The organism is Maribellus luteus, assembly GCF_003576475.1.
GTDB classification, from domain to species: Bacteria; Bacteroidota; Bacteroidia; order Bacteroidales; family Prolixibacteraceae; genus Draconibacterium; species Draconibacterium luteum.
The window spans coordinates 57672-144867 of record NZ_QWGR01000014.1 but is presented as its reverse complement, the minus strand read 5'-3'; the positions used below and the strand labels follow the sequence as shown (position 1 = coordinate 144867).

The following is an 87196-nucleotide window of genomic DNA, read 5'->3' as shown; positions in this document are numbered from 1 at the left end:
ATCACTGATGCCCGGGAGAAAACTGAGAGGTGAAGTCTAAACATGGGGTCTGAAAAGATCTTCCCCGGACACCAGTGATTTAGAACAATTGCCGATTAAAACTTTTTCATTGCCCTCTCGATTTGAGCGATGGCTTCTTTATGCCTGTCGAGACAAGGTGACATCGTAGGCCGCCAGGCAGCTGTCATAAAACCATACAACCTGGAAGGATCTATCACCTTTCTACAATAATCCACAGTTGCTTCCATGTTTTCATCATTGTAATGATTACTGCCTGTCGGTACCTGATCATAACCATGCGCTTCCAAATCATTGTATAGCTTCACATAACTTTTCGTTTTTTCCTCTTCCAAGCTTGCCCCGTAATACCAGTTACTCTGAAGTACGGATTTTGGCATTTTCTTAAAAAAGCGTTCAGGATGATGCCAGGCATAATCCGACCATATCCACGAACGCACCCCCTTCTTCTCGACTTCTCCTATATAGAAATAGAGATCTCCCCACCAAAGATCATTCTGACGTACAGTAACATGATCGAACCGTCCCTGGTAATCAGGCGTCTCCTCATCCATTCCCAAGTGAAAGAAACGAGGATAATCAAATAACTCTATTACCTCGCCGATAAGATTGCGGCATACCTCATAATATTTACTCGTTGAGACCATTCGAGAATATTCCCCCATCCACACATCGTGAGTAGTTGCAAAATTAAGCTTCGGGATAGGCTCCAGACCCAACTTTCTTATTTTAACCAGTTCTGATCTTAGCTTTTCCGTTGTCCAGGCATTTTTTACAGCAATTTCAGGATGGCTTTCATATTTAACTGCATCTCCAAGATCTATGATAACCATATTCATTCCAACAGCCGCCATCTCGGTTAACAATGCGTCCCATACGGCATCATCAAAAGTAAGGGACGACCTGTAAGGATGTGCCCACTCCCGAGCTTCCTGACAGGTAGTGCACTTATAATTTTCATCCTTGTATTTCAACGAAACATTGTCTTCCCACATGTTATAACTCAGATGTAACAGGTTCGCCCATATTTTGTCCTGGGGCGAGTTTTGCTGCGCTAAAAGAAAAGATGGTAAGCTGCTAGCAACACCTGCAGCAGCCATTTGCTTGATAAAATTTCTGCGATTTGACATTTGATTTAGTTTTTATTTGTGATTAATCAGTTTTTATGGTATTTATTTATGTAGGCAGGTGAATTTAAAAGTTTTTATGCCGGCGCCCCCAAAAATCCGTCGTTCCAAAAAACAGGTTTGTAGCCGTGCTCTGTAGCCCATCCAATAGCCCTGTCGAGCCTGTCGAAATGATCAGGAATATAATTAGCATAAAAAGGCCAGAAATATTGTTCATGGGTCATCAAATCCAAAACTTCAGCACTATGTGGCTGTTCAAGCAAGGGTTCAAGCGAAGGGACAATTTCTTCGATTGGAGTGATATTACCCACTAAATGAATTTTAGAGAACACAATGCCACTATCAAAATCTTTCAGTTGATGATTGCGGGAGAGATATTCCGATCGTACTGCATCCAATTCGTGATTGACATCCCATTCCCCATTCTCTCTTTGAAAGAAATAACCGCGTAGTACTTTCACGTTTCTTTCAGCCATCGCCCCATAGGCCTGAGGCGGCATCATACCCCAATGAACAATAGTGGGAGGAGTATAGGTTTCTTCGCCGGCAAAGCGGATAATCTGTTCTCTCACCTCATCCAAATCACCGATTAATTTCTGCACCGGAGCATCCCTGTACGGATAATCAGGAAGATTGGCCCTGGCATGAAAAGTAAGCTTGAGCCAATCGGCATTGTCTCTCCATTCACCTTTGTAGCGATCGGAAAACTGCGACAGGGTAAACTCGGATGATTTTGTATATTCCAAACCATCAGAATAAAAGATATTCAACAGAACTTTTGTTCCATATTTCTGATGAAGTTTCCGCAATCCTTCCAGGTAAAAATTATCGAACAGTGAACGATATCTTTTTTGAGCGATATCACGAAAAAAGAATATGTTATCATCTATTTCAAACCCATACCGGGGGAATGAATTTTTATCCCATACCACTTTTACTGTATGTTTGTTATTCCCATACAATCCATCAGAAGTAGCCGTAATCTCAGATTCAGTGTTGCGCAGAATCACATCGGCCATAAATTTATTTTTCTCGCGCCGTGCCTCAACTCCATTTACCGTAACCTTACTATCCAAAGGAGCCTCTCCCTGCACACTCACCTTCAACCCTCCCTCAACTTGCTCACCATGCCGAACGTTTAAAACAGCACCATGGAACGGTTTTTCAATTTTTATCACTCCCGGCAAAGTTGCCGAAGCACCATGACTGCCGTGAACTCCACATAAAACAATTCCACCTGTTACAGCTGTAGCATTCTGAAAAAACCTACGACGACTTAGTTTCATATTACTTAATTATAAAGGTTTATTATAAAGATCTTTCTTACGAACTACTGCATGCAACCATTCATCCCTATTTCACCTGCAAACTGTTTTTGCCAACATCGTCTGCTCTGTTCATCCTTTTTATAACTCCACTTTGGGTAGCGCCTGTACCAATTAACTCATCTCCGAAAAAATGCGCGTAATTGCAGCATTTTAACCAACAACCAGTTTATATTTTTCATATTCATCACCGGATTGCAAAAGCAACCATAACCCCAGCCGCAGATAGCGATCATGACTCTCAAATCACAAATCCTTCATCGGGAATTCTATTTTTCCTTCCCTTTTTCATCTACACACCAACCCTACAGTCTTGTCCACATTGTATAATATCATTTTTACCTGACCCCAGATTATTGCAACACAAAAGACACATTAGCTACTATTTGAAATCTTGTATCTTAAATGGGCGATATACTCGGTGCAAACAAACCATAGAAATATGTGCACAAAAACACGCACGTAGCCTCCTCTGTCTTTCTTCAAGACATTAGTTATACAACCTTAACATATTATATTAAATCACTTTACGTTTGAACAAATCTTGTCCACCAAGTCCATGACCTCACTCTCTTCAAAACACACTCCACTCAAAGACACAACAGTACACATACCTCACAATAAGCTCCAAATCACCCCGAAAATACAACAAACACTCAATATTTCAAACAAACGTTTGCGTAATATTTTGTATACTCCTACAAATTCAACAAACAATAACCAACTTCTCTTAAAAGACAAATACACAGCATTTGCTTTTCCTCTAATCACCTCACCATTTTTATTTAAACTGCTACTACCAATCTTCACAACTAACACCACTTTGTTTTCAATTTTCACTACAGCAAACAACCACACTAAAAACTCAAACACTTTCGATCATTATCAAACAAAAAATCCAAACCAGTCGCAAACTAAATCCACACACCTCTTCCTACAACACAACCAACCAAAGCAACCCCACAAAAAAAGACTATCCACTCAACTCAAGACCAAATCACAACACTGTCAAGTCAAGTAGAAACCCGAAGTCAACAAAAAAATTCTACCCGTCATACCAACACAATAAAACATCAATATCAAATACACAAAAACCAACACACATCCAATAAACTTTGCCAAAAAAACACAACACCAACCAACGCCTAAGAAAAGAGATCTTGTAAATTCTGTCCTATTTTTTCATAAACTACCGACACTCCACCCTCCAAAGACCACAAAATTAGATCGCAATAGCAAACAGAATTCACCTACACACCAAAAGGCAGTCGCAAGAATCGACAACAAACGCGACAACACAAAAAGATGCATTAAAACAATCCTAAACCACGATAAAGACTAAACAAGAATGATTATATTTGATTAATTTTGAATAAATAACACAAATAGCTATATGACAAATACTTAAACACAAATAAAACACAAATACACCCAAAAAAACAAATTTTCTATCACAAAAAAAGTAAAAATTGCTTGCTAAAAATTATATTAATGACTAGTTTTGAACGATTCAATCATAAAACCGATATAAATTCACTCCAAGGAAGAAAAAAAATAACTAACTAATAAAAATTATATTTCAATACACAACAAAGTAAAAACACATAACAATCAACCAGGAAGCCCCCAGCACACAAACAATCAAGAGAGAACCAATGCTAAATCAATAATATATGAAAAGAAACATCAGGATTCCAATTTTCAAGTTGCTGCATATAAAATGCTGCACAATGTTTATTGTCGCGATTCTTTTGGTCGGACAAAAGAATGCATTCTCGACCCCCTTCGATTTCTGGACAAATTCGAATGTAAGTCAACAAAATGAAAAAGAAGTAATGGGGGTTGTATCCGACGAAAAGGGGATTCCCATTCCCGGAGTTACCGTAACCGTAGCCGGAGTTACCCGGGGGGTTATTACTGACCTGGACGGAAAGTACTCGATAAAAGTTGCTTCTGTCGACAAGCTATTATTTTCATTCGTGGGACTAGAATCTCAGACGATCGATGTTGGAGAGCAAACAGTGATCAATGTGACCATGAAAGAAAAAGTTGATGAATTATCAGAGGTTACGATCGTAGCCTTTGGAAAACAAAGAAAGGAAAGTGTTATTTCCTCTATTTCTACCATCAAAACCGAAGAACTAAAAGTACCTAGCAGCAACCTAACCACTGCTCTGGCAGGGAGAATGGCTGGTTTAATTTCTTACCAGCGTAGTGGAGAACCCGGAGACGACACTGCCGATTTCTTTATTCGTGGTGTTACCAGTTTTGGTTATACTGCCAGCCCTCTTATCTTGCTAGACGGCATAGAAGTTACCTCTAGTGACTTATCCCGGGTTCAACCAGACGATATTGAGAGTTTCTCTATTATGAAAGATGCCACTGCAACATCGCTTTATGGAGCACGCGGAGCCAATGGAGTCATTTTAGTCACAACTAAACAAGGAAAAGAAGGAAAAGCCAGGGTAACAATACGTTATGAAGAATCGATATCGGCTCCTACCAAGGAAATTAAACTCGCCGACCCGATAACTTACATGAAGCTACATAATGAAGCGGTGATTACACGCGACCCACTTGGGCTTTTGCCTTATTCGCAAGAAAAAATCGAAAATACCGAAAAGGGCGTTCATCCTTTACTCTACCCTGCGACTGATTGGTACAACATGTTGTTTAAAAACTTTACAACCAACCGACGCCTTAATTTTAATATTAGCGGAGGGGGAAAAGTTGCTCGTTACTATTTAGCCGGAACTTTTAACCGGGATAATGGTATTCTGGAAGTTGATAAAAAGAATAACTTCAATAACAATATCAAGCTCAATAGAACTTTGTTGCGCTCGAACGTCAATATCAATGTAACAAACACGACAGAGGTTGTTGTACGTTTGTACGGTACATTTGATGATTATTCGGGACCTCTGGATAGTGGTACCGATTTATACAACAAGGTAATGCGAACAAATCCTGTTTTGTTTCCTGCATATTATGAGCCGGATGAAATGAATAAAACAACTGATCATATTCTTTTCGGGAACACAGTTGACGGAAACTACCTGAACCCTTATGCTGACATGGTAAAAGGATACAAGGAGTACACAAACTCAACCATGATCGCACAATTTGAAGCTCATCAAGATCTCAACTTTATTGCAGATGGACTAAAAGCCAGAGGCCTGATGAGTACAACGCGTTATTCTCATTTTGACGTGAGCCGCTATTATAAGCCATTCTATTATACGGTTGGCAGCTATGATAAGAGTACCGGGGAATATATACTGGGGGCTGTAAATCCTGAATCAGGACAAGAGCACCTCGATTACTACGAAGGAGCCAAGGTTATTACCTCGAACACATACATGGAAGGTGCCATCAATTACGAACATGAGTCTTCAAGTGATCATTCGGTTAGTGGGATGCTTGTAGCTTATCTGCGGAACCGTCTGGAAGGGAATGCCGGTTCGTTGCAGCAGTCGCTGGCTTTCCGCAATATGGGTATTTCAGGGCGTGGAACATATGCTTACAAACAGCGGTATTTTTTAGAGGCCAACTTTGGATACAATGGCTCTGAAAGGTTCTCAAAAGAACACCGGTTTGGGTTCTTCCCTTCCGTTGGTCTGGGATGGGTTGTATCGAAAGAAAACTTTTGGGCAGGAAATCTGAAAGAGATAATCCCAATGTTCAAATTGAAATTTACCGAAGGGTTAGTAGGGAATGATGCTATTGGTTCTCCATCTGACAGGTTTTTCTACCTTTCAGAAGTAAATATGAACACGAGTTCGAACAGATATATCTTCGGCTCAGAATTTAATTACTACAAAAATGGGATTAGTATTTCCAGGTACGAGAATCCGGACATTACATGGGAAACAGCCAGAAAAACCAATCTTGGTTTTGAAATGAATCTCTTGGAAATGATTGATGTTGTCTTTGATGTGTATCAGGAACATCGTACAAACATCCTGATGAACAGAAGTCACATCCCCTCAACCCTGGGTTTGCAGGCAGCTTCTAAAGCAAATACAGGAGAAGCAAAAGGACGAGGAATTGATTTCTCAATGGACTTAAACAAACATTTTTCAAATGACTTTTGGCTGTCCGGACGTTTTAACTTTACATATGCAACCAGCGAATTTCTTGTTTACGACGAACCAATTTACGAAGACACTCCGTGGAAATCGAAGATAGGATATTCATTGGGACAGCAATGGGGCTATGTGGCAGAAAGACTATTTGTTGATGAATACGAAATAAAGAACTCACCTACTCAATTTAGTGATGCAATGGCTGGAGACATCAAATACAAAGACATTGATGGCAATGGCTCAATCAATGAATTAGACATGGTACCGATTGGCTATCCTACAACTCCTGAAGTTGTTTATGGCTTCGGACTATCTACTGGATACAAAAATATTGATTTCTCATTTTTCTTCCAGGGATTAGCTCGTGAGTCGTTCTGGATTGATACAAAAAAAACTGCACCTTTTGTTAACGAGCAACAGCTTCTAAAAGTTTATGCCGATGATTACTGGTCAGAAAGCAATCGAAATCTCTATGCTTTGTGGCCTCGTTTGTCGCCGGTAATCAACTCAAACAACAGTGTACTAAGCACATGGTTTATGCAAGATGGCGGCTTCTTGCGATTGAAGAATGTAGAACTTGGTTTTACTTTGCCAAACACCTTAACAAAAAAAGCAGGAATCGAAAAACTTCGATTGTACTCAAGTGGGACCAACCTCCTTACGTTTAGTAAATTCAAGTTATGGGATCCTGAAATGGCAGGAAATGGATTAGGATATCCTATTCAGAGAGTAGTCAATTTTGGCGTCCAAGTCTCATTCTAAACAACTCAAAACATTACCTTTATGAAAAGAAGTATTTTTATAATTATAATTTCTTCAATAATGATTGCGACCTCGTGTGGCGATTATTTGGATATTGTCCCCGACAACGTGGCAACATTGGATTATGCCTTTAAAGACCGAGTAAGAGCGGAACAATATCTCGCTACTTGTTACTCGTATATGCCCAGACATGGCTTGTGCGAATCTCCCGGACGTTTTGATGATTTTGCAACAACCTACGGTAATCAAAACTGGGCCGGTTTTCAATTAGGTTGGACCGTCTTGAAAGAGGGTAATAATGTCAACTCCCCAATTATCAACTACTGGGATGGATTGCGTCTATGGGGCGGCAAAAGCCTCTGGAAGGGCATCCGTGATTGCAATATATTTATCGAACGACTTGACGAAGTCCGGGATCTGGAATCGTACGAAAAACCAGTATGGATTGCTGAAGTTAAATGCTTAAAAGCATATTACCATTACTTCCTGATGCAGATGTATGGCCCCATCCCAATTGTTAAAGAAAACCTACCTATTTCCGCATCCAAAGAAGAAATAATGGTTTACAGAGAGCCCGTTGATGATGTTGTTGAATACATTGTTCAATTACTGGATGAAGCAACGCCCGATTTGCCGTTAAAAATCGACAACCCAATTGCAGAACAAGGCCGCTTTACTCAGGCAATAGCACTTGCCCTGAAAGCAAAAGTTTTGGTTACTGCTGCCAGTCCGCTGTTTAACGGAAACAAGGATTACACATCGTTTAAAGATCATCTGGGAAGAAACTTTATCAATCCCGTTGAAGACCCGGCAAAATGGCAAAGAGCAATGGTCGCTTGTAAAAATGCCATTGATACATGCCATGCTGCCGGTCATGCATTATTTGAATTCAGAGATGTATCATTGAACTTGTCGGAACAAACCAGGCTTATTGCACAGGTGGGGCAAATTGTTACCGACAAATGGAACAGCGAACATATTTGGGGTTATTCAGGACAGGGAACAGACTCATATGGCCGAAATGTTGGTTCGTATAACATTGGTTGGTACAATGATGTGTATTCGATGCCAGCACTTGACGCTTTGCATATTCCGGTAAGAGTAGGTGTTTATGTTCCGACCATGAAGGCTGTTGAATGTTTTTATTCAAAAAATGGTGTCCCGATAGAGGAAGATGTCACTTACGATTATGCCAATCGTTATGATTTAACAGTAACCACCGAAGAAGACAAATTATTGGTTCAGCCCAATGTATTAACGGCCCAACTTCATTTAAACAGAGAGCCTCGTTTTTACGGCAGCATCGGCTTTGATAAAGGTTGGTGGTATGGCGTGGGACGTTACGACGAAAATCAGCAGTGGCCAATCAATGCCAAAGCCGGAGAAATTTCAGGACCGATAGGTATTGAGCGTTATTCCCTCACCTCTTTCTACATCAAAAAGCTATCTAACTTTTACGGGGTTTATAATCAAACAGTCTATGTAAACAAAGCATGGGAGTGGCCAATTATTCGTTTGGCTGATTTATATCTTCTGTATGCAGAAGCTCTCAACGAAACCTTGGCCAGTCCGAATCAGGAAGTATATCAATATATCGACATTATTCGGGAAAGAGCAGGCTTGAAAGGAGTGGTAGAATCGTGGAGTAATTATTCCAGGTTTTCTCAGAAATATACAACCCAGGAGGGTATGAGAGAAATTATTCAACGCGAAAGAAGTATTGAGCTGGCCTTTGAAGAACAGCGATATTGGGATCTTCGGCGCTGGGGACGAGCTCCTCAGGAATTGAATACAACAATACAGGGTTGGTATTACTTAGGAGAGAATAACAGCGATTTTTATCATGTTACTTCGTACATGGATATGAATTATACCCGCAAAGATATCTTTTGGCCGATCAGACAATATAACCTGTCAGTGAATACAAACCTTGTACAAAATCCCGGTTGGTAATTTGTCAAAAACTTAAAAATAAGAATGATGAAAAGTAAAATATTCATATTACTATTTGCGATTTGCTTTATCTGGTCTTGCGAAGAAGAGGAAAGAGGGCAATACCCATTGGATAGCATTCCTCCCAAGCAAATTGCAAATCCTCAAGTGGAGAATATTGCCGGAGGCGCAATCATTTCCTACGCGATTCCCGACGACGATGACCTCCTATATATAAAAGTAACCTATCAGCTCGATAATGGTACCATAATGGAACAAAAAGCTTCGGCCTATACAAACAGAATAAGGATTGAAGGACTAGGGCAGTCAAAATCACAAACAGTTTCTCTTGTGTGCGGCGACCGAAGCAAAAATGAATCACAACCGGTTGAGGTGGAAATTCATCCAAAAGAAGCTCCTATTTTTGGAATATTGGAATCGGTAAATATTGCCAATGATTTTGGAGGAGTTTTTATCACATGGGACAATCCAACGAATGCTGATGTTGTATTATCCATTGCAAGCTGGAATACGACAGAGGCCAAATACGAAGAGATCGAGAACTTTTACACCAATGCAGGAACGGGCAAAGGCAATATCAGAGGACTGAATGCTGAGGAGATTATTCTTGCAGTATACTTGCGCGACAAATGGGGAAACCATACAGATACGATCAGTGGAACCTATTTACCACTCTTTGAAGAAGAGCTGGATAAAGCCAGATTTGCAAGATGGAATCCACCAGGCATAGCATATGCAAACTACGGTTATTGGGAGATTGAAAACATGTGGGACGGACAAGGTGCTTTAATCAGTCCCGGATTTATGGGCTCTACATCGGTCACACTTCCTACTAGTTTTACTTTTGACATGGGCCAGTTGGCCAAACTAAGCCGCCTCAAATTATACCAACGCTGTAATGCAAGTCAAACCTATACTGCCGGAAATTTAAGGCATTTCAAAGTATATGGCTCTGACCACCCGGGAGTAAGCGACGATCTTTCCACATGGGTATTATTAGGAGAGTTCGACTCCTACAAACCTTCTGGCTTACCCCTTGGACAGATTACAGACGAAGATCAGGCTTTTGCCGTTGCAGGAGAAGATTTCAACATGCCAATCGGTACTCCAGCTGTAAGATACCTCCGTTTTGATGTGCTCAAAACATGGGGAGGAGCCAATAACTTTGTCATTATGGAGATAGATGCATTTGGCAATATAATGAACTAATTCTTTTACAAGAAAAATTTTAAAAAATGAAATCAAAATATTTAATTGAATCCATTTTATTAGTAATCGTAGGATTGTTCTTTAGTTACTGCTCAAAGATGAACGATCTTCATGACCAGTATCTTGAAGAAGGAGAGAAGATTTATGTTGGGCAACCCGATTCTGCAAAAGTACTGCCCGGTGTTGGTCGTGCCATGATCCACTATTGGATTTCTGATCCCAAAGCAACAAAATTAATGGTATACTGGAATTCAGGAGAAGATTCAGTCCTTGTTGACATTCCAGGCTCACCGGGGACTAGTGCTAAGCAACTATTGATTTCCGATTTAGAAGAACGAATGTATTATTTCCAACTGGTAACCATGAATAGTGAACTAAAGAATCGATCAATTCCGATGGAAACTTCAGGTCATGTTTATGGTCCCAAGTTCCAGAAAACGCTTATTGAGAGGAATCTGAAATATGCTACGTTTCTGACACAAGACACGGTTTTCACCCAATGGGGCAGTATCCCGGAATACTACATGAAATCTGAAATTAAATACAAGAACAAGGCTGGAAATTATGTAACAAAATTCATCACGAGTGGAGAGTCTTCTCTTCTACTGGAAGGCTTTAGTGGAGAATTCGAATTCAGGACCTTGTATTTGCCCGAAGAAGAAGCTTACGATACCTTGTACTCCAATTTTATTTCCGTCAATCGTATTGATTCAAAAATGGATAATTCACTGATCACAAGATGGAACCCACCTGGAATCCCATATTTCGAACATAGTTCTTCTTATGGAATAGAAAAAATGTGGGATGACAATGTAGGAACATGGTATATTCAATCTGGGATTACATTGCCACATAGTTTCACGTTCGATCTGGGAGAAGAAGTTAAGCTTTCCCGAATAAAACAATGGCAACGCTTAACTGCCGGAGTCGTATACAGAAGTCAGGGAGTAAAGAAATTTGAAGTATGGGGAAGTACAACGCCTGATGTTAGTGACGATTTTTCGGAATGGACGGTATTAGGAGTTTACGAGTCGATTAAACCTTCTCGGCAGGATCTAGGCAAGGAAAGTCCAGAGGATCTTGAATATGCAGCAGCAGGAGAGGATTTTATGATTCTGAACAATACTACACCCGTACGTTATATCCGATATGTAGTAAAAGATACGTGGAATGGAGCTGTGCCTGTAACAATAGGCGAGCTGTCTTTCTTCAGCATTAACGATTAAGTCTATATCATTGTATATTGCAATGAAACTTTCGTTTTTGTATTGTTAAGTTTGATTTCGTGGTTTTCTTTTTGCGTGCAAAAGGAAAACCACTTTCAACTCTGAAAATCTTTTGCAAGCGCCGACTTGCTAATCAATAATAAATAAAGAACCTGTATGGAGACCAGAGTCCTCATTTTTTGTATCGAATTAAATACAAAAAGAAAAACGGTCTTTGTTGAATAAGAGCATTGTCTTCTTGCCCGTTCCTTGTAATTAGAAGTAGAGGAAAACCTGTTGTAAAATTGGATGTCAGGTTGGAAAGATACTTTAAATAGCTTGTAACCTTTAAAAAAAATTCACTAGAGAACAATCTGGAAACTTCGAGAAATAAAGACAGCTACAATCGCGCTAACCTTTTTGATCGAATCTATCAGGTGCCAAACAGACACCCAGATTAGCAGCAAAAAAAGGGCAAATTAGAATCAACTTTAAGATCGAAAATAAATAATGTGCGTTTAAAGTATTATAAGCGAATGTAAAAATTCGCATATTTTCTGGTAAAATAGCATGTTATGATAAATTTATATAAATTTACGCAAACGTTTGTTTGAATGTAGAGATCACAAGAAAAATGAAATATAGAATTCAAAAAACAATTAAGCTGAAATATGCATTAATGATCATTGCCGCATCACTTGTAGGCATCATATTTCTGGCATGTAAAGGCACTGAAGAGATCAGTGAGTCAGATGTGTTAGTAAGCATTCCCAAAGTGATTGATAAACAAATCTGGTTTATCAATGATCAATACAATGATGAATATCGCGCTATTCCTTCTGACCCCGGTTTTATCTATTGTCCAAATGTGCCGACCGTACCAAGCGTTCAACCTGTTCCATTCCCATGGGAAAAAGAAAATTTTTACAGTGGAAGCGGCAATTATATTACAGGTAATATTTTTGTTGAACCAGGAAAACCATGGGTTTTACAACTCGTTATTTCCACCCCGGGAAAGGGAGATACCTCAACAGGATCGCCCCAATATAAAACGTGGTATCGTGTCTCTAAAGATGGTGGAAAAACTTTCTCGGAGTTGAAGCTTGTGGTTGTCAAAGGACACGACACGATGAATCCAATAAAAGGAGTGAAAATTGGCAGAAATGGATTTAATATCGACTTTACAAGACCTATCGTCAAAGCGTCAAACGGAGAAATAATGGTACCTCTCAGTTTACATCCCTGGGACGAAGAGAATCAAAAAATTTATCTCCCTGTGGAAAATGCCTATCTGTTTGGAGATGCAGGCGTACTCGTTGGGAAATGGCTGCCCGATGGAAGCGATGTAACATGGGATTTCGGAGAATGGTTGCGTATCGACTACAACGTTTCAACCAGAGGCGTGTGTGAGGCAACCATTATAGAAACCAAAAAACCAGGAAAATTTGCAATGGTAGCCAGATGTTCAAATCTTGCCCGTCCCGAATTACCTGGATATGCCAGAGTTTCATTTTCTAACGATTACTGCAGGACATGGTCAGAACCAAAACCTCTTACTTATACCAACGGAGAAAATTTTTTCGTGCCAACGGCACACTCAACGCTTTTCAGATCCAGAAAGAGTGGCCGGGTATACTGGGTTGGAAACATAACCGAAACAAACCCTCAGGCAAGTCATCCCCGTTATCCATTGGTTATTGCAGAAGTAAATACAGAAAATTTTGGATTGATAAAAGAAAGTGTGGTAATGATTGATACCAGGCATGAACACGAAGACACAAAATTGCAGCTCTCTAACTTTAACATCATGGAAAATGTGGAAAAGGAAGAGATTATTATTGTTTGCAAACGGTACGGTGGAGGAAAGTATGCCAGCCATCCTTCTTGGTACAGGATTAAACTGTAGAAAAGAAAATCAATGAATACCTTGAAAAACAAGTGGATAAAATCGCTCTTTTTCAGGTATAAGTATGATAATAATAATCTGGACATTAAAGATTATAAACCTATTTTAATATGAAAAAGAACAATACACACACTCGGCGCGATTTTATTCTTCAGAACAGTTTGTTGGGAGCAGGAACTCTTCTTTTTCCTGGAGGAATAAGCAGTATTTGGGCTGGCAGTATTTCCAGTTCCCCTTCCCCAGCCCTTCTTGGAGGGCAGCCGGCATTGTCTTCTCCGTCTTGGCCTGCCTGGCCAATCTGGAAGCCGGAAACCGACGAGAAGCATTTGCTGGAAGTTATGCGCAGTGGTGTATGGTCACGAAACAAAGTAGTTGACCTGTTCGAGCAACGCTGGGCCGAAATTTGCGGAGCCAAACGCTGTCTGGCCGTTGTTAACGGCACCAATGCGCTGAATGCTTCGCTGGCCCAGCTCGAGATAGGTTGGGGAGACGAAGTGCTGGTTACTCCCTATACTTTTATTGCCTCAGTATCCAGTATCATGTTTAACGGGGCCATTCCCGTTTTTGTAGACGTAGACCCGGAAACTTTCCTGATGGATCCCGACAAAATTGAAGCACGAATAACCCCGCGTACCCGAGCCATCATGCCGGTGCACATCCTTGGGTTGCCCTGCGATATGGAACGAATCATGGCCATCGCAAAAAAACACAACCTGCTGGTAGTGGAAGATGCCTGTCAGGCATGGCTGGCCGAGATCAACCACCAGAAAGTGGGAACCTTCGGCAATGCCGGTTGTTTCAGTTTCCAGAATTCAAAAAACATGGCCATCGGTGAAGGTGGGGCCATCATCAGTAACGATGACCAGTTCATGGATCGCTGCTACTCGTTCCACAACTATGGCAACCCTTACGGCTCAGCGGCCGGAGAGGTTGGAGCCGGGACCGTAATGGTAGGTACCAAGTTGCGCATTACCGAGTACCAGGCAGCCATTGGCCTGGCCCAGCTCGCACGGCTGGAAGAACAGACCCAAACCCGCGGCGTTAACGCGGCTTATCTCGCCGATCAAATCAAGGACATACCGGGTATAAGCCCTTACCGTCTGCACAAGAATGCAACCCGGGCTGCCTTCCACCTGTTTCCTTTCCGTTACCAGCAGGAAGCATTTAAGGGACTCTCCCGCGAAGCGTTTATCAAGGCATTGCAGGCCGAAGGAGTACCCTGCTTGTCAGGATATTCGGAGCTGAACAAGATGCCTTTTCTGAAAAATGCATTCAAAAGCCGCCTTTTCCGGAAATTCTACTCCAGTGAACAGCTTGACTACGAGCGCTATGCTCACGAAAACCAATGCCCAATGAACGAGCAGCTTTGCAACCGGGAAGCGGTGTGGATCTCGCAAAATGTTTTGCTGGGCTCGAAAAACGACATGGACAACATTGCACTTGCCATCAGAAAAATATATGATAACGCTGACCAGATAAAAAAGGTAAACGAGTAATCATGAAGATCAATATTTTTTTCACGCTTACCGCTCTTCTGCTGCTCACCTTTTTGTATCCGGTAGCTGGACAACAAGCAGGTTCAGATTGGAAAGCCGGCGTTGCCAAGGTAAAAATTACCCCGCACCAGGATATGTGGATGGCCGGTTATGCATCCAGAACCTCTCCCTCGGAAGGGACTTTGCACGAGCTGTGGGCAAAAGCCTTGTTTCTGGAAGATGCAGCAGGCCAGCAGGTATTGTTGGTCACCGCTGATTTGTTGGGATTTCCCAAGACCCTATCCGACCAGATCAGGGATCGGTTGGAAGAGCAATGGGGGCTGTCCCGTTCGCAGATCATTTTGAACAGCTCGCACACTCATTCAGGCCCTGTGCTGGCCAACTCTTTGAGTGGGATTTATCCGCTGAATCAGGTTCAGCAGGAAAAGATTGATCAATATACTCATTGGCTGGAACAACAAATTTACAGCCTGTGCGAAAAAGCAGCCCGCTCGGTAAAGCCTGCACGGGTCTATGCCAGCAACGGTGTTGTGCGTTTCCAGGTGAACCGGAGGAACAACGATGAATCGCAGATTGCCCAATTGAGCGATCTGCAGGGCCCCAACGATTATACCGTACCGGTACTTAAAGTTGAAAATATGAAAGGACGGATTCAGGCTGTTGCTTTTGGCTATGCCTGTCATCCCACCGTTTTGAATGGGCAACAGTGGTCAGGCGATTATCCTGGCTTTGCCCAGATTGAGATTGAAAACAAGTACAAAGGAGCCACTGCCCTGTTTTTCCAGGGAGCCGGCGCCGACCATAATCCGATGCCCCGCCGCACGGTTCCCTTAGCCAAACAGTATGGACAGGAACTTGCTGCTGCAGTAGAGCGCGTGCTGCATGAAGACATGTATCTACTCAGGCCCGGCATTCAAACTGCTTACAGCGAGATAGAATTGGAATTCGACACTCCTCCAACCAAGGAATACCTGCTTGCTTTCAGAGATAAAAATGAGGGATTCATGAAAGCATGGGCCGAAGATATGCTAGGGTTGATAAACTCAGGAACTCCCTTTCCTACATCATACCCCTACCCTGTTCAGGTTTGGAAGCTGGGCGAGCAAACCATCGTTGCACTTGGAGGTGAGTTGCTAATCAACTACTCGGTTGGGCTAAAAAAAGCACTGGGCAATGAGCTGTTTGTGATGGGGTACTCCAACGATGTAATGGCCTATATCCCGGATGAGAAGGTTTTAAAAGAAGGACGCTATGAAGGCGAAGTATCGCAAATGGTTTACGGTCTACCTGCCCGGTGGAAAACCGGCATTGAGCAACAGATCACTGATGAAGTGATCAGGCTGGCAAAACAGTTAAAATGATCAAATAAAATAATTTATTAATAACCTAAGATTTATTTATGAGACCTACATTTATGATGGCTCTGCTGCTGGTTCTTCTCGCAGCAGGATGCACGGAAACAGGAAAAAGAGAGAACGAAAAAGCGACAGTGGGAGAAAAGAAACCCCTGGTAGCCAAACACTATTACTCGGGATTCCCGCTGGCCCACGACACATATAACACCATTACCGCAGCCAGTGACGGACGTATTTACTATTGCCTTTCTTCCCAATCAATCGATACCGGCGGACAGTATTACGTTTACGATCCAACTACTGATAAAATCGACCACCTGGGGGATATCACCGAACTTTGTGGTGAAGCCGGTTTGAAAACCATCTCGCAGGGAAAATCACATTGCAACTTCTACGAAAGCAAGGGAAAATTGTACATATCCACCCATGCCGGTTACTACCAAATGATCGATGGTATGGAGATGATGGTACAGGATCCGCCAGAAGGTTACAAACTCTACCCGGGAGGACACATACTTTCGTACGACCTGGCATCGGGCAAATGGGAAGACCTGGCCACAGCCCCCGATGGCGAAGCCTTCGTGACCATGACCATGGACACTGAGCGTGGACATATTTACGGTATTTCTTGGCCCTTCGGGTACTTCCTGCATTACGATGTGGCCAAGGACCAACTTAAAAACCTGGGAAAATTTTCGGCTAACGGAGAAGCAGGCAAACCAGGAGAAGACTACCGTGTATTGTGCCGTTCTATGGTAGTTGATCCGCGCGATGGAACCGTTTATTTTTCCACCTCGGAAGGAGACATCCTCTACTACAACCCCGGGGGTGAGCAGCAAATCAAGAAACTGGAAGGCATCGACCTGAAGCTGGACTATTTTGGTAAGTACGACCCCACTCGTCCGGGCAGCATGCAATACAACTGGAGACGTATCGTGTGGTACCCGCAGGAAAATGTAGCCTACGGGGTACATGGCAACTCGGGTTACCTGTTCCGATTCGATCCTAAGGTGCCCAAAATAGAGATCGTCGACCGCATCACTTCTGAACCATCCCGCAAAAGCGGTATGTTCGACCAGTTCAGCTATGGTTACCTGGGCTTCGACCTGGGACCCGACGGGCAAACCATCTACTACCTGACCGGCGGACCAATCTACATCGACGGCAAACGTGTAAAAGGAGTCGACGAGATTGCCATGGGTGCAGCCAAGGGATTGGAAAACCTCCACCTTATTACCTATCATATCCCAACAAGCACTTATACCGACCACGGCCCCATCTTTTATGAAGACGGAAACCGCCCAACCTACGTAAATTCCATCACCGTGGGACAGGATGGCAAAGTGTATACACTGGCCCGTTTCATGCACGAGGGAAAAGAAATCGAAGACTTGGTGATTATTCCCAATCCTTTTGAATAACAACATAAAATGACCAACAGAAGAAATTTTATCATCAATAGCGCTATTGCCGGAGCGGGAGTGGCCTTTGCCCCGGCAGCCCTGGCAAAGCCTTATTTCGCCGGAGAACTTTCCGGAAAAAAAGTTGGTATTATCGGACTTGATACATCTCACAGCATTGCCTTTACAAAAGCAATGAATACCGCTGAAAACTCTAATGATTTTTTGGGATATAAAGTTGTTGCAGCCTATCCGCAAGGTAGCCTTGATATAAAATCGAGTGTTGATACTATCGAAGGGTACACAAAGCAAATGAGAGAAATGGGGATTACCATAACCCGTTCGATCGATGAATTGCTGGACTTGGTTGACGTGGTCCTTCTTGAAACCAATGATGGTCGTCGACACTTGGAACAAGCAATTCCTGTTTTAAAATCGGGCAAACGTATGTTTATCGACAAACCCATGACTGCTTCTCTTGCTGATGCCATAACAATTTTTGATGCTGCCAACCATTACGGCGTTCCGGTATTCTCATCTTCTTCTCTCCGTTACATCCAAGGAATGGATGAAGTGCTAAACGGGGCAGTGGGGAAAGTGCTTGGTGCTGAAACATACAGTCCGGCACCGATGGAAAAAACACATCCCGATTTGTTTTGGTACGGAATTCATGGGGTTGAGCCTCTATTCACAGCCATGGGGACAGGCTGCAAAACAGTTACACGGGCCTATACTCCCGGTGCGGATGTGGTAACAGGAATCTGGCAAGACGGACGAATTGGGACATTCAGAGGAATCAGGAAAGGAGAGTCAGGGTATGGAGGTCGCATCTTCGGAGAAAAAGCGATTAAAACACTTGGGTCGTATAACGGCTACAATCCGCTGTTAAAAGAGATTGTAAAATATTTCGATACAGGGAAAGTACCGGTTCAACCTGTGGAGACTTTAGAGATTCTGGCTTTCATGGAGGCCGCAGACGTGAGTGTTAAAAACGGAGGAAAACCGGTGTCTGTTGACCTGATAATGGAGAAAGCAAGAAAGCAAAACAAAAAATATAAGTATCAGACATAACTCTTTTCTTTCATAAAAAAGTCACGCTTGTCTTTACTAATAAAAACAATAAACTTATCAAAATTAATCAAAAATGAAACCTAAAAACGTTACGAGAAGGAGCTTTGTTGGAACAGTTTCCGCCGGAGCAGTGGGAACTATAACCCTGGGAGGAATGCAGGCTTTTGGAGCTTCCGGTACCAGCAATAAATTAGCTATTCTGGGAGGAGAAGCTGTACGCGCGAATAAACCCTGGCCTGGTTGGCCATACGTAGACAAAAAAGTATTGGAGGAAATTGAAAAAACAACCCAAAGTGGTATCTGGTGTCGCATCCAATCCGCAACTGGAACAGTTGCTACCTTCGAAAAGGAGTATGCAAAGATGATGGGAGTTCCCCGCTGTATTGCAGTAGGCTCAGGCACACAAGCCCTTCATACGTCGGTAGAAGCTTTGGGCTTAGGCCCTGGCGACGAGGTAATCACCTCCCCTTATACCGATCCCGGAACCATCTCGGCCATCCTTTCCGCCAGAGCACTTCCTGTGCTGGGTGACATCGACCGTTATTCATTCCAGCTGGACCCTGATGATGTAGAACGACGTATTACCAAAAATACCAAGGCTATTATACCGGTACATATGATGGGACAACCCGCCGACCTGGATCGCTTTCTTCAGATAGCCAAGAAACACAATCTCTTTTTGATTGAAGATGCCTGTCAGGCTCATTTCGCAAAATTCCGCGGCAAGATGCTTGGATCGATAGGTGATGTAGGCTGCTTTAGCCATCAAACCTCGAAAGTAGTATCCTGTGGAGAGGGAGGTAGTATTATTAGCAACAATGAAGAACTGCTGGAACAATGTTACACGGTTCAAAACCACGGAACCTCGAAACAAGGCCGTACGGAAACCATCGGTCCCAAATACCGGATGAATGAGTTTGAAGGTGCCATCCTGTTAGGCCAGCTGCCAACAGCACTTGAAAGACATGTTCTTCGTAACAAAAATGCGAATTACCTGTCTTCCAAAATCAAGGATATTCCCGGGGTTACCCCTCAGAAATTGTACGATGGAACCGAAGAAGGATCGTTCTACCTGTACACGATGAATTATAACAAGGAAGTATACAATGGAATTCCGCGTGAGAAATACCTCAAGGCTCTTTCTGCGGAAGGAATTAATGTCAGCCCTTATATTACAAACGGTCTGCACAAGGAACCCTGGGTTGAGAATATTATGAACAGGAAAGAGTACAAGTACATGTACGGAGAAGATAGGCTGAAGCAATACAAAGAAGAAATGGCTTGCCCTGTTTGCGACTTAATTTGCGACGAAGAAATGCTAATGTTGTGGGCTTCGGGTCCGCTGTTGGGTACTCAGCAAGACATGGATGACATCATCAATGCAATGACAAAATTATATGAAAACCGGGATCAGCTTAAATCTGTTTAGCATCATTCGGAAGAAAGCAATCATTTGCAAACTTTTTATCTTCCTGTTCCTATTGGGGGGACATCTTGTATGTTTCCCGGGAACAGGAAGCCTGGCAGCTCAGGAAGGAGCGTCATCTGTATATGTATCTGCTTTCGATGTGGATGCAACTCCTCCTGTTGGCAGTCTGCTGACTTACGGTCCCATGATTAATTCGTGGGATCTAAGTCTCCGGGCACGGGGCGTGGTAATCCGGGGAAGTGATGATCCGATCGTTTTATGTGTTGTCGACTGGATCGGGATTGCCAACGGTGGTCAGGATGCTTTCAAACAAGCACTTGCCCATGCTGCAGGCACCACCCCTGAGAGAGTGGCAGTGCATACTCTGCACCAACACGACGCCCCGATTTGCGACTTCAGCGCCGAGCAGATCCTCCGCGATGCAAATATAGATCCCGGGTGTTTCGAAGGGAGTTTCGCCCGAGGGCTGATCCACAAGCTGGCACAATCAGTAAAGGAATCAATGCTGCATGCCAGAGCCGTTTCTCATATCAGTTTTGGAGAAGCCCCCGTTTACAAAGTGGCTTCCAACCGACGGATGCTTACCCCAGAAGGTAAAGTTTTCGCCATGCGGGGTTCATCCTGCAAAGATTCCCTGATGAGAGCCCAACCCGAAGGACTGATTGATCCCATGGTTTCGGTCATTGGTTTCTGGGACGGAGAAACTCCGGTAGCCGTTTTAAGCTTTTACGCCACGCATCCACAAAGTTATTACCTCACACAGGTACCTAATCCCGACTTTCCCGGCACGGCTCGTTTTTTGCGCCAGTTGGAAGTTCCGGATGCCATGCATGTGCATTTCAACGGGGCTGGAGGAAACATTGCAGCCGGAAAATACAACGACGGATCAAAAGAGAATCGTGGCATTCTGGCCCAAAGATTGGCTGACGGCATGAAGCGAGCCTGGGAAAACAGCGAACGGGTGGAAATATCGCCCAATCAGCTGAACTGGGAAGCCTACCCGGTTACTCTTCCTCCTGCCAGTACTCTGGACGAAATTGAAACCAAAATGCATGAGAAAGATCTACCGTTTAACTACCTGCCCAATTACATGGGCAAACTGGCCTGGTACAAACGAACACAGGCTGGGCATAAAATCGATCTGGGCTGTTTAAGCTTGGGGAAAGGACGCATCCTGTTTATGCCCGGCGAACTGTTTATTGAATACCAGCTCGCTGCCAAAAAGATGAAACCCGACTTGTTTGTTGCAATGGCAGCCTACGGCGATTACGGCCCCCTCTATATTGGTACCAAGGAAGCTTACCAACAGGAAGGTTACGAGATCCAAACAAGCTCGGTGACTCCCGAAGTTGAAGATGTTCTCTTAAACGGAATAAGAAAACTACTTAAAGTTTCGGAGTAAGTAAGAAGTGCAAATATTCGTTGGATTCTTCCTGATACATTTTTAAAACTACAAAACATGAAAAATATCAACAGAAGAAAATTTGTAAAGGTCTCTGCGTTGGCCGGGGCCGGTTTTTCAATCGTTCCAGGCAGCGTTCTGGGTAAACAATTTGGGCATGTGGCTCCCAGCGACAAGTTAAATATTGCCGGAATTGGAGTTGGAGGTATGGGACGCAACAATCTGCGCAACATGAGCGGTGAAAATATTGTTGCTCTTTGCGATGTCGACTGGGATTATGCAGCCAAAACATTCAGCGATTATCCCAAAGCTCAGCAATTCAAAGACTGGAGAGAAATGCTCGACAAAATGGGGAATTCCATCGATGCGGTAATGGTAGCTACCCCTGACCATACTCATGCCGGTGTAACAGCTCATGCCATTACTTTGGGTAAACATGTTTATACACAGAAACCATTGACTCACTCGGTTTATGAATCACGCTTACTTACCAGATTGGCTGAAAAATATGGCGTTGCGACCCAAATGGGAAACCAGGGAAATTCGGGCAACGATATTCGTCGCGTGTGTGAATGGATCTGGTCGGGAGCCATTGGCGAAGTGACTGAAGTACATGCCTGGACCGACCGCCCTGTATGGCCACAGGGATTACAACGACCAACTGAAAAGATGAAAGTTCCCAAAACGCTGGACTGGGATCTCTTCCTGGGGCCGGCAGCACACCGCCCCTATCATTCAGCCTATACTCCATGGAACTGGCGCGGCTGGTGGGATTTTGGTACCGGCGCATTAGGTGACATGGCTTGCCATGTTCTTGATCCGGTGTTCTGGGCACTCAAGTTGAAATACCCAAGTAAAGTAGAAGCTTCGTCTACGCTCATTAACACAGAAAGTGCTCCACATGCCGAGATTGTTGAATACACATTCCCGGCACGCACAAATTTACCCTATGTAGGTATGCCCGAAGTAAAAGTAACCTGGTACGATGGTGGCTTGCTACCCCGCCGCCCACTGGAATTGCTCGATGGTGAAATATTGGGAAAAGACATTGGTGGAGGACTCCTTTTTGTGGGAACCAAAGGAAAAATAATGACCAGTTATTACGGAATGAAACCCACCTTACTTCCCTATTCCAAAATGGATGATTTCAAAGAACCCGATCCTGTTATTCCTCGTATTCCAGGGGCTGATGAAGGTCCATGGAGCGGTGCCCACGAGCGCGACTGGATTCGAGCCTGTAAAGAACCTGCTGGTAGTAGAAAAGAAGCGAGTGCTAATTTCGCTTATGCCGGACCGTTCAATGAAATGGTAGTAATGGGTGTGCTGGCTGTTAGGTTACAAGATTTGAAACGAACTCTTAATTGGGATGGTGAAAACATGCGTTTTACCAATATCTCCGATTCTGACAAAATAAAAATCGTTTCTGTCGATAAATTTGAAGTTATCGATGGAGATCCACGCTTTAATCGACAGTTTGCAGAGTTTAATGCAAAAGACTTAGCAACTGAATGGGTAAAACATACCTACCGCAACGGATGGTCCTTACCCGAAATGCCACGAAGTTAGCCTTCTCTTTAATAATGTAGTTTAAAAAAGGAACTCCCGGATTCTCTTGTCCGGGGCCTTTTTAAAAACATTTTCTCCATTGAATTATGAGGATGCAGAAAAGCACAATAAAAACATAGTTCTTCTCGCCAAGAGTTATGATTATAAACCTTTACCTATATTTTATGAAAAATTTATTTACAATACTGATTTTAATAACAACGTTATTACCGGCATGCCGGATTTCAGAGAAAAAACCAGTATCTGTTCCGGCTCCAAAGAACACTGCTCTTTCACAGGAAATCTTTGACCCGCTGGAAGAAGGGTACAAACTATTCTGGCAAGATAATTTTTCCGGAAATGAACTTGACACAACCAAATGGAAAACCAGAGGTAACGGGCCTCGCCGGATTGGGTACAATGATCCTTCGATGGTAAAAGTTGAAGACGGAAACCTGTACCTGATGTACGACATAAAAAAAGACAGCATCATGGGCTGTGCAGTGGGAACTCAAGCTACATTTAATACCACTTACGGGTATTTTGAATGCCGTGCCCGCCTACAAAGAGGAGATGGCCCGTGGGCTGCTTTCTGGATGCAGTCACCGCAGATCTCACAGGGAGAGGATCCTGCTGTTTATGGTGCGGAGATTGATATTTTTGAATACTTCCGCGGTTTGGGAGAAGATCACATGACTCATTGTATTCACTGGGCCTACGGTCCTAATCAGCAATCAGTAGGAGCCCTGAACAGCGAACTGGAAGGGCTTTCCAAAGGTTTTCATACTTTTGCGTTGGAATGGACGCCCGAAAAATATGCTTTTTTTATCGACGGGCTTAAATATCACGAATTAAGCAAGGGACTGTCTCACATCGATCAATACATGATCCTCAGCATGGAAATACCTTCTTATCTTCAGGGAATTAAAAATGCATGTGCTCCCGATACATTTATTGTTGATTATGTTAAAGTCTACAAAAAATGACACAACAATCCTAAGAACAAAGTAGTCTGTTAGTAATCACATGTTTTATTGTCTATTCCATATTACAGGTCTTTTCTGTTTTGATTGTCAAGTAATCTTGTAAGTTGAAAATTATGAAAAAGCAAATTAATCTCGTTTTTCTATTTTGTATGTTAATTGCAATGATCTCTTGTAAACAGGAGGTTCAAAAAGCAAAGGAAGTAATAATTCCCAAAGCGGTGTTGATGGACAAAATTAAAGGAGGATGGGCAGGACAAGTTATAGGCTGCACATATGGTGGTCCAACCGAATTTCAATGGAACGGCACCATGATTGGTGATGAGGTACCCATTGTTTGGGACAGTACACGTATGGCCTGGTATTATGAAAATACACCCGGATTATACGACGATATATACATGGATTTGACATTTGTAAAAGTTTTTGAGGAACACGGTCTTGATGCTACGGCTACAGAGCATGCATTGGCATTTGCCAACGCGGGATATGCCCTTTGGCATGCTAACCAGGCAGCCCGCGCCAATATACTAGCCGGGATCATGCCTCCTGCTTCCGGGTATTGGAAAAATAATCCTCATGCTGATGATATCGATTTTCAGATTGAAGCTGATTTCGCAGGATTAATGGCTCCCGGAATGGTGAATTCTGCAGCTAAGATAGGAAATAGCATTGGCCACATCATGAATTATGGCGATGGTGTTTACGGAGGAATTTATGTGGCCGCAATGTATTCTCTGGCTTTTATTCACAACGATATCGAGTTTATTGTGGAAGAAGCCTTGAAGTTAATCCCGGCAGAAAGTGAATTTTATCAGTGCATTGCCGATGTGATTAAATGGCACAAACAACACCCAGAAGACTGGAAAGAGACATGGTTTGAAACGCAAAAAAAGTGGACTTTTGATAAAGGATGTCCGAATGGCGTTTTTCGTCCGTTTAATATCGATGCAAAAATCAATGCTGCTTACATTGTAATCGGGTTATTGTATGGACAAGGCGATTTTGGAGCAACAGTCGACATCAGCACACGATGCGGATACGATTCGGACTGTAATCCGGCCAATGCTGCAGGAATCCTGGGAACCATGCTGGGGTATAGTCAAATTCCGGATTTTTGGAAACAGGGAATTGACAAAGTTGAGGATTTGAATTTCATACATACCGACATGTCTCTTAATACGGTATATGAAATCGGCTTTCGTCATGCATCGGAAATGATAAAAAAGAATGGAGGACACGAAGAAGGCGACAATCTGGTTGTTAAATACCAAACACCTGAAACAGTTCCTCTGGAAATAAGTTTTGAAGGAATTTATCCCAAAGAAAGGCAAACGGTAGAAAAACAAATTTCAACGCAAAATCCGGAAGTCTCATTGAAAATGGAAGGATGTGCTTTTGTAATCAGGGGAAGAGCCTATAAAAAAGAGGACTTACCCGCTGCAACTATCGATGTGCAACTTTTTATTGACGATAAATTAGTGGAGGAAATAAAACTGTCTACCCAACTGCTTGTGAGTCGTCACGATGTAGCCTGGAATTATGAAATGAAGGAAGGCACACACACAATTACCTTAAAGGCTTTGAATATCGAAGAAGGCTATTGGATTGATATGACTGATATGCTTATCTATTCCACAAACGACCCCGAAAAACAAATCTTTTATTGATGGGCGTAATTTAAAGAAGAGTATTTTCATCCGGGAGAAATGGGCATCTTAAAATTTAATGGTTGACGAGTCGTAAATAAGCTTTGCAGATTATTGAACTAATTTAATCGTAAGTCATAAGGAAGAACTGAAATTTGGTGATATACTTTTAAAATAACCAAAATGCCCCGATGGGATGTTTTGTGCGAATGACAATACTGCAATCAGCGCTATTCAAACAGCAAAAAGACTAAAAATAAATGTACCCAATGATATCGCGGTTGTTGGATTTAGCAACACACCGGCCTCTACAATTATTAGTCCATCGCTAACAACCATCGACGACCACGCATTTGAAATGGGACAAGCTGCTGCCCGTTTATTAATCCGACAGATTGAAAACAACGACCAAAATGTAGTTGCTGAAACAATTGTCATAAAAAATGACCTTATTGTCAGAGAGTCTACAGCCCGAAAGCAAAACGAAAAGGCGATTTAATAATCTTGTTTTTCAAACCTATTTATTACAAGTATTATAAAATCACCAGCCTCATTTGCCAGGGATCAACTTCCGGGATAATAAATTTCTGATAAAGCCCATTCTCTCCCGATGACTGGATGATAGTTTCCTTACAATTCATATCATATACTTTTATTTTTGTATTTTCTGTTTGTAACATAAGGGTTACATCTTTGGCTGGATCGAAAGAGGAGTTGGTAAATGCCAGTGCAATTTTTCCATCCTGTGGTTCGCGAACCCAAAGATTCATTTTATGGAAAGAAGCTATATATGCAGGCAAACTATCTTTAGAAAGCCACCTGAAAACGGATTTCATCTGTGAACTTTTTGAAAGGTTTTCCATAAACGACCATGGATAATAACCTGCAACACAAATACGCCCACCAAGTTTATTTTCGAATACCCCCATTGTGCAATCTGAAACTTTGGTTCCTGTATAGTCAATTAAACCAGAAAGTACTTGTGTATTTTCATTGGTTTTTCTGAGTGTATAAGCTGAAGATTTCCAGAAAGATTGCCTGTTATCACGTTCCCTGCCTGCAAAATTACCATTCAGGGGGTGAGTGGAAAATTTTTCGATTCTGTCCACGTTTTCCGACTTTACTACTTCAAATCCTGTAAACTCCCCAAAACCCATTTTGTTTAAATATTGCAAGGTTTCTGCATCCATATACACACCTCTTGAAAGAATTTCTTTGATTTCCTCTTTCGAAAATGCATAAATATTGTCCTTTCCTAATATAGTAACTTCTGCATGTTGGTTCGAATAACAAGCAGGCAGCCCAATATTGTATATATCATGCCCAATTACAGGATTACCTGCACTTACCCAATTGCCATTATTCAAATTACCGGTAATATAACTATCCTTATTCCAAAGGGTATTAACCCCTGTTAGTGCAGAACGGCCCAATGACTTAACCATCAGATCAAAGAATTGACGCGATTCATGCAACCGGGCAATAAGTGGCTCATATTCATCCAATGGCTCATCATACATAGAAAGTACATTGAATGCTGCTCCTGTGCAACCTGCAGCAATGTGCGAACTTGCTTCAAGAACAACAATATTGGCTGCTTTTTTTAATCGCTGATAAGGGAAACATTCAATCTCTGACTGGACAGAAACAATAGCTTTGGGCAATACCGAAACCTGCCTGCCAATATCGTGTGACTTACCTGCCAGTCCACTGGTATTTACATCGTTATAAAAACCTCCTCCTGGGCGCCACATCACAGGTGCGTTATTTGGTCCTGCCAGTATTTTTGCCCAATTCCCAAAATCATAACCTTCAAAAAATCGGTCACCTGTCATAAACCCCAGAGGCATATCAGGATTAATTTTATGTACTGTTTCTTCAATCAATACAAATAGCCGGGCAATGGTGTTTCTGTTATGTTGCAACCACTCTTTTCTAAGTTTCAATTTTTCGTCAACTGTCCCTTCATTCATCGCCTTATTTAAACCTTCACGGCTGTACCTGGCACCTGTTTCCTTTTCAAAAATCTTCAGGCAATTATCACAAAAACAGCCATAACCAATAGGCATGTGCCCCAAACGCACATCATCGTCAATCCAGATATAATCAGGGTTTGCCTCGGTTGTCATCTGATAAAGCTGCCTGATATATTCCTGCAGGTTTTTGTTATTTGGACAGTAAGAGCCATGGCTAACATCTCCCTCTATACCGGTCATATTAGTATAATCGCCTTTTAACGAATTATCCAGATTTTCATTATGATGACCAATCGTCGTTAGGATATTTATCCCTGTCCTGTATCCCCGGTTACGAACCTCTTCCATTCGAAGCTTTAAAACGTCTACCCGCTGCCTGAAATCATCAAGTGTTAGCGGGGCATGGGTAGTATGTGTAAAAAAAGTAATTTCATCAGTTACTCCTTTATACTTGTCGAATAAATCAAGTAGCTCTGTAAAACGTTTTTCAGAAAGATACTGGGCCTCTCCAATCCTGAAAGATGTAAATGCTCTATCAAGCTTTGTATTAGTAGTATCATCCAATTCTTCAGAACCAGTCTTTGTTTTAGGGGAATTGGTGCAACTAATGAAAAAAAATATTGAAATAAAGATGATTATTTTGTTCATTGCGATCAATTTAGTTTGCATTTTTTTTGTTTAAAACATCCTTGGTATCCCCAGTTGTGTTTTTCCCGAGGAATGGAATTTTACTTTATCGTTGGGTAGAGGTTTTTCCTGTACAACAGTCCATGATTTAATACTTTGCCCCTCGGGGACAATCATAATTACTTCATCTTGTTTTGTATTCATTTCTACCAAGTCGCCATGAACCGTTTTACTTCTTTTATTCAGGTTAGATTGAACCACTGCATTATCCCATGGCAATTGCAACCTGCATTGGTTCCCAAATAAGCTTTTTACAGATATCCATAGAACTTCACCTTCCTTAATTTCGGAGGAGACAATAAAACCTCCTGTAGCGTGAAGCGTAAATCGCCCTGTTTTATTCGCATGGAAAGCCGGGAAAATTCGTAAAACACCGTCGTAACTTTGTAATAAAGATTCATTTATTGCTGTTGCCAACACCGACATTGACTCCATCGACATGTGACGAAAAGGCCACATTGGGAGAGGGAATTTTTCATCGCCATTCACATCACTTACAGTATTTGTTCTAAAGAACCATTCGGCATCCTTATTGATTTCACCTTCCATGCCCCAATGCCCCCAGCCGTTACAATAGATTTGCCATCTTCCGGGCAAACGTTCCAAATCAGTAGCCAATTCTTCTGAAAGCCCAAGACGAGCCAAAACAATAGGAACAGGGTCCCAGCCGGTAATTTGTGAACCATACAAAAGCGTTGTCGTTTTCATTTTATCATATAAATCACTCCCTTTATCTCCTAACCCGATTACTCCTGATGGAAAAACCGGAGATGAAGGAACTGAAGGGAAAATTCCGTCAAAGCACCTAAAGCCGTGGTGTTCTGATAAATCATCAACCGGATTATAGGTTGTTAACCACTCTCTCTCGTTAATACCCCAACCTGCGGCCATAATTTCATTCCCAGAAACCTTTTCCCCTTTAAAGAACCCTTTTTCTAAAATGAATAATGAATCATTCATGGCAATCGTATTCTCTTTTACAGAAATTACAGGTAAAGGTGCCAGATTATCCAGTATATCCTTCCATCGGGTAGCCTCCGGTAATTTTGTTCCGGACTCTTCCAACGCTTTAAGTGTTGCTGCAAATAAAGCCCGGGCGTATGTTAATTCGGTAAGCCCGTCTTTTAATTTTATCCAGCCCTCGTAACCAGTACCTTCTTTTGCATGATATAATCCATCATCTTCTTTTTCTAAAATCGATTCAAAAAAACGGGCTCCTTCAAGAATAAAAGGGAGGGCTTGTTCTTTCAGGAATTTCTTATCGCCGGTATATTGATATTGCCGCCAAAAATCGAGGGCAATTTCTGCAACAGGGGTGTGATTTTCTCTCTCTTTTGATGAATTGTACCCCCGGCGATCCGTAACATCAGAAAAAAACGCCCCCTCTGAGTTAAAAATCTCTTTAGCATCCTTTTTCGCCAGAGGCAGCGAGTTAAACCTGAAATTGAGATATGGATCAACCAGTTCGTGAAACCCGGCTGCATTCAAGGGCCAGTACAATTGCTGCTGGTTCCAGTGAAAATAGAAGTTCCAGTTTTGCACATCGTGGCTCCAACTCCACAGTCCATTAGTAAAACGCCCTGGGTATTTTCCTCCCTGCGAAGTATTTGCATAATACATAGTCAGATACCATAGGTTATTCAGGTAGTCATCACCATAATCAATAAACGAGCGGCTCCAGATCGATTTCCAGACCTCAGTATTCGAGTTTCTAAAAGCCTCAATCCCTGTTTTACTTGCTGCCATTAAGGTAATTTTCGCTTCTAAAACCGGGTCGTTTTCAGTAGGGGAAGTAACACTAAAAGCAAGTTGGACATTCTTATGCAGTTTGCCAGATAACCCAATTACGGCTCGGTGGGAATGTTCGCGGGAATAGTTTACATTCAGTTCATTGTTTTGAAGGACACATCCTCCAACTCCAAATGTTCCCGAAGATAGTTTATGGGTAAGAAAACACCCATCGTTATCGGCAACAACTTGCGTTCCTTCCAGACCAATAGAGGCATCTCTATTGACCTTTCGATACCAGTGAGAATAGGTGCGGGAACCAAAACGTTCAACACTTATTTCAAGAGGCGTATCTTCTTTCATCTCGCTATCTACCTCATAAAGCAGCTGCCCGGTTTGATGATCGACAAAAGCCTTCAAACTAACTTTCCCGAACGGACTAAGAGCCTCTATGCATAGAGAGGCGTCAGCCAGATTAAGTTTTGCCTTAAAATCAGAAAGGTACATGGTACTAAAAACCGGGAATTGAAAATCGATAATAATCCGGCAGGCATGCCGCTGCGTAGTACTATAATCCTCCTCTTCATCACTCCAGTTCTGAAATGGGCCAAAAGTAGCATCATCCCACAAGTCGCTTTTATTTACCGCTGCAATAATCTTTGAACCTTCGCACCAGAAAAGGGCACCAATATCGCCATTGCCCAAAGGAATACCCTGCATGGGATCAATCGGAGGACTTTTGTAAACAAGATCGTATTGAGACACAACTCCGGGCCAAGCAATGTCCCATTCTGCGTTATCAGGATTAAAAGCTGACTGGATTGTTTTTATTTCTGAAGATTCCTGAGAAAAAGTAAAAAGACAAAGGCAAAAAAAACAGCCAGTTAGAATCAATCTGTTCATAAATTTCTTCATAGTTGCAGTTATTTTTTTGCTGAAATATTTACGAATGGATTACCTTCAGGAAAATACGCTTCAAAGAATGCTTTTTCCGTTCCGTCAAACATGGCTACCCGCATAGTACTCCAGGTTTCCTGGTCGCCTGTAGCATAATAGAGATAGGTTTTACCTTTATACTCCAGGATATCTACATCGGAATTATTTTTCCCTTCGCCTGGTTCTGCCTCCAGAACAGGGTTAAAAGAGCTAAGTTCCCAGGTTTCGAGATCAGTAGAACGAGCCATGTATGATATCCAACCATTATGCCCTTCTACAGGAGCATGAAGGTAAATAACATAATAATAAGGAGCATAGTAGCGAATTACAGGACAAGCTGAATATTCCTGATTTTCGCCGGTGAAAGCCAGGTTCGGAATTTTTTCCCAGTTAGACAGATCTTTTGAACGGGCAAATTTGAAACAGAATTTTACAGGTTTGTCTGATTCATATGCCATTACATAACCTTTATCATCACGGCAAACTGATGAATTGAAGAGGTGTTCATCGCCTTCAGGCAAAATTACTTTCTCTGTTTTCCAGTTTTTCATGTCGGTGGAAAAAATCCGGTCAATGCCTGAAGAATTCATTACCCGTCCAAAATCTGAAAACTCAAGGGCAAACACATTCAACTCCTCCTTTTGCACAAATGCAGAAACAAATGAATGCCCTTTTCCAAACCGGGCAACCTCTTTCCCAGTTTTTAAATCATCAATGTATAAATAAGCATTCTCCCCTTTGGCTTCTGCTTCACCAGGTCGATAGTTGGCAACAATTAATAACTTGGAATCAAAAACAAATGGTGTATTCTCCATGGGGGTGCGCCCCACATCAGAAAAAGCAAATGGTAGTTTAACCAACACCGGAGGTGCTGGTTTTTGCTGGGCGTAACCAGTTATACTACACAAAAAACAAATAGCAATAAGATAAATGGACAAATAATTCTTTCCCATAAGTTTGGCTTTAATATTTAAATTCAATTTGTCATCGAATAAGGATGACTTTGCTGTTTAGTACCCCTGCTTTTATTAGGTGAATCAGACATTTTTAATTTAATTTCACCACCATTCAATATAGTTGAATGCCTTAAATAGTTTTTATCATACGAACTCCCGTTTAATCGCACCCGGTCGATGTAGAAGTTTTCTTTTCCATAATTATCCGATTCTACAATGAACTCATTTCCGTTTTCCAACTGAAGGGTGATTTTTTTAAACAAGGGACTGCCCAAAACATACTGATCGGTACCCGGGCAAACCGGATAAAATCCCATGGCACTGAAAACATACCACGCAGAAGTCTGCCCATTATCCTCATCGCCACAATAACCGTCCGGATAAGGTGTATACAATTTATCCATCACCTGACGAACACGGTATTGGGTTTTCCAGGGTTCACTGGTATAATTGTACAAATAAATCATGTGCTGAACAGGTTGGTTGCCGTGGGCATAATTCCCCATTCCGGCAACCTGCATTTCGCGAATTTCGTGAATTACAGTTCCGCCATAAAACCAGTCGTAATTGTAAATTGGAGGAGCAACAAATACCGAATCAAGCATTTCTACAAATTGCTGATCGCCCCCCATCAGGTTTTTCAACCCTTCAATATCCTGAAAAACGCTCCACGAGTAATGCCAGGTAGATCCTTCGGTAAACGCATAACTCCATCGGTACTGATTAAATGGCGCCTGAAAACTTCCATCTTCGTACCTGCCCCTCATCAAATTTACTTCGGGATCGAACACATTTTTATAGTTTCGTGCCCGCTCTCGGAAAAGGTCAATCTCTTCTTGCGGCTTTCCTAATTCCTGCGCCAACCTCGAAATACAGAAATCAGCATACGCGTATTCCAATGTCCGTGATGAAGTTTGTCCAATCTTTTCATCAAAAGGCAGATACCCTAATCTATTGTATTGATCTGCTCCAAACCGGCCAACCGATCTGATGGTTTTGTGATTCTCTTTTGTGTTTTTTATAATTGCTTCATACAATAATTCGATGTCGTAACCGCGAATTCCTTTTAGATATGAGTCAGCGATCAACGAGGCTGAGTTTGAACCAATCATGCAGTTGCGATGCCCGGGACTGGCCCATTCCGGTAGCCATCCACTTTCTTTGTATGCATTCACCAACCCCTGCATAATTTGTGAGTTTAATTCGGGGTACATCAAAGTAAAGAACGGGAATACAGCCCTGAATGTATCCCAAAAACCATTATCGGTAAACATGTAACCGGGCAGCACTTCCCCGTTGTAAGGACTGTAATGAACGATGTTGTTGTCCTTATCGAACTCATAAAACTTCCGGGGAAAAAGCAAAGTGCGGTACAGGCACGAATAAAATGTTTTTTGCTGTTCCTCCGTTCCGCCTTCAACCTTGATTCTGGAAAATTCTTTTTCCCAAACCAACTGCCCTTCCTTTTTTGTTTCAGCAAAAGTTTTATTCCCCACCTCGCGCTCTAAATTAAGCCCGGCCTGTTCCAAACTGATAAAAGAAGAAGCAACTTTAACATTTATTTTCTCTCCGTTTTTTGTTTTGAAACCAACCACAGCTCCCACATGGAAACCTTCAGCTTCGTTTAACTCCTTTAGCACACTGTCTGCCCATACTTTTGTATGAGAAAAATCTTTGTCGAAAACAGCTACAAAATAGTTTCTGAAGTTATCAGGGACTCCCCCGTGATTATTCTGGCAATAGCCAATAATCTTGCGTTCTTCCGGTATTATTTTCACCATTGAACCACCATCAAAACCATCCAACACGATCCACGAGTTTTCATGCTGCGGAAAGGTAAATTGAAATTGAGCAGCACGGTCAGTTGGAGTCACTTCGGCAGTTACACCGTAATCAGCCAGATAAACGCTGTAATAATGCGGTTTTGCAATTTCCGCTTTATGCGAAAACCACGAAGCCCTTTCATCTTCTTTAAATTTCAATTCGCCAACAACCGGCATAAACGAAAATGCAGCATAATCGTTGATCCAAGGGCTTGGCTGGTGGGTTTGTTTTATGCCCCGAATTTTATGAGCATCATACGTATAGCAAAAGCCATCTCCCATTTTTCCGGTTTGCGGGGTCCAGAAATTCATCCCCCACGGACGGGCAATTGCCGGGTACGTATTTCCGTTTGAAAGATCACGTTCCGAATCGGTTCCCACCAAAGGATTTACCAAATCGGTTAAACGTGCAGTATTTGTGCATTCATTTTCTGAAGTGCAACTCACAAGAAATAATAAGAAAAAAAGATAAACTATATTCTTCATTGGTATTAATTGTCAAAATTGGTTTGTAGAACTCTCGTTTCAGTTTTCACTTTTTAAAACGCATTTCAGTGAATACTGATTTAAGAGTTAAATTATTTTACGCCGGTCAACATCTGCTTTTTCAAGCCTTTGTAGTGCTGCTTGACTTTCGAATTGCTTGTCAAATCCCATATCGAAGTGTTTTGTTCGCGCAGCGCCAAAATGGAAACAATCCACCCCTGAGTCCAGCCACTTTCAATGGCCCAGGCTCCCCAACCAAGATCAGCATTTGAGCCCCAGTGTTCATATCGGCCAAAATCAAAAGCGCGCATCCAGCCTCCATTAATTTCAGGATGCTTTTCAGAAACCACCTGTATACGGCATAAAAATTCGGCCAACTTGTCGACAGCCGCTTTTATTTTCGGGTCGTTAGTTGCATAATAGGCTTCATGCAATCCTAAAAATGCAAAGTTTGTGGTATACAGTAAATCACTCACTTTGTCTCCGTTTTGGGCAATAAGTGGCGCCTCTGCTGTTCCATAAGCTTCATTATTTTGCGGAGGCGGATATTTTCCCATTTCCAGATTCCCCAATTCTTCGCGAATTGCGCCGCAGGTATCCTGAAGTTTTAAAAGATCATTCACAACGGTGTAAAGCATTTCCCTGTTTTCCGGAGTATCTTTTACCCGTACCAGCCAGGCAAGCGGCAGTAACATTCTGGCTTTTTCCTGCGCAATTCCATTTGTCCACTGCCATTTTTCCGGATATTTATGCATGGTTTCCTTAATGGCTTTTTCAGTTCTTTCAAGGAATATTTGATCGCCGGTTTTATGATAAGCCCACAACATACACGCCCAAACATAGGCTTCAAAATGAGGAGAATAGTACTTTGTATCTTTCTCGTAGTAATGTTCCCAACCATTTTTCTCAAAATCAGGAACATCAATGCGACTGCCCCGAAAACCTGATTTTCCGGTTGTACGATGAAGAGCAATCAGGGATTTCATTAACAGATTGTCCCAACGATCAGAGCCGGTGAGTGCCGATGTTGTTAAAGCACCAAGCAAAAACCGCGCATTGTCGTCGCCATAACTGGCCCGGTACCAGGCAAAATTGCTAATCCCCCAGGGAATTAACCCATAGGCTCCGTGAGTGGGATTACCGTATTCTCCTTTCATCGCATCCGATTCAAAAAGATAAAAATCCAAGATGTTTTCAGCAATTCTAGAATATTCCGGTTTTTTTAAAACATTTCCGGCACAGGCCAGCGCCATGGCCGTTTCAGCATTACAATCGCCACGCCTTACAATACCAATTGGCTGGCTGCCTTTTTCATCTATTCTCGAAAAAACACATTCGAATACACCGTTCTTTCCATCTCCCACAGGAATTGAAGCATTCCAATCGAGCATCCAGTTTCCCGCATCTTTCATTATTTCCAGAGTATCTTCCAGCGATTCGTGAACCAGCATTTTACTGCTAAAAAACCAGTCTGCTCCTTTTTCAATACTATTCATTTGGTATTGTGTTGGCAATTCTTCCGTTTTTTCAAATGCAGCCTGAATCTCCGGTTTCCATTCGAGCCCAACAAACGAATTTTCGGGCAGGACATATTCCAGAATAGAGTTCCAAACTCCGGTCCATGCCTTTTGAGGCGCGTAGCGCCCCCGAACCATATTACTCAGATTCGTCGTTGAAACCAAAACCGGATAACCCGGAAGTTCGAACAGAACAGGTATCGTTTTCTCAGGCAATCCATAAACTGCCTTATCAAATCCGGCAACTTTTGCTGCTACAATATAACTTTCCGAAATATTGGTTGGAATATAATGCAACCCGTTTATGCTCAACACATCCAAACTGTCTGGCATTCCTCCAAAAAACGAAGAATTTACAACTGCCCGCTCCAGATCAGCTTTTACAGTTTTCCCCAATTCCACATCGGGTAAAAATGAAGGATACTCAAGATAAACCCTTAGTTTCTTTTCCCTCACAATTGAGAAAAACTCAGCAGAGAGCTCAGCCCTTTTTGCCGGATATTCATCAGCAAAAATCATTAACGCATCTCCAGCTGCGGCCTGCTTTGCTGCCTTCATTGGAGAATCATACAGTATTGTTTCTATTTGATTGTGTTTATCCAGAATTTGATACAGATCATTTGATTGTTTTCCTGCCACATGTACAACGTTTACCGACTGAGTGCAAGCCACAGATAAAAATGGAATTAGTACTCCAACGAAAATTAATAAGATGCTTTTTACACTTAAAATATACGAAAAGAGTTTAATGTTATTCTTTTTGAGTTGCATAGGTTCTTTACGGTTTATGATGGTTCTTTCTAAACTCAACATTTAAATTTCTGAGTTCTAAAAAACAGAAGATGTCTGTACTGTACCTTAATTTTACCCCTCCAACCTCCCCTAAAGGGGAGACTTAAAGTCCCCTTCAAAAAATTTGAAAAACGATACTATTACTTACAAACAGTAAGTTTTTTCTATTTTAAAATTTTCTAGTGAGACACCCTCTTAAATAATTTCAATTCTTAGTTTTCAAAAGTTTTATAATACGGTTTAATGGAATAGTTAAATTGATATTCGTCGTCCAACAAACGGTACTGTTCCATGGGTATCGGGCCGCAACTACCGCCACCCAAACCGCAATGGTTTGCATCAATGGTTAAAATTGTTGCCTTGCGTTTTTTAAGCTCGTGCGGATGATTTGCCTTATCCAAATCAACAGGCAAATAATGCAAAGCACTAAAATTCATGTTATTTTCAGCCGAAATAAGCAATCCTTTTCCTGAATGATTTGTAACAGCCGCCCAGCGCACTTCGGTGCGGTTGCCACAATCCTGGGTTCTGATGTAAGGAACAAACACATCGTCCACGGTAGTAGTATATTTTCCAATGGCAGCCGACCGGTTTCTGTCAGGGTAATTTTCGTGCGGACCGGCACCAAAATATTCCACTTTTTCAAATCCTGCAGGAAGCTGCATCAGAAAACCGATTTTAGCCAGCATCCATTCCGCCTTATCAGGATTGATGGTATTTTCTACCCGAATGGTTCCATCGCCCAACACCGTAAAAGAAGTATTTGTAAGAACTGCATACCCGTCTTTTGAAACCGATTTTATTTCGACAGAAACTACCACCGTGTTATTCGTTAATTCCGCTTCAAAATTTACAACTTCAGTCCGCAAATTGTGCAGTTCTTTTCCCTGCCAGATTGGGCCTGGACCTGTTCCAAACACATAATCGTTATCGGTAGGCGCCCTGAAAATATTCAGCGTTGGCCCGGCAATTCCCGGCTTTTCATCTTTTGCCCAATAAATCTGTTTTGTCTCCGGTTTTTGCTCGTCAATTGCAGCTTTGGGAGTTTTCAAAACCTCGGTTTTATAATAGTTGAGCCCGGTAATTGTTCCTACTTTTTTGCTGAATACCACTCCAAAGTTTTTCCCTGAAACGATCACTTCAAACTCATTCTCGTACATATTTACAATCGGTAAATTCATTGGATCAACCTGAATTTCTGCAGGTGTTTTTAATGGAACATTAAACTGTTCCCAAGCCACAACATGCCCGTGTTTCGCCCAGGCCAGATCTTTTTTTGTACTGAAACTTATTTTTAGGAAGTACTCTGCTCCGGCCAATAACTCCGGGGTTCTAAAAGGAATAGTTATTTCTTTTGATTCCCCCGGCTGAAGATCAAGCGAAGGCATCTCATCGGCATCGATTACTTTACCGTTGCATTCCAACTCCCATTTTAGACTGAACTCATTCAAATTAAAGAATTGATATTTGTTGGTAATTTTCACTTTTCCTGAGAGCAAATCAACAGGTTCGAATCCAACATACTGGTACACTTTTTTCATTTCCTCCATTTTTGCAGTAACCTGCCTGTCGGGAGTTGTGAGTCCATTTATGCAAAAATTCCAATCGGTTGGCCGGTCGCCAAAATCGCCACCATAGGCAAAGAAATATTCATCTTCTTTTCCGGGAACAGGCTTCGCCAATCCCTGGTCTACCCAATCCCAGATACAAGCACCAATTAAGCGTTTGTGCTTTTCAATGGCATCCCAATATTCCTGAAGGTTTCCAACTGCATTGCCCATGGCATGTGCATATTCGCAAATAAAAAATGGTTTGGGATCATTTTCTGCTCCCTCCTCTTCAACCAGTTCCACTGCCGGATACATGATCGATTCAACATCAGCAATTTCATTGTACCTTTCGTAGTGCACAATACGCTCCGTGTCTCTTTCTTTTATTGCTTTTGCACAAGCCTCAAAGTTCACTCCGGGCCCCGCCTCATTTCCAAGCGACCACATAATAACCGAAGGGTGGTTTTTATCGCGCTCAACCATGCTGACTACCCTGTCTACGTGTGCTTTTTGCCAACTCACATCGTGCCCCAGCGATTCCTCCTCGTAGCCCATTCCATGGCTTTCAATGTTGGCCTCGTCAATCACATAAATACCGTGAATGTCGCACAGCTTGTAAAAATCGGGATGATTGGGATAATGTGCCGTTCGTACCGTGTTTACATTAAACTGTTTGAACAGTTCGATATCGCGCCACATGCTTTCCAAACTCACGTGCCTTCCAGTAAACGGATCGTGTTCGTGGCGGTTTACCCCTTTTAGCAAAACGCTTTTCCCGTTCACCCACAATTGCTGATCTTTTATTTCAATTTTCCGGAAGCCCAAAGGCGTTGAAAGAACCTCTGTTGTATTTCCTGATTCATCTTTTAAAACAAAAACCACCTGGTACAAATTCGGAACTTCAGCCGACCACAATTTTGGATTGGAAATTTGAACCGACTCAGAAATATTCAGACCCTTTTTTGCTGAAACTTTTCCAACCGGCAAAGACAAAATTGGTTGATCCTCGCCCACCTCTTTTCCATATTCTGAAAGATAAATATCGCAGCTTGTTTTACCTGAACTTCCAAAATTTCTAAAATGAAAGTTGATATTCAAATCTGCCAGAGTAAGGTCTTCGTTAAAATCAGATTTCAAAGAAAAATCCCAGAGATGAATTTTTGGAGTCGCATACAAATAAACATCGCGATAAATTCCACTCAAACGCCAAAAATCCTGGTCTTCGAGATAACTACCATCGCTCCAGCGGTACACTTCAACAGCAACGCTGTTTTTTCCCGATTGAACAAAATCAGTAATATTAAATTCTGCAGGAGTCATACTTCCCTGACTGTACCCTACTTTTTGGCCATTCACCCAAATATAAAAAGCACTTTTAACCCCGGCAAAATGGATAAATACTTCTTTCCCATCCCAATTCTCTGGAACTTCAAATTCTCTTTTGTAAGAGCCAACCGGATTGGGCATCTCACTTTTGGTGAAATTGGCTGGTGTTTCAACCATTATAAAAGGAGGATTTTTTGTGAACGGATAATTTACATTGGTATAAATTGGCTTTCCGTAACCTTTCATTTGCCAGTTTGACGGCACTTCAATATCATCCCAATAATCTGTATCAAAGTCATTCTTGTAAAAATCTTTTGGCCGCAAATCGGGATGTTTTACCCAGTTGAATTTCCACGTACCGTTCAAATCCAAGACTAAAGATGAGTTCAATCTAAAATCGGCAACAGCCTGTTCTAAATTCCCGTAAGGGATATAATGAGCACGCGCCGGTTCTTTGTTAATCCCGATAACCTGTTCGTTTTCCCAGTCATTCTTTTCTTTATTCTGTCCAAATGCAACTATTGCAAAAAACATTGCAATTAAAACCAGCAAGCTCTTTATCTCCATGTGTCCTATTTTATTCAAGATGATTTATTGTTTGCTTTATAAAGCAATGAAAAAGTAATAACGATATGCGCTGCATAGTAAGTTGGAAGAATCAGGAAATTTAAATCCTGATATGTCGTAAATTCCATAAAAGCAATAATGGTATCTGAAAAAAGGATGAGCACAATTCCCGAAAAATAAGCCCATTTGCTAAATGCAGGCAAGCGTGTTCCAGCGGCAGCAGCCACCGCAAAACATGAAATTAACAGATAAACAAACACAACCACTAACAACAGAGTATCATTAATTGCAGGGTAAAGAACAAAAGCAAATAACAACAAATAAGCAATTAGCAGAAAAACTGCCAATCCGATTTTAAGGCGCCCGTTAACCAATGCATACACCATGTATCCGGCATGAGCCAAAAAATAGAATCCAATTCCAGCAGAAAACATTATAAAACTGTCTCCTTTATGCGACAGGAACCAATCTCCAATAATGGAAAAAACAAAAGCTGCAATCACGAACAATACATTACGCGAGCTCTTTAGTTTATTCCAATAAGAAAAGGCAATTAGCCCGAGACAGCTGATGGTTACACCAGCTTTGTATTCAAAGCCGTATCCTTTGTATGCGAAATAGGAGATGATAAGCGGTATGATAAGCCATAAATATTTAAGGTTTGTTTTCTGTTGTTTCATTATTGTTGTTTTCAAATTGTTAGTATTAATAAAATGTTGCTTCCAGCATTTGGCACAAAGCATGGTAAACCGGCAAGTGCAATTCCTGCACCTGGTACGTTTCTGTGGCATCAACACGGATAACTACATCGCAATTTTCATTCAGTTTCCCGCCATGCCTGCCCGACAGCCCAATTGTTTTCAAGCCCTTCGCTTTTGCAGTAATTACAGCATTTATCACATTTTTTGCATTTCCTGAAGTTGATATTCCGATTAATACATCTCCCTGATTTCCATAACCAACAACCTGCTGGGCATAAATCAGGTCAGCATCCACATCATTCGAAAAGGCTGTATTTAAAGCTGAATGGCAAGTCAGTGCAATTGCAGGAAGCGCTCCTTCCAGCTTTGCTGCCAGATAAGCACCGTGCTCTTCTGACGTAGCAAGCAATTCTTCGGACAGATGAGATGCCAAGGGTCGTTTCTTCGTAAAACTTTTCATCAACTCACCTACAATATGCTCGGCGTCAGATGCGCTGCCGCCGTTTCCGCACACCAGAAGCTTTCTTTCCTGTGCATAGCTTTCCCGGATAAGCTCAAAAGCCTGAAATATTTCGGTTTTTGAAAGCTCCAAGACAGGGTAACGTGCAATTAAATTTTCCAGAATTTGATTCGAATCCATTATCATCTGCCTTTAATTTGTTCTGCTTATTCCATCGATTGCCACACTTAAACTGGCAAAATCGCCAACCTTGTCACCCAGTTCGGCAGGCACGATTTCACATACTTTCCAAGCCGGCTCCAAAGCTTCTTTTTCAATCACACTGTTACAAACAGCATCAAAAAGATGTGGATTCCGGGCGTATACACTGCCAATAACAATGCGTTGCGGGTTTAAAACATCAATTAAAATGGACAATCCAATACCGAGGTATTTCGCTGATTTTTCGAATGCAGCAATTGCAGTTTCGTCGCCCTCTGCTGCTGCCATAGCTACATCTTTGGTGGTAATATTCCGAACGGTTTCAATACTTTCGCAAAAAGAAACGCTCTCTCCTTTCTCCAGTTTTTCAATCACCATTGCCTGAGCCATTCGAGCAATTCCAGCGCCGCTGCAAAATCCTTCAAACGAACCTTTTTTCCCATATGCTTCCGGGCCATCTTCATCTAATCGGATGTGCCCAATCTCGCCGGCCAAATCGTTTGTGCCGGCATATAGTTTTCCATCCAAAATTAAGCCTGCTCCCAGACCTGTCCCAAAAGTCAGGAAAATCATATTATCTGTTCCTTTTCCTGCTCCGAATTTCCACTCCGCCAAAGCACAGGCATTGGCATCATTTTGAAGAAACACCGGCACATTAAACTTATACTTTAAAAGGCCACAAATTGGAATATTATCCCACCCCGGCAGGTTTGGAGGCGATTGAACAATACCTGTTTTACTGTCTAACGGACCGCCACAACTAATACCAATACTGATAAGTTCATAATCATTGAGTTGTTTAACTACAGCAGTCGCAATTTCCAAAAGTTTGGAAATTGCATAATCCGGCCCCTTGTTCGTATTTGTATCAAACTGAATTCTTTCGAGAATTTCCATGTTTTCGGTACCTGCAATAACAGCACATTTAGTACCGCCTATATCTATCCCGAGGTAATACTCTTGTTTCATTATTTATTTTGATTTTTTAGATATTCTTCTTTCCTGCTTTCTGCACATAGAAACTAATGGCAAGCAAATAAACCATCACAATCACCAACACCAAAAAGCTTGCAACAACACCAAAGATTGAGCTCACATAACCCATTACCGGAGGAATAAATGCCCCACCGGCAACAGCCATAATCATCAATCCTGAAATTTCGTTTACACGGGCAGGTAATTTGTCAACAGCAATTGCAAATATCAAGGGGAAGAGGTTAGCCGAACCAAGGCCAATCATAAAGATGCAAATCCGGGCCAGTAAAGCATTGGGCGAAAACATCATCGCAACCAGACTTACTAATGCCACCAGTGTTGTGATAAACAAAAATTTTCTTGCTGAAATCCAGTTTAACAATACAGCTCCTAAAAAGCGGCCAATCATTAATGCAGTAAAATAGATACTTATGCCCAACGATGCATTCTCGAGCGATAAATCAAACTGATTTTGAAGGAAATTGGCAATGTTTGAATTCATTCCAACATCGGCACCAACAGTTACAAAAATTCCCAAAACCAACACCAATACAAATTTGTTTTTCAGTAAGGAAAAACATGTTTTAAACGTAGCCACCGTTTCATTGCTGCGGGCTTCTTCAATTTTGGTAAAATAAAGCCACAAAATTGAAATTAAAGAAGTTACTGCATAAACAATAAAAACCAGTTTCCAATTGCCAAATTTGGCCGCCATGAAAGTTGTAATAATCGGACCTAAAAGAGAACAAATGGCTTTTATAAACTGGGCAAGGCTCAAACTACTGGCGTATTTTTCTTTTGGAACAACATCGTGCAACAGCGGATTTGCAGCCACCTGTACAATGGTGTTACCGATTCCCAGAAAAACAAACGCAGTAAGCATTACCGGAAAACTATAATGGATAAACGGAACCAACATCCCAACACCGGTAATTGCCATCCCGATATTCAATAGCATTTTTTTTCCAAAACGTTCGATTAGCAGACCTGTTGGAACCGAAAGAAAGAAAAACCACATCAGTGCCATCGATGGCAGAAATTGTGCAACTTTATCGGTTAACCCGAAATCCTGTTTTACATAGCCGGTAGCAACTCCCACAATGTCGACAAATCCCATTACAATGAAGGACATAAATACCGGTAATGCCAGTTTAAGTTTGATTTTTGAATTAGTCATAGTTAGTTTCTTTATTGATTATTTTTTTAGTCCTGTTAAATCAGATTCAAAATTTACCGTTCCAGCCCCTTCAATAATTTTTGCAGAAAAACTATCTCCCAGTTCAATGTTCGAAGAAGTTTTTAGGGTAATTTCCTTGCCTTTTCCTGAATTTTCCAAAAGAACCATCTCGTCATCGTGGTCGAAAATACAGCCGTGAATATTGATGTATGTTTTTCCAAACTCAGAAATTGTATTCGGCCTTAAATAGGCAGGATAAACCTCATTTCCATAAAAGCTAAAAACCTTATTTTTAAGCCTGGAGTGGAAAAAACGGTCAAAGTGACCACCCAAGGCCGGAATAAAATGACCACCCTCGCCAGTTTAAACTGACCACCCCGTGCCGGAGCAAACTGACCACCTGCGCCGGACTAAAGTGACCACCCATCAAAAGAGATTGATTTTACTTCTGTCGAAGCCATAATTTCATACTGATTTAAACAAATTAATATGAAAACATGGCTAATAAATTAATCGACATGAGTAAAGTTAGAAAAGTCATTCAGTTGCATCACCAGGGAAAAGCAAAACAATTTATCAGTAGGTACCTGGGCCTTTCACGTAACACCGTCAAGAAGTATATCGCTCTATACAAGGTATTAAACCTTACAATTGATGATATTGATAAAAAGAGTGATTCCGAGCTGGAAAAGATCTTTAGCAGAGATACCGAAGATGTTCTTTCCCCCAAGCTAAAAAAGGTTTATAACTTCTTTCCTTACATGGAACGTGAACTAAAAAAGACCGGCGTTACCAAACAGCTGATGTGGGAGGAATATTATAAAAAACATCCCGATGGGCTAAAACTAAGCCAGTTTAAAGCCCACTACCTGCGTTGGAGTAAAAAGGTTAACCCGGTAATGCATATGGAGCATAAAGCAGGCGATAAGATGTTTATTGACTACGCTGGCAAAACCCTTGAAATTATCAATAAAGAAACAGGTGAGATTGAAGAGGTACAGTTTTTTGTTGCCATACTGGGGGCCAGTCAATACACCTATGCAGAAGCTTCTGCGAGCCAACAAAAAGAAGACTTTGTTGCTTCGGTTGAAAATGCACTGCACTTTTATGGAGGAGTTCCTGCAGCTATTGTCCCTGATAACCTAAAGTCTGCCGTAACCAAAAGCAGCCGGTTTGAACCTACCATTAACGAAACGTTTATGGACTTTGCTGAACACTATGGCACAACAGTTCTTCCGGCACGAGCTTACCGTCCCCGGGACAAGTCTCTGGCAGAAGGGGCAGTTAAGATACTGTACCAAAGAATATATCCGGCCTTGCGCGGCAAAGACTTTTACAGTTTAGAAGAACTTAACAGTGCAATTTGGGATGAACTGGACAAGCATAACAACAAAAAGTTAACCGGCAGGCCAACGTCCCGGTATCAATTATTCGTTGAAGACGAAAAAGGCAAGCTTACCGCATTGCCTGTAGAAAAATACGAGATTAAAGAAATAGCAATAGCCACCGTAGCCATGAACGGGCATGTGTTGCTAAGCAAAGACAAGCATTATTACAGCGTTCCGTGTCAGTATTTAAAGAAGAAGGTTAAGCTGGTGTTTACATCAAAAACCGTTGAAATATACCATAAATACAACCGCATAGCTTTGCACAAAAGAGATGGACGTAAATACTTCTACACCACAAACAAAGACCACCTGGCAACAACACACCAGTTTGTTACCGACTGGACACCGCAGCATTTTATCAACTGGGCAGCTTCAATTGACGAGAGTGTAAAGGAATTTATAATCAATGTGCTGGAAAGAAAACAACACCCTGAACAATCCTATAAAAGCTGTATGGGCGTATTGGCTTTTGCCAAAAAGGTGGGAGAAGAAAGGCTTGCCAATGCGTGTAAACGTGCATTGGAACATCAGGTTTACAACTACAAAATCATACAAAAGATACTGGAAAAAGGGTTGGATAAACTTGACGATGAAAAACCGGACGAACCGGAACTTCCTTTTCATAACAACATAAGGGGAAGAAAATATTATAACTGATAAAGTAAAAGAACAATGAACGAAGTAACATTAACACGAATGAAACAGATGAAGCTCCATGGTATGCATGGGGCTTTTAAAACAGCTGTCGAAACAGGTAAAACCGATGATTACACCATCGACCAGTTTGTATCGATGATAACAGATGCCGAGTGGGACGATCGCAACAACCGAAAGATAGAGCGATTGATAAAAAATGCGAGGTTCCATTATAAGGCAACCATTGAAAACGTGGTGTACGAACATACAAGAAATATCGATCGGACAAAACTGTTAAGACTGGCTGAATGCGATTTTATTAATAAGAACGAGAATGTATTAATATCGGGCAGCACCGGTGCCGGCAAAAGCTATATTGCAACAGCCTTAGGGTATCAGGCCTGTATCGAGGGATACAGGGTTTTGTACTTTAATACAACCAAGCTGTTTTCTAAACTAAAAATGGCAAAAGCCGATGGATCTTATCTCAAGGAACTTGCAAAAATGGCCAGGCACCAGTTGGTAATACTTGACGACTTTGGCCTGCAACCCTTAGATAGCCAAAACCGGATAGCACTGTTAGAGTTAATTGAAGACAGGCACAATAAAGGCTCAATGCTTGTAACATCACAGCTGCCCGTTAGTAAGTGGTATGAAATAATCGGGGAGAAAACGATTGCCGATGCCATACTCGACCGTTTAATACATCAATCGCACAGGATTGAGCTGATGGGTGAATCGATGAGAAAAAAACGAAACATTTATAGTGAATAAAAAACAGTAAATTTGTTGTAATCTGACAGAAGAAAAACGTTCTCTTTTTTGTTGAAAATGGTCGGTGGTCAATTTGCTCCGGCGTCGATGGTCAATTTAAATTGGCGTGGGGTGGTCAATTTGACTGGCGTTTCCACTTTTGTGTAAGTATTAAAAAATAGATTATCACTTCCATTAGATATTAGCGTTATTGGCGGCATCGGGTGAACAAGTCTGGCATAAGAAATTCCTTGTTCTATATTGTCTTTCGAGATTTTATGACCTTCCTTTTTTAATTCCAATAGAATTAGATTAACTTCCTCATCCTCAGTAGTCAGTAAAATATCGTATATTGCCCTGGTACTATGTTGAGATGGTTCTTTAAAATCAACCGTAACTTTATGCGTTCCAAAATTCACCGAAAAACTTCCTTGTTGTTTTACTTTTAATTCTTGAAATGCAGGAAATGTATTCTTTAAAACTGTTCCAACTCTCCTTTCAAGTGTTGACTCGTTTAGTGATTCATCATTCATAATAACAGTAGTTAGTAACTTTATACTAAAGTAACTTAAATTCAACAATATCAAGAATTATTTACCTGTGGTTTTTTGCTTCTTTTTCTTCGCTCAGGCTCATAGAAAAAGAAGCAGGGCAAAAAGCCCTGCAATAAGTAATCTCGATATTTTTAATTTGATAGTTTCTTCATGAAATCTTATAGGGTCAATAATCCAAAGAACATTGCCAGAGATATGCCAATAACGAAGATAATTCCAAGAATTACAATAATCATATTCTTTGCAAATTCAACAAGAAACATGATACCGATATAAGCCAACAAGCACCACCAAAAGCTTAATCCGGTGATGTACGAAGCAAGGGCAATGATGGCAAGCCTGAGAATCCATCGAACTGGTAAACTATTGAATATTCTTTTCATAATGGGATAGGTTAAAATTTGATAAATTGTGTTCCGTCTTCACTTCCCTGCAAGCTTTGCAATCTCTTCAATAAAACCAGTCTCCTCCATAACGAACAGAACCATTTTCTCCGAAGAGTAATCTGTATAAATAATCCAAAAACCACGCCAAAGAATTTAGTAAACTAATTTACCGCCATACCTGAAGGAGATAATATCCTTATGGATAGCCTCAATCATGGTATATACCGTATCATCGGAAAGTGCAGCACCGTGCCAGAATACCCGTTTTTCGACTGAACTGCAAATCGAGCAACATTTATTGCTACTTACAATCACATGTACCTGATTCTGGATAAAAAAATCAAAATCCGTTGAATATTCAACTTCTTTGATTTTGACAAATTTTTGTTTAATAATTGGAAAATTCACACCAAAACTTATGCGGATTCCGGAGGAGAGTGAGTTTTGTTTTTCGTTAATCCCATTTTCAAAATTGTTATTTCTATTTTTCTTTTTCATAGTATTATCATTTAATGTTATGCGTCTTTCCATCGGATCGGTCGTTTTTGTTTTGGTGGCTTAAAAAGGTAGTGTTTGGGTGTGCAGGTTTTTTGCATAAAGTACTATCTGACGAAGGAGGTTGGAGATTTTCTGCAAAACCGGAGGTTTGAACTTGCACACCCTGAAAACACGGATTTACCTTTGCCACCGGAATAACAATGGCCGAACGGAAAGGCATGATTTTCAAAACGTATAACTGGGAAAAGAAGAATCTGTAAAAATGTAATTTGAAAAATTAGTATCGCCTTTTTCGAAGGCCATTAAACATTCACAATAACCTTATGGGTTGGCAAAAACAAGTGTAGAGGCTGAATGAAAAGTAGCGAGGTCTGTCCGAAGGCAGGGCGAGCAAAGTGAAATGAAGCATCTACTCTTGAGTGCGGTGCCAAAGGTTACTGAATGTAAGAAATGTTCCGAACAGGTTCGGAGAAATGCCTGAAATGAAGTTACCGGAGGCACTGGAACTTTATTCGAGAATTTTAATGGTGCGGGCAAAGGCAAGTGTAACAACGGAATGAGCGGTGCAACCCGGCTAAGGGTGGTCTAGCGAAATGAAGGAGTTACTCTTGCGTGGGGCGTTGAGGCTTGTGAATGCAACGAATGCAAAAGTGACGAGGTACGAGGAGCGGATAAATAAGTGGAATGAATAGGCCGAAAGCAAACGATAATACATTTATTTACAGCTTTTACAGCTTCAATAAACATGAAGATATTGAAGGCTTTTAATTTGATATCTTTTTACTCTACGTTGTTGGGGTATTATAGTATTTAAAGGAGTAAGGGAGGTAATGCACTTTCTATATGAGTCTTAATATAGAGTTTGAGACAACAAGCTATGCTGCGGATCTGGGAAATACTGCTTTTTATTTGGATGAATGTAATGCATATACTACTTCTTTTTCAAATAAATAATAAATTAGAGGGCTAAACCTTTTGACAATAAAAATTGGCTCTAGTGAATACTTTTTCAAACATAAAAGAACTCTTTACAGCTCTTTACAGGGAACAAAAACTGCTTACTGAAATGTTTAAGAAGCGAAAAGCTGCTTCTTACAAATATGAATATGCTCTTGAATTGGTTGAAAATAACGATAACAGAATTCAGTATTTGTTAGACCGTTCAGTTATTAGACAAAATGGATATAATCTGGAGATCGACGATCAGTTCCTTCAATTTTTTGAACAGGTATTAGAAATCAATGAGGAAATAAATTCTTCTTACATCAATGAAAATATTGAGAAGGTTAGACAAAATATCAACTATTATCTTGATGACCCAAACGAACAACGGAAGTATGATTATTTAAGAATTGTAAAAAGCACTTTAAGAAAACTTGGCACAATTACATTAAGAAACGTTGTCGATCTGAAACGCAATACTGAAACCACTTTCAAAAACGAACCTAATTACAAAATAAAAAGATCAAAACTTGAACATCTCGATAAAAAGAGAATTGACATTTCAAGATTAATTGACCAAACTGAAGGAATTATCACTGAAGATGAATTGACGTTCTTCAATACTGCGACAGATGAAGAATTAAGCAGGATAATAATTGAACTCAAAATCCAATTGGGAAAGTGTACACATAACCTGATTGAGATTGAAAAACAAATTATTGATTTTCTAAACCAGATTAAGTTTCAGGGTAACGTCATTGAAAAACTGCGCCAGATTAAATATCTAAAGGACCAGTTTGTCCTGGAAACATCCACTGATTTAAAATCTGTTCTTTCTGAAAATAATTCGGTGATCTTTGAGCCAAACCAGTTTATCCATTAAAACTCTCCATCGAGTATCTGCAAATGGACGAAGATGCTTTTGAAAGCATTGTTAAAATTGCGAGGCGGGTAAATTCAGGTATTTACTATAAAAGACCTGTTGCCGAGAAAATTTCAGATGAATATTTAGAAACTCAAACTGAAGAGGAAATACTAATAAGCCTTGAAGAAGTAAAAAATGGTTTTGTTGCATCAGGACATAATCTTTTTGATTTTGTAATGAATTACAATTTTATTAAAAAAGTGTCTTTCGATGAACGAGTTACCATATTCTGTCAATTGATTTCCCAGTATGAAAATATTTTCGAAATAACCGAGCAGTTTGAGTCAACAGAAGAGATAGAATTTGTAATGGTTTACCCTAAATAGTTTTAAAAATGGACGTTCCTATACAAACAGCAGAAATATTTGAAATCCTGAGCAAAGGACAATTCATTAGTTCAAACAGTTCGAATAGAAAAATTAGTGATTTATACAAGGTTATAGATGATGAACAGAATTATGAAAATTTGTATGATTTTTTTATACGATAAGGCAAACGATAAAAAGGCGATTCACATGGTATCTGCATTTGCTTGTAGTAATAACGTTTGCATAGGCCAGGTTATAACAGAAGAAAAAAGTAATGAAATAACTGCAATACCTGAACTGCTTAAAACATTAGCAATCAAAGGCTGCATTGTAACCATTGATGCAATGGGTTGTCAAAAAGAGATTGCACAATCAATTTTGGATAAGGAAGCTGATTACGTACTGGCAGTTAAGAAAAATCAATCTGAACTTTACGAACAAGTTAAAAAGCTGTTTACGATTACCAAGCCTACTGATTACGCTAAAATAGAAGATTGTGATCATGGAAGGGTAGAAACACGAGCATGTACTGTTATTAGCGACCTTACATTTTTAGATTTGGATGAAAACGAGTATTGGCCTGGCTTAAAATCAGTACTCAAACTGGAATCCATCAGATATGACAAATTAAGTGGAGACACTGAGGCTGATATTCGATATTACATTACAAGTTGTAATCCAAATGCAGAACAACTCAACTCAGCCATACGCCAGCATTGGAAAATCGAAAATAATCTTCATTGGATTTTGGACGTCAATTTTAGCGAAGATGCACAACGTAAACGAGCTGGTCAGTCAGCTGAAAACTTCAATGTACTTACTAAAATAGCCATGTCATTTCTAAAGAATACAGTAAACCAGAAGAAAACGAGTATGACTGGAAAAAGATACAAAGAAGCACTTTCTTCTGATTATAGAGAGAAAGTGCTTAATCTTTAAATGCGATTGCCGTGTAACTTTAAACAACTTCATTGTAAAAGTTAAAAAAAACTATATAAGAGAAAGGGTTTCGAGATGATTTATTGATAGTTTTGTGATAAAATTGAATTTATTAGGTAGTTATGTGGCGCTTTACTAGGATTGTAATATTTTCTGTAATTATTCAAATGAATTTTGTTTACGCGCAAAATATGCGCTTTAAGCATTATGATAATACAAGAGAATTATCCCATAATTCTATTAGACATATAGTGCAGGATAAAAATGGATTCTTATGGTTGGGTACTTTCGATGGTTTAAATAGATTTGATGGTTATCAGTTTAAGCCATATCTAAGTTCAGATTCAAAAACAAATACTATTAATAATGATGATATTACTGCATTAGTAATTGATGCTGATAACGAGGATATGTGGATTGGAACCAGAAATGGATTGACTTTGTATCAAATGAATATTGGGTTGTTCAAAACGTGGTTGCCTCAAAAAAATGATGTACATAGTATTCCTGAAGCTGAAATTCGAGCGATATATGTGGATAAGTATAAAAGAGTTTGGATTGGTACAAAAACAAAAGGGCTGTATATTTTTAACGTTGACTTGAATATTTTTACCAAAGTTGGAATTGAAGGTTTTAATTATATAAAAGTAATTTATGAGGATAATAAAGGTCGTATATGGGTTGGAAGTTATGATACAGGTGGTGTTGCGCGAATAACTTTGGATAATTTTGGGAGGATAATAGAAAAAAAACAATACTCTTTGCAGATATTTGGTAGTAATAGCTTCAATCCATATGTTAATTTTATATATGAAGATATTAAGGAGGATATTTTTATAGGAACGCGTGAAGGTCTATATATATATAATGAGCTAGAAGAGCAGTTTAATACAATAAACATAGACAAAAGTAAAACAGATTCTAATATAGGTAATCATTTTAATTGTGTGGCAAGGGCTCCAGATGGAAAGTATTGGGTTGGAACCCTTGCAGGTCTCCTAATCTGTGACAGTCTAGAAGACATTGCAAAGGGTAAATATATATTGAACTCATCAACCTTATCTGATAATACATCATTGATTGATAATTTAGTATCTGCTCTTTATTTTGATAAGTCAGGAGTGTTATGGATTGGGACTCAAAATGGACTAGATAAGTATGATCCATTTAACAATCAATTTAAAACATTAAATGATATTTCTTTTATTATTGGAGATAAGGTGCCTCGTGTAAGTGGTTTTTCAATGACTTATGACAATAGTATTATTATAAGTACACATGGTGATGGTTTATTCATACAGCGGAATGGAAAAATTGATTTACTATATAATCAACATAAAGAAATCGCTTCCATTCAAACATTTGATGGTAATACGTTTTATTGTGGTTTATGGAATGGAAAAGTACTTGTAATAAATTATGATTACAATACAGCTGAGCTAATCAATGTTGGATTTGATGGGATTCCTATTTTTTCTTTCGGCTTATTGTCCACTGAAAAGATAATTGTTGGTTCATTTGGACAAGGAGCTGTGATATTAAATCTAAGGGATAATTCTATTGATAAATCTTTAAATCAACTGATACCTGATTATGAAATAAACAATATTTTAGTAGATAATCAGGGGTTTGTGTGGTTTGCAACTCAAAATGGTATTTTGCGTTATGATCATTTTCAAAATTCAATATTGAAATTTGAAAATACAGGCAATGATTCTATTGGGGTGTCAAATAGAAATGTATATGATCTGTTGATTGATAAAAAAGGTACATTGTGGGCTGCAACAAGGGGAGGGCTAAATTATTATGATCCCCTATTAAACGATTTTAAACCTGTTTTAGCCCCTGATGTACTTAGAAAAAGTTGGATTACAGACATGGTTGTTGATGCTAGTGATCATGTTTGGCTAAACATGAACAATAAAATCGCTCAATTTACTACCTCATCAAAAACTGTACAAGAGTATTATCTGGAAAATGGTAACCGTTTGGATATATTTAACTTAGGTGGATTCCACTGTTTAGATGATTCACTTATTTATATGGGCGGTCAAAGAGGTATAATATATTTCTCACCACAAGAACTTAAAGACGATACCGTTTCATTAATGCCGTTTATTTCTAGCTTTCGCATTCAAAATGAGGAGGTGGTTGTAGGAAAAGAAGTCAATGGGCAAATAATATTCAAAGAAGACATTAATAAATCAAAAAAAGTTGATTTAAATTTTGATAATCGTAATTTTTCAATCACATTTTCTAGTCCTTCTTACGTTGATGAGCGATTAAATAAATTCATGTATAAGTTAGAAGGGGTTGATAAAGAATGGAATATTGTAGATTGTGATCACCGGAATGTCCAATATACTAATCTTTTTTATGGTGATTATGACTTTAAGCTTAGAGCAAGTAATAGTCATGGATATTGGAGCGAGGCTGTATCATATAATATAAAAATTTCTCCACCGTTTTGGCTTTCTTATAAGGCAATAATGCTTTACATGGTAATCTTGGCTTTTGCTATATATTTGACGCGAAAAATAATACTTGCTCGACTAATGCTCAAGCAAGAGTTGATACTAGAAAGAGTCAAACGAGAACAGCATGAGATGTTAAATCAAGAAAAGCTTCGCTTTTTTACCAATATCTCACATGAACTTAAAACTCCATTAAGTTTAATAATTGGTCCAATTAAATATATATTAGAACGGGGGTACTCCTCTGAAGAAGAATTAAAAAAACAACATTTACTAATACAACGAAATGCAAATAGGCTTTTGCAGTTGATGGTACAAATGCTTGATTTTAGAAAAGCATCTTCTGGTGACTTAAAATTGAAGGTTACTCATGGAGATATTAAAGAACACGTAAAATTGATTTATGATTCTTTTACATCAATGGCCAGAGATAAGGAGATAAACTTCATATTTAGGTGTCCTCATGACGTACTAAATGGTTGGATTGATTGGGATAAGTTTGATAAAATCTTATATAACCTACTTTCAAATGCTTTTAAATATTCATATAGAGGAGGTCAGGTTATTATCAAATTACATATAAATCCCAAAGATGATACTTTGTTGGTGGCTGAAGTTGAGGATAATGGAATTGGAATAGATAAAAGGTTTCATGGAAAGATATTTTCACGTTTTTTTCAAGTGCAGCATGAAAGTGAACAGAATGCAGGAACAGGAATCGGTCTTTCTTTTGTAAAAAAGTTAATTCATCTTCATCATGGTAAAATATGGGTAGAAAGTGAACCTGAGAAAGGAAGTCTCTTTGGTTTTGAAATCCCTATTAAGAATTCAGCATATAATGAAAATGAAGTCTTTGATCTGGACAGTTATATAGTGAAGAAGAATCATGATGAAGATAACATAGAGGCTAAAGGCGTACTTTTTGATGGAAAGTTAAAAGAAAAACTTCTAATTGTTGAGGATAATCTTGAGTTAAGAGATTTTATCTTTGATTATTTTTCAAAATTTTATAAAGTTTACGTTGCTGAGAATGGGGAAGTGGGGTTGGAATTATGTAAAGAAATTAAACCAGTGCTCGTTGTTGCTGATGTAATGATGCCGGTTATGGATGGATTTACCTTCTGTTCAAAACTAAAAAATGATGACGAGATTAGTCATATTCCTGTGATTTTATTAACAGCATTAGCTGAACATGAAAAGAAGATGGAGGGATATAAAACAGGAGCTGATGACTACCTAGTAAAACCTTTTGATCCATCACTATTGAAAGCTCGAATAGAGAACTTAATAGTTAGTCGAGCTAATCTCAGAAAGAAGTATATGCTTAATGCTCAAGGGGAAATGGAAATATCAACTTTTTCGCCTGTAGACGAGATTTTTATCAAGAAGTGTATGCAAGTAATTGAGGAGTATATGACTGAGCCTGATTTAAATGTTAACTTTCTTTGTAATAAATTAAATGTAAGTTCGTCTAAGTTATATAGAAAGTTGAAGGCATTGACAGATCTTTCTCCAAATGATTTTATTCGTGTAAATCGCTTGAAAAAAGCCACACAATTGTTGCAGCTTAAACAATATAATGTGGCTGAAGTTTCTAGTATGGTTGGATTTAATGATCCCTTATATTTCAGTCGCTGTTTTAAAAAACAGTTCGGCTTTCCGCCTAGTAAGATAAAGTAAGTGTGAACTAGGATTGACACCCTGCGAAGTAATTTCTTACATGAAGGTGAAGTGCTACTGTAAAGGTGGTGCATATCTCTCGTTGTAGGTCGTATGCCTTAAGAATCAATGAAATCTGTATAAAACTAATTGTAGCTATTGATGCAAGTTATTTGTGTTATGGTGCGTCTATTACATATGCTTGACGTAATCGTCCATGTTATTTTGTGATATTATATTACAAGGGCTAGCCTTTTAGTTGGAAAGGCGTGTTTGTCTATATTAATGAATAAACTGTCCATATAAAAGGGAGCCAAAGAGGATATGTTTGTTTATCAAATTTTAATTAACAACTTAATGTATGAAAAAATCTATTTCTAAAGTTCTATTGTTAGTCATGTGTTGTTTTTTACATGCTAACATTTGGGCTCAAACAAAACTAGTCTCAGGAACGGTTACTGATACCAATAAAGAGTTCGTTCCAGGAGTGTCTGTGTTAATAAAAGGTACTACAAAAGGAACGATTACAGACATTAATGGTAGGTATCAAATCGAAATTGACGAAGGCAGCATTCTTAGTTTTACATTTATTGGTTTTGCAGATCAAGAGATTGTTGTTACTAATCAATCAACTATTGATGTTGTAATGTTAGAAGATGTTCAGAATCTTGATCAGGTCGTTGTGGTTGGTTATGGCAAGCAACGAAAGTCTGACATTACAAGTTCTATTACATCTGTGAAAGCAGAAGAAATGACAAAGGGTGTTAATCAAAATGCTGCACAAATGTTACAGGGTAAAGTTCCTGGACTGAGCGTAACACGAAGCGGAGAACCAGGTGGTGGTGTTTCTTCAGTTGTATTAAGAGGGGCGTCTACATTAAGTGGTAGTGCCAGTCCATTAGTAGTTGTTGACGGAGTTGTTGGAGGAACAATGCCAGCTCCTGAAGATGTTGCTTCTATGGATGTTTTGAGAGATGCATCAGCAACTGCTATTTATGGTTCGAGGGCTGCAAATGGAGTTATCATGATTACCACTAAGAGAGGCGATGCTGAAAAAACGGAGATTACTTATAGTGGGTATGTTGCATTTGATAATCCTGTTGATGGTTACGACATGATGAGTGCTGATCAGTATCGCAGTTTTATTGAAAAAAATGATCTTGTTTTACACCCAGACAACAATTGGGAGGGTGTCAGCACTGATTGGGCAAAAGAAGTTCAACAAGTTGGTGTAGCTCATAATCATCACATTTCAATGAGTGGAGGAAGTAAGAATTCAAAGTACAATGCGAGTATTACTTACATGGATCATGAAGGCATTATAAAAACAACCGAATATGATAACTTGAAAGCTCGTGTTAATATTGAGCAGAAAGCATTTAATGGACGATTAAAATTAGGATTGAATTTGATTAATGATATCACGAACAGAAGTTCAGGTAATATTAATCGTGGTGATGGTCAATCTGTTTATGCGGCGATGCATTACTACCAACCTACTGTGCCAATTTATATGGAGGATGGCTCGTATTATGAAAATCCGGACATATCACAGTATTACAATCCTGTTGCAATGCTGAACCAAAATGTACACGATACGTGGTCTAAATCCATCATGGGTAATGTTAATGCTGCATTAAATATTGCACCTGGTTTAGACTACAACGTTAGTGCAACTTTAAAAAACTATCAAATAAACAGGGGCTCTTATTTTGATAGAGATGCTTACATGGAAGACGGTAAGAATGGTGTTGCTAGTCGTAGCACATATGAGAGTGATATGAAGAATATCGAAATGTATTTAAATTACGATAAGTCTTTTGGTAATCACAACTTAAAAGCGATGTTAGGTTACTCATGGCAAGAAGATGTGACTGGTAATGGTTTCGCTGCTAGTAACTATAATTTCTCAAATGATGAATTACTTTACCACAACATGGATGCAGGTAGTCCATTAGCAGGTTACTTCCCTGGACTAGGTGGTGGTAATATGAATACCATCAGAATGATTTCTGTATTTGGTCGTATTAATTACAACATTGCTAGTAAATATTTATTCCAGGCAACTGTTCGTCGCGATGGATCATCTGCTTTCGGTAAAAATAATCAATGGGGTACATTCCCATCATTCTCTGGTGCATGGAGATTAAGTGAAGAAAATTTCATTAAAAACATGAATATTTTCGATGATTTGAAAGTGCGTGTGGGTTATGGTGTGAGTGGTAACTCGGCTGGTTTTGACCCAACCATATCTCTATTAAAATATGGTGCTGTCGGCAATTATTATAAGGATGGTGATTTTGCGACTGCAATTGGCCCAAGTCAAAACGCTAATCCAGTTCTAAAATGGGAAAAAACGAGCATGTTAAATGCAGGTTTTGACTTTGCCTTCTTTAATAATAGACTATCTGGTACAGTTGAATGGTATAATAAAAAGACCACTGATCTTATATGGAATTATCCTGTTTCTACTACTCAGTATTTAGTAGGTACTTTTACAACTAACGTTGGTGAGATAAGCAATAAAGGATATGAAATTTCTATTAATGCAACTCCGATTGCAACAGATGATTGGACTTGGAGCACGACTTTAAACTTATCACATAATAAGAATGAGGTCGTAAAATTATCTAACGATCAATTCCAGATTGACTATATCTATACAGGACGTGCTGGAGGGCGAGGACAATCAGGTAATTACCAACAAATTGTAGAAGAAGGTAAACCAATTGGTCAGTTTTATCTTTTCAAATGGCTAGGTTATAACGACGATAATGTATCTGTATTTGAAACTGCTGACGGTGAAGAAACAACAACACCAACATCAGAAGACAGACAATATGGAGGAAATGCTCAACCTGATATGTTCTATGGATGGGATAACACAATTACATATAAGAAGTTGTCACTAAATATTTTCTTCCGTGGTGTAACTGGTAATGAAATACTAAATGCTTCACGTGCTAAATTAAACTATTTTGCAGAGGCAACTCATTACAATCAGTTAGCGTCTGAATATAATGCACCAATCGAGGATTATAATTCTCATATTTACTCAACTCGTTATGTAGAGGATGGTAGTTACGTTCGTTTAGAAAACCTATCTCTTTCATACAATGTTGGAACTGTTGGTGATTATATCAAAAACTTAAGAGTATCAGCTACATGTAATAATGTTTTTGTATTAACTGATTACAAGGGTATTGATCCTGAAATTTCTCTTGGTGGATTAACTCCTGGTATGGATGTTAACAACTTCTATCCAAAGCCACGAACGTTTATGTTAGGTGTTAATGTAACTTTTTAAATTAGATATTGATGAAAATATATAATAAAATATTAATGATTTTGGTTGCAGGAGCAATGCTTTTTACTGCAGCCTGTACAGACTTGGAAATTGAAGTGCAATCACAATATACTTCAGATAACTTTCCAACGACTGCTGAGGATTACGAAGCGTTAACGGGTCCTATTTATACGACATTCAACCCTGCAATGGGTCGTTATTACTGGCAAACTCAAACATTGTCAAGTGATGAAATGATAATGCCCGCAAAGAATGGTGGTTGGTATGATGGTGGAAGATATCAGCAATTCCATAACCATACTTGGAACGGTGATAATGCAATGATTGTTGACATTTGGGATTATGGTTTCCAATCAGTTTCAGCTACTAATCGCGTTTTGTCAATTTTGGAATCGGCTCCGGAAGGAGAGCAAAAAGATCGTGGTATTGCAGAAGTTCGTACAATGAGAGCTTTCTACATGTACTTGATGACTGATAACTTTGGAGCTATCCCAATTGTTGATAAATGGGGTGGAGATAAAGTGTATGACAGATCGCCACGTTCAGAAGTTGTTGAGTTTATTGAACAAGAACTTATTGAAAGTATTCCTTATTTAAATAAAAACATTGGAAGTAATACATATAGTCGTCCTACTTATTATATGGCAAATGCATTATTGGCTAAATTGTATATTAACTGGGAAGTTTATACAGGTGAAACAAAGTGGGATGAAGCTGTGTCTGCTTGTGACGCTGTTATTAAAGATGGTGTATTCGAATTAGATGATGATTACATGAGTATGTTTAGCTATGACAATGGTCCTCAGATCAAGGATTTTATTTATGCAATGCCTTTTGATGGTGAACGAATTCAAGGAATGTATCATGCTCGTTTCTGGTTACACAAAAAACAAAGAAATAGATTTGAATTACCATTTAATCCTAGTGGGCCACTGCGTTGTGTACCTGAATTCTATAATAAGTTTAATTTAGCTGGTGATGAGCGTAATAACATGTGGTTGACCGGTCCTCAGTATGAATTAGATGGGTCGCCGCTAATTATTCCTACAACAAATAAAGGATTAAATAGTGATTATGATGGGCCAGAACCTGATGCAGAAGTTCTTTATCATTTGACATTTACTCAAGATTGGGAGTTCAAAGATTATGAAATTTTTGATATCGGTGATGACGAGTTGAAGAGAGCTTACGGATACCGTTGTATTAAGTTCTATCCAGACAAAACTTCCTCTTCACGTAACCAGAGTAATGATGTACCAGTATTTCGTTATGCTGACGTTCTTTTAATGAAAGCTGAAGCGATTCTTCGTGGCGCTAAAGCAACGTTAGGAGATTCACCTGTATCATTAATGAATCAAATTCGTAATCGAGTAGAAGCTCCAGAAGTTGCATCGGTTACTTTGGAAGAGTTGTTGGATGAAAGAGCACGTGAATTTTACAGTGAAAACTGGAGACGTAATGACTTGATCCGTTTTGGAAAGTTTGGTGATGCTTGGGGGTGGAAATCGGCATACAATGATGTAAACAAGATTATTTTCCCAGTACCTAATGTTGAGTTAGATATTAATCCGCACTGGAGTCAAAATCCAGGATACTAAGGTGATATTTCAAATTATTGGGGAGTTGTTATGATATAAATCCCCAATAATTTTATAGATTAATTAAAAATAATAACCTTTTGGAAATACAGTTGGGTGTTGAGTGGATGTTGTTTTAGTTAACTTATCCAAGTTGTAAATTCCATATTTTTCAATATAAGGTTTTACACTTCTATAATATTCTGTTCGAAAAAATTATTGTTCTTAGTTTAATAAGAAATATAACTTAATTAATATGAATGGTAATATTCTGAAGGTGTAAGAGTGTGTGTCTCAACAATGTAAACCTTGAATGGAGATGATACAGGAGTAGATTATGAAGATTAAGTATATAATATATATAGTATGTGCTATATTACTGGCGGCATGCTCGAAAAACACTGAAAGAACGTTATATGTAGATTATGTCAATCCATTAATCGGCACAGCACCTTCAACAACATTAAGTGCACTTAAGCATAGTGAAAAGAAAGAAAGTAATGCACAAGTAGTTCCATGTGTATCAACACCCTTTGGAATGACTAACTGGACTCCCCAGACTAAATCTACCGAAACCAAATGTGATGCGCCATATTACTATACGGATTCCATTATTACTGGTTTTCGTGGAAGTCATTGGTTAAGTGGCTCCTGTGTTCAGGATTACGGTAGTTTTTCACTGATGCCTGTTTTTGGCGATTTTAAGTGCTTACCTGAAGAGCGAGGTACAAAGTACAGTCATGATGCAGAACAAGCAACCCCCTATTCTTATCAGGTATACTTAAATGAGTATCACACAAATGTTGAGATGACTGCAACAAAAAGGTGTGGATTATTGCGTTTTACGTTTGACAAGGAAGGGCTGGCACACATTGTTATTAATCCCAATAGTGATGAAGGTGAGGGGTTTATTCGGATTTTACCGGAGAGAAACGAAATTATTGGTTATAACCCTGTACATCGTATTTACCAGGGACAAGGACAAAAGGCCGGATTTAGCGGTTATTTTGTAGCTCGGTTCAGCCATGATTTTAGCAGTTATGGAGTTTACCAAGGAGATCAAAAATATGAGCTGGATGAACAAGTAGCTAACCCGCAAAATCTTGGTGGATATGCATCGTTCAATGTTCTGGAGAAAGAATGTATTGAGGTATCTATTGGAACATCTTTTACCAGTATTGAACAGGCTCGTAAAAATTTAGAGGTAGAAACAAATGGAATTGACTTTGATATAGCTAAAAATAAATTAAGAGATATTTGGGAAGAGCAGTTAAGCAAAGTTCGAGTTGAAGGTAAGCAGGAAGAAGATAATGTTAAGTTTTATACGGCCTTGTACCATAGTTTACTGCAGCCTCGTACGTTTAATGATGTGGATGGTACGTATGTGAGTTTTGCAGGTGGAAAGCAAATTTTGAATTCCGGAGATAGTGATTATTATGTGGATTTCTCCATGTGGGATACCTATCGGGCCTCCCATCCCTTATTTAATTTACTAGTTCCAGAAGCTAATGCGGATATGATGAAGAGCATGTTTTTGAAGGCTGAACAAGGTGGTTGGTTACCTATTTTTCCTTGTTGGAACTCCTATACATCCGCCATGATTGGCGATCATGTTATTGCAACAATTGCAGATGCTTATCTAAAAGGGGTTATTAATGTCACAGATGAACAGTACGTCTATTTGTTGCAGAATGCTTTTAAATCACCAGAAACGTTCAAGGAGTATGAGCAAGGAAAAGGGCGTAGAGCGTTGGATAGCTATTTAAAATACGGATACGTACCATTGGAAGATGAAGTGTTGGAATCATTTCATCATCGAGAACAAGTATCCAGAACTTTAGAATATGCATTCGATGATTTTGCTTTGTATCAGGTGGCTATAAAAAAAGGGGATAAAAAAAATGCAGAGCTACTTAAGCAAAGGGCATTGAATTATATGAACGTTTATAGTAGGCCTGATTCTAGTGTAAGGGGACGATTAGCTGATGGGAAGTTTACTGATAATTTTGATAAGTTGATTCGTCAGCCATATATAACAGAAGGCACGCCTTGGCAATACACCTGGTATGTACCGCATGATGTGAAGGGATTAATAGATCTAATGGGGGGAGATGAAGGCTTTAATAGTAATTTGGACCGATTTCATGAAGCCAAACAGTATTGGCATGGAAATGAACCGGGACATCAAATTCCTTTCCTCTACAATTACAGCGGTCAACCATGGAAAACCCAGAAGTTGGTGACGGACATTATGAAGAATGAGTATGATTGCACCGTTGGCGGCTTGAGTGGCAATGATGATGCCGGACAAATGTCCGCCTGGTATGTTTTTGCAGCCATGGGCTTCTATCCGGTTTGTCCTTCCGTTCCTGAGTATGTTATATCCGGGCCACATTTTGATGAAATTACAATTCAGTTGAATAATGGCAACGAATTAATTATTAAAGCGAAAGGAGCATCCTCTGGGAAGAATTATATACAGTCATTAAAAGTAAATGGTGTACTTGCAGAAAAAAACTTTTTGAATCATTTTGATATTATAAACGGAGGCATATTAGAGTTTGAAATGGGAGATGAACCTAATAAGAATTGGGGGGTGATACCTGAGTGTCGACCATTTTCAATGGGGCGCTAAGTTATGGTGTTTAAAAATACTCAGAAGATGAATAAATGTATAGTGTTAATACTATTGTGTGTGTTAAAATGTCTATTTATGACAGCACAAGATAATCATACCTTACGTACAATGTCGTTTAATGTTAGGTATGATAATCCAAAGGATGGAATTAATAATTGGCACAACAGAAAAGAAAATATTGTTAAAATGTTGAAGTTCTATGATGTCGATATTATAGGAATGCAGGAATTGCTAAAACATCAACTAGAGTATTTAGAAGGAAATTTAAAAGCATATAGATATGTAGGTGTAGGTCGCGAAGATGGTAAGATTAAAGGGGAATTTGCACCTATATTTTACAAAAAGGAAAAATATAGGCTTGTTGATAGTGGAACCTTTTGGTTGAGTGAAACACCAGATAGTGTCAGTAAGGGGTGGGATGCATCATTTGAAAGAATTGTCACATGGGCAATAATGGAAAATCATCAGACAAAGAAACACTTTCTTTTTATGAATACTCATTTTGACCATCGAGGAAGAAAGTCAAAAGTAGAAAGTGTAAAATTATTAAAGAAGAGAGCAGAAAGTATTGCTGAAGACTTGGCATGGATTATTACCGGAGATTTTAATTTATTGCCCGACACAGAGTCAATGCAAATATTGTTGGAAAGTAATGGATTTTATACAATTAAGAATACCTATGATTTAGCAGAAACAACTTATGGTCCTAATTGGACAGTATGCGGATTTGATAATAAACCATTCGAAGAAAGAGAGGTAATAGATTATATTTTTGTTAAGGGGGTAAAAAAAATATATAAACACGGAGTTCTTGCTGAAAAAGCAAACAATATATTCCTTTCTGATCATTGTCCTGTTTTTGTTGAGTTAGAATTATAATTTATAAAATAACTTTTGTGTAGCGACTACACCTTAGTCTATAAATCAAACAAATGAAATTATACTTTAACATTTTATTAGTCATTTTATTGACTTTATCATTTACATCTTGTAAAGATGAAATTAAAGAGAATGAATATTTAGCAACTGAATACGGTGCAACTGGGGATGGGGAAACTTTGAATACAGATGTACTACAAAATTTAATTGATTCGTTAAATCAAAAAGGAGGAGGTACGATTGTATTTCCAAAGGGTAGATTTTTATCTGGTCGCTTGGAAATGAAATCAAATGTTGATTTGTATTTAAAAAAGAATGCAGTGCTTTTAGGAAGTACTAATATTTATGATTACGCAACTGTTGTGGATAAGGATCATCCAAAGGCTGGAAAAACTGATGATTTGTCAAAAATGGGTTTTTTAATATCTAACAAGGCTAAAAATTTTAAGCTTTACGGAGAGGGTATGATTGACGGTCAAGGGCTTGGTTTAGCTTTGAATGTAGATAGTTTACACCATACTAAAGAGAAGATAGATCCGCGCTATAACTATCGTCGTATGCGCCCGAATGAAACTGCTCGACCTAAATTGTTTTTATTTATGCACTCTGAGAATATTGTGGTTGAAGGTTTGCATTTAAGAAATGGTGCATGTTGGGGTTTATGTTTCGATTTATGCAAAAACATAACCATGGATAATTTGAAGGTGGTGAATCGGGCCTATTGGAATAATGATGGTATGGATATTACAGACTGTACCAATGTTAGAATCACCAATTGTGATGTTGATGCTGCAGACGATGGAATATGTTTGAAATCCTATTATCCTGGTCATTTTAATGATAGTATTTATATAGCTAATTGTACAGTTCGCAGTAGTGCAAGTGCAATAAAGTTTGGAACTGCTTCATTTGGAGGATTTAAAAATGTGAGAATAGAGAATATTAAAGTATTTGATACATTTAGATCCGTAGTAGCTATTGAATCAGTAGATGGTGGAATCATTGAAAATATTGATGTCCGAAATGTCGTTGCAAAAAATACTGGAAACGCAATATTTGTTCGATTAGGACATAGGCATGGAGAAAAACCAGGCGTAATAAAAAATGTATCAATTAAAGATATGAAGGTCGAAATACCATTTGGTAGACCAGACATTGATTATGACTTACGAGGACCCGAAGTTAATTTCTTTCACAATCCATTTCCAGCTTCAATTACAGGTATCCCAGGTCATAATGTCGAAAATTTAAAGTTAGAAAACATTGAAATTACGTACCCTGGCCGAGCATCAAAAGGGATGGCATATGTACCATTATGGCGTTTAAATGATATACCTGAAGTGATTAAAGAATACCCAGAATTTCACATGTTTGGTGAATTACCGGCTTATGGTATGTACGTACGTCATGCCAATAATATATCATTTAATAATGTAACTTTTATATTAAAAGATAAGGATTTTAGACCAGCTTACGTATTTGATGATGTGAAGGAACTCTCTATGACAAATATTAAAGTAGTTAATAGTAAAGACGCACAAATTATTATAAAAGACTCCGAAGCGATCAATCTTGATGGAAATGCAAAGGCATTAATTAAAGAGATAAAATGATAAACTATTAGTTGTTATTAGAATACATACAATGGTAAATAAAGCATTAGCATTCATAACTTGCATGTTTATATTCGGCTCTTGCAACGTAAATAAAGAAGCAAGGTATCCGGTTATATTAAATATGGTTCATCATAATCCTGGTGAACCATTATTTGAAACGCAATATACTGAACCTGCATTTTTGAAGTCAAAAGGTTACACTGGTCAAGTGCTTGTGCGTCAAATACAATGTGGAGTAACTTATGATAGATGGGAAAATAATGTAGTACCTGAAAGAACCGAGGAGAAATTGTGGATTGAAAGGCATGCAGCAACACAAAGAATTTTAATGAACAATGCTGTAAAAGCTGAAATGCCTATATACCCATTCATAGATGTTTTAGTTGTGCCGCAATCGTTATTAGCAAAATATGGCGACCAAATGAAAAAAGATGGTCGTTTATCTATTTTACGCGAAAAAACACAAGAAGTATTGAAAGCGCAAATTGAAGAGATTTTTTGGCGTTTCCCTTCATTTGATGGACTCACGGTTAGGCATGGAGAAACATATGTTCATGATACACCATTTCATAAAGGTACTTCGCCTGCAATAACGCCAGAAGAGCATGCAGTGATGATTAATATTTTGCGTGAGGAAGTTTGTGTTAAGCGCAATAAAAAACTTTTTTATCGGACTTGGGATTTTGGTTATTTCCATACAGATCCTGAATATTATTTAAACGCAACAGGTGCAGTAGAGCCGCATGACAATTTGTTTTTCTGTATCAAAAATATTAATGCAGATTTTCAAAGAGGATATCCTTTCAATGTGACAATAGGAATCGGTGAGCATCAGCAGATTATTGAGTTGTCGACAAATTATGCAGGGTTGCATGGGCGAAGCAGTCACCCCTATTACATAGGAAGAGGAGTAATAGAAGGTTGGTCAGAGTTGCAAGATGATGATAGGAAAGGAATTGCTGATTTATACCATGAAACACAAGTAAGGGGTGTTAATATTTGGACTTGGGGCGATGGATGGAAAGGCCCTTATTTTGATAGTGAGTTATGGATTAATTTGAATGAATACATACTTAGAAATTATGCTCTCAATCCAGAAAACGACGAATTGTTACTTTTTAATCAATATGCAAAAAGTGAATTAGGTATTAAAGGAGGGGATATTGCGAGGTTTCGTGAGCTTTGTTTGCTATCTGAAGATGCGGCATATTATGGTCAGTCTTCGCGTTATTTCAAGGTTAATTCATGGTGGTGCCGGGATCAGTTTTTGACTGGTATCAATTTAAAGGAAGTAGTTAAAAAAGATATTAAGGAGAAGGTTTTAGCTGAAAAAGCAGAGGCTGTTGCTGCTTGGCATAGAATAGAAGAGTTAGCATATGAAATACAAATGCCAGATAAGGATAATGAATCTTTTCTGCGAGTTTCTTCTACTTATGGACGTATTAAGTATGAGATTATTTCGATGATTTGGCAGATGCAAGTATTACTTGCAGAGCAGGAATTGGGGAAAATTGTAGATATGGAAGTAGCAGCTAAGTTGTACAATGATTTTGATGAGAAGTGGCAAGAGTGGGAGGAATTAAAGAAAAAAAATGCTAATTGTCCGACTTTATATGAAATTAATAATTCGATTTACTGTGGTTATCCACCGTTTACTCATTCGTTACAAAAGCTAGAAAGTATAATTAAATCAAATAATTAGTAAAACGCATGAATATGATTTTAAGAGGGAAATTGGGTTTATTATGCTTGTTCAGTTTTATTAGTATAGCACTGCAAGCACAGGAAAATTACAAAGATGTAAATACAAAAAATGAGCATACTGTCGAATCGGTATATGAGGTTAAGAATTATGATCAGGCAAAACTAAAATTCAGAAAAAAGCCTAAGAACGTAATATTGTTGATTGGTGATGGTATGGGTGTGTCTCATGTTTTTGCTGGTATGACAGCCAATAAGGGTGCGTTAAATATTCAGAATATGAAAAATATTGGCTTTAGCAAAACGCAAAGCGGTAATAATTACATTACAGATTCTGCTGCTGGAGGTACAGCGTTGGCATGTGGTGTTAAAACCTATAATAATGCGATTGGCATGGATATTAATAAGCAGCCGGTAAAAAGTATTCTTCATTATGCTGAAGATAACAAAAAGGCAACTGGTCTTGTTTCAACATCTGCCATTACGCATGCAACACCTGCATCATTTATTGCTCATGTGGAAAAGCGTGTAATGTATGAAGATATTGCCTCAGATTTTCTAAATACTGATATTAATGTTTTTATAGGAGGAGGTTATAAGCATTTTACAGAAAGAAAGGACGGTCGTAACTTAGTCGATGAGTTGAAAGGTAAAGGTTATATGGTTTATACAGACCTGGATGCTTCGTCAAGTTTTAAGGACGGAAAATTAGCCGTTTTAACTGCTGATGAGCATAACCCCAAATACGATGAGCGTGGTAATATGCTTGAATTAGCAACAAAAAAGTCACTTGAAATATTATCGAATGCTGAAGAAGATGGGTTTTTTCTGATGGTTGAAGGCAGTCAAATTGATTGGGGAAGTCATCAGAATGATGCATCTTATGTTGTTGGTGAAGTTTTAGACTTTGATCAAACAGTTGGTGCTGTATTAGAATTTGCAGTTAAAGATAAAAGTACTCTTGTTATTGTAACAGCGGATCATGAAACTAGTGGTATGTCACTAGAGAAAGGAAATATGAAAAAGGGATATATTAAAGCAGGCTTCACCACTGGTAGTCATACAGGCGTTATGGTTCCTGTATTTGCTTTCGGTAGCGGAGCGGAAGAGTTTCAAGGTATATATGAAAATACAGAAATTTTCAATAAGATTTTTAAGTTAATGCGATTTAAAAAAGATTAAATGGAGTGATTATAATACATGACTTAGTAGTGTCGTTAAAAACAATTTAGATGAAAATAATATATTATATACTGTTAGTTTTATGTGCAATTTCTTTAAATAGTTCAGCTCAGAAAGAAATTAAAGTAATGACTTATAACATGCTCGCAGGATTAGGCGACGAAGCTAATTATGGTGAAGGAAGGCATGAGAAGTTTGTAGAATGGGTTAAAGAACAAAAGCCAGATGTAATAGCATTACAGGAACTTTACCGAGAAGAAAAGACCTTGCTGAAAGACGCCAAGACTTGGGAACATAAGTATACTGCAAAGCGAGGTGCGCTTGGATTGTGTTCTAATGCACCAATCGAAGAAGTCAATAAATACAAGATAGAAGGATTGTGGCATGGATTATTGCACTGTAAAACGTACGGGATTGATTTCTTTGTAGTACATCTAAGCCCTGCCAGTTGGGAATATAGATTGAAGGAAACCCGGATAATAAAAAATATTGTTGACTCAATAACCGATAATTCAAACAAATACATTTTGCTTGGCGACTTCAATGCCCATTCACCATTTGATTGTGAGTTGTATAAGCAGAATCCTGATTTAATTTTGAAATACAAGGGTGGAAAAGCAAACGGAACAAGCAAAAATTTGAACGGTGAGTTTGTCGACTACAGCGTTATGTCATCATTTTATTCTTATCCTTTAATTGATGTTACAGAGCAATTTGTTCCTTGGTATAAGAGACATACTTTTCCAACGCCCATATTGATTGATGTTTGGCGTACTGCAGGGAATATTGGTCGAACTCCCGAAAGAATCGATTACATTTTGACTTCCATCGAAATGAGTAAAAAATGTAAAAGTGTGAAAATATATAATGTTGAGGAGAATGATTATTTATCAGATCATTATCCACTTGAAGCAATTTTTTCAATAGAAGAATAATAGTGAGAATATGCGAATTAAATTAATTCTAGTTGCAACGTTTGCCTTGCTGTTCACGTCGAATAGTATAAGTTTTGCTCAAACATATGCTAAGGAAGCTCAAAACAATGAAAAGTTGTTCTCTTTTGGCCTGATAGCAGATCCTCAATATGTAGATAAAGAAACAAGAGGTAATCGTTATTATAGAAATTCTTTAAACAAACTAGAAACATGTGTACAGGAGTTAAATCAAATGGATTTAGCAATGACTGTTTGCCTAGGAGATCTTATTGATTGCAACTATTCGTCTTACGACTCCATATTGCCTATACTTCATTCCTTGCAATCGAGTACACATAAAGTGTTGGGTAATCATGATTTTGACGTGGAGGATGCGTATATTAAAAATGTAAGAGCTAGGCTGAAGAACAAGAAGGGATATTACTCTTTTAATATCAATGGTTTTACATTTATTGTTCTGGATGGTACTGATTTAAGTCTGTTTGGTACAACACCAGATTCAAAGGCATATCGGCTTGCAAATAAAAAAATGATTGAATTAAAAACGGACAAACATAATAATGCACATGACTGGAATGGAGGGCTAGGTAAAAAGCAGATAAAATGGTTCGACAAGCAATTAGTTAAAGCGGAAAAACGAAACAAAAATTTAATTATTTTTTGTCATTGGCCATTATTGCCTGAGAATGATCATCAGTTATGGGATAATAGATTAATCCTTGGTAAAATAGGAGCATGTCCAAATGTAGTTGCCTGGATTTCTGGCCATTTCCATAAAGGATATTATAAGGAAGAAAATAATATCCATCATTTAACAATAAAAGGGATGGTAGAGTCTGAGCATGAGTCTACATATGGAGTAATTGATGTGTATCAGGATCGGTTAATATTGAGGGGATACGGCGAACAAAAAAGTATAACATTAAAATATTAAATTAAAAGCAGTGATGAGTATGAGGAGTTTATGTAGTTTAGTTTTGTTGTTGCTGTGGGCTTTACAAGGGTTTAGTCAGTCAGAATCATTTGAAATACGCGGCGACCAGTTTTATAAAAATGGTAAGCCTTACAGAGTTTTTTCCGGATCGATACATTATAGCCGTATTCCACATCAAAAATGGAAAGAACGATTGCACCAAGCCCGTGCTATGGGATTAAATACGATATGTACTTATGTTTTTTGGAATTTCCATGAGCAAAAAGATGGTTCGTTTGACTTTACTGGAGATAGGAATCTAAGAAAATTTATTGAACTAGCAGGAGAAGAGGGATTAAACGTGATTGTACGTCCTGGGCCATATGTATGTGCGGAGTGGGATTTAGGAGGATTTCCTGCACGATTACTAGCAGATAAAAACATGCGATTAAGGTGTCTGGATTCACCAGTCTATGTCGAGGAAACAGAGAAATATATTCGGGCTGTTGCAGCAGAAATAACAGATTTGCAAATCTCAAGCGAAAAACCGGGGCCAATAATTATGTTTCAGGTCGAAAATGAATATGGAAGTTATGGTAATGACCACGAATATATTTCTTACCTGGAGAAGTTATTTAAAGATGTAGGTTTTGATGTGCCTTTCTTCACAAGTGATGGGCCAGATGCAAAAAATCTACATGCAGGTACGAGTCCTACAATGCTACCAATCATTAACTTTGCTGAAGATCCAGAAAAGCAATTTAATAAGTTGGCAGAATACCGTGCCAATATTCCGCATATGAGTGGCGAATGGTGGGTTGGATGGTTGACTCATTGGGGCGAAGGAAATTGGAAGAATCAGAACGAGGAAAGACAAAAGAAAGAACTGAAATACATGCTTGAGAATGATAAGAGTTTCAACATGTTTATGTTCCATGGAGGTACCAACTTTGGTTTTTGGGCAGGTGCCAATCATTTCAAAACATATGCTGCAGATATCACAAGCTACGATTATGGTGCTCCACTTACTGAAGGTGGCAATGTAACATCTGAATTTCTTTGGATGCGTGAAATGTTATCTAAATATCAAAATAAAGGAGAAAATAGACTGCCAAAAATTGGTGCTGAACCTAAAGCAATCAATATTGATAGTATTGCTTTGACTAAATCAGCGTTGTTATTTGATCAATTGCCGGTGCAAAACATGATCAAGTCAAAGCAAACCAAAACAATGGAAGAAATTGGACAGGATTTTGGGTTTATTCTTTATAAAACCACACTCGATAGTTGGTTGGATGGAACGATGACTTTAAACGAAGTACATGATTATGCATGGATTTACTTGGATGGTAAGTTAATAGGTGAAGTTAACAGAAATAAATCTAATTGGGATATACAATTACCTGATAACTTAGAAAGAGGCGCTGAGTTACTGATACTAGTTGAAGCAATGGGGCGTAATAATTTTGGTTCACAGTTATTTGATTCAAAAGGGATAACCAACCGTGTTGATTTTAATTATGTTTTCACACAGATGAATTGGGAGATATATCCTTTGCCAATGGACTATGAGTATGTTTCTTCATTAGAGTACAAAAAGGATATTGTTGTTAACAACGAGCCTTCCTTCTATCGTGGAGAGTTTGAGTTATCAGAAGTTGGCGATACTTATCTTGATTTAAGAGCCTGGGGCAAAGGCGTAGTTTGGGTAAATGGTCATAACCTGGGAAGATATTGGAATATTGGCCCTCAGTATGATTTATATGTACCTGATTGTTGGTTGAAGGAAGGCAAAAATGAAATTATAATATTTGAAACATCGAAGAGTGATGTGCCAAAATATATTTCAGGTGTTAAAACACGTGTAAGCTTATCAAAAGGAGAAATAGATAAGAATAAATTAGATAGTCATAACGGAAATGTAAATTAGTAAAGATGAAAAAGATAGTAATACTGTTAGTGTGCACATTAATTATCAATGTACTTTCTGCACAAAATAAAACCAATAAGTGTATAATAATTGGAATTGACGGTGCAAGGCCGGATGCAACATTATTTGCAAATACACCACATATTGATTCTTTAGTTCTTAATGGGGCATTTTCTTTTACTGCACAAGCTGATCCGATTAGTCGAAGTGGTATTTGTTGGACAGGGATGTTAACAGGTGTATGGCATGAAAAGCATAATGTTTTAACTAATAGTTATAAAGATTATCATGGTGATGATTATCCTCATTTCTATAAACGCTTAAAACAAGCTAATAAAAAACTAAAGTTACATTCAATCGTTAATTGGTCACCAATTCATAAAATTTTAGAACCAAAAGATTGTGATATCCTGGAGACATACGGTAATGATGATTTGGTGACTGAACGCGTGGTGGAAGTGATCAAACAAGAGGAGAGTGATGTGATTTTTGTGCAGCTTGATCATGTTGATCATATCGGTCACAAGGTAAATCATAGTATTCAAAGGCCAGATTACTTAAAATCAATCGAGGAAGCTGATGCACAGATTGGACTAATGCTAGATGCAATAAATGAAAGAAAAAATAAAGAAAATGAAAATTGGTATGTAATTGTTTCGACGGATCACGGCGGTGATGTTACTGGTCATGGAAGAGATATACCTATTCACACCACTGTTTTTTACATCATAAATGGTCCGGAAGTGAAGAAAGGAGAAATAAGCGAACAGGTTAATATAACTGATATTGCTGTGACTGTATTAAAAATAATGGGTGTCAATGCTAAAACAGATTGGAACCTGGACGGTGCGGTAAGGGGGTTAAATTAAATAGCCAATAAAGACCTTTCGTTTTTAGATGACATGATGTTAATAGAAAAATGCCTGAATGTTATCATTTTTTGATTCAGGCATTTTTTTTGTGTCCTAACATAAAATTTATATGAAAGAAAGAAAGAAAAAAATTAACAGTATTGTATATCTTGTTTTACTTGCATTAGGGGTGTTTAGCATATCTTGTGACAGCCATTCAATTGATGATAAAGAAAATTCACCTGTCGATTTTGTTAATCCTTATATGGGTAATATTAGTCATTTATTGGTTCCTACCTTCCCGACTATCCATTTACCCAACAGTATGTTGCGAGTATATCCCGAAAGAAGGGATTATACTGGCGTTGAATTAAACGGCTTACCTCTGGTTGTGACAAGCCACCGGGGAAGTTCTGCGTTTAATTTGAGTCCTTTTCAAGGAGGTGAAGATGATTTAAAGCCAGTAATACAATATAGTTACGATCAGGAAAAAATAACTCCTTATTCTTATTCCGTATTCTTGGATGAACAACAAATTCAAGTTGATTACGCTTTGTCTCATCAATCGGCTGTTTATGAATTGGAATTTGAGCAGGACAAACCTATCCATCTAATACTAAATTCAAAAAAGGGAAAAGTGATATGGGATGGTCATGCTTTCAGTGGATACCAACTCATTGAGAATAATACGAAAGTTTACCTGTATTTAGTACCTGATGTATTGCCACAACAGGTTTCTACATTTAAGGATGAGACTTTGATTACTGCCAACACTGCAGAAGGCAGAAATGCCTGTTTAGTTTTTGAATATCCGCCAGATGTAAAAAAAATAAACTTAAAATACGGTATTTCTTTTATTGATGAGATTCAGGCTCGTGACAATATGGAACGTGAGATTTCAGGAAAGAACCTCGCAATACTTCAGTCTGAAGGACGTGATATCTGGAATAAAGCACTTAGTAAAATAAAAATTGAGGGTGGCACCAATGATCAGCAAACTATATTTTATACCTCCATGTACAGGTGTTTTGAACGACCTGTATGTATTTCAGAAGGTGGGAGGTATTATAGCGCCTTTGATGGTGCGGTTCATGATGATAAAGGACGACCCTTTTACACAGATGACTGGATATGGGACTCATACCGCGCTCAACACCCTTTAAGGATTTTAGTCGATCCGGAGCGTGAAGAAGATATCCTTCATTCTTTTTTGTTAATGGCCGAACAGATGGAGCATTTTTGGATGCCCACATTTCCTGAAGTGACAGGTGATAGCCGACGTATGAACTCAAATCATGCTGTTGCTTCTTTTATTGATGCGCACCGTAAAGGATTAGATAATTTTAGTTTGGCACAAGCTTATGCTGCTGCAAAAGGTGCAATTACAGAAAAAACACTGGCACCCTGGTCGGGTCTTCCTGCCGGCGAGCTTGATCGATTTTATGAAGAAAATGGTTACATCCCGGCACTGCGTCAAAATGAAAAAGAAACCATTCCCGAAGTGCATCCGTTTGAATCACGACAGCCGGTTGCCGTAACACTCGGAACTTCATACGATCATTGGTGTTTAGCCCAGTTAGCTCAAGAGTTGGGGATGAGGGACGAAGCTGACTCGTTTCATGTTACTTCACTAAATTACCGTCACCTCTTTAATGAAAAGACCCATTTTTTCCACCCGAAAGACAGTAAGGGAGAGTTTATAGAACCTTTCGATTATCGTTGGTCAGGAGGTATGGGAGCTCGAAAATATTATGGCGAAAATAATGGCTGGATTTATCGTTGGGATGTACCTCATAATATTCCCGACTTAATTAGTCTGATGGGAGGTAACGAAAGGTTTGTAGAAAACCTGGATGCTACTTTTACAGAGCCACTAGGTCGAAGTAAATATGCATTTTATGCTCAGTTGCCCGACCATACCGGAAATGTTGGGCAATTCTCAATGGCCAATGAACCATCACTACATGTACCATATCTTTACAACTATGCAGGTCAGCCATGGAAAACTCAGAAGCGTATTCGTAAGTTGATGGAAGAGTGGTTCCGGAATGACTTAATGGGCGTGCCCGGAGATGAAGATGGTGGAGGGATGTCTTCTTTTGTCGTATTCTCAGCCATGGGATTTTATCCGGTAACGCCAGGTCAACCTGTCTACACCATTGGAAGCCCCATATTTGAGCATGTTTCTCTAGCCTTGGGTAATGGTAAAACATTTGAAATTAAAGCAATTGATGTGTCTGATGATAATAAATATATTCAGTCGGCAACCTTAAATGGTGAAAAATTGGAGCAACCCTGGTTTACTCATGAAACGATTATGAATGGTGGAGAGCTGGTTCTTGAGATGGGGGCAAAAGCCAATAAAGCCTGGGGCATAAAATAGATGTTACTTCAATATGAAAAATTTATGGTAATGAAATTGATACAACACTGGTGCAAGACCTGTACATTGGTATGTTTAATGGCCTTATTTTTTTGTGGGAAACCAATTGAAGTAGGTGCTCAGGCATTCAATGCGGTAAATTATGTGAATACATTGATGGGAACCGATTCGGAATACAAGTTATCCAATGGAAATACATATCCGGCTATTGCCCGACCCTGGGGCATGAATTTCTGGACCCCTCAAACAGGTAAAATGGGTAATGGGTGGGTGTATAGCTATGATGCCAACAAAATTCGTGGCTTCAAACAAACACATCAGCCCAGCCCATGGATTAACGATTATGGTCAATTTTCACTCTTCCCGATGACCAATAAATTAACGATTAATGAGGATGAAAGAGGAAGTTGGTTTTCACATAAAGCAGAAGTAGCAAAACCACATTATTATAAAGTCTATTTGGCAGATTACGATGTGGTGACCGAGATTACACCAACAGAAAGGGCTGCAATGTTTCGATTTACATTTCCTGAAAATCAAAAATCATATGTTCTTGTTGATGCCTTTGATGAAGGTTCTTATATAAAACTTATCCCCTCAGAGAAAAAAATTATAGGTTATACTACCCGTAATAAAGGAGGCGTACCGGATAATTTTAAGAATTATTTTGTGGTGGTTTTTGATAAACCATTTAACGAAAGTCAGGTTTGGAGTAATAACAAAATAATTGAGGGAATATCCGAATTGCAATCAGATCATGTAGGTGCAGCGATTCAATTTCGCACTACAAAGGGGGAGAAAGTCCATGCTCGTGTGGCATCTTCATTTATCAGCTATGAACAAGCCGAATTGAACTTAAAAGAACTAGGCGGTGATACTTTTGACGAAGTGAAAGCAAAAGGTAAAGCTATTTGGAATAAAGAATTGTCTCGCATAAAAGTGGAAGGCGGAACGGATGATCAGATAAAAACGTTTTATTCAGCCTTGTATCGTGTCTTACTTTTTCCTCGAAAGTTTTACGAGTTTAATGCAGATGGAGATATGGTGCATTATAGTCCTTATAATGGAGAAGTTCTACCCGGCTATATGTTTACAGATAATGGTTTCTGGGATACCTTTCGGGCTGTTTTTCCCTTTTTTAATTTAATGTATCCTTCGCTGAATGAAAAAATACAAGAAGGTCTGGCAAATACCTATAAAGAAAGTGGGTTTTTGCCTGAATGGGCAAGTCCCGGACATCGTGATTGTATGGTTGGCTCAAATTCAGCTACGATTGTTGCAGATGCCTATTTGAAAGGAGTCCGTGGATATGACATCGACGCTCTTTGGGATGCGGTAGTTAAAAACACAACCCATGAGGGACCATTGCATTCAGTTGGTCGGTATGGTGTTGACTATTACAATGAGTTAGGGTATGTGCCATATGATGTAGGGGTCAATGAGAATGTGGCGCGTACATTGGAATATGCTTTTGCCGACTTTTGTGTTTATAAACTTGGTAAAGCACTGGGTAAGCCTGAACATGAAATTGAAATATTTGCCAAGCGCTCCATGAACTACAAGAATGTTTTTGACCATGAATACAAGCTAATGCGTGGGAAGAACAAAGATGGTACATTTCAGCAACCGTTCAGTCCTTTCAAGTGGGGTGATGCTTTTACCGAAGGAAATAGCTGGCATTACACATGGTCAGTATTTCACGATGTTCAAGGGCTGATTGACCTGATGGGGGGTAGGCAGTCATTTGTTTCTATGCTCGATTCTGTATTTGTGGTTCCTCCAATCTTTGATGATTCATATTATGGAAAAGTGATTCACGAGATTCGGGAAATGCAGATTATGAACATGGGTAATTATGCGCATGGCAATCAGCCCATACAACACATGATTTATTTGTATAACTATGCCGGTCAGCCATGGAAAACCCAGTATTGGGTGCGTGAAGTAATGAATCGTTTATATACGCCTCAGGCAGATGGTTATTGCGGTGATGAGGATAATGGGCAAACATCAGCTTGGTATGTGTTTAGCGCGATGGGATTTTATCCGGTTACACCTGCAGTATCACAATATGTGATAGGTGCTCCACTATTTAAAAAGGTTACCATAAGTTTAGAAAATGGCAAATTCATAGAAATTAATTCTCCCGAAAACAATGAAGATAATCGGTACATTCAATCAATTAAATTGAATGGTAAGCGATACAGTAAAAATTACTTCCGGTACGAAGAGCTATTGAAGGGTGCTACCATAAACATTGAAATGGGTGAAAAGCCTAATACAAAACGGGGTAGTGCAGAAAAGGACTTTCCTTATTCGTTTTCGAAAGAAGGTGAATGATTTTGGGAACTAACCTTTGGATTTTTATATAGAATCATTCATTGTAAAGTGAGCTTTGCTGTAAAAAACTAAATGAATAATTTAATAAAATATGAGATTTTATGTATTTATATTATTGGTGTTAATTTATTCTTGCCAAAAGAAACAAGCAGGTGCAGAGCTGATTAGTAGACAAAATTTTGAAGGTAGTATAAATGGAAAAGAGGTTGATCTATTTACCTTAACAAATCAGAATGGACTGGTGATGCAAATTACCAATTTTGGAGGTCGTATAGTAAGTTTATGGGTTCCGGATAAGGAAGGTAATTATGAAGATATTGTATTAGGTTATGAAACTTTAGAGGGCTATTTAGAGTCAAATGAAATATATTTTGGAGCTTTAATAGGGCGCTATAGCAATCGCATTGCTAATGGGAAGTTCACATTAAATGATACTACCTATGTTTTAGCAAAAAATAATGATAATCATCATTTACATGGGGGGAAAACAGGATTCAATGATGTTGTTTGGGATGCACATCAAATCTCAGGTTCAGAATTGATATTGAAACACCTGTCAAAAGATGGAGAAGAGGGGTATCCAGGTAATCTTACTGTAAAAGTAATTTATAAATTGACGAGTCGCAATGAGTTGAAAATTAATTATGTAGCTAATTCAGATAAAGCAACTCCCATTAATCTTACACATCATTCATTTTTTAACTTGCATGGAGCAGGCAAAGGAACAATAAATGACCATATTCTTCAAATTAATTCCACGCAGTACACTCCCGTTAAGGATGGTTTAATTCCAACGGGATGCATTGAGAGTGTAAAAAATACTCCTTTTGATTTTACTAAACCAACATTAATAGGGGAGCAATTAGATCGTAATAATCAACAGATTAAATATGGTCTAGGGTACGACCACAACTTTGTATTGTGTGGTTCAGGCTTAAAACAAGCGGCAGTAATATTTGATCCAGTTTCAGGGAGAAAAATGGAGGTTATTACTGATGAGCCTGGTTTGCAATTTTATGGAGGTAATTTTTTAAATGGAAAAGATGTTGGTAAAGGAGGTTTGCCTTATAATTTCAGAACGGCTTTTTGTCTTGAAACACAACATTTTCCAGATAGTCCAAATCAAGAACATTTTCCTACAACTATTTTACTTAAAGGACAAACCTATACATCTACTTGTATTTATAAATTCAGTGTTACCGATAAATAATAATTATGTACAAAACTAACTTTTTAATATTCGCTTATTTAATTATAGTATTATTTGCTTCATGTGGTCAAAAAAAGAAAGATACACTAAGCCAAAGCAAGATGTCAAGTGAATTGACTATATCAGCAAAGTGGTCAGAAGATAAGGCTAACATGTGGTGGAAAAGCAAACCGTGGTTGAGAGGTGCTAATTTTAACCCAAGTACAGCAATAAATCAATTAGAGTTTTGGCAAGAAGATAGTTTTGATCCTGAGACTATTGATAGAGAATTGGGGTGGGCTGAAAATATTGGCCTAAATTGCATGCGCGTTTATTTACATCATGTTGCATGGGAAGTTGATAATAGTGGATTTAAAAAACGCATCAGCACTTATTTAGAAATAGCAAATAAGCATAACATAATGACTATTTTCGTGTTTTTTGATGATTGCTGGAATGCTAATTATAAGGCAGGGAAACAACCAGATCCTAAACCCGGAATCCACAATTCGGGGTGGGTTCGTGATCCAGGTGATTTATTGTTTACAAGTGATAATTTAATGCCAATTCTTGAAACATATGTAAAAGATATATTAGAAACATTTAAAAACGATGAAAGAATAATTTTGTGGGATTTATATAATGAACCTGGAAACTCCGGTTATAAAAATAAATCTTTGCCACTATTAAAAAATGTGTTTTCGTGGGCTAGAAGTGTAAGTCCAGAACAACCTTTAACTTCTGGTATTTGGGACAAGAGTTTAATAGATCTTAATAAATTTCAAATAGAGAATTCAGATATTATTACCTATCACAATTATAGTGATGAGATACTTCATCAGAGAGCTATAGATTCATTGAAGATATATAATAGACCAATGATTTGTACAGAATATATGGCTCGTAAGCATAATAGCCTGTTCAGTAATATTATGCCTATATTAAAAAAGCAGAATATAGGTGCTATTAATTGGGGGCTAGTGGCAGGGAAGTCTAATACTAAATATGCTTGGGATGAACCAATTCCTGATGGTTCAGATCCTGAACTTTGGTTTCATGATATTTTCCATAAAGATGGCACTCCGTATAAACAAGGAGAAGTTAATGTTATTAAAGAGTTGTGCCTCATTCAAGCAAAATAGTATCACAAAATTTGGACTAGTTAACTACTTTAAAAAATGAAAAGTTATTGTAAAAACAGTATTATTGGATCATCTATTTTAATCATGGTATTCTTTTTGTACTCCTGCCAGCAATTAAAGACAGAAGTAAACAAGAAACCTAATATCCTATTTCTTTTTGCAGACGACCAACGTTCAGGAACAATTAGGGAATTGGGAAATATTGAAATTATTACTCCCAACCTGGATAAACTTGTAAAGAAGGGAGTAAGTTTTAGCAATACCTATATTATGGGCGGTAACAGTCCAGCAGTTTGCTCACCAAGTAGGGCAATGCTTTTAACAGGCCGTCATTTGTATGGCATTGAGACACAAGATTGGCAATCGCCAATATTAGAAGAAACGGAATCTATGCCTGAAACTTTCATAAAAGCTGGTTATGCTACCTTTGGTACTGGGAAGCATCATAATGGGAAGGATGTATTTGCAAGAGGTTTTTCGGATGGCGATGAGATTTTTTTTGGTGGTATGTGTGACCATTGGAATGTTCCTGTCTATCATTTTGATAGCACAGGAAAGTATGATAAGAAAACACCATATATAAAAAATCCATGGCACGATAATAATGTAGAGTATATTGAGAATTGTGACCATGTAATACAAGGAAAACATTCGAGCGAACTATTTGCAGATGCAGCCATTGATTTTTTAAAAAGTCACGATAACAAAAAGCCTTTCTTTGCTTATATCTCTTTCACTGCGCCCCACGACCCTCGTTCTATGCCAAAAGAATATAAGCAGATGTATGATACTTCAACCATATCTATACCACCTAACTTTTTACCAATCCATCCTTGGGATTTTGGAGAGTTAAAAATAAGAGATGAAATGTTAGCAGGTTTTCCAAGAACTAAAGCTGAAATAAAAACAAACTTGCGTGATTATTATGCCATGATTACTCACATGGATGCTCAAATAGGTAGAATAATTGCACAATTGAAAGCATCAGGAGAATATGAAAACACCATAATCATTTTTTCTGCTGATAACGGATTGGCAGTTGGACAACATGGTTTGATGGGTAAACAAAATTTATATGAGCATAGTATTGGTGTTCCTTTTGTGATATCAGGACCTGGAATTCCTGAAAATGAAAAAAGAGAAGCCTTAAATTATCTGTTCGATGTGTTTCCTACGCTTTGTGAGCTAGTAGATATTGAAAGTCCAGAAACCGTTCAAGGAAGAAGTTTTGCAGCATCTATAAACGATGAGAATAAAACACATAGAGAAAGTATGACATATGGCTATAAAGAGTTTATGAGAGCCTATCGAAAAGAAAATCTCAAACTAATAGAATATTTGGTAAAGGGAGAAAGGCATTCTCAGTTTTTCAACTTGGATCAAGACCCTTATGAAAAGAATAATTTAGTGGCTCAAGAAGAATATTCGTTAAAATATCTTGAAATGAAAGAAGTGATGGTTCAAGAAATGAAAGCATTGAAAGATACAAGCCAGATTTACAAACAACTATTAAAAGAAACCTTAAAATAAAACGAGGCACAACATTGCATTAATGATAATAGTCGTAATACTAGTAAATTAAGGAGTTTTAGCCTTCAATCGGCTACTGTTTTTATGCAAATCGTTAACGATTAATTGATAAACTCCATTTTATTTTGGCGAATAATAATGTAGTCGTACTTGAAAGGAGTAAGGCTACAATGATTGTTAACAATAGTCAAGGAAGAAATAGACCCTCAAAAGTTATATTTAATGTTGTCGATTTGGCAGTATTTGTACAACTCTGGTTATGGAACTTTCAAGATGATATAGGCCTAGGGAGTTTCTTATTTATAACTTTAATGAAATGCAATTTGACATAAAACCTTAATATCTTATTATTGAAAACTTCCTAAACAGATTAAGACTGAAGAATAATTCTCAAAATTACTAAGGGAAATATATGTCTGGAAAAAACGGTCAAAGTGACCACCCAAGGCCGGAATAAAATGACCACCCTCGCCAGTTTAAACTGACCACCCCGTGCCGGAGCAAACTGACCACCTGCGCCGGACTAAAGTGACCACCCATCAAAAGAGATTGATTTTACTTCTGTCGAAGCCATAATTTCATACTGATTTAAACAAATTAATATGAAAACATGGCTAATAAATTAATCGACATGAGTAAAGTTAGAAAAGTCATTCAGTTGCATCACCAGGGAAAAGCAAAACAATTTATCAGTAGGTACCTGGGCCTTTCACGTAACACCGTCAAGAAGTATATCGCTCTATACAAGGTATTAAACCTTACAATTGATGATATTGATAAAAAGAGTGATTCCGAGCTGGAAAAGATCTTTAGCAGAGATACCGAAGATGTTCTTTCCCCCAAGCTAAAAAAGGTTTATAACTTCTTTCCTTACATGGAACGTGAACTAAAAAAGACCGGCGTTACCAAACAGCTGATGTGGGAGGAATATTATAAAAAACATCCCGATGGGCTAAAACTAAGCCAGTTTAAAGCCCACTACCTGCGTTGGAGTAAAAAGGTTAACCCGGTAATGCATATGGAGCATAAAGCAGGCGATAAGATGTTTATTGACTACGCTGGCAAAACCCTTGAAATTATCAATAAAGAAACAGGTGAGATTGAAGAGGTACAGTTTTTTGTTGCCATACTGGGGGCCAGTCAATACACCTATGCAGAAGCTTCTGCGAGCCAACAAAAAGAAGACTTTGTTGCTTCGGTTGAAAATGCACTGCACTTTTATGGAGGAGTTCCTGCAGCTATTGTCCCTGATAACCTAAAGTCTGCCGTAACCAAAAGCAGCCGGTTTGAACCTACCATTAACGAAACGTTTATGGACTTTGCTGAACACTATGGCACAACAGTTCTTCCGGCACGAGCTTACCGTCCCCGGGACAAGTCTCTGGCAGAAGGGGCAGTTAAGATACTGTACCAAAGAATATATCCGGCCTTGCGCGGCAAAGACTTTTACAGTTTAGAAGAACTTAACAGTGCAATTTGGGATGAACTGGACAAGCATAACAACAAAAAGTTAACCGGCAGGCCAACGTCCCGGTATCAATTATTCGTTGAAGACGAAAAAGGCAAGCTTACCGCATTGCCTGTAGAAAAATACGAGATTAAAGAAATAGCAATAGCCACCGTAGCCATGAACGGGCATGTGTTGCTAAGCAAAGACAAGCATTATTACAGCGTTCCGTGTCAGTATTTAAAGAAGAAGGTTAAGCTGGTGTTTACATCAAAAACCGTTGAAATATACCATAAATACAACCGCATAGCTTTGCACAAAAGAGATGGACGTAAATACTTCTACACCACAAACAAAGACCACCTGGCAACAACACACCAGTTTGTTACCGACTGGACACCGCAGCATTTTATCAACTGGGCAGCTTCAATTGACGAGAGTGTAAAGGAATTTATAATCAATGTGCTGGAAAGAAAACAACACCCTGAACAATCCTATAAAAGCTGTATGGGCGTATTGGCTTTTGCCAAAAAGGTGGGAGAAGAAAGGCTTGCCAATGCGTGTAAACGTGCATTGGAACATCAGGTTTACAACTACAAAATCATACAAAAGATACTGGAAAAAGGGTTGGATAAACTTGACGATGAAAAACCGGACGAACCGGAACTTCCTTTTCATAACAACATAAGGGGAAGAAAATATTATAACTGATAAAGTAAAAGAACAATGAACGAAGTAACATTAACACGAATGAAACAGATGAAGCTCCATGGTATGCATGGGGCTTTTAAAACAGCTGTCGAAACAGGTAAAACCGATGATTACACCATCGACCAGTTTGTATCGATGATAACAGATGCCGAGTGGGACGATCGCAACAACCGAAAGATAGAGCGATTGATAAAAAATGCGAGGTTCCATTATAAGGCAACCATTGAAAACGTGGTGTACGAACATACAAGAAATATCGATCGGACAAAACTGTTAAGACTGGCTGAATGCGATTTTATTAATAAGAACGAGAATGTATTAATATCGGGCAGCACCGGTGCCGGCAAAAGCTATATTGCAACAGCCTTAGGGTATCAGGCCTGTATCGAGGGATACAGGGTTTTGTACTTTAATACAACCAAGCTGTTTTCTAAACTAAAAATGGCAAAAGCCGATGGATCTTATCTCAAGGAACTTGCAAAAATGGCCAGGCACCAGTTGGTAATACTTGACGACTTTGGCCTGCAACCCTTAGATAGCCAAAACCGGATAGCACTGTTAGAGTTAATTGAAGACAGGCACAATAAAGGCTCAATGCTTGTAACATCACAGCTGCCCGTTAGTAAGTGGTATGAAATAATCGGGGAGAAAACGATTGCCGATGCCATACTCGACCGTTTAATACATCAATCGCACAGGATTGAGCTGATGGGTGAATCGATGAGAAAAAAACGAAACATTTATAGTGAATAAAAAACAGTAAATTTGTTGTAATCTGACAGAAGAAAAACGTTCTCTTTTTTGTTGAAAATGGTCGGTGGTCAATTTGCTCCGGCGTCGATGGTCAATTTAAATTGGCGTGGGGTGGTCAATTTGACTGGCGTTTCCAAATAAGCAATCAAACCCGCCACAATGTTACCTTTATTTTGAAAGACAAGCCCTCCAGGGTTTTCAATCAAATTAAAGCACAAAAAACCGGCGGACTTCCTTAAACTATTCTTTGTCACAAGTCTTATATCCAATGGGATTTCGCTCAACCTTTTGGGTTCCTTTTTTGGTCAGTCTTCGATTTCTGAGAACAACAGCACAGACAAACAGAGACGTTGCAAGACACATTATCCATTATTTGTCAACACGTTAAGGTTTTTAATAGGTTTGTTGGAAGTGGCGGAAATTAGACCTAGCATTTCCGGTTTCCAGCCTTATTAACCTATGCAGGAAGAACAAAACAGAAATATTGAAGAAGCAACCGAAAGGGTTAAGGAGCGATTGCCTTTGGAAAAAATCCGGTGTATCCCAAAGTACAAGGATTTGTCATCTGAAGATTATGAGAAACTAATTAAGAATACAGAAACTGTTGCCCTCTTGATTTTGAAAGCCTTTATTTTGGAAAATAATCAGGTCTAAATATTTTTTGCTAAATTGTCTTCATACTAATTTTAAAAGAAACACTTTGTCGTTCATGAGTGATTTAAGCCTTTTTAAACAATTTGCGCCACTGGCACCAAGACAATTCCAGAAAGGGAATAATGCAGTAATTTATACCCGTGTATCATCGGCAGATCAGGAAGACAATACCAGTTTAGAGTCACAAAAAAGATATTGTGAATTATATGCCAACAAGAGGGGATTGAATGTGGTCGGTTATTTTGGGGGAACATATGAATCGGCCAAGACAGACGACCGCAAAGAGTTTAACCGGATGTTAACCTTCGTGAAGCGGTCGAAGAATGTCAACTATGTGATTGTTTACTCCTATGAACGTTTTTCCCGTTCTGGTATTGCCGGAGCTTCAATTGCCGATGATTTGCTGAAAAAGTACGGCGTTATTACCCTGGCAACCACACAGGAACTTGACCCCACAACGCCTTCCGGTTCATTTCAGCAAAAAATATTATTCCTGTTTGGACAGATGGATAATGAATTGAGGCGGGATAAGGTGGTTACGGGCATGCGCGAGTTATTAACAAAAGGATATTGGGTATGGGCTGCCCCACGCGGATACAAGGATTTAAATAAAGGGAGAGCAACCGAACGCAAACTGGTTGTTAATGAAGAAGGAAAAATTCTTAAAAAAGCCTTTGAATGGAAAGCATATAATCACTTGCCCAATGTTGAAATTTCCAAGCGATTAAAACGGATGGGAGTTGATATATCTGAAAAACGGTTGAATACGTTGTTCTTAAATCCCTTTTACTGCGGTCTTATTACCAGCAAGATGCTTCCAGGGCAGGTAATAGAAGGCAGACATGAGTCCTTAATTTCAAAAGAACTGTTTCTGGCCGTTCACGATATACGACAGGAAAAGAGAAATCACGGGTTTGTCCATGATAAGGATAATGAAAACCTGCCTTTGAAGGTATTTACTAAATGTGACAAATGTGGCCAGACAATGACAGGTTATCTGGCGAAAAAAAAAGGAATATATTATTACAAATGCAGGACCAAAGGTTGCAAAGTCAACCGAAGCGCCAAAGGAATGCATGATTTGTTTCGGAATGTTTTAAAGACTTTTCAGATTGGGAAAGAAGAGGTTGATATTATTAAGGTGCAATTGGAAGAACAGATGGCGGTGTTTTTTAAATCCCAGATGGAGAATGCGACATCATTAAAAACTAAACTGACAGAGACAAGAAAAAAATTGAATGCCATTGAAGAACGTTTTGTTATTGGCGAAATAGACCGAAGCCTGTATGGAAAATTCAGGCCGAAATATGAAAAGGAATGTTTCGAAATTGAGCAAGAACTCAGCAAGACAGGAGGATACAGTTCGAACCTCAAAAAGGTGATAGATTTTGCTGTGAAAATATGCAGGAATCCCTTTCTTTTGTGGGATTCCGGTGATTTAAACAGTAAAAAGGTTTTTCAGAATTTGTTGTTTCCGGAAGGAATCTACTATAACCGTGAATTTGACCTGGTTCGAACCCCCAGGATTAATACTTTTTTTTCACCAATCCCTGAATTAGCAAGGGTTTTGAATGGACAAAAAAAGGGGGATTCTATCAAAAATGATAAAATCCCCGCTTGGGTGACCCCGGAGAGACTCGAACCCCCAACCTTCTGATCCGTAGTCAGATGCTCTATCCATTAAGCTACGGGGCCGTTGGCGTTTTGCCTTAAAAGCGGTGCAAATATATAACTAATTTGTAAAAATCGAAACTCTCAGGAAAAATTAAATGTATTTTTCCATTTTATCTTCAATTGTAACGTTGTTCGAGAAATTAACCTGCACTTTCAAATTGGTCAACATCTTCTCGGTTCCGGCGCTGGCACAGGCTTGATGAACGGTTTCCAGCAAAACAGGAAGCTGCTCATAATCACACTCTACCACCGTTTCAAATGGGCAAACCTGGTATCTAAGTCCAGAATCGGCAATTGCCTTGATGGCTTCATCAACCAACGAATATTTTATTTTCCCATCGGCTTCAGGCAAGACCTGAATGGCCACATTAATTTTATTTTTCTTCCAGTTCATCTTTATTTTCGTTCTTTTTTTGATGTAATAATTGAATAATTTCCCCCCGCGACAACACTTTTACGTTGGTAATGATCATATCTTCCTGCAAAAATCCACCGTATTGATTGCACTCTTCGATTACATTCTGAAATACCGACCGGATTTCTACCGTTAGGGGAAGCATCACCAACCCCGATGAAAAACCTTCCATAAAATCCATCGACTCAA

The 87196-nt window shown here is 39.0% G+C and carries 61 protein-coding genes and 1 tRNA gene (1 of these 62 running past the window's edge); 42 read left to right on the top strand and 20 right to left on the bottom strand.

Annotated elements, in window-relative coordinates:
* Positions 1-95 precede the first annotated feature (95 nt).
* From D1614_RS19035 to D1614_RS19025, 3 genes are all read right to left on the bottom strand, one after another.
* Entirely contained in the window at positions 96-1148 is a 1053-nt protein-coding gene (locus tag D1614_RS19035) for a glycoside hydrolase family 20 protein (protein ID WP_147384322.1), read from the bottom strand.
* Between the two features lie 74 nt (positions 1149-1222).
* Positions 1223-2431 carry a hypothetical protein gene (locus D1614_RS19030; RefSeq protein ID WP_119439562.1) on the bottom strand — a complete coding sequence of 403 codons (1209 nt, stop codon included), beginning with the start codon at positions 2429-2431 and terminating at the stop codon, positions 1223-1225.
* 654 nt (positions 2432-3085) lie between these two features.
* Positions 3086-3343: a hypothetical protein gene (locus D1614_RS19025; protein WP_119439561.1), complete on the bottom strand. Its 258-nt coding sequence runs from the start codon at positions 3341-3343 to the stop codon at positions 3086-3088.
* Between the two features lie 857 nt (positions 3344-4200).
* Here D1614_RS19025 and D1614_RS19020 point away from each other — a divergent pair.
* The 15 genes from D1614_RS19020 to D1614_RS18950 all read left to right on the top strand — a co-directional run bounded on the left by D1614_RS19020 (position 4201) and on the right by D1614_RS18950 (position 26419).
* Positions 4201-7317, top strand: a complete 3117-nt coding sequence (locus D1614_RS19020) for a SusC/RagA family TonB-linked outer membrane protein (protein ID WP_206610084.1) — start codon at positions 4201-4203, stop codon at positions 7315-7317.
* A gap of 21 nt (positions 7318-7338) precedes the next feature.
* Entirely contained in the window at positions 7339-9270 is a 1932-nt protein-coding gene (locus tag D1614_RS19015) for a RagB/SusD family nutrient uptake outer membrane protein (protein ID WP_119439559.1), read from the top strand.
* A gap of 27 nt (positions 9271-9297) precedes the next feature.
* Complete coding sequence (locus D1614_RS19010) at positions 9298-10479, top strand: DUF5000 domain-containing lipoprotein (RefSeq protein ID WP_194086716.1); 1182 nt, start codon at positions 9298-9300, stop codon at positions 10477-10479.
* A 98-nt stretch (positions 10480-10577) separates the two neighbouring features.
* Complete coding sequence (locus tag D1614_RS19005) at positions 10578-11705, top strand: DUF4998 domain-containing protein (RefSeq protein WP_162304567.1); 1128 nt, start codon at positions 10578-10580, stop codon at positions 11703-11705.
* Positions 11706-12318: 613 nt separating this feature from the next.
* Positions 12319-13590 (top strand): sialidase family protein, encoded by a 1272-nt coding sequence (locus tag D1614_RS19000; RefSeq protein ID WP_119439556.1) that lies wholly within the window; start codon positions 12319-12321, stop codon positions 13588-13590.
* A gap of 110 nt (positions 13591-13700) precedes the next feature.
* Positions 13701-15086, top strand: coding sequence for a DegT/DnrJ/EryC1/StrS family aminotransferase (locus D1614_RS18995; RefSeq protein WP_119439555.1), 1386 nt, complete (start codon positions 13701-13703; stop codon positions 15084-15086).
* 2 nt (positions 15087-15088) lie between these two features.
* Positions 15089-16447, top strand: coding sequence for a neutral/alkaline non-lysosomal ceramidase N-terminal domain-containing protein (locus D1614_RS18990; RefSeq protein ID WP_119439554.1), 1359 nt, complete (start codon positions 15089-15091; stop codon positions 16445-16447).
* A gap of 38 nt (positions 16448-16485) precedes the next feature.
* On the top strand, positions 16486-17862 hold the full coding sequence (locus D1614_RS18985; RefSeq protein ID WP_206610083.1) for a ligand-binding sensor domain-containing protein: 1377 nt from the start codon (positions 16486-16488) through the stop codon (positions 17860-17862).
* A 9-nt stretch (positions 17863-17871) separates the two neighbouring features.
* Complete coding sequence (locus D1614_RS18980) at positions 17872-18912, top strand: Gfo/Idh/MocA family protein (RefSeq protein WP_119439553.1); 1041 nt, start codon at positions 17872-17874, stop codon at positions 18910-18912.
* A gap of 73 nt (positions 18913-18985) precedes the next feature.
* Entirely contained in the window at positions 18986-20341 is a 1356-nt protein-coding gene (locus D1614_RS18975; RefSeq protein ID WP_119439552.1) for a DegT/DnrJ/EryC1/StrS family aminotransferase, read from the top strand.
* Positions 20310-21743, top strand: coding sequence for a hypothetical protein (locus D1614_RS18970; RefSeq protein WP_206610082.1), 1434 nt, complete (start codon positions 20310-20312; stop codon positions 21741-21743). Before D1614_RS18975 ends, D1614_RS18970 begins: the two co-directional genes overlap by 32 nt.
* A gap of 57 nt (positions 21744-21800) precedes the next feature.
* Entirely contained in the window at positions 21801-23309 is a 1509-nt protein-coding gene (locus D1614_RS18965) for a glycoside 3-dehydrogenase (RefSeq protein ID WP_119439551.1), read from the top strand.
* A gap of 164 nt (positions 23310-23473) precedes the next feature.
* Positions 23474-24274, top strand: a complete 801-nt coding sequence (locus tag D1614_RS18960; RefSeq protein WP_162304566.1) for a glycoside hydrolase family 16 protein — start codon at positions 23474-23476, stop codon at positions 24272-24274.
* Positions 24275-24498: 224 nt separating this feature from the next.
* Positions 24499-25941 carry an ADP-ribosylglycohydrolase family protein gene (locus D1614_RS18955; RefSeq protein ID WP_241558136.1) on the top strand — a complete coding sequence of 481 codons (1443 nt, stop codon included), beginning with the start codon at positions 24499-24501 and terminating at the stop codon, positions 25939-25941.
* A 175-nt stretch (positions 25942-26116) separates the two neighbouring features.
* On the top strand, positions 26117-26419 hold the full coding sequence (locus D1614_RS18950; protein ID WP_119439549.1) for a substrate-binding domain-containing protein: 303 nt from the start codon (positions 26117-26119) through the stop codon (positions 26417-26419).
* A gap of 34 nt (positions 26420-26453) precedes the next feature.
* Here D1614_RS18950 and D1614_RS18945 read toward each other — a convergent pair whose 3' ends face one another.
* The 11 genes from D1614_RS18945 to D1614_RS25690 form a co-directional block, all read right to left on the bottom strand.
* Positions 26454-28544, bottom strand: a complete 2091-nt coding sequence (locus tag D1614_RS18945; protein WP_119439548.1) for a hypothetical protein — start codon at positions 28542-28544, stop codon at positions 26454-26456.
* Positions 28545-28574: 30 nt separating this feature from the next.
* Positions 28575-31214 carry a glycosyl hydrolase family 95 catalytic domain-containing protein gene (locus D1614_RS18940; protein WP_206610081.1) on the bottom strand — a complete coding sequence of 880 codons (2640 nt, stop codon included), beginning with the start codon at positions 31212-31214 and terminating at the stop codon, positions 28575-28577.
* A gap of 20 nt (positions 31215-31234) precedes the next feature.
* Complete coding sequence (locus tag D1614_RS18935) at positions 31235-32200, bottom strand: family 43 glycosylhydrolase (protein WP_147384321.1); 966 nt, start codon at positions 32198-32200, stop codon at positions 31235-31237.
* Positions 32201-32223: 23 nt separating this feature from the next.
* Positions 32224-34512, bottom strand: a complete 2289-nt coding sequence (locus tag D1614_RS18930; protein ID WP_119439545.1) for a GH92 family glycosyl hydrolase — start codon at positions 34510-34512, stop codon at positions 32224-32226.
* Between the two features lie 92 nt (positions 34513-34604).
* Positions 34605-36587: a hypothetical protein gene (locus D1614_RS18925; RefSeq protein ID WP_147384320.1), complete on the bottom strand. Its 1983-nt coding sequence runs from the start codon at positions 36585-36587 to the stop codon at positions 34605-34607.
* A 446-nt stretch (positions 36588-37033) separates the two neighbouring features.
* Positions 37034-40264 (bottom strand): beta-galactosidase, LacZ type, encoded by a 3231-nt coding sequence (gene lacZ, locus D1614_RS18920; RefSeq protein WP_206610080.1) that lies wholly within the window; start codon positions 40262-40264, stop codon positions 37034-37036.
* A gap of 14 nt (positions 40265-40278) precedes the next feature.
* Positions 40279-40944 (bottom strand): lysoplasmalogenase family protein, encoded by a 666-nt coding sequence (locus D1614_RS18915; RefSeq protein WP_162304565.1) that lies wholly within the window; start codon positions 40942-40944, stop codon positions 40279-40281.
* Between the two features lie 25 nt (positions 40945-40969).
* A complete protein-coding gene (locus D1614_RS18910) occupies positions 40970-41605 on the bottom strand; it encodes a D-sedoheptulose-7-phosphate isomerase (protein ID WP_119439542.1) in 636 nt (211 codons plus the stop codon).
* A gap of 12 nt (positions 41606-41617) precedes the next feature.
* The gene (locus tag D1614_RS18905; RefSeq protein WP_119439541.1) at positions 41618-42595 is read right to left on the bottom strand and encodes an ROK family protein; all 978 of its coding nucleotides are present in this window, start codon (positions 42593-42595) and stop codon (positions 41618-41620) included.
* A 16-nt stretch (positions 42596-42611) separates the two neighbouring features.
* Complete coding sequence (locus tag D1614_RS18900; RefSeq protein ID WP_119439540.1) at positions 42612-43778, bottom strand: MFS transporter; 1167 nt, start codon at positions 43776-43778, stop codon at positions 42612-42614.
* Positions 43779-43796: 18 nt separating this feature from the next.
* The gene (locus D1614_RS25690; RefSeq protein ID WP_155523344.1) at positions 43797-43937 is read right to left on the bottom strand and encodes a hypothetical protein; all 141 of its coding nucleotides are present in this window, start codon (positions 43935-43937) and stop codon (positions 43797-43799) included.
* Between the two features lie 359 nt (positions 43938-44296).
* On the opposite strand from D1614_RS25690, the gene istA (D1614_RS18890) reads away from it, so the two are divergent.
* Positions 44297-45823, top strand: coding sequence for an IS21 family transposase (gene istA / locus D1614_RS18890; RefSeq protein WP_206610076.1), 1527 nt, complete (start codon positions 44297-44299; stop codon positions 45821-45823).
* 15 nt (positions 45824-45838) lie between these two features.
* Positions 45839-46576 (top strand): IS21-like element helper ATPase IstB, encoded by a 738-nt coding sequence (gene istB, locus D1614_RS18885; protein WP_119439516.1) that lies wholly within the window; start codon positions 45839-45841, stop codon positions 46574-46576.
* 68 nt (positions 46577-46644) lie between these two features.
* Here istB (D1614_RS18885) and D1614_RS18880 read toward each other — a convergent pair whose 3' ends face one another.
* The 3 genes from D1614_RS18880 to D1614_RS18870 form a co-directional block, all read right to left on the bottom strand.
* Positions 46645-47088: a type I restriction enzyme HsdR N-terminal domain-containing protein gene (locus D1614_RS18880; protein ID WP_119439538.1), complete on the bottom strand. Its 444-nt coding sequence runs from the start codon at positions 47086-47088 to the stop codon at positions 46645-46647.
* A 179-nt stretch (positions 47089-47267) separates the two neighbouring features.
* Positions 47268-47492 (bottom strand): hypothetical protein, encoded by a 225-nt coding sequence (locus D1614_RS18875; protein WP_119439537.1) that lies wholly within the window; start codon positions 47490-47492, stop codon positions 47268-47270.
* A gap of 156 nt (positions 47493-47648) precedes the next feature.
* Positions 47649-47993: a hypothetical protein gene (locus D1614_RS18870; RefSeq protein WP_119439536.1), complete on the bottom strand. Its 345-nt coding sequence runs from the start codon at positions 47991-47993 to the stop codon at positions 47649-47651.
* A 997-nt stretch (positions 47994-48990) separates the two neighbouring features.
* Between D1614_RS18870 and D1614_RS18860 the strand changes: the two genes are divergently transcribed.
* From D1614_RS18860 to D1614_RS18745, 25 genes are all read left to right on the top strand, one after another.
* A complete protein-coding gene (locus tag D1614_RS18860; protein ID WP_206610079.1) occupies positions 48991-49818 on the top strand; it encodes a hypothetical protein in 828 nt (275 codons plus the stop codon).
* A gap of 23 nt (positions 49819-49841) precedes the next feature.
* Entirely contained in the window at positions 49842-50186 is a 345-nt protein-coding gene (locus tag D1614_RS26085) for a hypothetical protein (RefSeq protein ID WP_206610078.1), read from the top strand.
* A gap of 8 nt (positions 50187-50194) precedes the next feature.
* Positions 50195-50350, top strand: coding sequence for a condensin complex protein MksE (locus D1614_RS27845; protein ID WP_438268359.1), 156 nt, complete (start codon positions 50195-50197; stop codon positions 50348-50350).
* The gene (locus D1614_RS18855) at positions 50304-51107 is read left to right on the top strand and encodes an ISAs1 family transposase (protein ID WP_119439534.1); all 804 of its coding nucleotides are present in this window, start codon (positions 50304-50306) and stop codon (positions 51105-51107) included. The genes D1614_RS27845 and D1614_RS18855 overlap by 47 nt, the downstream gene beginning before the upstream one ends.
* Before the next feature lie 122 nt (positions 51108-51229).
* On the top strand, positions 51230-55261 hold the full coding sequence (locus tag D1614_RS18850) for a hybrid sensor histidine kinase/response regulator transcription factor (RefSeq protein ID WP_119439533.1): 4032 nt from the start codon (positions 51230-51232) through the stop codon (positions 55259-55261).
* A 340-nt stretch (positions 55262-55601) separates the two neighbouring features.
* Positions 55602-58547 carry a SusC/RagA family TonB-linked outer membrane protein gene (locus D1614_RS18845; RefSeq protein ID WP_119439532.1) on the top strand — a complete coding sequence of 982 codons (2946 nt, stop codon included), beginning with the start codon at positions 55602-55604 and terminating at the stop codon, positions 58545-58547.
* An 11-nt stretch (positions 58548-58558) separates the two neighbouring features.
* A complete protein-coding gene (locus tag D1614_RS18840) occupies positions 58559-60145 on the top strand; it encodes a RagB/SusD family nutrient uptake outer membrane protein (RefSeq protein ID WP_119439531.1) in 1587 nt (528 codons plus the stop codon).
* 316 nt (positions 60146-60461) lie between these two features.
* Entirely contained in the window at positions 60462-62759 is a 2298-nt protein-coding gene (locus D1614_RS18835) for a GH92 family glycosyl hydrolase (protein ID WP_119439530.1), read from the top strand.
* A 78-nt stretch (positions 62760-62837) separates the two neighbouring features.
* Positions 62838-63641 (top strand): endonuclease/exonuclease/phosphatase family protein, encoded by an 804-nt coding sequence (locus tag D1614_RS18830; protein ID WP_162304564.1) that lies wholly within the window; start codon positions 62838-62840, stop codon positions 63639-63641.
* Between the two features lie 53 nt (positions 63642-63694).
* Positions 63695-65254 carry a glycoside hydrolase family 28 protein gene (locus D1614_RS18825; RefSeq protein ID WP_119439528.1) on the top strand — a complete coding sequence of 520 codons (1560 nt, stop codon included), beginning with the start codon at positions 63695-63697 and terminating at the stop codon, positions 65252-65254.
* Positions 65255-65285: 31 nt separating this feature from the next.
* Entirely contained in the window at positions 65286-66959 is a 1674-nt protein-coding gene (locus tag D1614_RS18820) for a hypothetical protein (RefSeq protein WP_206610077.1), read from the top strand.
* Between the two features lie 8 nt (positions 66960-66967).
* Entirely contained in the window at positions 66968-68140 is a 1173-nt protein-coding gene (locus D1614_RS18815; RefSeq protein ID WP_241558135.1) for an alkaline phosphatase, read from the top strand.
* 50 nt (positions 68141-68190) lie between these two features.
* Entirely contained in the window at positions 68191-69075 is an 885-nt protein-coding gene (locus tag D1614_RS18810; RefSeq protein WP_119439527.1) for an endonuclease/exonuclease/phosphatase family protein, read from the top strand.
* A gap of 10 nt (positions 69076-69085) precedes the next feature.
* Positions 69086-70009, top strand: a complete 924-nt coding sequence (locus D1614_RS18805) for a metallophosphoesterase (protein ID WP_119439526.1) — start codon at positions 69086-69088, stop codon at positions 70007-70009.
* A gap of 19 nt (positions 70010-70028) precedes the next feature.
* Positions 70029-71918 carry a glycoside hydrolase family 35 protein gene (locus D1614_RS18800; RefSeq protein WP_162304563.1) on the top strand — a complete coding sequence of 630 codons (1890 nt, stop codon included), beginning with the start codon at positions 70029-70031 and terminating at the stop codon, positions 71916-71918.
* A 5-nt stretch (positions 71919-71923) separates the two neighbouring features.
* On the top strand, positions 71924-72787 hold the full coding sequence (locus D1614_RS18795) for an alkaline phosphatase family protein (protein WP_119439524.1): 864 nt from the start codon (positions 71924-71926) through the stop codon (positions 72785-72787).
* A gap of 112 nt (positions 72788-72899) precedes the next feature.
* Positions 72900-75152, top strand: a complete 2253-nt coding sequence (locus D1614_RS18790; RefSeq protein ID WP_119439523.1) for a GH92 family glycosyl hydrolase — start codon at positions 72900-72902, stop codon at positions 75150-75152.
* Between the two features lie 30 nt (positions 75153-75182).
* A complete protein-coding gene (locus D1614_RS18785) occupies positions 75183-77492 on the top strand; it encodes a GH92 family glycosyl hydrolase (RefSeq protein ID WP_119439522.1) in 2310 nt (769 codons plus the stop codon).
* A 91-nt stretch (positions 77493-77583) separates the two neighbouring features.
* On the top strand, positions 77584-78702 hold the full coding sequence (locus tag D1614_RS18780; protein ID WP_119439521.1) for an aldose epimerase family protein: 1119 nt from the start codon (positions 77584-77586) through the stop codon (positions 78700-78702).
* Between the two features lie 5 nt (positions 78703-78707).
* Entirely contained in the window at positions 78708-79823 is a 1116-nt protein-coding gene (locus D1614_RS18775; protein WP_119439520.1) for a glycoside hydrolase family 2 TIM barrel-domain containing protein, read from the top strand.
* 36 nt (positions 79824-79859) lie between these two features.
* On the top strand, positions 79860-81353 hold the full coding sequence (locus D1614_RS18770) for a sulfatase family protein (RefSeq protein ID WP_119439519.1): 1494 nt from the start codon (positions 79860-79862) through the stop codon (positions 81351-81353).
* 631 nt (positions 81354-81984) lie between these two features.
* Positions 81985-83511: an IS21 family transposase gene (istA, locus tag D1614_RS18760; protein ID WP_206610076.1), complete on the top strand. Its 1527-nt coding sequence runs from the start codon at positions 81985-81987 to the stop codon at positions 83509-83511.
* A 15-nt stretch (positions 83512-83526) separates the two neighbouring features.
* Complete coding sequence (gene istB / locus D1614_RS18755) at positions 83527-84264, top strand: IS21-like element helper ATPase IstB (RefSeq protein WP_119439516.1); 738 nt, start codon at positions 83527-83529, stop codon at positions 84262-84264.
* A 459-nt stretch (positions 84265-84723) separates the two neighbouring features.
* Positions 84724-84918 carry a hypothetical protein gene (locus D1614_RS18750; RefSeq protein ID WP_119439515.1) on the top strand — a complete coding sequence of 65 codons (195 nt, stop codon included), beginning with the start codon at positions 84724-84726 and terminating at the stop codon, positions 84916-84918.
* A gap of 55 nt (positions 84919-84973) precedes the next feature.
* Complete coding sequence (locus D1614_RS18745; RefSeq protein ID WP_119439568.1) at positions 84974-86575, top strand: recombinase family protein; 1602 nt, start codon at positions 84974-84976, stop codon at positions 86573-86575.
* Here the strand turns inward: D1614_RS18745 and D1614_RS18740 are convergent.
* From D1614_RS18740 to D1614_RS18730, 3 genes are all read right to left on the bottom strand, one after another.
* Positions 86541-86613, bottom strand: a tRNA-Arg gene (locus D1614_RS18740). The two genes, D1614_RS18745 and D1614_RS18740, sit on opposite strands and share 35 nt — an antisense overlap.
* Positions 86614-86683: 70 nt before the next feature.
* Positions 86684-86986, bottom strand: coding sequence for a thiamine-binding protein (locus tag D1614_RS18735; protein ID WP_119439514.1), 303 nt, complete (start codon positions 86984-86986; stop codon positions 86684-86686).
* Positions 86967-87196 carry the final stretch of a hypothetical protein gene (locus D1614_RS18730; protein WP_147384319.1) on the bottom strand. The gene runs 544 nt beyond the window's last position, so only the last 230 of its 774 coding nucleotides appear in the window; its start codon lies beyond the right edge, outside the window — the gene reads right to left on this strand; the stop codon is at positions 86967-86969. Before D1614_RS18730 ends, D1614_RS18735 begins: the two co-directional genes overlap by 20 nt.

What these genes read in the sequence shown, in the direction of transcription:
- D1614_RS19035 (WP_147384322.1), bottom strand. Translation starts at nt 1,148, where the DNA reads ATGTCAAATCGCAGAAATTTTATCAAGCAAATGGCTGCTGCAGGTGTT.
- D1614_RS19030 (WP_119439562.1), bottom strand. Translation starts at nt 2,431, where the DNA reads ATGAAACTAAGTCGTCGTAGGTTTTTTCAGAATGCTACAGCTGTAACA.
- D1614_RS19020 (WP_206610084.1), top strand. Translation starts at nt 4,201, where the DNA reads ATGTTTATTGTCGCGATTCTTTTGGTCGGACAAAAGAATGCATTCTCG.
- D1614_RS19015 (WP_119439559.1), top strand. Translation starts at nt 7,339, where the DNA reads ATGAAAAGAAGTATTTTTATAATTATAATTTCTTCAATAATGATTGCG.
- D1614_RS19010 (WP_194086716.1), top strand. Translation starts at nt 9,298, where the DNA reads ATGAAAAGTAAAATATTCATATTACTATTTGCGATTTGCTTTATCTGG.
- D1614_RS19005 (WP_162304567.1), top strand. Translation starts at nt 10,578, where the DNA reads ATGAACGATCTTCATGACCAGTATCTTGAAGAAGGAGAGAAGATTTAT.
- D1614_RS19000 (WP_119439556.1), top strand. Translation starts at nt 12,319, where the DNA reads ATGAAATATAGAATTCAAAAAACAATTAAGCTGAAATATGCATTAATG.
- D1614_RS18995 (WP_119439555.1), top strand. Translation starts at nt 13,701, where the DNA reads ATGAAAAAGAACAATACACACACTCGGCGCGATTTTATTCTTCAGAAC.
- D1614_RS18990 (WP_119439554.1), top strand. Translation starts at nt 15,089, where the DNA reads ATGAAGATCAATATTTTTTTCACGCTTACCGCTCTTCTGCTGCTCACC.
- D1614_RS18985 (WP_206610083.1), top strand. Translation starts at nt 16,486, where the DNA reads ATGAGACCTACATTTATGATGGCTCTGCTGCTGGTTCTTCTCGCAGCA.
- D1614_RS18980 (WP_119439553.1), top strand. Translation starts at nt 17,872, where the DNA reads ATGACCAACAGAAGAAATTTTATCATCAATAGCGCTATTGCCGGAGCG.
- D1614_RS18975 (WP_119439552.1), top strand. Translation starts at nt 18,986, where the DNA reads ATGAAACCTAAAAACGTTACGAGAAGGAGCTTTGTTGGAACAGTTTCC.
- D1614_RS18970 (WP_206610082.1), top strand. Translation starts at nt 20,310, where the DNA reads ATGAAAACCGGGATCAGCTTAAATCTGTTTAGCATCATTCGGAAGAAA.
- D1614_RS18965 (WP_119439551.1), top strand. Translation starts at nt 21,801, where the DNA reads ATGAAAAATATCAACAGAAGAAAATTTGTAAAGGTCTCTGCGTTGGCC.
- D1614_RS18960 (WP_162304566.1), top strand. Translation starts at nt 23,474, where the DNA reads ATGAAAAATTTATTTACAATACTGATTTTAATAACAACGTTATTACCG.
- D1614_RS18955 (WP_241558136.1), top strand. Translation starts at nt 24,499, where the DNA reads ATGGACAAAATTAAAGGAGGATGGGCAGGACAAGTTATAGGCTGCACA.
- D1614_RS18950 (WP_119439549.1), top strand. Translation starts at nt 26,117, where the DNA reads ATGTTTTGTGCGAATGACAATACTGCAATCAGCGCTATTCAAACAGCA.
- D1614_RS18945 (WP_119439548.1), bottom strand. Translation starts at nt 28,544, where the DNA reads ATGAACAAAATAATCATCTTTATTTCAATATTTTTTTTCATTAGTTGC.
- D1614_RS18940 (WP_206610081.1), bottom strand. Translation starts at nt 31,214, where the DNA reads ATGAACAGATTGATTCTAACTGGCTGTTTTTTTTGCCTTTGTCTTTTT.
- D1614_RS18935 (WP_147384321.1), bottom strand. Translation starts at nt 32,200, where the DNA reads ATGGGAAAGAATTATTTGTCCATTTATCTTATTGCTATTTGTTTTTTG.
- D1614_RS18930 (WP_119439545.1), bottom strand. Translation starts at nt 34,512, where the DNA reads ATGAAGAATATAGTTTATCTTTTTTTCTTATTATTTCTTGTGAGTTGC.
- D1614_RS18925 (WP_147384320.1), bottom strand. Translation starts at nt 36,587, where the DNA reads ATGAAGGCAGCAAAGCAGGCCGCAGCTGGAGATGCGTTAATGATTTTT.
- lacZ (WP_206610080.1), bottom strand. Translation starts at nt 40,264, where the DNA reads ATGGAGATAAAGAGCTTGCTGGTTTTAATTGCAATGTTTTTTGCAATA.
- D1614_RS18915 (WP_162304565.1), bottom strand. Translation starts at nt 40,944, where the DNA reads ATGAAACAACAGAAAACAAACCTTAAATATTTATGGCTTATCATACCG.
- D1614_RS18910 (WP_119439542.1), bottom strand. Translation starts at nt 41,605, where the DNA reads ATGGATTCGAATCAAATTCTGGAAAATTTAATTGCACGTTACCCTGTC.
- D1614_RS18905 (WP_119439541.1), bottom strand. Translation starts at nt 42,595, where the DNA reads ATGAAACAAGAGTATTACCTCGGGATAGATATAGGCGGTACTAAATGT.
- D1614_RS18900 (WP_119439540.1), bottom strand. Translation starts at nt 43,778, where the DNA reads ATGACTAATTCAAAAATCAAACTTAAACTGGCATTACCGGTATTTATG.
- istA (WP_206610076.1), top strand. Translation starts at nt 44,297, where the DNA reads ATGAGTAAAGTTAGAAAAGTCATTCAGTTGCATCACCAGGGAAAAGCA.
- istB (WP_119439516.1), top strand. Translation starts at nt 45,839, where the DNA reads ATGAACGAAGTAACATTAACACGAATGAAACAGATGAAGCTCCATGGT.
- D1614_RS18880 (WP_119439538.1), bottom strand. Translation starts at nt 47,088, where the DNA reads ATGAATGATGAATCACTAAACGAGTCAACACTTGAAAGGAGAGTTGGA.
- D1614_RS18875 (WP_119439537.1), bottom strand. Translation starts at nt 47,492, where the DNA reads ATGAAAAGAATATTCAATAGTTTACCAGTTCGATGGATTCTCAGGCTT.
- D1614_RS18870 (WP_119439536.1), bottom strand. Translation starts at nt 47,993, where the DNA reads ATGAAAAAGAAAAATAGAAATAACAATTTTGAAAATGGGATTAACGAA.
- D1614_RS26085 (WP_206610078.1), top strand. Translation starts at nt 49,842, where the DNA reads ATGGACGAAGATGCTTTTGAAAGCATTGTTAAAATTGCGAGGCGGGTA.
- D1614_RS27845 (WP_438268359.1), top strand. Translation starts at nt 50,195, where the DNA reads ATGGACGTTCCTATACAAACAGCAGAAATATTTGAAATCCTGAGCAAA.
- D1614_RS18855 (WP_119439534.1), top strand. Translation starts at nt 50,304, where the DNA reads ATGATGAACAGAATTATGAAAATTTGTATGATTTTTTTATACGATAAG.
- D1614_RS18850 (WP_119439533.1), top strand. Translation starts at nt 51,230, where the DNA reads ATGTGGCGCTTTACTAGGATTGTAATATTTTCTGTAATTATTCAAATG.
- D1614_RS18845 (WP_119439532.1), top strand. Translation starts at nt 55,602, where the DNA reads ATGAAAAAATCTATTTCTAAAGTTCTATTGTTAGTCATGTGTTGTTTT.
- D1614_RS18840 (WP_119439531.1), top strand. Translation starts at nt 58,559, where the DNA reads ATGAAAATATATAATAAAATATTAATGATTTTGGTTGCAGGAGCAATG.
- D1614_RS18835 (WP_119439530.1), top strand. Translation starts at nt 60,462, where the DNA reads ATGAAGATTAAGTATATAATATATATAGTATGTGCTATATTACTGGCG.
- D1614_RS18830 (WP_162304564.1), top strand. Translation starts at nt 62,838, where the DNA reads ATGACAGCACAAGATAATCATACCTTACGTACAATGTCGTTTAATGTT.
- D1614_RS18825 (WP_119439528.1), top strand. Translation starts at nt 63,695, where the DNA reads ATGAAATTATACTTTAACATTTTATTAGTCATTTTATTGACTTTATCA.
- D1614_RS18820 (WP_206610077.1), top strand. Translation starts at nt 65,286, where the DNA reads ATGGTAAATAAAGCATTAGCATTCATAACTTGCATGTTTATATTCGGC.
- D1614_RS18815 (WP_241558135.1), top strand. Translation starts at nt 66,968, where the DNA reads ATGAATATGATTTTAAGAGGGAAATTGGGTTTATTATGCTTGTTCAGT.
- D1614_RS18810 (WP_119439527.1), top strand. Translation starts at nt 68,191, where the DNA reads ATGAAAATAATATATTATATACTGTTAGTTTTATGTGCAATTTCTTTA.
- D1614_RS18805 (WP_119439526.1), top strand. Translation starts at nt 69,086, where the DNA reads ATGCGAATTAAATTAATTCTAGTTGCAACGTTTGCCTTGCTGTTCACG.
- D1614_RS18800 (WP_162304563.1), top strand. Translation starts at nt 70,029, where the DNA reads ATGAGGAGTTTATGTAGTTTAGTTTTGTTGTTGCTGTGGGCTTTACAA.
- D1614_RS18795 (WP_119439524.1), top strand. Translation starts at nt 71,924, where the DNA reads ATGAAAAAGATAGTAATACTGTTAGTGTGCACATTAATTATCAATGTA.
- D1614_RS18790 (WP_119439523.1), top strand. Translation starts at nt 72,900, where the DNA reads ATGAAAGAAAGAAAGAAAAAAATTAACAGTATTGTATATCTTGTTTTA.
- D1614_RS18785 (WP_119439522.1), top strand. Translation starts at nt 75,183, where the DNA reads ATGAAATTGATACAACACTGGTGCAAGACCTGTACATTGGTATGTTTA.
- D1614_RS18780 (WP_119439521.1), top strand. Translation starts at nt 77,584, where the DNA reads ATGAGATTTTATGTATTTATATTATTGGTGTTAATTTATTCTTGCCAA.
- D1614_RS18775 (WP_119439520.1), top strand. Translation starts at nt 78,708, where the DNA reads ATGTACAAAACTAACTTTTTAATATTCGCTTATTTAATTATAGTATTA.
- D1614_RS18770 (WP_119439519.1), top strand. Translation starts at nt 79,860, where the DNA reads ATGAAAAGTTATTGTAAAAACAGTATTATTGGATCATCTATTTTAATC.
- istA (WP_206610076.1), top strand. Translation starts at nt 81,985, where the DNA reads ATGAGTAAAGTTAGAAAAGTCATTCAGTTGCATCACCAGGGAAAAGCA.
- istB (WP_119439516.1), top strand. Translation starts at nt 83,527, where the DNA reads ATGAACGAAGTAACATTAACACGAATGAAACAGATGAAGCTCCATGGT.
- D1614_RS18750 (WP_119439515.1), top strand. Translation starts at nt 84,724, where the DNA reads ATGCAGGAAGAACAAAACAGAAATATTGAAGAAGCAACCGAAAGGGTT.
- D1614_RS18745 (WP_119439568.1), top strand. Translation starts at nt 84,974, where the DNA reads ATGAGTGATTTAAGCCTTTTTAAACAATTTGCGCCACTGGCACCAAGA.
- D1614_RS18735 (WP_119439514.1), bottom strand. Translation starts at nt 86,986, where the DNA reads ATGAACTGGAAGAAAAATAAAATTAATGTGGCCATTCAGGTCTTGCCT.